The sequence below is a fragment of the Duganella sp. Root198D2 genome, assembly GCF_001428585.1.
In the GTDB taxonomy this organism is placed as follows: domain Bacteria; phylum Pseudomonadota; class Gammaproteobacteria; order Burkholderiales; family Burkholderiaceae_D; genus Rugamonas.
On the sequence record NZ_LMIC01000004.1, the window covers coordinates 56962 to 168701 of the forward strand.

Consider the following 111740-nt stretch of genomic DNA (forward strand, 5'->3'; position numbering starts at 1 on the left):
AGCTTCACGTGCGGCGCAATATCGCTCTTCGCCATGCGCCGCACGCGCAGCGAATGATGCAGCAGGCTGGACAGCTCCTGCAGCGTCATGGCGCCGGCGAAGGCGCGTGCACTCTTGCGCTGCTGCAGCGCCTGCGCCAGTTCGCCCAGCGCCAACAGCGGCTCCGGCAATTCGATCGCCGGGCAGGATGGATAAGCGTTGTAGCCGGCCGCGCCGCGCGCGATGTACGCCGGATGGCGCAGGAAGCGCACGATGTTTTTCACCTGCCCCATCAAGGTGGCGCGGTGGAACTTGGTCTGCTCGTGCAGGATCTCGGCCGGATCATCGACGTCGAACTGGCCCGCCATGGCCTGCGGCGGCAGCAATTCCTGGAGTGTCTTGGTCATGGGAATGGATGCGGTTCGAGGTTAGGTTCAGGCACGCCCGGCAAGCCCCAGTGTGCTGCAATGGCGCGCAGGCGGCGCTCGTCGCGGCTCACCAGGCCGTCGCCGAACAACAGCGGATGCAGGCCGGGAATGAAGGCGCGCAGCACGCAGAAGCCCAGGCTGGCGATGTCGGCGGAGGTCACGTCCACCGCCAATGCGCGCAGGCCCATGACTTTCAGGCGCGCCAGCAGGTCGCCCATGCCACTTAGCTGCCGCAGCGAAGGGTCGTCGGAAGAAACCGTGGCCTCGCTGGTGAACAGGAAGTCCATCGCGCCTTGGCGGGAACGGTCCAGGAAGAAGGCGAAGTGGTCGCCCGGGTTGCGGATCGCGGCCTGCTCCGGCAGCGGGCTGCCGGCCGCCAGGATCGAGCTGCCCCATACGTAGCCGTGGAAGGCTTCCACTACCGCCTTGTTGATGGCGGTTGCCACATCCAGGTGGGCGCTGGCGCCGAGCGACATGGTGCCGTCGTTGCGGCTGCGCGCCAGGCACAGCACCACTGGCATGCCGACGTCGGTCGTGATATCCCACAGGTGGACGTCCAGGCTTGGATGGGCCAGCTGGCGGCGCACGCCGGGCAGCAGGCGTTCCATGGTGGATGGCGCTACCACCAGCTTGCGCGGCGCATACTTCATCTGCCACATGGCGGCGAAGGCATCGCGTTCGATCACTTCCGCCAGCCCGCTCAGCAGCGCCCTGCCCTCGTCCATGCCTGTCGCCAGGCCGGTCGACGAGGACTGCATCACGATCTCGCGCTTGTCCTTGACCTGCATGCCGAGGTAGACCATCTGCGCCGGCACATAGGTTTCGCGCGACGGATCCATCAGGTCGGCGGCCGGCGCCCAGGCCCGTACCACCGAGGTGTCGTCGGCCGCGAATTCAAAGCCTTCGCCATATTGCTGCGGCGCGAACAGCACGAACTGGCTCGGGCCGACTGCCGCTTCGCCCAGCGCATCCTGCGAGGCATACAGCACCTGGTCATCGAAATGCGCAGCCGCGGCATAGCGTTCCACCGCCTCGCCGAACGCCGCCCACAGGGCCGAAGTACGGTCGAAGGCGGCGCCGGAACCGGCCAGGCTGGCGCGGTCGGAATTGGGGTTATTGGCTTTGCCGCGCGCCGGGTCGATCATCATGCTCTTGATGTCCACCATCAGCGCATTGAAGACGAACAGGCCGCGCGCGTCGGGGTGCTCGGTTTCTTCCAGCAGCGAGGTGATGATGCCGTGGCGGCGGTGCACCAGGGCGTCGTGTACCAGGGCCAGTTGGCCCGCATCGGACAAGCGCTCCATGGCTCAGGCCCGACGGCGCAACAGCGCCTGCTGGAAGACGCTGCCCACCGGGCGCTCCGTGCTGGCGGTACCGCACACCTGGCAACGCGGCAGGCGCAGCACGCGGGAACGAACGATCTCGCCGCTTGCGCTGTCGATTTCGCTGAACACGCTTTGCTGCAAGCCTTCCAGCGTGCCGGCCAGGAATTGCAGCGCCACGCGCGAAGCTTCGGCCACGCCGAACTGCACAGCCAGGCGGCTAGGCAGCGCGTGGTACAGGATGTTCTCCGACTGGCTGCGCATATCGAATTCGGCCACGAACTTGCGGGTCGAGCGCACGCGGTGGAAGTAGCACTCGTAGCAGCCGGTGGCTTTCGGCAGCACCAGCGGGCCGCAATGCACGGTATTCCAGTCGATGCCGACAAACAGCGCCGGCCAGCCGGCGCCAACCGCCTTGGCATTCATGGCACGGAACAGCGCGATATCGTCGAAGTCGGACGCCACCAGCAGCAGCGCGCGGCGTTCGCCCTTGTCCGGCAAGGGGCCGTCGCGCACCACGCGATGGACCGGCACACCCAGTTCGGTCAGCGACGCGGCCAGCGCATCGGCGCAGGAACCGGTGCCGGCCAGCGCCAGCACCCAGTTCGACTTGTCGTACTGCGGGCGCTGGGCCGGGCCGGACATGCCGTCCTGCTCGCGCCGGTGCTGCAGGTGATGGAAGGTGGCGTCGCCGCCGGCGCGGCCGTTATGCTTCAGCAGCACGCGCGCGTCGAACAGGGCGTTGACCGCCGCTTCCACCGCTTCGGGCGGGAAGCTCTCGGCGCGGTCTTCAAGCAGTTGCGTCAGGGTCACGCCGTTCGCGGCGTCGGCCAGGATGCTTTTCAGGATGCCGACCCGGTCTTCCACCGTGAAGCGGCGCCCCACGACGGAAATGGCAATCTTGTCTTCGCCCAGCGTGGTCACTTCGGCCAGCGGCGAGATGTACAGGGACTCACTCATTCTCTTAACCAATCTCAGAAAAAAGGCATGGCACCGGCGACGGTGCGCGAGGCATCGACGCCGGTGTCCGGACTTAACCGTTTAGCAGCAGCAAGAGCAAGAGCAGGTGCAGCAGGAGACACTGACGTCGGCCAGGGCGCCGCTCATGTCGTCCATCAGGTATTCCGGCTCGGTGGAGTCGGTGATCTGGATGTGGGTGGTTTCAATCAGAATGGTCATTTCTCTGCTTCCTTTTGAGTTTTTAAGAGAATGGACGCGCCATATGCGAAACCAGCATAAGCAAATGCGGATTCCGCATTGGGCACGACCGCTCAGGAAGGTAGCATGAAACTAAACTACATCTAGTAGAAGAAACATTCCAAAAAGTTTAACTTTTTAGTTGCTGGCAAGCATTAAATGGGTACCCCCGCCGAGGCGCAAATTGTCGCCTCGCCCTGCAAAATAGCGGGTTTCAAGGGTATCCCGCCCAAAATCTTGCACTATGGAAAAATTTAACGCGCGTAGCCGCGCGCACAGTGCGGCAGGATCAAAAAACGACAGCCAGGGCTCGCCCTGCTCGGCATAACGGCGTGCAAAATACTCGACGCCGGCCCGCTCCATCGTATCCAGCAGCTCCGGCTTGACCCCGTAATCGAAGACAATGCCGCTGCCGGGCGGCAGGCCGGCGACCAGTTGCAGCGTGTCGAAAATGGCTTGCTCGGTCAGGTAGAGCGTAACCCCGAGCCAGGAAAAGAACACCGGCTGGTCGAGGCGGCAGCCGGCAGCGCGCAGCGCATCGGCCAGCGCATCGCGTTCGAAATCGACCGGCACGAAACGCAGGCTGTCCGGCACCGTGATGCTGCTGGCGGCCAGCAGTTCGCGCTTCCAGGCCTGGGTGGCGGGATGGTCGACTTCGAATACCTGCAGCGCCGCGTCATGCTGGCGGCGGCAGGCAAAGGTATCGAGGCCGGCGCCCAGCACCACGTACTGCCGCACGCCGGCGGCAGCGGCGCGCGCCAGTTCGTCTTCGGCAAAGCGGCTGCGCACGGCCATGGCGGCGCGCAGGATGCGGCTGAAGCCAGCGTCATAGGAGCGCGCATTCGACTGCACTTGCACGCAGTCTTCCGGCCCCAGTACAGGCAGCGCCAGCGGGTCGTCGAAAATGGCGGGAGTGTCCAGCAACTGGTGCGCGGCGCGCAGGCGCGCCACCATCAGCGCGCTGCGGCTGGGCTGGCCTTCGCTGAGCAGGTGGCTGGACATGGGCGCTTACATGCCCTGCGCTTCGATGTCAGCCAGCGACTCGCGGCCTTTTTCGGTGATGGCAAATCCGTCCCCGGCCGCCACGATGTGCGACTTCTTGCCGAGGAACATGGCCACGTCCTTGTCCGCCACCGCGCCCGGCGCTTCGGCCAGCGCGCGCAGCGCCATCACGCAGCGGCGCAGGAACAGCTGCTGGCGGCCGGCATCGGTCAGGATGATGGCGCCGCTGCGCTCGAATTTGATGAACTTGATGCCGGACAGGCGCTTGCTGTTGCGGCCAACGCAAGCGCTGGGCTTGCCCTTGATGCCGCGGGCAATCTCTTCCAGCGCGTTGAATTCGTCGGTGCTCAGTTTTTCGTTTTTCATTGCTCGTATTCCATGATGGTGCCTTTGCAACCCATCATGGTACGCGCCCGCACCCGGCGCGGCAAGCTTACTTGAGCGTACGCAGCGCCAGCCACACCAGCGCCAGTCCTGTCACCGCACTTGCACAGACCAGCGCCTGGAAACGGCGGCTGTGCAGGTCAATACGGCGTTTGAGGTAGATCTTGTTGTGCAGGGAATTGCCCATCGCGGCCTCCGACGAAGAAAAAGCGTGTGTCGATGACCCATTATAGATAGCGGAACGTGACTGGCTCGTGACAGCGCAAAATATATTCTTAGAGAACAACACTTATTTCCTATTAGCAAGCAAGCGACAGCCGGTGCGGGGCGCTGGTAGCATCGGCAACAAGGAGGGTCCATGATGGAACAGCCAGCTAAATCGCAGCCGGAAAAAGGCCGCCATTACACTGAGGAAGCCGACATCGGCAGCGGCGAGAAAACGCCGGGCGAACAAGATACCGACGAGCAGATTCGCAAGATCCCGCCCCTGCCAGAACCAGGCGTCAAGCCTGCATCGGCGGCGGCTTCGGCCGCGGTTCCTCGATAGGCGGCTCGCCCGGCCGTTGCTGGTCGTCCGGGGGCGGATCTTTTTCCGGCTCAGGCGGCGGTGTTTCGGGGTCGGGTGTGGTGTGCGCTCGCATGGCATTACTCCTCGATTAACGTTGCCTGTTAAAGCAGATCGGGCGCTTTCCGGATATATCAAGGGCCAGTTTGCGCCAGGATTTCCTGGAACTGGTCAATACTGACCGGCTTCACCAGGTGATGGTGGAAGCCGGCTTCGAACGCCTGCTGGCGGTCCTTCTGCTGGCCCCAGCCGGTGACCGCCACCAGCACCGTATGGCGCAGTGCCGGCAAGCGCTTCAACGAGCGCGCCAGGTCGTAGCCGTTTAACGCCGGCAAGCCGATATCGAGGAAGGCAAACTCGGGCGCGAACGCTTCGGCCGCCGCCAGCGCCTGCTTGCCATCATGCGAGATATGCACCTGGTGGCCCATCGAGCGCAGCAAGCCGCCGATGCCGTTGACGAAGTCCACATTATCGTCCGCCAGCAGGATGCGGTGCAGGCGCGCATTGGACGGCAGCGCTTCCACCACAGGCGCGGCGGCGCTGGCCTCGGCCAGCAGCGGCAGCGTCACGCTGAAGGTACTGCCCTGCCCTTGGCCGGCACTGTCGGCGCGGATGCTGCCGCCATGCAGCTCGACCAGCTTGCGCGCCAGCGACAGGCCGACGCCCAGGCCAGCCGTGCTGCGCTCGAGCGAAGAATCGGCTTGGATGAACATCTCGAAGATATCCTGCAGCAGCGCGGGGGCGATGCCAATGCCATTGTCGCGTACGCGCAGTTCGACTTGCGCCGCGCGCACCGCGGCTTCCAGTGTGATGCTGCCGCCGCGCGCGGTGTACTTGGCGGCGTTGTGCAGCAAGTTGGAAATGACCTGCGCCAGCCGCGTTGCATCGCCCACCAGGTAGACAGCCTGCTCCGGTACCTGCACGTGCAGCGTATGGCCCTGCGAGGCGATGAAAGGCCGTGCCAGCTCCAGCGCATCGTTCACCACGTCCTGCAGCATCAGCTGCTCGCGGCGGATGGTCAGCTTGCCGGTATTGATGCGCGAGACGTCCAGCAGGTCATCCACCAGGCGCACCATCTGCTTCAGCTGGCGCTCCATGATGGAACGGGCGCGGTCGCAAGCCAGCGGATCGCTGGCATTGATGCGCATGATGTCGAGGCCGGTGCGGATCGGCGCCAGCGGATTGCGCAGCTCGTGCGCCAGCGTGGCCAGGAATTCGTCCTTGCGGCGGTCGGCCAGCAGCAGCGCGCGCTCGGCGCCCTGGCGCACGGTCATCTCATGTTCCAGGGTGCGGTTGGCGTCCTGCAGTGCGTTCGAGCGGCGCGAGATCTCCGCCAGCATGTCGTTGAAGGCATCGATCAGGGTGCCGATCTCGCCGCTGTCCCGCTCGCTGACGCGCAGCGAATAGTCGCGCCGCAGCATCACGGCGCGCGCCACATCGGTCACGGCCAGCAGCGGGCGCGTGATGGTCTGCTGCAAGCGGTGCGCGACCACGGCCGCCAACGCCAGGCTGCCCAGCGTCACGCCCAGCAGGATCAGGGCATAGCTTTGCACGCGGTCCAGCAGGCGGTAGGAGGCGCTCAGGTAGACCGTGCCGATGCGTTCGCCTTCTTCAACGATCGGGTGCGTCACCACCATATGCCCGCCTTCGATGGCATAGCCGAGCGGGCCGGGCTTGGGCGGCAGCGTCGGCATTTCGGACGGCGTGTGCACGTAGGAGGCGAACAGCGCGCCGTTGGCGGCATAGATTGCGCCCGCCTCGATCTGCGGCCGCACGCGCAGCAGCCCCAGGTTCTGGCGCGCGGCACGCGGGTCGTTGAAGGACAGCGCGGGCGCCGAGGCCGTGGCGACTAGCTCGGCCTGCGTGGTCAGGTCGTCCACCCAGCCCTGCTGGAAGCTTTGCAGGTCGTACACCAGCATCGACACCGTGGTCACCACCAGCGCAACAAAGGTGGTGGCCAGTGCCGTCAGGATCAGTTTGATGCGAACTGATCCTGCCGCCCTGGCGATCATTACTGCCCGCCTTTCTGCACGAAGTAGGCGACAGACAACAGGCGCGAACTGAGGCGCACATTGCAGCGCTCGGCCGCCGGCAGCGATACTTCGAAGCGCACGCGCTCGTCGACCAGGCGGAAGTTGATGACACTCCCGTTTTGCAAGCCATTAAGCTGTTCGGTGACCACCACCGTACCGTTCTTCTCGGCCGTATGCAATGCCGCTTCGGCCAGGCTGGCATCGCCGCCGACGAACAGCAGGTTCAATCCGCCCAGGGCATCGCCCTCGCCCACCTTGCGCACGCTGATGCTGCGGTTGCCGACGCTGCGGCCGCTGGTGATCTGCGCCAGTTCCGCCGCCACGTCATCGGCGCCCAGCACGCCGACCACCAGGCTCGGCCCGGGGGCGGTCGGAAACTCCATGTAACCGAGGAATTTATACAGGAAAGCGGCCTTGACGCTGCGCTCCAGCAGCGGCGTGCTGCCGCCCTGCTGGGAGCCAACCGCCAGGCAGCTGAAGGCGAACAGCAGCGTCGCCAGCGCCAGCAGGCGAGTGCGCCAACCGCCTGCCGCCAAAGGAGGCAGGCCAATCAGACCAGGGGTTGCGCTGAGCATTTCGTTAGTATCGCATCGTCAATTTCAGGACTGCGCGCCGCTCGAAGACATTGCGGCCGGGGTAGCCGCCCCACTCGCCATGCCGCGCATGCAGCAGGTTCTGTCCGGCGAGCGCGACGTCTATATTCGGACTGGCTTTCCACACCAGGTTCGCATCCAGTTCATGATACGACGGAACGTACGGTTTCGGCATGCTGCCGTTGTAACGTAATGTCCAGTCAAACTGCATGTGTTCGCCAATTTCGTGGGAAGAACGCAACTGCCAGTAGGCGTGGGGGTCATTCATCACCAGGCCGACTGTGGTGGCGTCCTTGCTGCCCGGCTTGAGGCTGGTGTCGATGTCCTGCACCACCAGGCCGGCATTCAGGCGCCAGCGCAGCAGCGGCTGCCAGCGCGCCCAGAACTCAAGTCCGCGCGTGCGGCCTTCGGCCAGGTTGCGGAACTCCAGGAAGCCGCGGTAGGGACCAGCCGTGGCGTTCGGTTCCAGCGTGCGCAGCTTGTCGTAGTCGGCGTACCAGGCCGTGACCGAGTACGACCAGTTCTGCGCCGGCTGCGCGCGGTAGCCCAGTTCCAGCACATTCGCTACTTCCGATTCAAATTCGGGGCTGGTGCCGATGCTGAAGCGCGGCACGCCGCCGATCATGACCGGCTTGGGCGGCAGCACGAAGTCTCGGTCGCTGCGGGCCGGTGCGCGCACCGTGCGCGAGAGCGCGCTCCAGACGGTATGCGTATTGTTGGGGCTCCAGGCCAGGCGCAGCGTGGGCAGCCACTCGGAGCCGGTGTAGGTGTTGTGCTCGACCTTTACGCCGCCGGTGGCGCGCAGGGTTTGGGTGAGCGCGACTTCATCCTGCGCGAACAGGTTGCCCCAATGAAGATTGCGGTCGTATGGCCAAAAGCCGAAGCCAGGGCCGGGCGTGTTGTCGTCGCGCGAATGGCGGTAGCCGCCGCCCCAGGACAGCCTGTGGATGCCGAGGTGCACGTCGTGCTGCCCTTCCAGTTCCACCGTATCGAGGCGGTCAATGTAAGCGCCAGGCTGGTTGCGCTCCGTGTGGTCCAGCACCAGTTGTACGCGCAGTGCATTGCCGCCGGCCAGTTGGCGCAAATAGCGCCCCAGCAGGTTGGCGCCGGACAGGCGAATATCGCGGGTGCCGATCTGCCCCAGGTTGGCCTGGTAAGCGTCGCCCGATAGCGTGAAGCTGCCATTCTGCAGGCCCCAGTCGGCGCGGAAGCCGCCCTGGCGGCGCTGCATGCCGGTCAAGGAATTGATGCCGGCCGCGGTATCGGTGTCTTCGGCGGCCATGGCTTGCGCGTAGGCGCGGTAGTAGCCGTTGTTCGACAGGCGTCCACCAAAACGCAGGCTGGCATCGCCCTCGCCGCTTGACGCCGCCACCGACAACAGCGTGCCCTGGCTGTCTTTGGCATTGCGCGTAATGACGTTGATCACGCCGTTCACCGCGTTTACGCCCCAGATGGTGGAGCCGGGGCCGCTGATCACCTCAATGCGTTCGATATCTTCCATCACCACGGACTGGGCATCCCAGAACACGGCGGAGAAGAATGGCGAATAGACGCTGCGGCCGTCGATCAGTACCAGCAGCTTGTTGGCGAAGGGGCTGTTGAAGCCGCGCGCGCTGATCGCGTAATTGCGGGCATCGACGCGCGACACTTCCAGGTTCGGCGCCAGGCGCAGCGCTTCCGGCAGGCTGCGTGCTCCGCTGCGGCGGATATCCGTGGCGCTGATGACGAACAGCGAAGCGGCTGCATTGCTCAGCCTTTCCTCCTGCCGCGACACCGAGGTGACCACAATTTCGTTGAGCTGTTCCAGCGTAAGGTCGGCGATATCGCCGTCCCCCATGCCTTCAGCGTGCGCACCCTGCGCAATGGACAGCACGGCCAGCAACAGCAAGGGAGTTGGTTTCCGGTACATGGCGAGGAGGCGAATTGTCGTAAGGAATTATAAACACAACTATCAGGAGCACGATTCACATTGTGCGTATTGGCAACATTAAGTGCTTGCAAATTTGCCAATCCACAGTTGCCTGCGTTATGCCCGACAGGAGAAGCCATGTTCGCACGCCTGCCGGTCAGGGGCGCGCCATCCAGCCGATATAGGCGGCGTGCAGGCTCTGGATGTAGAGCCGGTCCTGGGTTTCAAGGACTGCGGTGGTTTCCGGATAGGCGCCGGATGGGTCCTGCAGGTCGGCCAGCACTTTTCCATCTTCACTGAAGGCGAACACATGGCCGTAGGCTTTCGGCACCGGCCACAGGGCGCGCGGCAGGCGCAGCGTGAGCTTGCGCATGAAGGGCTTTTGCGCCAGCTTGTCGATAGTCGGGTTGCGCGGCTTGACCAGGCCCACCCAGATCTTGCCGTCGCGCCCGCGCATCAGGTTATCGGGATAGCCCGGCAGGTTGTCGAACAGGATGTCGCGCTTGCCGCTCTGCGCATCGATCTTCCAGATGCGGTAGCGGCCAGTCTCGTTGACAAACAGCGTGCGGCCGTCCCCGGACAAGGCGATACCGTTGGCGAACGAGAGGCCGCCGGCGAGGACGCGCGTGGAGCCGTTCGATGGATCATAAGCCAGCACGCGTCCGGTGGATGACTGTTCCAGGATATCGAGTACGCTGGCTTCGAAGGTACCGCCCCATTCGGCCGGCGCGAAGCGGGTCGAAGCGTCGGTAAAATAGATCATGCCGCTGGGCGCCACCACCACGCCATCGGCATAGCGGATCGGGTCGCCTTGCGCGACTTGCGTGGTCAGCACGGTGACCTTGCCGTCAGCGGCGATGGCCAGCAGGCCTTTCATCGCATCGGCCGCGACCAGGCGCCCGCCGGCGTCGAAGTCGAAACCGAGCACACGGCCGCCGGTACTGGCGAAGACTTCGCGCCCGCTGCCATCGGGCGCCATGCGCAGGATCCTGCCGCCTGAGACGGCGGCGTACAGTTTGCCGTCCGGTCCCATGGCCAGGTGTTCGGGACCTTGCTCGCTGCCGATGTCGATTTTCTGCAGGCCGGCCAGCCTGGTATTTGGCGCGTGGGAGCCAACGTATCCAGGCGCCTGCTGCGGCGTCCATGACACCGGCTCGGCTGGCACCGGCCACAGAAGCAGGTAAGCAAATAGCCCTGCCAGCGTCAGGCCGGCCCCGGCCGCAATCTTATGTCCCTTCGAGCTTTCCAAGCGGATCTCCCCCAACCAAGATGTCCGACATTTTTAACTAATTATCAACTTTCGTCGAGCGATTTCGGTAGCGGCGGGAGCCTCGTGATACGCAGCGCCATATAGGGACGGCCGGGCAGTGCGATGCTTCGCCCCTCTTTGTCGGCAAAGCTGTAGTTGTCGCGCTTGCGGATTTCGAACACGCCGTCCACCGGCGTGACAGTCATATTCCAGGTATCGATCACCTCGGCTTTGAACCTCATGCCATCTGCCAGGCCCGGCTTGGCGAGCACGAACGGCCAGGCGCCTGGCGCCTGGCGGCCGAAGTAGCCCAGGTAGTACTGGCCGGGTTTGCCGGCAAACGGATTTCCCTGCCACTTGTCGATCGGTTCCAGTCCCTCGGCCGGGCTACCGGACAGTATCTTGCGGAAGAACGCCAGCCGCGGCGGACTTTCCCCGCGCAGGGTCCCGCCCTTCCCCAGCCACGACATATCGTCCGGATCCCTGAATATCTCGCTATGGCCGACATAGGTGCCTGCAATCGCCCCCATCCAGAACCGCAGCACCATCTCCTGCCCCGACAACTGGCCCCAGCGGCGCTCGATATCGCCCTCGTATTTCACTTCGTCGTAGATCACCGGCTTCGAATACACGTCGCGGAACAGGACCGCGCGTTCGACGTCTTCGGCGATGGCCCCGCTTTGCACGCTGACATGCGTTACCCAGGGCTTGGTATGGTTGTACAGCACCATGGCGTTATGGATCGAGCGCAGGTGCTGGTATGGGTCGCGCGATTGCACGATCTCGAAGTAGCGGTCCCACTCCGTCATCTGCTTCTTGCCCAGGTAGTCGAATTCGTTCGCCATCGACCACCATACATTGCGGTAGGAGGCCAGGCGCGCCACCACATAGCGCAAGTAGCGTTCATTGACTTCGGCCGGCATCTGGTCGAAGCCCCAGAAGCCTTTATCGTAGGGGTGGAACAGGATGACATCGGCCTCGACGCCCAGCGCGCGCAGGTCTGCCACACGCTGCTCGAGATGGCGGAAGAATCCGGGGTTGAAGCGTGTGAAGTCCCAGGCCGTGGGCGGCGAACCTTCAAACGGAAAGCGCGGCGGCTGCTGCCTGACGTCCCGGTTCGGAAATACCAGCATGCGGATCTTGTTGAACGGCCCGGCCGCCAGCGTCGCCAAGGTCAGTCGTTCGATGGTTTCCGGCTGGTGGGTCCAGCCATAACTGGTGGTGCCGACCTGCCAGAACGGCGTGCCGTCCTCATAGCCGAAGTGATGCACACCTTTCACGCGGACCGGGCCATGGTTGCCCGGCTTCGCAGCGAAGACTTTGAACTTGCCCCGCTTGCCGTTGAGCGGGGCGCGATTGCTGCGGGTCTCGTACTCCCAATCGCCGGTGGTATCGGGCATGAATCGCAGCTTGTACCGGCCTTCGCCATCGTAGAAGCCTTCGACGGAGAAGGTGCGCGCGCCCTGGCGGAAAGTTGCGGACAATTCCACTTCGAGGAAAGGATTGCCGTCGCGCGGCCCGTCAAGCGTGACCTCCTTGCTGCCCCAGCGTTCGACCGGATCGGCTTCTTGCGCCTGCCCAGCGCTGCAGAGAGCAGCGAACGCGACGATGGCTGCGCTTTTCAGGAGCTTGCGGCGGATCATGGCTGGGGATTCCATCCTTTTCCGTTGGCGTACTGCGCGAAGACCTTGGCGCGGCTGTCGTAACGGGCAGCGTCGGCCGCAGCCAGAATGCGCCCCGCCACGCGCTGCGACAGCACGAGTGGTTTGCCCGCCGGGTCGGTGCTTCCGCCCTCCTCCCAACCACCGCCTCCGCGCGGCTTGCCGTGCCAACCCGCCGCGTTAATGTGCGGGCCAAGGCTGCAATTGATGTAGCGGACGTTGTCCCAGGCAGTGACGACACCCGGCCGCGCGAGGAAAGCCGCGCCCTGCGGCACATCATTGCCCGCAGGGCCAGGGCCATGTGTCAGGCGGCTATTCAGGAATACGAAGCCGGGGTCGGTTTCGGCCACGGTGCGCGCCTGCACCAGGTAGCCGCCGCTGGATGGGTTGGCACTGTCGCCGACAGAGCGGATTTCGGACTCCTCGAACAGCGCTGCGCGATTGTAGCCCCAGATGAAATCCACATTGCCCGCAACAAGGCTGCGGTAGAACCATGCATAGCCCTTGAGCTGGATGGTGTCCTGCTCGCTGAGGAAGCTGGCCTCATTGGCGATGAGACGGCCCTCGCTGCTGAAATTGAGCGCTTCGGCCTGTGCGCCGATGGTCTTGCTGCGCCAGGTCGTGTTGACGAGAGTCAGCGTTTCAAGGCGCAGCAGGTCGGCGTCTTCAACCAGGAACACCGAGCGGCCGCCGCTGGCACCGGGGGCCATCGGCAGTTGGCCCGCGCCGCTGCCGGGGTTGATGCCGTCGCTGTTTTCTCCAGCAATGACGGCGCCTTCCCGGCTCTCGCCGCGCAACGTGACATTGTCCTTCCCACGCAGGTAAAGCAGGCCTTCGTGCCGGCCTTTGGCAAGGCGGATCGTCACCGGTCTCTCGCGAGCGAAGTTCCGCATCGCATGATTCAAGGCGCCCTGCAAGGTGCGAAAGTCGGACTTGCCGCCCAATGCCACCCGCAGCGTTGTGCCTGGGGGCGCCCGCTCGCGGGTGCGGAAGCTCCAGGCGCCTGGCTTGCCGATGCCTTCAAACTGCGCCCCGCCCAGCATGGCGCCTGGAAAAAGATTGCGGTCGACCAGCACGTAATAGTCGGTGCCATATGCCAGCTTGCCGTCGTGCGGACGGATTGTCGCCGTCGCCGCATCGACGGTGATTGCCTTGTAGCGCACCACGCGCTTCACGCCATCCCGCGCGGCGCCAATCTCGTCCAGCTCCATGCCGGGGCGAATGACATCTACCGTCACATTGTCTTTCGCGCGAACGATGCGGATCGAACCGATGTCGCTGAGGGCCGGCGCCTGGTCGAAGCGTAGTTGCAGGCGGGTGTCGACAGGGACATCGCGCTCCTTCACTGCTGGCGATACGCGCCCCGCGGCCCGCTGGCCATGGCGTGCCGAGGCGGCGAAGGCCGGTCCTACGCGCACCGCCAGCGTCGCCGCGACGTTCGGATCTTCGGCGCTGGCAAGCGTGACCGCCACCTTGCCCACGCCACGCGGCTGCAGCACGAGCTGGCCGTCTTCCACACCGGCTACCAGTACAGCCGGATCACTCGACCTGGCGGCGAACTGTAAAGCTCGCACTTCGCCGCGGCTGGATGCGCGAACGGCAAAGCGCTGCTGCGCATCGCCAATTTGCAAGGCCAGCTGTTTATGCCGGTGGACCAAGCCGATGCTGGTTGGCGCCTGGGCGATATCGCCGGCACGCAGGCCATCGATTTCAAACTGGCCGGCCTGGTCCAGGATGCCGATACGCGGCGGCAGCGAGTTGGGTTCGTCGACCCCGATCAGGCGCGAGCCATTGAGATAGGCTGTAAGAGCCGCACCATCGACATCAAGGCGAATGGTGTAGAAGGCGTCGCCGGCATCAGGCTCGATCCGCACTTGCTTGAGAAGTTTCGGCTGGCCGTCGGTCATGCCAATGATATTGACCGCCATCCTGCCGGCCGGCTCAACATCGAGGCCAAAGCCAAGCCAGTTGCGGTCATCGCTGTAACGCACAACGACATAGCCCTGCCCGGCCGCACCTGGCGCCGCGCGCATGCGTGCCTCGACGAAATAAGGGCCGGAACTCGCGACGGCAGCTTCCACCGCCGGCGCGAATCTGACTGCCCCCTGTGCGGGCGGCCCGGCGTACGCTCCTGCTGCCGACAGCAGCAAGGCGCAGGCCAGCAGCAGGCAGCGCAGCGGCATGTCAGAACCTGTATTCCACCGAGAAGCGATACACACGCCCCAGCATATCAGCCATCGACGTCACATAGCCGCCGCTGTAGGTGCTGTTGGAAGTCAGTGGCGGCCATTCCCCGGTCAGGTTGTTGACGCCGAAACTGATGGTCGTGTTCTTGATGCCGGTGTAGTTCACGTTCAGGTTGTATTGCTTGTAGGCCTCCACTTCGGTCAGGGTCGAACCGGCGCGCGGGGTGACGTCGGTCACGCTGGAGTTGTAGCGCTGCGACAGCGTGCTGGCCCAGGCGCCGTTGGTGTAGGTAACCGAAGCGGTATGCTTCCAGCGCGGGTTGATCTGCGGCAGGCCGGCCAGGCCGGAGTTCGGCCCCGAACCGCCGAAGCGGCCATCGTTGGTGATGATGCCCACGTTGCTCAGCCAAACGCCGTTTTTCTCTGACTGGAACTCATATTTGTCCATATAAGTGCCGTCCAGTTTCGCATCGAAGGTGCCGAAGCTGGTTTTCGGGAAGCGGTAGCTGGCCGACAGGTCGAGGCCGCGGATGCGGGTCTGGCCGCGGTTGGCCTGGCTCGCCACGATATGGTCGATGGTGCCGTCCGCATTGCGCACGAAGTTCACGTCGTACTTGGCTGGATTCTGCTGGATCTCGGCGATGGTTACCGCGCCCAGCACGTCGCGCAGCTTCAGGCCCCAGTAGTCGACGGTGATCGACAGGTCTTTCACCGGTTCCAGCGCGAAGCCGAAGGAGAAGCCGCGCGACTTTTCCGGTTTCAGGAAGTCATTGTTGGGCGACTTGGTCCAGTAGTTGGTGGCGACGTTACACACCTGGTCATAGGTGTAGCCGGATTTTGGCGTGCCGGTACCGGCCACCAGCGGCTGCGTGCTCGGGCACAGGACCGGATCGTCCATGACCTGGTTGCGCACTTCCGGCGTCGGGTTCTGGATGTCGATGATCGACGGCGCGCGGAAGCCGGTATTCACGTTACCGCGCAGGACCAGTTGCTGGAACGGCTGCCAGCGTGCAGCCAGCTTGGGATTGACGGTGGTCTGTTTCAGGTCGTAGTAGCGGTCGGCGCGTACCGCTGCATTCAGCAGGAACTTATCGGTGATCGGCGCTTCCGCTTCCATCAGCAGCGAAGCGATGGTGCGGTGAATCTTCTTGGCCACGCCTTGCGGCGTTTCGCCCACCAGGTCGGACTGCACGACGTTGCCGGCGGCGTCGATGTGGTAGCTGCCGTCGGCCTTCTTCAGGACATAGTCGAGCGGCGCATTGAAGGTCTGCGCGCCGTCGCGCCGCAACTCACCGGAGACCGCCAGGGTCAGCGCACCGCCCGGCAGGTCCCACAGGCCCTTGGACAGCGTCACGTCCACGCTCTGGTTGTAGGCTTTGTTCAGGCGGTAGGTGTAGTCTTTCGCCTCGATGCTGTCCAGGTAAGCCTGGCCGGCCGCGTCCTGCAGGCCGAAGGGATTCAGGGTGCCGTTGTTGAAGCCTTCCTGCGCCTTGGTGTAAAGGATATAGCCGGCGCCGGCACGGGTATCGCGCTTCGATTCGCCGTAATTCAGGCCGGCGCGGTAGTCCCAGCCCAGCACTTCGCCTTCTGCGCTCAGCACGATGCGATCGTTGGACTGTTTGTCGTTGCGGTATGCGGGGCCAAGTTCGGCAGGCCCCCACTGGAAGTAGATGGTGCGGTTGTTCATGTTCAGGTCGCTGACCGTACCAGGCGTCTTGGCCGGGTCGATGAACATGGTCGGCGTGTTGGCGCCGGTATTGCTGCCCACCACCTGCACGGCCGGGGTGATCCCTTTGCCTGGATAGTATTTGCTGGTCGACGGCAGCGAATAGGTAGTGAACGGCTGGGTGGTGCCCGGCACCTGCATGCCGCGGTACTTCTGCACCGTGAATTCGGAGTGCAGCACATCCAGGTCAAGCTTGTGGCCGCCAGACAGGTTCAGGCTCGCGCGGCCGCTGACGTTGATGATTTCGCTGCCGTCGGTCACGGCATTCCAGAACAGCGGATTGCGCGCGCAGCCCGGCGCGTAGACCGGCGTTGCCGCAGTACTGTTGTTGCCCAGGGTCGGGGTAGCGTATGGCGCCACGCAGCCGCTGGCGAAAGTCGGGTTGTAGTTGGAGTTGGCGTTGCGCGCAAAGCCAAAATTGGCAAATGGCGTCGGGTTGCGCGCATCGGGCGTAATGCCCAGGCCCAGCGTGCGCAGGATGGCCGGATCATGCTGCTCCGGACGGTCGCCCTGGAACAGTGCATCCTTCTTCTGGTAGTCGATCGCCAGGTAGGCATTCCAGCCGTCGCGCGACAGGTTGCCGGTGCCCAGGATGGCGCCGACGCTCTTCGAATCAGCACCGCCCTTTTGCGTCGGCGCGTATTCAGCCTTGATCGTCGCGCCTTCGAAACCGCGCTTGGTCAGGAAGTTCTGCACGCCGCCGATGGCATCGGCGCCGTAGATCGAAGCGGCGCCGCCGTTCAGGGTCTCCACGCGGTCCAGCGCCATGCGCGGCATCACGTTCACGGAGACATACTGGTCCTGCAGCGGCTCGTTGGCCAGGCGGCGGCCGTTCAACAGCGTCAGGGTGCGCATCGGACCCAGGCCGCGCAGGTTGATGACCGGGCCGGCCGCGCCGCTATTGGTACCCAGCGACAGCGATTGCGGCATTTCCAGCACCAGGTCTTTCAGCTCGGTGTTGCCGCGCGCCAGGAGCTCGCCGGACTTGATGGTGACCAGCGGGGTGGCGCCCTCATTGGCGACGCGGCGGATCAGGGAGCCGGTCACCACCACCGACGCCATCTGCCCTTCGGCGGGCGCGGCGGCCGGGGCGGCGGCCTGGGCGGCTGCCTGGTTTGCCATCTGCAGGACGGCCGCTGCCACAGCTGCCGCCAGCACGGCGCGTTTGGCCTGTGGACCTGGAACGTAATTCATGAGTCTCCTCCATATTAGCGATCAAATTGGTTTGATCGATTTTCTGTTTTGGTATAACCACAGACTAAAGTGGTTAGGCCAATTTCACAAGCAAAAATTCCAATCTTGTGCAAAAAAGCCACTTTTGGTCGGTCCAGATTGTTGTTTTGGCCTGACCACTTTAGAATGAGGCGCATGGAGACCAGGCTATATAAACAGGTGGCGGAGAAGATCCAGGCGATGATCGCCACCGAAGGATTTGCATGCGGCGATCGCCTGCCGTCGGAACGCGAGCTTTCCACCAGACTGGAAGTGAGCCGCGCCTCGCTACGCGAGGGGCTGATCGCACTGGAGCTGACCGGGGTGGTGGAGGTGCGCAGCAATTCCGGCGTCTATCTATGCGACCGTCCGGGCCATTCACCCCTGGCGGAAACCGGGCCGGGACCGTTCGAGGTGCTGTCGGCGCGGCGCGTGATCGAGGCCGAAATTGCCGCCGTCGCGGCCCAGGTGGCCACCGACCGCGCTATCGATGCCATCCTGGTCGCCGTGCAAGCGATGGAGCGCGACCACGACGATGTGGCCACCAATGAACAGGCGGACCGCAACTTCCACATGGCGATTGCCAACGCCACCGGCAACAGCGCGCTGGTGGGCGTGATGAACCACCTGTGGGACCAGCGCGGCCGCCTGTGGCACAAACTCAAGGAGCACTTCCAGACCGAAGAGCTGCGCAAGGAAACCCTGGCCGACCACCGCGCCATCCTGCAGGCCATCGCCAGCCACGATCCGGCAGCCGCCCGCAAAGCCATGCGCGTTCACCTGGGACGCGTTACCCGAACCTTCTCTGCCTAGGAGACCTGCCTTGACCGCATCACGACAATTGCGCCGCCGCGGCCTGCTGCAAGCCGGCGCCGCCGCCCTCCTCGCCCCGCAATGGCTGCCTGCGCTGGCCGCCGCGGCCAATGCCGGTCCCGCAGCGCGCACTGCTGCCTGGCGCCGCGCCGACGCCATCGTCGCCGCGCTGCGCACGCCCGTCAGCTTCCGCAACGAGGATTTCCCGGTCACCGATTTCGGCGCCCAGCCCTGCGGCACCAGGCAAGTGAAAGCCTGGGTCACCCACGACGACCAGGAAATGCTGCCAACCCAGTCCGACGACGCCCACGATTGCTACGCCAGCTTCAAGGCCGCCATCGACGCCTGCGCCGCAGCCGGGGGCGGGCGCGTCGTGATCCCGAAAGGCCACTGGTACTGCGCCGGCCCGCTGGTGCTGCGCTCCAACGTCCACCTCCACCTGCAAGCCGGCGCCCACATCCTGTTCTCGCAAAACCCCGAACACTACGCCCGCCACGGCGACTTCGATTGCGGCGCAAACGGCAAGCTCACGCTCTCGCGCTGGCAAAGCAACGACTGCCTGAACTACTCGCCCATGGTCTACGCCGTCAACGCCAGGAATATCGCGCTGACCGGCGAAGACTGGAGCGCGAAACTGGACGGCCAGGGCGGCGTAGCCTTCAACGAAGCGGGCGATTGCTGGTGGTCCTGGAAAGGCAGGAACCGCACCGTGAACGCCGTCTCGCAAACCACCGCCCCCGGCTACCAGGAAGGCCGGCCGACGCAGGTCGTGCCCAACCCGCTCAACAAACCGCTGGCGGAGATCGCTCCCGGCCTGAATGCCGCCCTGCGCAAGCTGATTGAAGGCGAAGACGAAAAATGGCGCAGCGACGAGCGCTATCTTCCCGCCCTGTCCGAAGCCGGCGTGCCTGTCGAACAGCGCGTGTTCGGCAAAGGCCACTACCTGCGGCCGCCGATGATCCATTTCATCAACTGCAGCAACGTCCTGCTGCAGGGCTACCATGTGCAGAACACGCCGTTCTGGCAGCACCATCCGGTCAACTGCCGCAACCTGGTCATCCGCAAAGTCCACGCCGAAAGCCGCGGCCCGAACAGCGACGGCTTCGATCCGGAAGCCTGCGAGCATGTGCTGGTGGAGGACTGCGTCTTCGATTCCGGCGACGACTGCATCGCCATCAAGGCCGGCAAGAACCGCGACGTGCAGTACGGCCCGACGCGCAACATCGTGATCCAGGGCTGCACCATGCATAGCGGCCATGGCGCCGTCACGCTCGGCTCCGAAATGGCGGGCGGCATCGAGCACGTCTATGCCCGCGACCTGGTGTTCGAGAATACGCATTGGCAAACCGACCCGCTGAACATCGCCATCCGCCTCAAGACCAATATGAACCGCGGCGGCTACCTGCGCCACTTCTACGTCAAAAACGTGAGTATCCCGAACGGCGTGCAACTCAGCGCCTCGCATTACTCCCTGCTGCCCGGCACCCCGATCGACACCAGGGGCCTGGCCACCGCAGCCGGCGCAGTCATCTCCTTCGACTGCGACTACCAGCCTTCCGCCGACAGCGTGCGCATCCGGCCGCCCGAAGTCTCCGATGTCCATATCGAGAACGTCAGCGTCGGCAATGTAACGAAGGGCGGCATCACAGGCTCCTGCTACCAGGCCATCGCCATCCTCGGCCCGGTCGCCAGCGACTATAACGGGCCGCAGCCCGCGCCGCCCGTGCTGCCGGTGCGCCGCGTGACGATCAGCAACTGCGATTTCGGCCATCCGGTCAATGCGGAAAAGCCGATCTGGCTGTACAACGTGTCCGGCCTGCAGCTGGAAAATGTGCGAATCGGCGGCAAGCTTCTTAAGGCTACCCTAAGGTCCTGATTGGACAATCGTAGCGAACGCCAGTATGCTTTCGCAAATGATGATGGACAGCATACTGGCGCGCATCCAGGCTACGGCCTCCTCGCGCGATACGTCCCTGCTGCAGGAATTGGTTGGCACCCTGCGTCCCGCGCATGCCAGCGACCTGCAACAGGCCACCAACCGTCTGCGCGCCCTCGCGCACCTTCTTTCCACCCAGCCTGAATGGGCACGGGGCCTGCGGGAGTATCTCGCCGAAATCATTGGCCAGCGCAAACTGGTGCACCTGCTCACCGATACCGGAGTCCTGCAAAACCAGGGGTTCTTCGGCGAGCTATGGCGCCGGCTGAACCACAAATGGCTGCCGCCAACCGTCAATGACGAATACCTGAAGGACGTCTTCGGGCAAATCTTCGATCGCCAGGACGATTACATCTGGATCAACGGCGTCGAGCCTTCGACCTGGCTGGACCTGCTGCAGGCGCTCGACTTGCCCGCGCAAGGGTGGCTGCAAAGCCAGGTGCTGGGCGAACTACTGGAGGCAGTGCAAGTGCTGTCCTATCGCATCAGTGCGATAGGACTGGAGCCGGAACTGGTGCGGGTCCATCCGGACATCGAACGTTTCGAATCGCCCTTCCTGCGCCAGAATGCCGAAGTGGTGCAGTTGACGGAAGCGTGGCGCGCGCGCCTGGTCGACGCCCAGGTGGAAGTCCCTGACGCGCGCCATCTTGACGTACTCCTCAGCCAGTGTGAGGAGATTATCGGGCGCGTACGCAAGGCGGCATCCGTGCAAGGGGTATCGGTCAGCCTGACCCGCCTGCTGTTGCGCCTGACGCAAAGCATCGACCGCTTGCGCATCCTGCTCGACCTGCTGGAAGCCCCTTCCCTGCAGGAGGCGCTGCCTGCTGCGCTCGGCCTGTTCCAGCAACTGGTGGAGGCCGACAACCGTAAATTGCGCCTCACCGACCTGTTCCAGACCAACACCGAACTGTTGGCATTGCAGGTAACGGAACATGCCGGCCGTTCAGGCGAGCATTACGTCGCCAGCACGCGCGCCGAATGGCTGTCCATGATGCGCTCCGCTGCCGGCGCCGGCTTCATCGTCGGTTTCATGGCTACGCTCAAGGTGCTGATGGGGCGTATGCTGCTTGCCCCTGTCGGCTATGCTGCCCTGTACAGCCTGAACTACTCGCTCGGCTTCATGCTGATCCACGTACTGCACTTCACCGTGGCCACCAAGCAGCCGGCAATGACCGCGGCACGCATTGCCGCCGCCATCGACCAGGGCCAGAAAAAACTGGATGAACTGGCGGAGCTGGTAGTCAAGGTGCTGCGCTCGCAGTTCGTGGCAATCGTCGGCAACGTGGCACTGGCCATGCCTACGGCCTTCATCATTGCAGTGGCTTGGCAGGCCGCTTTCGGCCAGCACCTGGCTGGCGCGGAAAAGGCACAACACCTGCTGCACGATATCGACCCGCTGCATAGCCTGGCCTTGCCGCATGCCGCCGTCGCCGGCGTGTGCCTGTTCCTGGCAGGACTGATTTCGGGCTACTACGACAACAAGGCGGCCTATAACGACATTGCTGCGCGCTTGCGTCAGCTGCGCTGGCTGCGTTGCCTGCTCGGCGAAAAACGCCTGGCGCGCGTCACCGACTACGTCGGCCGCAACCTCGGCGCCCTCGCCGGCAATTTCTTCTTCGGCATCATGCTGGGTACGATCGGCACCATCGGCTATGTCCTGGGACTGCCGATCGATATCCGCCATGTCACCTTCTCCAGCGCCAATTTCGCCTTCGCGCTGGTTGGACTGGACTACCAGCTCACCACGGAGCAATGGCTGTTATCGCTGTCGGGCATTGCGCTGATCGCACTGACCAACCTGGCGGTAAGCTTCGCCCTGGCGCTAATGGTTGCGCTGCGCTCGCGGCGCGTCAGTTTCGGCCGCGGCCAAGCCCTGGCCGGCCTGGTATGGCAGCGTTTCCGGCTGTCGCCGCGCAGTTTCTTCCTGCCGCCGCGCGAGGTGGAGACGAATTGAATTGGCGCCGCTTCCTGCCCGGTTGGCGTAAAGTAGAACGGCTTGCTTAATGGGGGACGACCAGATGAATGAACTCATCCCTGGCGATCTGGAAGCCGACAGTACGGCTTCAGTGGATGGTCTCACTTACACAGTTTCGATAATCCACGACGAAACGGGATACCGGGCGCACCTGACATGGCGGGACCGGGTGGAGCAACAAACGACTCCACCATTTTCAAACGCCCGCTCAGCCATGATCGAGGGCCACTCGCTGGCCGAGGAGTACATCCTGGCATGGCGCAGCCACAGTTAGCCCAACGGCGGCGCCAGCTTGGGCCAAAACGTGCAGCGCACGGTCGTGCATCCTGCGCGCGTTCGCCGCCTTCGACTGTACAATGGCATGACCAATTTACAAATGCCCATCTGAAGGAAGATGCGACTTGGCCCGAACCCGGCAATCAAGGCGGCCCACCCTGCGCCGCATGCTGTTCGCACTCGTGCTGGCATGCACCTTGCCAGCGACCCTCGGCTTCGGCCTGCTGATCCAGCACTTCTATGCCCGCGAGCGCGCCCAGGTTGAGCGCGACTCCCTGTTCGTGGCCCGTTCGATGATGCGGGCGGTCGACCGCGACCTCGATCTCGGCATCGTCGCGGCACGCGCGCTGGCCATGTCGGCGGAGCTTGACCATGGCGACCTGGCTGGTTTCCACCGCAAGGCCGTCAGCATCGTCAATGCCGGTTTTCCGGGCTCGAATATCGTCCTCAGCACACGCGATTCGCTCCAGCTGCTGAATACCTTGCGCCCGTTCGGCGAACCGATACCCGATCCCGGCAGCCGGGAACGCATCCAGCGCGTGTTCGAAACGGGAAAGGTGCTGGTATCGGATGTCTTTATCGGTGGCGTCACCGGCAAGCCGCTGGTCGCCGTCCACGTACCCGTCATACGGGGCGGCCAGGTCGTGTATTGCCTCTCGGTCGGCTACCAGCCGGCCCATCTCCGGCGCGTTCTCAACTCGGAGACCCTGCACAAAGACCGCGTCATCGCCATCCTGGACCGCGAAGGCGTGATCATCGCCCGCACCCATGAAGCGGAACGCTTTGTCGGCAAGCCCGCTTCCGACAGCCTGGTCAAACGGCTGTCCGAGGTTGATGAAGACGTATTCGAATCCATCACCCTGGAAGGCATTCCGGTCTATACGATTTTCACGCGCTCCAGCCGCACCGGTTGGGCGGTTGCCGTGGGCGTGCCGCGCGCCACCATACTGCAGGAGTTGCTGGCATCCGTCACCTGGCTTACCTGGATCGTGCTGGCATTGCTGCTGGCCGGCTTCGGCCTGGCGTGGTTCATCAGCGGAAAAATCCGCCAGCTCGAAGGCTTGATCCACGAACGCACCGACCAGCTCGAGGACGCCAACCTGCGCATCAGTACCGTGGTCGACAGCGTTGGCGAGGGCATCATTACCATCAACGAAGAAGGCCAGATCGAGACCTTCAACCGCGCAGCCAGCCAGATATTCGGCTATACCGCGGAAGAGGTGATAGGGGACGGCATCCAGGTGCTGATGCCGGAATCCATGCGCGCCGCGCACCAGCATGGCATGCAACGCTTCCTGTCAGGCGGCGCGCCGCACGTCATCGGCAAAGGCGCGGTCGAACTGCCAGCCCTGCGCAAGGATGGCAGCCAGTTCACCGTTGAATTGACCATCAGCGCCGTCATCGATGAAGGACGGTACCGCTTTGTGGGCGTGCTGCGCGACGTGACCGAGCTGAAAAAGTCGCAAGCGGCCCTGCGCGATGCCGTCAGGGAAGCGCAGGCGGCCAATGCCGCGAAGAGCTCCTTCCTCGCCAACATGAGCCACGAATTGCGCACGCCGATGAACGCCGTACTGGGGATGGCGCACCTGATGACCACCACGCCGCTGTCGCTGGAGCAGCGGCGCTACCTGACCATGCTGCGTACCTCGGGGCAGTCCTTGCTGGCACTGCTGAACGACATCCTCGATTTTTCCAAGATCGAAGCGGGAAAGATCCAGCTCAACGCCACCCGCTTCGAACTCGATTCAGTACTGCATTCCGTGTCCACCATCATGAGCGTCAATGCGGGCGAGAAGGAACTGGAACTGGCGATCGGCGTCGAGCCGGACGTTCCGCGCCAACTGGTAGGCGACCCGCTGCGACTGCAGCAGGTCCTGGTCAACCTGACCAGCAACGCCATCAAATTCACCGCACGCGGTGAAGTCAGCCTCAAGGTCGAATGCGCAGAGTGCGACGCACAGCACAGCGTCATGCGCTTCATCGTGCGCGACACCGGCATCGGTATTTCACTGGAACAGAAGCTCAACCTGTTCGCGCCCTTTTCCCAGGCCGACGAATCCGTCACCCGCAAGTACGGCGGCACCGGGCTTGGGCTGGTGATCTGCCAGCGCCTGGTCGAACTGCAAGGCGGCAGTATTGCCCTCGACAGCAGTCCCGGCGAGGGCAGCACCTTTACCGTTACCCTGCCGTTCGGCACCGTGCCGGCCGCACAGCAACAAGCGCCAGCCGGTGCCGGCTCGCGGCCCTTGCGCGTGCTGGTGGTCGACGACCATTTCACCAGCCGCGTCTACCTTTCCAAGACGCTGCAAGCCTGGGGCTGGGGCGTTGATGTGGCCTCTTCCGGCGCGGAGGCGGAAAAGATGCTGGCCCTTGCCGGCCAGCGCGCCCTGGCCTATGACGTGATCCTCGCCGACTGGAGCATGCCTGCCGAGGACCAGCGCTATATCGACTCACTGCGCCAAGCGCAAGAGGCCGTGGCCCCCGTGATACTCATGGTCAGCGCCTATGAACGCAGCAAGATGCTGGAAGAAGACGCCGATCGGGAGGGACTGGTCACCAAGCCGATAACAGCCTCCACCCTGTTCGACACCGTACATGAAATGCTGGACAAGTCCGACACCCGCGAAGTGCTGCCCGACGCGCCGCCCGCCCAGCGCATCAGCGGCCACCTGCTGCTGGTGGAAGACAACGCCATGAACCAGCTGGTCGCTGTCGGCATCCTGGAGCGCGCCGGCGCAACCATCGAGGTTGCCAACAATGGCGAAGAGGCCGTGCGCATGCTGCGCGCCGCACCCGAAGCCTACCGCATGGTCCTGATGGATGTGCAGATGCCGGTCATGGACGGCTATACCGCGACCCGCATCATCCGCCAGGAACTGGGCCTGAAGCTGCCTATCGTGGCGATGACTGCCGGCGTGATGGAGTCCGAGCGCGCCGATTGCCTGGCGGCCGGGATGGACGATTTCATTCCCAAGCCGCTCGATATCGACGAGATGATTCAGACACTGGAAGCCTACCTGCCGCCTTAAACGCGCACAATCCCCCGGAAGCCGCGCGCCGCGTAATAGGACTCGGCGCCGTTGTGGTACAGGAAGACGTGGCCATAGCGGCGGTCGCAGAACAAGGCGCCGCCCTGCTTGCGGATATCGGCCGGCGTCTGCACCCAGCTCGACGTCTTGCGGTCGAACTCACCCAGCGTCTGCAGGTGGCGATACTCGGCCTCCGTGAGCAGGCTGACGCCCATGGCCTGCGCCACCTCCAGTGCGCTGCCGGATGGCTTGTTCTCCTTGCGCCCATCCAGCGCGGCCCTGTCGAAACACAGGCTGCGGCGTCCTGCCGGGCTTTCAGGCGAGCAGTCGCAGAAGACAAGCTCTCCGCTTGCGGGATCAACTCCGACAACGTCCGGTTCGCCGCCGGTATGTTCCATTTCCTCAAGCACGCGAAGCTTGCCGGGATTTGCATCCAGGCGCGCACGCACGGCGCTCCACGCCAGTCCTTCATGCCGGGCCAAGTGCTTGAGAAAGCGTTGTTCGAGGATGTCGATCTTCATCCTGCAAATCCTATCAGTCTTCGCGAAAAAATTCATGGGCCGCACGACTTTCCGTATACCTGCAGGCGAAATCCTTGCGCTAGCATCGTGCCCAAATGACCACAGGGAGATGAAATGAAGAAGTTGGGAGTGCTGTTCGCCTTGCTTGTTGCAACCACGACGCCCGCCTTGGCCCAGCAGTTCGCAAAAGGAGCCGACATCGGCTGGTTGCAGCAAATGGAGGCCACCGGCTACAAGTTCTACAACGACCAGGGCAGGCAGGAAGATGCGCTGCAGGTCCTGAAGGACAACGGTATCAATACCGTACGCCTGCGCACCTGGTTGAAGCCCTCGGACGACCGGACCAATGGCCACAACAGCAAGGAGGAAACTGTCGCCATGGCCGTTCGTGCGCAGGAGATGGGCATGCGGATAATGATCAACTTCCACTACAGCGATAGCTGGGCCGACCCGTCGAAGCAGAAGAAGCCCGCCGCCTGGGAGGGCCACGACTTCCCTCGCCTGCTGCAAGACGTCTACAGCTACACCCATGACGTGATGAGCGCCCTCAAGGCGGCGGGCGTCACGCCGGAGTGGGTCCAGGTCGGGAATGAGACGCCGGGCGGCATGTTGTACCCGGAAGGCAGCACCAGGAACTGGCCGCAACTGGCGCAGTTGATCAACAGGGGCCATGACGCCATCAAGGCCGTCAGTCCTTCATCCAAAGTAATCCTGCATCTTGACCGCGGCAACGACAGCAAGCGTTTCCGTACCTGGTTCGACAACGCAAAGGCCAACGGCGCACGCTACGACGTGATCGGCATGTCGTATTACCCTTACTGGCTGCCCGGCAAACCAGATTACAAAAAGTCGATCGACGCCCTTGCCCGCAACATGAACGACATGGCAGCGCGCTACGGCAAGGAAGTCATGGTGGTTGAAACAGGCGGCGAAGACACTCGCGCGCAAAACACCTACGACATGCTGGTCGCAGTGCAACGCAAAGTCAAGGCGGTGCCCGGCCAGAAGGGCTTGGGCGTCATCTATTGGGAACCACTGGGTGCGCGCAACTGGAGCCAATACCCGCTCAGCGCCTGGGGCGATGACGGCAAGCCGACCAGGGCCATGAAAGCCTTCCTCGCGGAATGATCAAGCCGGCCCGGCTTATTTGGCAAACTGCTCCAGGTAGCGCTGCGCATCCAGCGCAGCCATGCAGCCGGTCCCGGCGCTGGTAATCGCTTGCCTGTAGATGTGATCCTGCACGTCACCCGCAGCAAACACTCCGTCGATCGAAGTCACGGTTGCCATGCCATCCAAGCCGGACATGGTCTTGATGTAGCCGTCACGCATGGCCAGCTGGCCCTGGAATATGCCTGTATTCGGTTTGTGTCCGATCGCGATGAAGACGCCGTGTACCGCCAATTCTTCCAGTTCGCCCCCGGCATGCTCCAGGACCGCGCCGGTGACACCGGCATCGTCCCCGCGGACTTCGTGCAGTGCCGCGTTGAGTTTCAGGGCCACCCTTCCTTCGGCAGCCTTCGACATCAAACGATCGACCAGGATAGGCTCGGCGCGGAACCGGTCGCGCCTGTGGACCAGCGTTACCCGCGCAGCGATATTGGAGAGGTAAAGCGCCTCCTCCACCGCGGTATTGCCGCCGCCAACCACCAGCACTTCGCGGCCGCGGTAAAAGAAGCCGTCGCAAGTAGCACAAGCCGAAACGCCGCGCCCCATGAACGCCTGCTCCGATGGAAGCCCCAGGTACTGGGCCGAGGCGCCGGTGGCGATGATCAAGGCATCGCAGGTATATTCGCCGGCATCGCCAACCAGCCGGATCGGGCGCTCTTGGAGATGGGCGGTGTGGACATGGTCGAATATGAACCGGGTACCAAAGCGTTCCGCATGGTCCCGGAAACGCTGCATCAAGTGCGGGCCCTGGACGCCGAGCGGGTCGGCCGGCCAGTTTTCCACATCGGTTGTGGTCATCAACTGGCCGCCCTGCTCCAGCCCTGTAACCAACGTCGGCTGCAGGTTGGCGCGGGCAGCGTAGACGGCGGCGGTGTAACCGGCAGGGCCGGAACCAAGAATGAGCAGGCGGGAGTGTTGTGGCATGTCGGAATCCTCAAATAAGCGCAATACTGAGTAAATACCGGCATGCCTGCAAAAAGTTCATTGGAATGAATCAGAACGCTTTTTTTCCCGGCATCAGGTCATGCGGGTGGCGCCAGCCGGGAAGATCGCTGATGCGTGCCTTCCAGGCCGCGATATTGGGAAATTCGCTCATGTCGATCCCGGTTTCTTCCGGCATGTAGACATAGCCGATCAGCGACAAATCCGCGATGGTCAATCGGTCGCCGACCAGGTAGCTGGCCCCAGCCAGGTGCTTGTCGACGATCCGGTAGGCGCCAATCGCGCGCTCGCGCAGGAACTGCGTGACCGGCGTTTCGCCAGTCTTCTGCAGGCCAACCATGAAGCGCAAAGTGGCGTAATAGCTGGTGAACTTGTGGTTGTCGAACAGTATCCAGCTCCAGATGTCGCGCTTTTCATCGTCATTCCGGGGGCCGAACTGGCCGGTCACCTCGGCCAGGTAGTCAAGGATCACGCCGGACTGGCAAATCTTCAGGCCCTTGTGCTCGAGTACCGGGATCTCGCCCATTTCATTCAGGTTTTCACGCCAGCTTTCGCTGCGCGTCTCGCCGCCGAAGTAGTCCACTACTACGGGTTCCCAGTCCGCCTTGGCCAATGCCAGGAACAGCGCAACCTTGTACGAGTTGCCGGAAGCAGCAAAGCAGTGCAATTTGAATTCCGCCATCATGGTCCTTTTGAGTTGGATGTAGTCAGGCGGACAATAGTAATGCAGTTTGCCGGCGGCTGCAGGCGCCCTACTTCACCAGCACTTTGTCGGTACGGCGCAGCCATGCTTCGTGCAGGACCGTCCAGGTCGCGCCACCGTCGGTGGTGGAATCCCACACGTGGTGCACGCCGCCAGCAGTTGGCTTCCATACCGTGCGATGGAATTCCCGCTCGCCCTTGTCGTTGATGAAGTAGCCGGTCATGAGCATGCGGTCGCCCTGCCAGCCGCCATCGATCGGCGCGAAATTGCCGCGCGCGCTGGTCCAGACATGGCGCCACAGCTTGTGCTTGCGGTCATACATGCTGAGGCTGGTGCCCGCGCCATTTTCCGCGCCATTACCGCGCCACCACTCCTGCAACACGCAGCCCTGCTCGATTTTCTCGATCAGCGTGTGGCCGAGCAGCTTGCCGTCCCGGTCGAACGCCTCCCAGTTGCCGACCCAGTAATCGAACTGCTTGAATTCAGGAGCGCTGCAAGCCGCATTTTCAGCCCCGTGCGCGGCGGCGGCGATCAGCATGGCAACGGCAATCAGGAGCTTGCGAATCATTTTCTTTCCTTTGATGTGTGGTTGGATGCAGCCATTGTCGCCACCGGAGCCTCCGAGCGACAGCCATCAGATGAACAACGTGCTTTCAAAAATGAACAACGCGTTAGAATGCGGCAATGAGCAAATTCCTGACCAGCCGACTCGCCTGGAACGATTACCAGGTCATTCTTGCCGTTGCCCGCCACGGCTCCCTGTCCAAAGCCGCCGAAGCCCTGGGTTCCAGCCATCCGACCCTGTTCCGCCGCATCCGCGATATCGAGGCGGGGATCGGCGCCACCTTGTTCGAGCGCAGCCGCCAGGGATACCAGCCGACGGCAGCCGCGACGGAGCTACTGGCGCTCGCAGAAGAATTCGACCAGCGCCTGCGCGACCTGGAACGGGACGCCGGGCTGGGTACCGCCGGCCGCCTGACCCTGGCCACGACCGAGGTGCTCATGCCCCGCATCGTGCCGCCGCTGCTGACGCGCTGCCGGCGCGAGCTGCCCGACACTACGATCAACCTGCAAATCGGTGAAAACCTGGCAAACGTGCGCCAGCGCGAAGCTGATATCGCCTTGCGCTCCGGCGGTGAACCGGAGGGAGACCTGATCGGCCGTGTGATCTGCAATATCGAGGTGGCTATTTACGCCCCCGTGGACTGGCCGAATGTGTCCGAAGAAAACTTGCACGAGCAGACGTGGGTCACCGTCGATGAATCGCTGGGACACCTGGCTTCATCGAAATGGCTTGAAGCGGAAGGCCTGATGCGGCGCGCGGCGGTGCGCTGCTCCAGCACCCTGGCTGTTTCCGGGCTGCTGGAAGAGGGACTGGGCGTCGGCATATTGCCTTGCCACCTGGGCGATGCCAACCCGCGTTTGCGCCGCGTTTCGCCGCTGTTGACGGACTTCCGCTCGCAGTTGTGGCTGCTCACGCCGCGCCAGCTGCGCGGCGTGCCGAAGATTTCGGCGACGGTCGAATGCCTGACCGCCGGCCTGCGCGAGATGAAAGACCTGTTTGAAGGCCGAAGCCCTTAGTTCAGGTAGCTGCTGCGCGCCTTGCGCTCCTTGCGGAACAGCCAGGGTTCGAGCGGGTCGCGCTCCGACCATAAACCGACCCGGGAATTGCGCGCCGACGCTTCAACTGCAGGCAGCGACGGGTCATGGTTGTATTGCGGGTAGACCCAGGCCATTCCTTTACGGACCTGCGCCACGTTGGCGTTGACATCACCGCAATGGACCACGGCGACCGTGCGGCCGTAGCGATCCTGTTTCCCCGAGCCGAGGGTCGCGTCGCGGCCAAAGCACAGGTCCGACAACGACTGCTTCGAGCGCGCGCCGAAAGGCTGCTTTTTCTCAGGCGCGTCGATATTCGCAAGGCGGACTTTTACCGGCCGGCCTTTGCTCAGCACAGTCAGCGTATCGCCATCGGAAACGCCGATGACCGTGTCTGCGTAAGATTGATTGCATATCATTGCAAAGATCAGTGCAAGCTTCTTAATTTCCTTACTCCACTTGTTGGGACGGCCGCAATTGTATCGTCACAGCGCGACTTCCGCTGCAAGCTTGAACGTGCGCTGCCCACTTCCCGTCACCTCTCGCAAGGCATCCTGGCGGCCGTCCTCGAAAATCTGTGTATTGCGCGTATCAGGCCCCAGTGCATTACTTGCGGTGGCGCGCAAGGCCAGGCCCGGCCGCAATCGCCAGGTGGCGTGCAGGTCCAGCCGGCGTTCGGTATTCCGCCCGCTCCATTGCGAGACCGATGCATGTGCCAGGCTGCCCTTCTGCAGGTTCCAGTTGAAGCCTGCCGTCGCTTGCGCGCCAAAGCGGAAATCGAGGCCCCCATTGATTGTCAGCGGCACTTGCTCGCCAAGCCGGTTGCCCGGCGCCGGCACCGAATCCACATGCGACCAATTGCGCGTCACTCCCAGCCGCGCCCTGGTCCCCTCGCCCAGCGCCATGCGCGCGTCAAACTCCAGTCCCTGGGTAATGGCGCCGCCGATATTGCCTGGCGAAGCCACCCATTTACCCTTGTCCTGGAACAGCACCGGCTGGATAACGCTGCTAATGCGACGATGATAGGCCGCCAGGCTAACCATGCTCTCCTTGCCGAAATAGCTTTCGTAAGCGGCATCGATGCCCCACGCCAGTTCCGGGCGCAAGCCCGGGTTGCCCTGCACGTCGGGATTTGCCGGACCGTTGCCATTGTTGACAGTAAAACGGCGCGGCACCAGGTCGCGCGTATTGGGCGCCTTGTAGCTGCGTGCGAGGCCAAGCCGCAATTGGTCGCGCGACCCGGGCAGGCGCCACAGCAGATGGGCCACCGGACTCAAGACGCTGGACGTGCTGCTGACGTCCGCCAGGTCACGTCCATTGGTCAGGGTGCGCAGGCTTTCCCAGCGCAGGCCGAGGTATGCATCGAGCCCATTCGATACCGTCCATTCGTCTTGCGCGAACATGGCCAATCGCCGCACACGGGCGATGTAGCGCTGGTCAAGCCCGCCAAGCGGTTCGCCTGCCGCACTGGAATCTTCCTGGCGCCGCCATTCCGCGCGCCGTGCCGCCGAGCCGTCCCAGCCCGCTGCCAACACGTGCCTGCCGCTACCGCCCAGGCGCAGCTTGCCGCTGCTGCTGGCGCCATCGTCCGCTGCGCTTGCGACGACGTGGCGCAGCCGGAGCGCATCCCCCGCCGCATTCCCTCCATTGAAAATATAGTCGCTCTTGCGCCGGTTACGCGCCAGTCCGGCTTTCCAGTCGATGCGGCCTGCTTCCCCGAGGCGATGGCTGGCCTCCATGTCGCTGCGGGCCATGTCCGTGCGGGCATCTGCGCTGTAGGTACTCGTTGGAAAATCGCTCGAATCGCCGATCAAGGCGGCTTCCCGGGCAGCGCCACGGTTGCGGCTGCGCGCATGGTCGAGCAGTCCTTGCCAGGCCACTTTCGTTCCACCGTCGAATTTCCAGTTCAGGCGCGGGACCAGTCCCACGCGTTCGGTGGCAGAAAAGTTCTGCTCCGACGTGAGGCGCCTGGCCGACAATGTACGCTCAGCGATGCTAGCGTCTGCTGCACTCTTTCCGCGTGCGGCCTGTATCGTCACGTTGCCGGAATAGTCGTCACCAGGGCGCGACAGGTCAAACGACGCTTCCGGTGACCAGCCGGCGCCCGACTCGTTGCCGGCCAGCGTGGCCTGCGACTTGGCACGCCCTGCACTTCGGCGCAAAACGATGTTGATGCTGCCCGCAATACCCTGGGTGCTGCTGTCTGCACTTGCACTGCGCAGGATTTCAATGCGCTCGACAAGCTCCGGCGCCAGGCTGTCCGGCGAAAAACCCGGCGGTGCCGGCTCTCCATTCAGCAGGAATTGCGTGCGTCCGCCGCCCAATCCCCGCATCTGCACCTGCCCCCCGTTCACCGTCACCCCAGGCTGGCGCCGCAGGGTATCGGCCAGGCTCGGGTCGCCGAAGCGCAAAAGCTCTTCGCGTGAAACGACAATCCGACCGGCAATGTCGTCGCGACGTTGTTGCAAGGTTCCGGTCGCCTTGACCTCAACACGTGCCATGTCGTTGTCGGCGCTGGCGCAAAGCGGAACTAAAAACAGGGAAAGCAGGATTCGCATCGTAATGCTCATGTGGTGAAAGAACGATGCGCATTGTTCGCGAGAGTTTCGATAAAGCGATGCGGATTGTGACGAACACCCGGCCCACCGGGACGAATGCCCAAATGCGGCTGATATACTGCCGCGCCATGGACCGACTACTTTCAATGCCGCCTTGGCTGCGCGCTTTGCTGGCCAACTTCGCGCTGTGGACGCTGGTATGCGCGCTGGCCGGCATCACCACCTACAGCGACCGCATCGACAGCGGCGACACGCGCAGCTATTGGCTGATGACAGCCGGCTGGTGGTTCGGCTACTCGGTGATGATGGTGCAAAGCTATTTGCTGTACATGTTCTACCGCCTCCGTCCCGCATGGCTCGCCAGCATGCGGCGCGTCGGCATGGGCTACCTCACCTTCCTTGCAGTTTGCTGGCCGACCGCAATGCTTGGACTGGCCTTGCGCCGTTGCCTCAAATTCGACCTCCCTCCGACCCTTGGCAATGCGTGGAACTATGTGCTCACCATGGATAAACTCGAGTGGTTCGTCGAATACGTGCTGCTGACGATGGCCTTTGGCGTTGTCGTGGCGATCCTCCTTTGGCGCCAGCGGCGCCAGCAAGACCGGCAACTGGCCCAGGCCCTGCTATCGCTTGAGCGCCAGCGGCTCGCCGCGCTGCGCGGCCAACTCGAACCGCACTTCATTTTCAACACGCTGAGCGCGATCGGCGCCATGGTACGCATGGACGACAAGGCGCTCGCGCTGGACGGCTTGTCCCGCCTCGGCGACTTGCTGGAATACGCTTTGCTCAGCAGCGAATACGATTGGGTGGAAGCCGCCAAGGAACTTGAATTCGTCAGCAATTACCTGGACCTGCAGCGCCTGCGCTTTGGCGAACGACTGCAGGTACGCATCGAGGGCGCGCATTTGCTCGATGACGGCGTCGACTGCCCGCCGATGCTGCTGCAGCCACTGGTCGAGAATGCCTTGCGCCACGATCTTGAATGCCATGAAGGCGCCAGCGATATCGAAGTGGCTTTCGTTCGGCATGGGGAGCACCTCAAAATGCTGGTTTCGAACCCGGCCAGCCTGCAGCCCGCACCTTCCGCTGGCCTGGGAATCGGCTTGCGCGGCATTCGGGCACGCCTTCAACTGGCCTACGGTGACGCGGCCTCCCTGGCCACCAGGCATGTCGGCAACCGCTTCGTGGCGGAGCTGTCACTTCCCTGGAGCTGTCGCCAATGAAAGCACTCATCGTAGATGATGAGGCCCACGCCCGCACCAACCTCCGGCTTGCCCTGTTCACTTTGGGATGGGAAGTTGCTGGGGAATGCGCCGGTGCGGCGGCCGCACGATCCTTCCTTGGATCAGGCAGTGCGGACATTGTGCTGCTCGACGTGCAAATGCCCGTGGAGTCGGGACTGGATTTCGCACTTGAACTAAGCCGCCTTGAATCGCCGCCGTTAATCGTATTTGTAACTGCCCACCGGGGTCACGCACTGGAAGCATTCGACGTCCACGCCCTCGACTACATCGTCAAACCGGTTGACGAACGCCGGCTGCAGCAAGCGCTCGAGCGCGCCGGCAGGCTGGTCGACCAGCGCGCCGCATATACGCGAGCCCTGCGCGGCTTTGTCGATCCATTGCCCGGCTACTGGACCGAGCTGGCCGTGCGCTCAGTTGGCAGGATAGACCGCGTCAACCTGTCGGACGTGCTATGGATTGAGTCTGCCGGAAACTATGTCGAACTGCACCTGCCGCAGCGCACCTTCCTGCATCGGAGTACCCTGTCGGAGCTGGAACGCTACCTGGACCCGGCGCAATTCCTTCGCATCCACCGCCGTATCCTCGTGCGTAGCAGCCAGATGCTGGCCATGCGCCAGCTCCAGGAAGGAAGCCACGAACTGACGCTGGCCGGCGGTGCGCAACTGCCGGTCAGCGAGCGTTATGCCGCGTCGGTGAAGACGCGCCTGGCGCGCCCTACTCCACCCAGCTGAAGCCATCGCGCGCCAGCAGTGCGAACGACTCGGATGGGCCCCAGGTCCCGGCCGCGTAAGGATTCGGCTTCTCGGCCAGTGCGCTCCAGCCATTGATGATCGGGTCAGCCCATTCCCAAGCCGCTTCCAGTTCGTCGCGGCGCATGAAGTGGGTCAGGCGGCCACGCACCACGTCGATCAGCAGGCGCTCATAGGCCTCGGCCCTGCGCTGGGAGAATGCCGACTGCAGGTCCAGGTTCAGCGCTACCTGCTGCATTTGCATGCCGCTGCCGGGCTGCTTGGCCATGAGCTGGAGCTTGATCGCCTCTTCCGGTTGCAGTTCGATCACCAGCCGGTTGGCCACGCCGCCCGGCGTTTCCGGGAACAACGGGAACGGTGGATTCGCGAACTCAATCACGATCTTGGACGACCGGCGCGCCATGCGCTTGCCGGTACGCAGGTAGAACGGCACTTTGGACCAGCGCCAGGTATCGACATAAGCGCGCATTGCCACGAAGGTCTCGGTACTGCTGCCTTCCGGTACATTGCGCTCCTCCAGGTAGCCAGGCACTTCCTGGTTGCCGCTCACGCCGCGCACGTATTGGCCGCGCACTGTGTCGCGCGCAATGGAGGCAAGGCTGAATCGGCGCAGCGAGCGCAGGACCTTGAGCTTCTCGTCGCGCACCGCATCCGGCGCCAACGAGGCCGGCGGTTCCATTGCGACGATGCACAGCAGCTGCAGCAAGTGGTTCTGCACCATGTCGCGCATGGCACCGGCGCTGTCGTAGAAACCGGCGCGGCTGCCCACGCCCACTTCTTCGGCCACCGTAATCTGCACGCTGGTGATGTTCGGCGCGCGCCACAGGGGCTCCAGGATCGAGTTACCAAAGCGCAGCACCATCAGGTTTTGCACGGTCTCCTTGCCCAGGTAGTGGTCGATACGGTAAATCTGCGATTCCTCGAAATGCCTGCCGACTGCTTCATTGATCTCCACCGCGGACGCCAGGTCGCGGCCGAGTGGTTTCTCGAGCACCACGCGCGCATTGCGGTCGACCAGCTTGGCTTCGGACAGTTTGTCGCAAATGGTGGTAAACAGCGACGGCGCGGTCGCCAGGTAGAACACGCGCTCCGCACCGGGGCGCGAGACTTTTGCCAGCGGCGCCATGCCGTCTTTTTCCACATCGATGCGCACGAACTCCAGCAGCTGCTGGAAACTGCGCCAGGCCTCATCCGTAAAGTTTTCGCCGCTGATAAAGGGGCGCGAATGCTCCTCGACGAAGGCCAGGTAAGCCGCGCGGTCATATTCCTGGCGGCCCGTGGAAATGATGCGTGTCCCAGGCGGCAGGTTGCCGTGCAGGTGCGCCATATACAGCGCCGGCAGCAGCTTGCGCATGGCGAGGTCACCGACCCCGCCGAAGATGATCATGTCGAGTGGCAGGCTGGAATCGAATTGGGGAGTAGAAGTCATATCGAGCTAAAGTTCAGTCACGGTAGCAAGTCGGAACGCTAATAATACCCAAACTCTCATTTTGCGGCAGAAACCGCAAAAATGGCCCGGTGACGCCACTACCCCAGCGGCGCTCAGTTTTCCTTGGCGACTTCCGGCATGGCCGAGGAATGATGATTCATGATCTTCCACTCACCATTGATCTTTTCATAGACGTAGGTATAACGCGCCCTTACCTTGGCCGGCTTGCCGTCCTTGACGATGTCGAAGGTGTACGCGCCACTATCAAGGGCAGTGTTCTCGTCCAGCACACGGATCTGGCGATAGTTGATCGTGCCTTTCGGCTTCAAGGCCAGGAAGTGGTCGAAATAGTCGCCAATCTCCGCCGGGGTCGCGCGAATCCTGTTGGACACGGTTGGCTGCAGGATGCCATTGGCCGCGTACAGTTTGACGACTTCGCTGGTCTTGCCTGTCGCAAGCGCCGCGTTCCACTTGTCGAACAAGCCCGCAATTTCCTTTTCAGCCGCCGTAGCGGGAACTGCCGCCACACCCTGATACGACGCAGCCGGTTCAGCGGCGTGCACGACCGGACCAGCGAGCAAGGCGGCAACAAACAGCATGGACTTCATATGGGTTTCCTTTTGATGATTGAAGAGAACCCAGTATGCAAGCCCCTGCGAAAACAAAAATCTGCCGGCCGGCGGTGACGGCCTATGCCGCCTGGCATATAATCGGCACGATAATCTTTTACAAACCTGCATGTGACGCCTCCATCAAATCCCCCCGCGGCCCTTGCCGACAATGCGCGCAACACGCGCCGCCAGTACCGCCTCGGCGAAAGCAGCGCGGCGCGATGGCGGCTTCTGACCGATGCGGCGGCGATCCTGGCCAGCGATGGTGCCCGTCCCAAAGCGCTGTCCAGCGTACTTGCCAAAGCGCTGGCATTCCTTTCCCTCGAAGACGGCGTGCTGCTGGAGACGCGGGACGACGGCCTGCATGTTTGCGCCGCCCAGGGTTCCGTATCCCCTGTTGGCGCACGCATCATGCCCAGGTACGCGCTGGCCGCCGCCACGCAGCACAACCAGCTGGCGCCCGTCATTGGGCATGGCGTAAGCAGTGCGCTGCGTATCAGCCGCGACCCGCAGGTTGGAATGGAGGTATTGGTGCCATTGCACTTTGATGGCAAGAACCGCGGCGTTCTCGGGCTACTCAGCGCGCCGCCCGCACCGCCACCGAATCCGGAAGACATAGCGACCCTGCAGGCCGCGGCCACGCTCCTTGCCGCGGCCATGGCAGCTTCCAGGCATACTGCGGCGCGGCCAGTACGGCCAGGCCTGGCGGAGATCAGCGAAGTGCTGACCCCGCGCGAGTTGCAGGTCTTCGCGCTGCTGCCGAGCGGCATGACCAATGCGGCAATGGGCGAACAATTGGGGATCGCGACCGGCACTGTCAAAGTCCACGTCGAACGCATCCTGCATAAACTGGCGCTGGGGGACCGGACCCAGGCCGCCGTGCGCGCGGCCGACTACGGATTTGGCGCATGACGATGCCTGACCGCAGGCAGCATCCGCGCCACTGGCCGTTGGCATGGAAAGGTAGCGTCGTCATCGCCGCCTCCACCGTCCTCCTGCTGGTGTCGGCGATCACCAGCTACCGGCTGGAGCGCAACACTGCCGTCGCGACGACGGACATGATGCGCACCATGCAGGCGCAAAGCGAGATCCAGCACCTGCATATGCTGGTCGCCGAAGCGGCAACCGGCGTGCGCGGCTATTTGCTGACCGGGCGCGATGATTTCCTGACGCCTTATCGCGCAGCGAACAAACAACTACCCGCAACCGTGGCCAACTTGCAGGCCACCGCGACCGACCCTGAGCAACGCGAACGCCTGCAGCGCGTACTGCCGCTGCTGCAGGCCAAGCTGGCCAGCCTCGACCAGTTGCGCGGGCAGCGTAATGCCAGCGAAGGCGAACTGCAGGAGCACCTGCTGCGCAGCAAGCAGATCCTCGACCAGCTGCGTGCCGAGATGTCCGCCATGAACCGGCGCGAGGCCGCCCTGGTGGCACAACGCACGGAAGAATTGCAGCAGGCGACGAACCGCAATCTCTGGACCACAATGGCCATCATTCCGGTCGGCCTGGCCGGTGCGCTGGCGACGCTGATATTCATCATCGGCCTGGTACGGCGGGTTCGCCTGGCGGCAGAGAATGCGGAACGCCTGACGCTCGACCTGCCTTTGGCGCCGGCTCCCGACAACACCGACGAACTGGGCCAACTGGCCGAAAGGCTGCACCAGGCCAGCTTGCTGCTGGCGGGCCGCGCTTCCGCAGCGCAGGCGGCCAGCGTGGCCAAGACGGAGTTCCTGGCGCGCACCAGCCACGAATTGCGCACCCCGCTGCACGCCATCCTCGGCTATGCGCAGTTGCTGGCAGCCGATTGCCGTGAACCGCGCGAGCGCGAACATGCGGCGCAGATCAGCAGCGCCGGCCAGCATTTGCTATCGCTGATCAACGAGGTACTCGACATCGGCAGCATCGAGGCCGGCAAACTGGCCCTGGAAAACGCTCCGGTCGCGCTGGCGCCCCTGGTGGCAGAGGCGCTGGCCCTGGTACAGCCGATGGCAGGCAAGCGCTCGGTCCAGCTGCGAGTCGGTCTCGCAACCAACTGCACCGTGCTGGCGGACCGTCAGCGCCTGTTGCAGGTATTGCTTAACGTGCTCTCCAACGCAGTCAAATACGGTGCGTCCGGCGGCACCGTCGGGATTGGCTGGCATATCGAGGACAACACCGTCATCATCGATATCGATGATGACGGTGCCGGCATTCCGCCGTCCCGCCGGCATCGACTGTTCGCGCCATTCGACCGGCTCGGTGCTGAACGCAGCCGCACCGAGGGGGCGGGCCTGGGACTCGCAGTGTCGAAAGCCTTGATGCAGGTGATGCGGGGCGATATCAACCACTCCGCCCGTTCCGGCGGGGGCTGCCGCTTCACCCTCACGCTGCCGGCCATGCTGGACGATGCGGCTGCCATGGTGAGCGTTCCAGGCGCCGCCACGCCACCAGCTGTACCCGCGAACGCGGCCACGCATCATGCGCTGCTCATCGAAGATGATGCGTCGACCCGCATCCTGGTCAGCACGCTCCTGCAACGGCGTCCACACTGGCGCCTGGCCGTCGCCGAAGATGCGGCCGGCGGCGCCGCACTGGCACATGAAACGCAGCCAGACTTGCTGCTGCTCGGAGCCGGTCTGTCCGATTCCTTCGTCTCAGCGGGCGGAGATGCGGCGGGCATCGCCCCGATATTGCTCGGCGCGGCGACAGGAACGGCTGGCGCGGGCTGGCAGCACCTGGCCAAGCCGCTCAAAGTACCGGACTTTTACGCCATGTTGGACAAGATCGAGCAATCGCCATGATGGAAAACGAAGTACTCGCCTCACGCATCCTGATCATCGATGACCAGCCGGCCAACCTGCGCCTGTTGGAAGACCTGCTTGCCGGCGAAGGACTGACGCAAGTGGTATGCACAACGGATGCCAAGATGGCGCTTGGCCTGTATAACGCCTTTGACCCCGACCTGGTTATCCTGGATTTGATGATGCCCGAGATCGATGGCTATGCGGTGCTGGAACAACTCAAGCGCCGTGGGAATCCCTTTGATTTTCGCCCGGTGCTGGTCATTACCGCCGACGCCACAAGCGAAGCCAAGCTGCGCGCCCTGTCCCTTGGCGCAAAGGACTTCCTGAGCAAACCATTCGACACGCTGGAAGCGATGCTGCGGGTCTGGAACCTGCTGGAGACCCGCGTGCTGTACAAACGCCTGCAAGCTTTGGCGCCGCAGGAAAGCCTGGCACCGCAAGGCTACCGCAGCCGGCGCGACTAAGGAAGGCGGCATGAGCAGAATAATGAAATTGGCGAGCGCATGCTCACTGCTCATCATTTCGCTCCCCGCCTGGGCAGGCGGCGTGATTTGCGAAGCTCCGTACTTTCGCCCCGGGGATGGCGGTCCAGATAGCGAACTGTGCGCGATTCAGGCAGCCGCAAAGCGATTCCTGGACCAGCAAAACATCAAGAACAAGACGGACTGGAAGCCACTCGGCCCCGACATCCGCATGATGTTTGACCCTTGCCTTGTTCCGTTGGGCGCAACCTGGGCAATGCATGAAGCCAGGAAGAGCGTCATGGTCAGTTGTGACCGAACCGTAGCCTCCGCCTACGAGCGCAAGTGGACGGTCGCGGTGGCAGTCTCCGGCGAAAGCGTGCAGCTCAATTACCACATTCACAAGGCAGCCGGCGCGTTCGTTCGCCGTGAGCAAACGCGAAGCAAGTTGAGGTGGAAGGCCGGATACCCATCTGATGAAACAATGGTACCGAAATGCGTCGTCCCCTTCGCCGTCGAATGGCGCGGCGGCCCCATGAACAGTGTCGATGTCATCTGCCGCAAAGCGATTCAGACCACATGGGGCAAAGGGAACTGGCGCGTCAGGGTACCTGTCGAACCGTCGCCAGCTCCGTAACACAGCCAGCGGACGCTTTTCAGCACAAGGCAGTGCTCGCCGGGCTAGGTCCGCGACCGCTTTCGACGATCCCCGTTGTTACGCTGAAATTCAGGGCCTGACATAACCCGCGATGCGACATCATCGGGGATGCCTCGATCCTTCATGTATTCAACGGCGGTTTCAATACTACCGTGGGTCGCGAGCATGATAGCCTTCTCCACCATGATCGCTTCACTAAACGAAGTTCGTCTGTCAATAGTGCCCATACGTCCCACCTCCATGTTCCGCAGCCTTCTGCTGCAATAGCCTAGTGATTTACAACCTACAGTTACTATCGATGCTTATTTGTAAATGTAGCGTAGAAATCTACTGTGGCGACGTTCGATAGAAGTGGTAACCCAGACGGGGGCTGGGCAAGACTGTAAGACGCCCATGCAGAAACCATTCAAAAATCGAAAAAGCCCCGATTTTCGTCGAGGCTTTTTCAGTGTTCTGGCGGATAGCAGTGGAATCATGTGCACAGAGAGGGCGGAAAATATGAATGCATGGGCAGCAAAAACAGTCGCCAGGAGCCAAAAAACCGGGGGGGCAACCGCATCCGCCAGCGAAAACTGGCGCCGCTCCATCGTCTGGTTGGCGGGCGGCCGTGCCTTCCCATCATCCAGTAATGCATTTAATGGCAGGCAGGCGCTTAGCAAGGTAATGGCGAAGATCAAGCAGGTATGACGCCAATCGATACGCCCACGCCCATGAAAATGCTCCATATATCGCTGCGGCAGAAAGCCCAAGGTCACTCTGTATAGCGGGTGCCATGACGCCGAATGCGTAGTAAAGAACGCCCCATGAAATCACCTGCGTCAGTCCCAAGGTAAGCACTGAGATAGCAGGTCTCTTCATCGCAATCCTTTAAGCGGCGCTCCGGCAGCATCCCGGCAGGAACATCGACCACACTTGCTCGATAAACGATGCGCGCGATGGATATTTGCTTCCTGCGTAAAGCCCGATCTTGCGTGGATGATTGTTAGCCGGGAGGTTCCGATACGTGCCAAACACCTGGTCCCAGATCACGAGCGAATGGCCAAAGTTGCTATTGCCCTCTCCAGCGCAGCTGGAGTGATGCCAACGGTGAATCTCACTGATACTAAATACGTAATTGAGCCACCCAGCTTGCAGCGGCAGGTTCGCGTGCTGCACCATGAGAACCGGCAGTGTCACCGAAAAGTACCCAAGGATCACCGCTTCCGGTGTTCCCAGCACCAGTAACGGCACAATGCCCATCATGTAATTCAGCGCGTAATTGAGCGGATGGAAGCGGAAGTTATTGAGCGTGTACATGCGCTCGCTCCCATGATGCAGGGCATGCAGCCACCACAACGCGGGACGCTCGTGGTGCAGGCGGTGCGACCAATAGCCGCCAAATTCCGCGATAAGCGCAGCCAGCAGCACTTGCAAGGCAAATGGCCAACTGGTTGGGAACAGGTCCAGCGCCTTTGCTGTGCCGCTGCCAGCCAACGCTGCCGTCACCGCGAGAGGCCCCAGCCACTTCAGCAATGGATCCACTGCTGCAAATAATACGGCGGCACTCGCAAGATCGGTCGCCACATCGTCCCGCGAACGAGACCATTCGGCACGGTAAGGCCATCGGCGCTCAGCCGCTACACCGACCAGCATGACCGCCACTGCGGGCAAGACGACAGCCAACTCCAGGTTGCCGCCACGTGTCAACGCAAACCAGAACGACGCAACGATGAGCACCAGGGAAAGCGGAAGGAATCCACGCATGAAAAGTGAACGCATGCTCTCCCCCTCAAGCACAGCAACCGGAAGACGCGGACCTGCGCGGTTTGCAGGCGTTAGACGTGGCGCAGCCGCTAGCGCCTTTCGCCTTCTCCTCGACATCAAGGGCGCAGCAAGCTTCACTGCCAGCGTGCGCCGGGCCACCGCAGCAGCCAGTGGCGTCGCCTGGGGTATCGGCGCATTGGGTATTGCATACGCCGGTTTCGGGCAGTTCCAGCTGGACGGCGTCAGCCGCCGCAAAATCGCCGGCCAGCGCAGCCACAACAGAACGGACCTGCTCGTAACCGGTCGCCATCAGGAAGTTCGGCGCACGACCGTAACTCTTTGCACCGACCGCGTAATAACCTGGTTCCGGATGCGCCAGCTCGCGGTGGCCGTGCGGGCGGACGGTACCGCAACTATGCTCGTTCGGGTCGATCAGAGGCGCCAGCGCATCGGTGCTTTCTAGCCAAGGGTCGTGCCGCACCCGCAGCTCGCGCGTCAAATCGAGGCTCGGGCGAGCTCCGGTCGCGGCAATGATGCGAGCGATTCCCTCAATGCGTCGTGCTCCACCATCAGCCCCGGTGGCATCCACCACGAAGGTACCGTCCCGCTCCTGCAATGCACTGATCCGGAAATCAGTATGAAGTTCGAGGCGGCCGGACTCCTTCAAGGTTTTGAGCCGCGCCCCCAGTTGGCCGCGCGCCGGCAGGCCATCCGCATCGCCGCCGCCAAAAACCTTGGCCAACCGGTTGCCGCGCATCGCCCAAACAATCTCCGTACCAGGCACCTCCTCGGCAAGCTGGGCCAGCGCCAGCAGACTGCCTGCAGCCGAATGTCCAGCGCCGACCACCAGCACACGGCGCCCCGCGTAGAGCGGCCGAGCTTCGCCGAGGACATCCGGCATGCCGTAATCGATGTGCGATGCCGCAGCATCTTCTCCGAGTGCGGGCAGCCCGTCGGCACCGAGTGGATTAGGCTGCGACCACGTACCGGTAGCGTCGATCACGGCAAGCACCTTATGGTCCTGCTCACCGGATGCACTTCGCGTCCTGACAACAAAGGGTGCCGTTTCGCGGCCGCGCGTCTTGACCTTGTCGAACCCGGCGCGGGTGACCTGAATGACACGGTGCGCATAGTGGACGTTTTGCACCAGTTCGGGCAGCGAGGCGAGAGGCTGCAGGTATGCATCAACCACTTCACCCGCAGTTGGGAGATGGTCATCGGCAGGCGCGGTCCAGCCGTGCGCTTCGAGCATCCGGCGTGCAGCCTTATCGATGTTGTACTGCCAGGGCGAAAACAGACGCACGTGGCGGTAGCTATTCAGGTTGGCGCCCGCCGATTCGCCGCGTTCGAACACCAGCGGCGTAAAACCACGCGCAAGCAGGTGCGCCGCCGCAGCCAGGCCTACCGGCCCTGCGCCGAGGACAGCCACCGGGAGTTGGCTATTGCCGATGCGCGCGACCATCACCGTGGCCGATGCCGGGCACGCACCCTGGAATTCGCGCGACGCTTTGAGTACGTCGGGCGCGTTGCTACGCCCAACTTGCTGAAATCCTCTTTTACTGAAAAATGCCGCCGCCGTTGTAGTCAACAGGTAAAGTGCTTCAACACCTTCAGCGCGCGCCTTTGACCGGATCGCATCGAGCAACCGGTCACCGCCTCCCTGCCCGCGCAACGCACGGGCGACGGCAACTGAACGCAGCAAGGCAACGCTGCCATAAAGCTCAAAGCCTGCGACGCACCTGATTTCGCTCCTGCTGGCGCCGACGACGAAGGAGTTCAAGTGTTCGCGGGCGCCTGCCAAAGGCAGTCCACATTCTTCCAGTAGTGTCTCGATGGCGGGCCAGTCCGCCTCAGTTGCACTACGAATTTCCAGGTTCAAGCTCATTCTTACCCTCCTTTGTTATTCGGCGAATTACGAATGAAGTCTTTCAAAAAAATGCCCTCAGAGGGCATTGATCAGCTGTTTAAGCTGCCCAATCCGTTCGGGATTGACGCAATAGCACACTCGTTGTGCGTCGGATGAGCCAAGAATCAGTCCCGCCTCCTTGAGAATGGTGACGTGCTGCGAGATGGTAGAGGGCGAAAGCGGCAGCACATCCGCGAGGTTACCGAAGTAGCACGCCCCGTACGACGCCAGGTAGCACAACAACTGGACGCGGGCGGGATGGGCCAGTGCTTTGCAAAGCTTGGCCACCTCGTCGGCATCTACTTTCGGCAATGCTCTATCCGAATTCTCTTCACAACAACTAATCATATCCATCTCATTCGTTCATCGACGAACAAAGAATAATTCGCATGTCATCAAGCTGTCAAGATAATTCGATATTCTTTGAAATGTCGTACAAAGATGCCATAATCGGCAAACCGAACAAAAGTCATAAGTCACACATTCATGAAAACCAAAACCGTCATCGCCGCCCTTGCCGCCTTGGCACAGGAATCCAGGCTCAACGCATTTCGACTGTTGGTCCAGACCGGACCGCAAGGCCTTGCCGCCAGCAAGATTGGCGAGCAGTTGGACATAGCGCCATCCTCGCTGTCCTTCCACCTGAAGGAGTTGAGCAACGCCGGGCTGATTGAAGCTCGCCAGGACGGCCGCTTCATCATCTACAGCGCCAACTTCGACACCATGAACGACGTGCTCTCCTTCCTGACTGAAAACTGCTGCGGCGGCGAAAGCTGCTCCCCATCATCCAAAAAATCCTGCAACCCATGAACGTCCTGATCCTCTGCACTGGTAATTCCTGCCGCTCCGTTCTCGGTGAAGCCACCTTTAACCACTTGGCGCCTGCTGGCTGGCACGCCATTAGTGCCGGCAGCAAGCCTGCTGGCTACGTTCACCCGCGCTCGCTCGCCTTGCTCAAGCGCGAAGGCATAGCCACTGAGGGCTACCACAGCAAATCCTGGGACAACCTGCCCGTGACGCCGGACATCGTCATCACGGTGTGCGGCAGCGCTGCAGGCGAGACCTGCCCTGCCTACCTCGGTCCAGTTTTGCGTGCCCACTGGGGCGTTGAAGACCCGGCCCACGCGACCGGTACGGATGAAGAAATTGATGCAGCATTCATGACCGCCTACCGCATCCTGCGCAAGCGCATCGAGACCTTCTTCTCGCTGCCGCTGGAGGAAATCAAGCATGACCGCGCACGCATGAAGGCGGAACTGGACCGCATTGGCGAGGTAGTGTGATGACGTTCTCCCGACGCATAGTCTCGGAGGCTCTTGGCACCGCCTTGCTGCTGGCCGTGGTCGTAGGTTCAGGCATCATGGCCGAACGCCTTGCCGGCGGCAATGTGGCCATTGCGCTGCTGGCCAACACGATCGCAACCGGCGCAGGCCTGGTCGCGCTGATCCTGATGTTCGGCACCGTCTCGGGCGCGCATTTCAATCCAGTGGTCACGCTGTCCGAAGCATGGCAGCGCAACGTACCAGCCCGCGAGGTCTTACCCTATCTTGTCGCGCAAGTCGCGGGCGCATTTGCCGGCGTCGCGGCTGCGCACGCCATGTTCAACGAACCCGCCTTCTTCGCCTCGGCGCATGTTCGCAGTGGTGTGGCCCAATGGTGGAGCGAGTTTGTGGCGACATTCGGCCTGATTGGCGTGATTATCGGTTGCTCGCGTAGCCGCCCATCAATCACGCCGTTCGCGGTAGCGGCCTACATCACTTCCGCTTACTGGTTCACTGCCTCGACCTCGTTCGCCAATCCGGCAGTTACTTTGGCACGCGCAGCGACGGACACCTTCGCCGGCATTCGCCCCATCGACGCGCCCGGATTCATCATCGCCCAATTGCTGGGCGCCGCGGCCGCAACTCTGCTTTTCACCTGGCTCTACCCTGCACCGCCCGCTGACGCCACTGTCGGCGGCACCGTCGCACCGAGCGCATTTGCCAACCAATCAGTAACGGACTAACGCATGACCATCAGTGACCTGCCAAACATCAAGCCCGACTTGCTGGATATTCCCAGCATCGAGAAGCTTGCCGCGGAAGGAGATCTTGCTCATCCGCCGCGCATCCTGATGCTGTATGGTTCCTTGCGCGAGCGGTCTTTCAGCCGCTTCCTGACTTATGAGGCTGCGCGGATCCTTGAGCACTTCGGCGCCGAGGTTAAGATCTTCGATCCGATGGAACTTCCGATGGTGGGCAGCGTATCTGAAGACCATCCAAAGGTTCGCGAGTTGCGCGAGCTGTGCCTGTGGTCGGAAGGCCAGGTGTGGTGCAGTCCCGAGCGTCATGGTGCGGTCACCGCGGTGATGAAGAACCAGATCGACTGGATACCGCTGGAGCAAGGCGCCATGCGCCCTAGCCAGGGGCGCACGCTGGCCGTGATGCAAGTTTGCGGTGGTTCGCAGTCGTTCAACGTCGTCAACACGTTGCGCTTACTGGGCCGCTGGATGCGCATGTTCACCATCCCAAATCAATCATCGGTTCCGATGGCATACAAGGAGTTCGATGATGCCGGGCGCATGCGCCCTTCTGCCTACTACGATCGCGTGGTGGACGTAATGGAGGAGTTGGTCAAGATTACGCTGTTGATGCGTGGTCGAACCGACTATCTGACCGACCGCTATAGCGAACGAAACGAGCGAGCTCAGGCGAAAATCAATCAACAGATTGCCCGCCTGTAACGCTCTTGATGTGAAGAGGTTCAGATGGGCCAACGCAGATTGACTTTACACGATCGTGCACTGCTGCAGTTGAGCGAAGAGACAGTTTATGTGGCGGAGGGACCGGGATTCGAACTCGGTGCCTTGAGGTAAGAGACTAGGGCAAGAATTCAATTCAGATAAAGCGAAAAAGCCCTCGATCTACGAGGGCTTTTTCCGTGTTCTGGCGGAGAGGGTGGGATTCGAACCCACGGTACGATTTAACGTACGCCTGATTTCGAGTCAGGTACATTCGACCACTCTGCCACCTCTCCAGGTACTGCTAGCAACGGTGGTCGCCGTTGAGAGCCAAGATTATAGCAGCCCTTTTTAAAAAAGGAAGGGCTATTTTCAACTTTATGCTACGAGCTTGGTCAGTCCGCCCATATAAGGCTGCAGCGCGGCTGGAATATCCACCGAACCGTCGGCCTGCTGGTAGTTTTCCAGTACGGCGACCAGGGTGCGCCCCACTGCCAGGCCGGAGCCGTTCAGGGTGTGCAGCAGTTCGGGCTTGCCCGCAGCATTGCGGAAGCGCGCCTGCATGCGGCGCGCCTGGAAAGCTTCGCAGTTCGACAGCGAGGAAATTTCGCGGTAGGTGTTCTGCGCCGGCAGCCACACTTCCAGGTCATAGGTCTTGGCAGCGCCAAAGCCCATGTCGCCGGTGCACAGCTGCATCACGCGATACGGCAGGCCGAGCGCCTGCAGGATGGTTTCGGCGTGGCCGACCATTTCTTCCAGCGCTTCGTACGACTTCTCTGGATGCACCACCTGGACCAGTTCAACCTTGTCGAACTGGTGCTGGCGAATCATGCCCTTGGTGTCGCGGCCTGCGGAACCGGCTTCGGAGCGGAAGCATGGGGTGTGGGCGGTGACCTTGATCGGCAGCGTTTCAACAGCCACGATCTCGTCGCGCACCATGTTGGTCAGCGAAACTTCCGAGGTCGGGATCAGGTAGAAGGTCTGGCCTTCGCCTTCCGCGCCGCCCTTCTTCACCGAGAACAGGTCTGCCTCGAACTTCGGCAGCTGGCCGGTGCCCATCAACGACTCGGCATTGACCATGTACGGGGTGTAGCACTCGGTGTAGCCGTGCTTGTCGGTGTGGGTGTCCAGCATGAACTGCGCCAGTGCGCGGTGCAGGCGTGCGATGCCGCCCTTCATGACGCTGAAGCGGGAGCCGGTCAGTTTGGTGGCGGTCTCGAAGTCCAGGCCCAGTGCGGCGCCCACGTCGGCGTGGTCTTTGACTTCGAAGTCGAAGCTGCGCGGGGTGCCGAATTTGCGGACTTCCACATTGCCCGTTTCGTCGGCGCCTGGCGGCACCGATTCGTGCGGCAGGTTCGGTACGGCCTGCAGGAAGGTGTTCATCTTCAACTGCACGTCGGCCAGCTTGATCTCATTGGCCTTCAGTTCGTCGCCCAGGCCGCCTACTTCGGCCATCACGGCGGTGGTATCTTCCCCTTTGCCCTTCATCATGCCGATCTGCTTGGACAGCGAATTACGCTTGCTTTGCAGTTCCTCGGTACGCATCTGGATGGCTTTACGTTCGCCTTCCAGGGCATTGAAGCCAGCTACGTCGAGCTGGAACTTGCGGGTCGCCAGTTTGGCGGCGACAGTATCAATGTCTTTACGGAGAAGTTGGATGTCAATCATGTTGTTATTGCTGCCGCTGCGAGGTTTAGTCGAAAGGAGCAATTGTACCAAGATGACAGCACAACAACCGAGTTTTACGCCCTCCGGCGTTGTGCTGTCAGATCAATGCCGCTTTTTCAGCTGCGGTCAGGCGCTTGGCTGCGACCACCACGGTTGGGATGCTGGTGTCGATTTGGGCCACGGCCGGGTCGGCGGCTACGTGCAGCACCGGGGTGGTGGCGGTTGCGAAGGTGGTGGCGGTGGCCAGGGCTGCGGCGATAACGAAGATCGCTTCCATGTGTTTCAGGGCTTTCATGATGTTCTCCTTCAGGTCAGTGTTGAACTACTTCCGTGCTTCCATGGTTACACTGTACCTAAAGCCTCCCTGCCCTGCCCTGCACTTGCGACGAAGCGCTGAATTTGCGGAATGAACTGCAAATCAGGCGCCCTGCAACCATCCCTTCACGGCGGCATTGAAGGCTTCCGGCTGCTCACGCATGACCCAGTGCCCGCTGCGGAAGGCGATTACCCGGCTGTCCGGCTTGGACTGCACGGCCGCTTCGAAACTGCGGGTGTGGAAGGAGAACGGCTTGCGCTTGCCGTAAATGTAGAGCATGGGCCAGCGCAGCTTGAACGGCAGCGTCCCCACGGCTGGCGTGCTGGTACGCAGCCAGGTGACCGCATGTGGCAGTTGCAGGCGCGCGCAGGCTTCGCGCGCCGCCCGGCTGTTACCGCTGGACGCTTTCAGGCGGCGATGGGCAAAAGCCAGGCGCAAGCGGGTTTTCCAGTCCAGCGAGGCGCGATAAGTCATCTGGCTGGAGCCACCGATACCGACGCTGATCACCCGGCTCACCAGCTCCGGGTAGCGCAGCGCGAACTGATAGCCAAACACGCAGCCCCAATCGCTCAACATCAGGATCACGGGACGGCCGCCATTCGCAGCCTGCACGGTATCGGCATAGAGCTTTGATACTTCGTCAATGGAATGGCTGCCTTTGGCACCCTGGTTGGGGAAGCTGAAGCGTACGCAGCGATAGGTTGGGGAAAAGGCAGCAACCTGCGCATCCCACAGGCTACGGTCGTAAGGCCAGCCATGAATCATCATCATGGCTTCCTCACCTTCACCATCGACATGGACGGTCACCCCATCGACTGTCAGACGCTCCGTCATCCCGCCCTCCGTTAGAATATTTACAACATCGTAACGTTAGGTAATAAGAATGTAAAGTCCCGTAGGGGTTTGCACTAGTTTGTCTACAAATAATAGGAAAATTCCTACAATTGCCGACTGATAGCGACTATCCCTCGCTGGGCTTCATTTGGAGATGAGGTACAGCCATTGGTGCAACTGCGAAACTTCGTGCTGGATAAATGCGCCATCATCGAAGGCATTGGCGAGCGTGGCAATGCCTTGGCTGCGCGCCAGCAAATGCATTGCCAGGCCATCAGCATCCGCAGCGGCCTTGGTGCCGAGCTGCGCGAACTGCGACCGCAGCCAGTCGCGGAATAGCGTAAGCAAGGTATTCGCCTGCGGCAGCGCTGGGTGTTCGAGCTTGGCCAGTTCGGTGCACAGCGTGCCCACCGGGCACCCGTTGCGGCGGATCGCTGGCGCATTCATCGCCATCATGTCGATGAAATGGCCAATGCGCGCTGCCGGCAGGGCTGTTTCCGCGGCCCAGGCATCGAGCATCGCTTGCGTCTTCTGCCGGCGCAGTTCGATCACGGCCGCCAGGATCTCGTCCTTTGTCTTGAAGTGGTAGTAGAAATTGCCGCGCGAGAGTTCGACTGCCGCCGCGATGTCGGCGAAACTGGTGTGGCCATAGCCGTGCTCATAGAACAGCCGGTCGGCAGTTTCGACGATGCGTGCGCGGGTGATGCTTGCCTGTTTGCTCATGCCGCCAAGCGTAGGACAGGCATCCTACGATGTCAAGCAACTAAGCCTTGCGGGCTTCTTCGTCGAGTTTGCGCAGGAAGGCCAGCTTGTCGGCGATCTTCGATTCCAGGCCGCGCGGGACCGGCTGGTACCAGCCCGGTTCAGCCATGCCATCGGGCAGGTAGGTTTCGCCGGCGGCATAGGCATCCGGCTCGTCATGGGCGTAGCGGTATTCGTGGCCGTAGCCCAGCTCCTTCATCAGCTTGGTCGGCGCGTTGCGCAGGTGAACCGGCACTTCGCGCGACTTGTCGCGGCGGATGAACGCCATGGCGGCGTTGTAGGCGTTGTAGCCGGCATTGCTTTTGGCTGCGACCGCGAGGTAGATCACGGCCTGGGCCAGCGCCAGCTCCCCTTCCGGCGAACCGAGGCGCTCATAGGTTTCGGCGGCGTCGTTGGCCATGGTCAGGGCGCGCGGGTCGGCCAGGCCGATGTCCTCCCACGCCATGCGCACGATGCGGCGCGCCAGGTAGCGCGGGTCGGCGCCGCCATCGATCATGCGGCAGAACCAGTACAGGGCGCCGTCGGGGTTGGAGCCGCGCACGGACTTGTGCAGGGCCGAGATCTGGTCGTAGAAGTTGTCGCCGCCCTTGTCGAAGCGGCGCGCGTTCAGCGTCAACGCGTTCTGCACGAATTCGCCGGTGACCTTGTCGGTGCGCGCGGTCGCGGCGGCGGTCTTGGTCTGTTCCAGCAGGTTCAGGAAACGGCGCGCATCGCCGTCGGCATAGCCGATCAGGGTGTCGATGGCCAGTTCGTCGAAGTCCAGGTCCGGCATGGCGCGCTCTTTGGCGCGGGCCAGCAGCTGGCGCATCTCCTCTTCCGTCAACGCCTTCAGCACATAGACCTGGGCGCGCGACAGCAGCGCGGAATTGACTTCGAACGATGGGTTTTCGGTGGTCGCGCCGATCAGGGTCACCAGGCCCGATTCAACGAAAGGCAGCAACGCGTCCTGCTGCGCCTTGTTGAAGCGGTGGATCTCGTCGATGAACAGGATGGTCTGCTTGCCGCTGGCGACAAACTGCTCCGCCTGTTCAATGGCGGCGCGGATATCCTTGACCCCGCCCAGCACGGCCGAAATGGCGATGAACTCGCAGGCAAATGCGCGCGCGGACAGGCGCGCCAGCGTGGTCTTGCCCACGCCCGGCGGCCCCCACAGGATCATCGAGTGCGGCTTGCCGGATTTGAACAGCAGGTTCAGCGGCTTGCCCTCGCCCAGCAAGTGGCTCTGGCCGATCACGTCCGCCACGCTGTGCGGGCGCATTGCTTCAGCCAGTGGCGGAGTCGGTTCCGGTGCGAACAGGTCAGCTGTCATTCTTTTCTACACCAACAGGATTGGTTACCGGCGCCTGCTGCGTTACCAGTCCGCCATACAGGGAACTGAACTCCTTTTTCGGCAGCTTGGCCAGCAAATCGACAATGGCGGCAAAGCCGCCGTGCTGCGCAGCCCACGCCTGCACTTCCAGATTCGCCTGGCAATACGTGGCGTTGAGCTTGCCGCCGCCCGGCCGTGTGTACTGGTGCCAGTCGTGCGTGGCAGCCAGTTTGTTCAGGTCATCAATACCTTGCGATCCCGGCTTGCAGCCATGCCCTTCGGCCGCGCTCGCCAGTCCTTCGTTGAACCAGGCTGGCACCAGGCGCCCGCCGGTACGCGCATGGACCTCGACATGCGACAACTCGTGCGCCAGTACAGCCAGCAGCTTTTCATCACTGGTCGTGGGCCGGCCCGCCATGCTGTTGATCACTATGCCGGCCCGTTCGAAATAGTATTTTCCGTCGTAGTAGTAGCCGGGCCGCACAACCGTGAAGGAGCGCCACTCCGCGCCCGCCAGGAAGCGCGCGCATTCAACACTCTTGCAGAAGAAGAAATCCGGTATGCCGCCTTTTCGCTCTCCGTAGAAAGCGGCGATATTGTCCAGGGCGGCGGGAACCAGCGGCTTGAGCCGGTCTTGCTCGGCCGGGGTGAACGCCTTGTCAAAGACATAGCGCCCCTGGCGCACCAGATCGTCGCTTCCGAAATCGGACGCGCCGGCGGTGCCGGCGGCAAGCAGTGCGAGGCTGAAGGCGAGTCGTTTCATGCCTTAATTGTTGATGACGTCCGCACCCTTGGGCATGACAAATTTAAAGGACGTTGCATTCAGCGCCGGATTTTTTTCAAACTTCTTGAACGACAGGATGGAAGTCTGGCCGAAGCTGTCTTTCAGCTCCATCGCCTCCGGCACGCCATTTTTCAGGCCGATCTGGATTTGCTCGAAGCTGGAATCCTTGGCTTTCGGCGTAGCTTTCAGCCATTCCAGGCCGTCGCGGGTACCCGCTTCGGACAGGGCGAAGTTCTTTTCCAGGTCATTGGAACCGAACAGGATGGCAGCCGGGGAAGAACCGAGCGCATCGCCCAGTTTGCGCACGGTGACCTGGTTCAGGTCCTTGTCGAAAATATAAAGCTGTTCGCCGTCGGCCTGCAGCAACTGGTCGTAAGGCTTGGTGTAAGACCAGATGAACTTACCCGGGCGGGCAAAGGTGAAGCTGCCGGACGACAGTTTGTCCTTGCTGCCCTGCGCCACGACCTTCTGCGTGAACTCGCCCTTGGCGGCCTTGGTGCTGGCCACGAAAGACTTGAACTGGTCCAGCGCCGCAGCGCTGGCGGTACCTGCAAACAGCAGGCCGGCGGCAACAGCCGCCATGAGTTTGGTGCTCTTCATAAGAATCCTTATTCCGCCGATGCGGTAGGTGCGATGATTTCGCGGTTGCCGTTCGACTGCATGGCCGATACAACGCCGCTGTTTTCCATCTGTTCCAGCAGGCGCGCGGCCCGGTTGTAGCCGATGCGCAGGTGGCGCTGCACCAGCGAAATCGATGCCTTGCGGTGCTTCAGCACGACTTGCACGGCCTGGTCGTACATCGGGTCGGACTCGCTGTCGCCGCCGCCGGCACCGGCCAATGCATCGCCACCGCCCTCTTCCAGCGTGCCGCCCTCAAGGATGCCCTCGATGTAATTCGGCTCACCCTGGGCTTTCAGGTGCTTCACCACGCGGTGCACTTCATCGTCCGAGACAAAGGCGCCGTGCACGCGGACCGGCAGGCCGGTACCCGGCGGCATGTACAGCATGTCACCCATGCCGAGCAGCGCTTCCGCACCCATCTGGTCAAGGATGGTGCGCGAGTCGATTTTGGACGATACCTGGAAGGCAATACGCGTCGGGATATTAGCCTTGATCAGGCCGGTAATCACGTCTACAGATGGGCGCTGCGTCGCCAGAATCAAGTGCAGGCCGGCCGCGCGGGCTTTCTGCGCGATACGTGCGATCAGCTCTTCCACCTTCTTACCGACCACCATCATCAGGTCGGCCAATTCGTCGATGATGATGACGATGGTCGGCAGTTTTTCCAGCGGTTCCGGCGCGTCAGGCGTGATCGAGAACGGGTTCGGGATCTTTTCTTCGCGCTTGTCCGCCTCGGCGATCTTGGCGTTGTAGCCCGCCAGGTTACGCACGCCCAGCTTGGACATCAGCTTGTAGCGGCGCTCCATCTCGTTCACCGCCCAGTTCAGGGCGTGGCCGGCCTGGCGCATATCGGTCACTACCGGCGCCAGCAGGTGCGGAATGCCTTCGTACACCGACATTTCCAGCATCTTCGGGTCGATCAGGATCATGCGCACATCATGCGGGTCGGCCTTGTACAGCAGCGACAGGATGGTGGCATTAATACCAACGGACTTACCGGACCCGGTAGTACCCGCGACCAGCAAGTGCGGCATCTTGGCCAGGTCGGCCACCACCGGCTTGCCGGCGATGTCCTTACCCAGCGCCACGGTCAGCGGCGAATGGTTGTCGTTATAGACCTTGGAGCCGAGGATCTCGGTCAGGCGCACGATCTGGCGCTTCGGATTCGGCAGCTCCAGTGCCATATAGTTTTTACCCGGGATGGTTTCCACCACGCGAATCGAGGTCAGCGACAGCGAACGCGCCAGGTCGCGCGCCAGGTTGACGATCTGGCTGCCCTTGACGCCGGTAGCCGGCTCGATTTCGTAGCGCGTCACGACCGGGCCCGGGTAGGCGGCCACCACCTTGGCTTCCACGCCAAAGTCGGACAGTTTTTTCTCGATCAGGCGGCTGGTGAATTCCAGCGTTTCCACCGCCACGGTTTCCTGCTGCGGCGGCGCATCGTCCAGCAGCGACAGCGGCGGCAGCGTGGTGTTCTCGATTTCCTGGAACAGCGTGCCCTGCTTTTCCTTGATCACGCGCTCGGACTGCACCACCTGGGTGATTTGCGGTTCGATCTTGACGATAGGTGCAGGCGGCGCATCCGGCGGCAAATCGGCCGGCTTCGGATGCTTTTCCTCGTGCTTGACGCGTTCCTTGACCACCTTCTCTTCGCGCTTGACCACGGCCACATCGCCCTGGCGACGGTCTTCGCGGTCTTCCATGCGGGCGCGGATCCAGTCGATGCCCATCTCGATGACTTCACCGATCCGTTCAGCCACCGACATCCACGACACGTGGAAGAACAGGCTGAAGCCGGTGCCGAACAGCAGCAGCAGCAGCAGCGTGGCGCCGGTGAAGCCCAGGCCCACGTGGGCGCCATGGCCGATCAGCTCACCCAGCACGCCGCCCGGTACGCGCGGCAACTGCACTTTCATGGTGTACAGGCGCAGGAATTCCAGGCCCATCGAACCGACCAGCATCAGGCCGAAGCCAATCACGCGGATCAGGCCTTCCTGCTTGTGTTCCGGGTCTTCTTCCTTCTCCAGCACGAACTTGCGGGTCAGGCGGCGATAGCCCTGCCACACCACGCGCAGCATATAGACGCACCACCACCAGGCCGAAAAGCCGAAGATGAACAGCATCAGGTCCGACAGCCAGGCGCCGCCGCGGCCGCCCAGGTTGAACACCTTGGGCACCACGTTATTGTGCGACCAGCCAGGGTCCAGCCGGTTATAGCTGGCCAGGATCAGGATGAAATAGACGCAGACGACAAACAGCGCGAAAAAGCGCGCCTCCGACAGCAGTCGCACCAGCCGATTGGGTAATGGCTGGCGTTCGGTGACATTGCGAGTGTAGCCGGGAGAAGCCTCCTGGCTCTTTTGACTCTTCTTACTCATTGCTTGGAGGCAAAAATTCCATAATTGCGCTTATTCTAAGGCATATCAAGGCCAAACGGCCCCACGGTACATGTGAAATGCACGCTTCGCATATAATTTCGGTTTGCTTGGGCCCGGACTTGTAGCATTCCTGTCCGCACCCATATTCGAGACATACTAACTAGGTAAAGAATCCGCCATGACTACTACCAAACACGCCAAAGTCCTGATTCTCGGCTCCGGTCCAGCAGGCTACAGCGCCGCGATTTACGCCGCACGCGCCAACCTGAACCCGATGCTGGTGACCGGCGTCGAGCAAGGCGGCCAGCTGATGACCACCACCGACGTGGAAAACTGGCCAGCCGACCCGATGGGCGTCCAGGGTCCGGACCTGATGCAGCGTTTCCTGCAGCACGCTGAGCGCTTCAAGACCGAAATCGTGTTTGACCACATCCACACCACGCACCTGAACGAAAAGCCGATCCGCCTGGTGGGCGACAGCAATACCTACACCTGCGACACCCTGATCATTGCCACCGGCGCCTCGGCACAGTACCTTGGCCTGCCGACCGAGCAGGAATTCATGGGCCGCGGCGTATCCGCCTGCGCCACCTGCGACGGCTTCTTCTACCGTGGCCAGGAAGTGGCCGTGGTCGGCGGCGGCAATACCGCTGTTGAAGAAGCCCTGTACCTGTCGAACATCGCCACCAAGGTCACCCTGGTGCACCGCCGCGAGAAATTCCGCGCCGAGCCGATCCTGGTCGACCGCCTGATGGCCAAGGTCGCCGAAGGCAAGATCGAACTGAAACTGAACGCCACCCTGCACGAAGTGAAGGGCGACCAGTCCGGCGTCAACGCCATCACCGTCAAGCATAACGACGGCGGCCTGGCCGACATTTCCGTTCACGGCCTGTTCATCGCCATCGGCCACAAGCCGAATACCGGCATCTTCGAAGGCCAGCTGGAAATGAAGGATGGCTATATCAAGACCCGCACCGGCACCGAAGGCATGGCCACCGCCACCTCCGTGCCGGGCGTGTTCGCTGCCGGCGACGTGCAGGACCACATCTACCGCCAGGCCATCACCTCGGCCGGCACCGGCTGCATGGCCGCACTGGACGCGCAGCGCTACCTGGAAGCGCAAGAGTGAAAAGCTTCGCCGACCTGAAAGGACTGGGCAAGCAGCTCAAGGAGCAGGAAGAGCAGCGCGCGCTCGAGCAGAAAGAGCGCGCCAGGCATGAAAAGGCTGCTTCCGCCGCTGCCAATGTGTTCCAGTCCTCCATGGCCGGCGTGCAGAAGATGAAGCCGTCCGACCGCTACGTGCCGCCCGCCAAGGGCCCGGCCGTAGCGGGCCGCCCTGCCCCATCCGGTTCGCGCAAGCCGCAAACGGCCGAAGAGCAGGCGGCCGACGACGCCGCCGTGCTGCGCGAGTCGATGCTGTCGGATATGTTCGAGGTCGACCATTACATGGAAGAAGACCCTTCGCTGAACTACAGCGCGCCCGGCGTCGGCCCGGACGTGATGAAGCGGATGCGCAAGGGCCATTGGCCGGTCCAGGATGAACTGGACCTGCACGGCAAGCGCCGCGACGAAGCGCGCCAGGCGGTGGACGACTTCCTGCTCAAAGCCAGGCAGCGCAACTACCGCTGCGTGTGCGTGATCTACGGCCGCGGCTTCGGTTCGCGCGGCGGCGAGCCGGTGCTGAAATCCATGGTCCACTCCTGGCTGGTGCAGACCGACGGCGTGATCGCCTTCTGCCAAGCCCGCGCCGAAGAAGGCGGCGAAGGCGCCATCATGGTGCTGCTGCGTTCCGCCCTGTCTCCCCAGCGCTGATCAGCCCCTGTTCCGTTGCCGCTGCTGCGCCGTGGCGGGCGCAGCTTGCAGGTTCCGCTATCAGGATGCTAATCTGCGCCTCATGCAAATCGTCCCCGCCGTTTCCCTGATCACCATCATTGAGGTCGTAGCAATCCTCGTCGGGGCCTTTTCCGGATTTATCGAAGCGCGCCGCAAGCGCATGGACATTGTCGGCGTCTTTATCGTCGCCTTCATCACCGCCTTCGGCGGCGGCACCGTGCGCGACATCCTGCTCGACAAGCGCCCCCTGTTCTGGGTGGCGCACCAGGAATATACCATCCTGCTGTTCGTGGTCGCACTGGTCGCTGCACCCTTCGTCAAGCATATCCGCCATATCGTTTCCGAGCGCCTGATCGTGATTGCCGACGCGGTCGGCCTTGGCCTGTTCGCCGTCGCCAGCGTGGCGCAAGCGCTTGCGGCCGACATGCCGATCTTCGTGGCCGTGATGATGGGCGTGGTAACGGGTATTTTCGGCGGCGTGCTGCGCGACATTATCTGCAACGAGGTGCCGATGGTGTTCCGCGATGGCAAACCGTATGCGATTTGCGCCTTCTTCGGCTGCTGGTTCTACATCGCGCTGCAATACACCCAGGTTTCGGACGACGTGGCCCTGTGGTCCAGCGCTGGCCTGATCACCGTGATGCGCCTGCTGGCCTGGCGTTTCGACCTGAAGATCAATCGGCCGTAGGGCTATCGCCAACATACTTTCAATTGGAAAGTTAAAACTTAGCAATAAGAAACAACTGATACAATGGCGCAACTTTCCATGATGCGCTTGCCTGTCCGTGTTTACCTTTGATGTCGCTACTGCAACTAGTCTGGTCGGCTTTTTGTCGATCCTGATTGCCTGCGCCTTCCGGGGCTTGCACGGCCGCGCCCTGGCCGGCACTCCCGGCGGGCAATGGGCCGTGTCGGCCCTGAGCGGCGGTGTGGCGGCGCTCATTGTTGCTAATTCGGCCACACTTCCCGGCTACATCGGCACCATCGCCGACAATGCGCTTTCCATCGTCAGCCTGGTCTTTATCCATCGCGGCACCGCCATGCTGGTCGGGGCACGCTACCGCGACCATTATTATGTGCTGTGCGTTGGCGCAGCAGTCGCGGCGTTCGCCTGGTTCAGCTACGGCTACCCGAGCGTGCAAGCGCGCATCGGGCTGGTGTCGGCCTGCCGCGCCGCATTCTACTGTGCCACCCTGCTGCTGCTGCTCAAGCGCCCCGCCCTGCCCGCCGGCACGCGCTACCTGGTCGACATCCTGGCCCTGGCAGCCATCTGGAGCATGGTGCGCCTTTGCGCCGCCCTGTTCTCGGGCGATCATGTCGACACCTTCCTGGCAGGCGGCACCTCGTTCGCCGTCATGGTCGCGGTAAGCGGCATCCTGCACGTGCTGGTCAACGCCTTCCAGTTCCGGCTGGAGAGCGAAAAGATTCGCGACGAACTTGCCGCCCACGCCGGGCACCTGCAGCAAAAGCGCGACATGCTGAAGAACGTGGTGACCGAGCGTACCGCGGAGCTGACCAGGCAAGCCACCACCGACAGCATGACCGGCATCGCCAGCCGGCGCCACTTCATGGAGCGCGGCAACGACGAAATCGACCGCGCCCGCCGCTACCACCTGCCGCTGACGGTCCTGCTGCTGGACATCGACCACTTCAAGCAGATCAACGACCGCTTCGGGCATCCGGCCGGCGACAAGCTGCTGCAAGTGGTTGCGCAAGCCTGCCAGTCCAATGCCCGCAATGTCGACCTGCCTGGCCGCCTCGGCGGCGAAGAATTTGCCTTGCTGATGCCTGAAACCAGCGCCGTTGCGGCCCGCCTCGCGGCCGAGCGGCTGCGGCGCGCCATCAGCGCCATTCCGCCCGCGCTGTCCGGCGTGCCGCACCAGGTCACCGCCAGCTTCGGCATCGCCACGCTGAAATCGTACGATGCCTCGATGGACGGCCTTGTCGCCCGCGCCGACGCCGCGCTGTATCGCGCCAAGAACGGCGGCCGCAACCGCGTGGAGGCGGCGTGAATACCCTGCACCCTGGAACTTGCGAACTGACCCTCGGCATTGCCTGCTTCGCGATCGGCATCGCCTTCATCGGCTTGCACGCAGTACGCGATGGACGTTCGGCCGGCTCGAACTGGAGCCTGGCAGCTATTTGCCAGGGCTCGGCCTGGATACTGGCCAGCATGGGCGGCGAATTGCCGGCATTTCTCACAATCGTGCTGCCGACCGTACTGGGCGCCGCGAATGCCGTGCTGTTGCTGCGCGGCGCAGCGAGCTATATGCCGGCTCCGTCGCCATGCCTGCTCAAGCCGCAGCCCTGGACAGGACTCCTGCTGGCGACCGCCCTGCTCTACGCCTTATCCGGCGCAACCGCCCGCGTGCCCTTGCTGCTGGCGTCGATCGCGCTCCTGGCCTTCCATGCGCCGCGAAATGGCCGACTGATCTTGTGCGCCTTGTTCGGCATCGACGCCGCCTGGCAGTTACTTGGTGCTGCGGCAGGCATGGCCGGCATGGCTGCGGTCGGCGAACTGCTGCGCGGCGCCCTCACCATTCTCGTGATCGCCGCACAATTCCGCATCGAGAGCGACAATGCGCGCACCTCTCTCCAGGCACTGGCCGACGCGCTGGAAGTGGAGAGCCTGCAACTGGAAAAAACCATCGAGGCCCGCAACCGTGAACTGCACGAGATCGCGACCACCGATTTCCTGACCGGCATTGCCAACCGCCGCCAGTTCATGGCGCGCGCCGAAATGGAACTCGAACGCTCGCGGCGCTATGGGCACAAGCTCGCGCTGCTGATGGTCGATATCGACCACTTCAAATCGATCAACGACAGCTTCGGCCATCCCACCGGCGACCAGGCGATCATCGCCATTGGGCGCCATTGCGCCACTGCCTGCAGGCGCAGCGACCTGGCGGCCCGCCTGGGCGGCGAGGAATTTGCGATTTTGCTGCCATCCACCGGCGAGAATGAAGCGCGGATTGTGGCAGAACGCCTGCGCGCCGGAAGCCAGGCGCTGCAAGTTCGGCATCAAGGCCGGGCCGTGCCGCTCAAGCTGAGCATCGGCATTGCCTGCCTGGAGGAGGAAGACACCGGGCCGGACACGCTGCTGGCGCGCGCCGACCAGGCTTTATACGAGGCCAAGAACGCCGGCCGCGATTGCGTACGCGTTGCTGCTAAAGCTGCAGCGTGATCAAACCGCGTCCGGTCCCGTTTCACCGGTGCGGATGCGGATCACCTGCTCGATGTTCTGCACGAAGATCTTGCCGTCGCCGATCTTGCCGGTGCGGGCCGCCTTGATGATCGCATCGACAGCGGTATCGACCACGCTGTCGTCCACCACCACTTCCACCTTCACCTTCGGCAGGAAATCGACCACATATTCCGCACCGCGATACAGCTCGGTATGTCCCTTCTGGCGGCCGAAGCCTTTTACCTCGGTCACGGTCAGGCCGGTCACGTTCACTTCGGCCAGCGATTCGCGCACTTCGTCCAGCTTGAATGGCTTGATGATGGCGGTAATTTGCTTCATTGCGTTCTCCTTATAGTGGTTTAAGCGTCAGGCACGCTCTTCAGGTTTTCCAGCCATGCTGCGGCTTCCGAGTCACTCGGCGCGCGCCAGTCGCCGCGCGGCGACAGCGAACCGCCGGAACCGACTTTCGGCGCGTTCGGCACGCAAGTGCGCTTGAACTGGGAAGTCTGGAAGAAGCGTTTGAGGAAGATGCCCAGGTTGTGTTTGATGTCTTTCAGCTGGTACTGGTTGCGCGCCACGTGCTCGTCTTCCGGCCACTGGCCGACGTCGCGGTCGGCCCACGCATGGTGCGCCAGGAAAGCCACCTTGGCCGGTGAAAAGCCGAAACGCAGCGTGTAGTACAGGTTGAAGTCCTGCAGCTCGTAAGGACCGATAAAGTCCTGCGTCACTTGCGCCGGCGCCGTGTCGCCGGACTTGCCGGGCACCAGCTCGGGGCTGATTTCAGTATTCACCACGGCCAGCAGCACGCTCGAATTGACGTCGCCGAACTGCTTGCTCTCGGCCACCCAGCGCACCAGGTGGGTGATCAGGGTCTTCGGCACGCTGGCGTTCACGTTGTAATGCGACATATGGTCGCCCACGCCGTAGGTACACCAGCCCAGCGCCAGCTCGCTCAGGTCGCCGGTACCGATCACGATGCCGTTGTGGTGGTTCGCCATACGGAACAGGTGATTGGTGCGTTCGCCCGCCTGCACGTTCTCGAATGTGATGTCGTATTGCTCCTTGCCCTCGCTGTAAGGGTGGCCAAGATCCTTCAGCATCTGGATGCAGCTTGGGCGGATGTCCACCTCCATCGCAGTGCTGCCGACGAATTCCATCAGGGCGCGCGCCTGGTCCAGCGTGCGGCTGCTGGTGGCGAAGCCCGGCATGGTGGCCGCGATGATATTGGTACGCGGCAGGCCGAGATGGTCCATCGCCTTGGCGCAAACCAGCAGCGCATGGGTCGAATCGAGGCCGCCCGAGACGCCGATCACCACCTTCTTGATGCCGGACGAGGACAGGCGCTGCACCAGCGCGCTGACCTGGATGTTATAGACCTCCATGCAGCGCTTGTCGCGCAGTTGCGGGTTGGAGGGCACATATGGGAAGCGCGCCACATTGCGCTCCAGCGGCAGCACGCGGTGCGCCGGCAATTCAACCGGGAAGCGCGCGGTGCGGAACTGCGCCACTTCCGCCTTGTGGCGGCGGGTCGAATGGCCGAAGGTGGTGGTGCGCATGCGTTCGCGCGACAAGCGCTCCAGGTCCACGTCGGCAAAGATCAAGTGCGATTCTTCGGCAAAGCGCTCCGACTCCGCCAGCATTTCCCCGTTTTCGCAAATCAGCGCCTGCCCATCCCAGGCCAGGTCGGTGGTCGACTCGCCGCGCCCGGCCGAGGAGTACAGGTAGGCGGCGATACAGCGCGCCGACTGCTGTCCAACCAGTTGGCGGCGGTAATCGGCCTTGCCGACCAGGATATTCGAAGCCGACAGGTTGACCAGCACGGTCGCCCCGGCCAGCGCAGCAAAGGACGAAGGCGGGATCGGCACCCACACATCCTCGCAGATCTCGATATGGAATTTGAACAGCGGCAGGTTCTCCAGCGCGAACAGCTGGTTGGCGCCGAACGGCACCTGCTGGCCGAGAAGGGAAATTTCGCTGGAAATCGCCTCATCGGCCGCGCTGAACTGGCGCGCCTCATAAAACTCGCCGTAATTCGGCAGGTAAGACTTGGGCACCACACCGCGGATCACACCGCCCGACACCACGATCGCGCAGTTGAACAACTGATGGTCGACCCGCAGCGGCGCCCCCACCACCATCGCCGTCGGAATGCGGCTCGAAGCCTCCACAACGGACTGCAAAGCCTGCAGCACGCCATCCAGCAAGGCACGCTGGTGGAACAAATCGTCGCAGGAATAAGCCGACAGGCCCAGCTCCGGGAACGCCACCAGCAGCGCGCCCTTGGCAGCCGCCTGCTCCGCCAGTTCAATCGTCTGCGCCGCATTAAACAGCGGATCGGCCACCCGGCAGCGCGGCACGCCAACCGCCACACGGGCAAAATCATGGTGGTACAAATTATGGAAGGAATGCGACATAGCTCAGCAAGGCCAATGGTGATGGCGAAGATTTTAACATTGCAGCGAAATGTCCACTTTCGTTCCTGACCCCGAAGTGGACATTTCGTTAGAATAGCCGGATGGAATATCGTACCAGCGTCCTTTCTTCCCTTGCCGATGTCGCCCCTGCCGATTGGGATCGGCTGACGGAGGGCAATCCCTTCCTGTCACACGCCTTCCTGCACGCCCTGCACGAATCGGCCAGTGCATGCGCTGAAACCGGTTGGCAACCGCAATTCCTCGCCGTGTGGGATGGCAACAGCCTGGCTGCTGCCATGCCGCTATACGTCAAATCCCATTCTTACGGCGAGTATGTGTTTGACTGGGCCTGGGCCGAGGCCTACCATCGCAACGGCATCGAGTACTATCCCAAGCTGCTGTCGGCCATTCCCTTCACGCCCGTCACCGGCCCGCGCCTGATGGCCCGCGACAGCACGGCGCGCGCCGCGCTGCTCCAGTTCCTCAGCGAGCAGCAAAGCGTGGCCGGCATGTCCTCCACCCACATCCTGTACCCGCCTGAAGACGAGGCGCGGCAACTGGCGCAGGCTGGTTTCATGCTGCGCAGCGGCGTGCAATTCCACTGGCTGAACCAGGGCTACGAAAGTTTCGAACAATTCCTGCAAACGCTGGAGCAGAAGAAGCGCAAGAACATTCGCGCCGAACGCCGCAAGGTGCGCGATGCCGGCGTCACATTGCGCCAGGTGCGCGGCAGCGAGGCAACGGAGGCCGACTGGCGCTTCTTCCACCGCTGCTACGGCAACACCTACGCCGAGCACCGCTCGTCGCCTTACCTGAACCTGGATTTCTGGCTGCGCCTTGCACGCACCATGCCCCAGCACCTGCTGCTGGTCATGGCGGAGATCGACGGCCGGCCGGTAGCGGCATCCCTGGTGGTCCACACCGCCGATACCCTGTACGGCCGCTACTGGGGTGCAATGGAACACATCCCTTGCCTGCATTACGAGGCCGCGTATTACCAGCCGCTCGAATTCTGCATCGCCAACGGCATCAAAACATTTGAAGGCGGCGCCCAGGGCGAGCACAAGATGGCGCGCGGCTTCCTGCCGCAAAAGACCTGGTCAGCGCACTGGCTGGCCCGCCACGACTTCGCCGACGCAGTGGAGCGCTTCCTCGCGCGCGAAGCGGGCGGCATCGACGACTACCTGGATGAACTGAACGAACACAATCCGTTCCGCCAACAGGCCGGCCTATAGCACCTTCCAGCCCAAGGCCTGGTTGACGGCCGAGCCGAACACCCTGGCTATCGCATTCCAGATGTTTTCAGCCAGTTGCAGGCCGATGATGGCCACCGAACGGATTCGCAGGCGCGCCACCATCTTCTGGTCTTCCATATAGATACGCGCATCGTCTTCGGTGAAATTTCCCTTGGACTTTTGCTTGGCGATCAGCTCCACATCCGAGCGCAGGTTGTCGGCAATATTCTTGACGATGTCGCCCAGGGTATCCCAGGCCTGGTCGTTCCTGGCTGCGTCGCGGGCGGCCTTGATTGCGGCATCAGCCACTTGTGAAAAGTCGACCCCGTTGATCTTGTTCATGCTCGTCCTCCCCGCTCATCTCATTTCTTTTTGACCGATTCGGCTTTCAGGATGGCGTACGTCGCGTTAAACAGCGTCCGCTTGCGCAGCTCCCATGTCAATGGGTTGAGCACCCCGTCCTTGTCCTCCTCGTGCTGCTTCTGCCAATTCATCAAGAGGCATTTCAGGTCAACATAGTTCTTCACCGTCAGGCTGCTGGAGCCTCGCTTGAATTCCGTATCGAGCTCTTCGCAAGTCGAGGGCAGGTTTTTACTGATCAGATCATCCACCTTCGACTGTATTTTTTCGCCCACGCTGCTGGTACGGGAATTGGCCAGCGCCTCCAGGATCAACAAGTCGGCATCGGTGTCCAGGTCACGGTAACGGGATTCGAAGCGGCTCACATGGCCCGGGCGGCTGGCCGGAGGCCCTTTTGCATCCTGCGAGCTTTTGGCAATGCCATCCTCCACCATCGCGACAGCTTTCTTGTACAGCTGTCCAGTGTCGTTCACCAATTTCTCGTCGTAAGGCTGCACCAGGGTTGTCGCGCAAGCCATCAGCGAGAAAATTGGCAATACACATGCAAGGCGATGCAGCAAGCTGGCCATGACCGTTCCCCCTGGAAAAAAGCACCCTACAAACATATGCCGGCCGGCCGAGCTTTATTCTCCCCAAATGTCACAACGATGGCATAGCAACAATTGATTCTCCCAATTAGACATTGATCAACGGTAGGCGTAATTCTTTCGACCTCTGTTTGATGTTTATCAAATGAAAGGATGGATGCCATGCCAAAGACCCATGCCAAACTGGGCAAGCAGCTGATCTCCCTCGATGCCCGTCCCGACCGCCTGGACTTGCGCGACCTGCCCTACCGCTGCCTGATCGAGAACCTGCCTGCCGAGCATCCTCCTGCGGCAATGATCGATGGCAAACTGCCGGGCTACCTGAAATCGCATTTGATGCTGGACCAGGGGCGCGAAGGCGCCTGCACCGGCTTCGGCCTGGCCGCCGCCATCAATTTCCAGCTATGGGCCCGTGCCGGTTTCGCGGACCAGCACAGTGACCGGGTCAGCCCGCATATGCTGTACCGGCTGGCCCGCTTTTACGACGAATGGCCGGGGGATGATTATGAAGGCTCCAGCTGCCGCGGCGCCCTCAAGGGCTGGCAGAAGCACGGCGCCTGCACCGAAGGCTTATGGCCAGTCAATGGCCCTGAAGATGAAAAATGGCGCAGCGATGCGGTCACGCGGCCAGTCGGCATCTACTACCGGATCGACAAGAACTCCATCGTCGACATGCAATCGGCCCTGCACAATATGCATGCGATCTACGTTTCGGCCAATGTGCACACCGGCTGGACCAAGGTCGACACCAAAGGCGCGCCGACACACGCCGGGCTGCCGCTGATCGAGCACCAGCCCAAGTCGATCGGCGGACATGCCTTCGCCATCGTCGGCTACAACAAACGCGGCTTCATCGTGCAGAATTCCTGGGGCACCGATTGGGGCGCTTCCGGCTTTGCCATCCTGACGTACCAGGACTGGATCGAGAATGGCAGCGACGCCTGGGTCATGGGCCTTGGCGTACCGATCGCGCGCGACGATGCCCGCTCCCCGGCCTTCCGCGTGCGCTCGAAGCGCCCGGCCGGCAGCGCGCCGGGCACCAGCTGGGGCCCTGTCAACGATCCACTGGACGCGCGCCAGAATACCTGGCCGCAAGAGGAAGCTTACCGGCACACCATCGTGACCGGCAATGACGGTGTGCTGCAGAACCGCCTGCCGCAAGCGGCCAATCCGGCCGACAATGCCCGCCTGGTTTGCCATGCATGGCCGAAGCAGGCGCTCGCCGGCAGCGCAACGCGCGACCTGGTGCTGTTCCTGCACGGCGGCCTTGGCAGCGAAGCTTCGTCGATCGAGCGGATCCGCATCATGGGGCCATGGCTGAGCGCCTGCAACACCTACCCCCTGTTCGTCAGCTGGAAAAGCGGCTGGAAGGAGATCCTGCAGGACATTGTGGCCGACAAGGCGCACCAGCTGTTCGGCGCGACGCCGGCGCAGGGCATCGGCGACCACCTGATCGAAAAATGGGACCGCGCTGTTGAAAAACTGACGCGCGAGCTGCTGGTGCGCAGCATGTGGAATGAGATGAAGGAGAATATTGCGGAAGGCATGCGCAAGGAGTCCGACGCCGGCTTGAGCGCCCTCGCCCTCAGCCTGCAGCAGCTAAGCGGCGACATCAAGGACCTGCGCATCCACCTGATCGGCCATTCGGCAGGCTCCATCATCGGCGGTCACCTGCTGAGCCGCTTCACCGAGTTGGGAGTGAAGGCGGCCAGTTGCACGCTGTATGCCCCGGCCTGCGATATTGCCTTCGCCAATACGCACTACCGCAAGGCCGTCGAAGCCAATACGCTGGCCAGGGACCGCTTCACCATCCACACCCTGAGCGACCGCCTGGAGCTGGACGACACCACCGGCCCTTACCGCAAATCCCTGCTCTACCTGGTCAGCCGGGCGCTGGAACGCCTGCACAAGACCCCGTTGCTGGGCATGCAGCTGGCGCATGATCCCGAATGCAGCACGGGCAAGTACTGGCATGAAGACACGCTGGACGAACTCAAAAAATGGCAGGAGTTTTACCAGCGCGATAGCCTCGACCTGCTCAGCAAACGCCAGGTCAGCAATGGCATCAAGCTGATCGACTCCTCGCACGGCTGTTTCGACAATGCAGTGGACATCATCGCCGGCACCGTCGCCGCCATCACCGGCACGGCAAAAGACAAGCTGCCGCCCGGTCGGCTGGATTATTGAACGTCCCGTCCCAAAGTAAAAAAGCGCCCTGCGGGGCGCTTTCTTCATGCGGGCTTGAAATCAGCCCGCTTGCTTGGCGGCTTGTGCCACGCCATGCATGATTTCCTTCTTGGCTTCTTCCGGACCGTGCCAGCCGTCAACCTTGACCCACTTGCCTGGTTCCAGGTCCTTGTAGTGCTCGAAGAAGTGCTGGATCTGCTGCAGGCGCAGGTCTTGCAGGTCTTCCGGCTTCTGCCAGTGCTTGTAGATCGGCAGGATCTTATCGACTGGAACGGCCAGCACTTTGGCGTCCTGGCCCGCTTCGTCGGTCATCTTCAGCACGCCGATAGCGCGGCAACGCACTACCACGCCTGGGATCAGCGGGAATGGGGTGATCACCAGCACGTCGACCGGGTCGCCGTCGTCGGACAGGGTATTAGGGATGTAGCCGTAGTTGCACGGGTAGTGCATGGCGGTGCCCATGAAACGGTCGACGAAGATGGCGCCGGATTCCTTGTCCACTTCGTACTTGATCGGATCCGCATTCATCGGGATCTCGATAATCACGTTGAAATCGTTCGGCAGGTCCTTGCCGGCCGGTACTTTATTCAGGCTCATGTTTTTCCTCGGGTTAATGCTTTTTGGGACAGTCTAACCTTGCAATTATAGCGAAGTGCGCGCCGCTTGTGCGGCGCAGCACCATCACAAGATAGTTGCCAAGGCGCACTGGCGATAGTGGTTCGCCGCTTCTTCGGGCTGGGACAGCGCTTCGTGCAACTGCGCCAGCTTGAGGTGGGATTCGCGCACCATGCGCGATTCGGAGGCATCGGACAGGGCCTGCTCCAGGTAGCGCTGCGCCTTGCCCCACAGCTTTTGCTTCAGGCACAGGGAACCCAGGGTCAGCGCCAGTTCGGCGTCGTTCGGGCGCTCGCGCACCCAGCCTTCGCAATGCTCGATCTGCACCAGCAGCGCCGCCGAACCGACCGGAGCGGCGGCATCGCGGTAGGCGCGCAGCACGCGTTCGTCCCAGTTGGCTGCCAGCGATTCTTCGCACACCACGCGCGCTTCGTCGTGCAGGCCGCGCGCATTCAGGGCGGTGGCGGCACGGCAGGCCACGTATGGCTTGAGGCGGTCGGCGCTCGGGATGGTGCTCCAGACACGCTGCAGCGATTCGGCGTCGTGCGAGCTGTCGGACATCAGGTCGTCGTAAGCCAGTTCGCGCAGGCGCGCCGAGAGGGCCGGATGCAGGGCTTTGTGCTTGTCCAGCAGGCGCACCAGGCGCAGCACTTCCGGCCAGTTCTTGGCTTGCTGCTCGGCCTTCAGCGACCATTGCAGGGCGTGGATATGGCGGGTGCCGCTGGCATTCAGTTCGCGCACGGCTTCCAGCGCCGCCTCCGGCTGGTGGTCGTCGACCAGCAGTTCGGTTACGGTCATCAGGCGCGCGGTTTTCATGCCGTTGTCGCTGGCGATGCGGGCCAGCCACTGGTCGCGGCGGGCCTGCTGGCGCATGCGGTGTGCGGCGCGGGCGCCGATCAGGGCGGCAACGCCGGCGTTTTCCGGCAGTTCGGCGGCACGCAGCGCCGCTTTTTCGGCATGGCCGAAGCGGCCCTCGAACAGGGCTTTCAGTGCATCGCGCAAGCCTTTGTTGCCGTCGCGTTCACGCTTGTTCTGGCGGTAGGCCGCCACTTTGCGCGGCATGTCGACGGTGGCATTGAAGGCGCGCACCAGGAAATGCACCAGCAGGAAGGCCGCAACCAGCAGCACCATGAAGAAGTTGAGCGACAGGTCGACGCGGTACGGCGGGTAAAACAGCACCACATTACCCGGGTTGAAGCGTGCCGTCACGGCGATACCGATGGCCGCAGCCATCATGACAACGAGCCAGATAAAGAGACGCATTATGGCTTCGCCTTGTAGTTGCGTACCGCGTTCAGGCTATCGGCCAGCGTCGGCATTTCGATCTGCAGGTTGCTGCCCTGCAGCTGGCGCAGCAGCTGCTGCGCGGTCTTGGTCTGGGCGGTCTTGGTGTCGAAGTAGCGCGCCAGCGATTCCTGCGCGGCCAGCAGGTCGGCGCGGAAGGCGGCTTCGTTACGGGACAACAGGGCCATGCGCGCGTTCAGCAGGCGCAGTTTCAGGTTTTCGCGCAGGAAGTAGGCTTCTTCCGGCGCCAGCATGATGGCGTCGGGCGTTTCGACGCGGCGCACGCGGATCAGGGTCGACACTTCCGACCACATGTCGCTGCTCCAGTCCTGCCACACGTTTTTCAGGCGGTTGCCCCAGCTGTCTTCATCTTCTGCCGGTGCCGCTGCAGCTTCCTTGCCAGTTGCGCCTTTGCCTTTGGCTTTGGCCGGCGCATGGGCCTTGCGCTCCGGCTGTGCCGGCGCGGTTGGCTTGGCGTCGGACAGCATCGGCAGCCCATCGACCTGGGCGATCACGTTATCCAGGCGTACGGCCAGGCCGACGTTGTCGACGTTCGGCAGCGCCTTCAGGCGTTCGATATCCTTGGCGATGGCGCGGCGGATGGTGATGAATTGCGGCTTGTCGGAACGGGACAGGCTGCGGTCGGCATTCTGCAGCGCGATCAGCGCACCCGGCACATTGCCGGCCAATTGCAGTTGCTGGCTGGCGGTGGACAGCACTTGCTCGATTTCAGCCAGCGCCCACTCGTCGCGGTTCTTCGACATGTCCTGGTACAGCTGCTCCAGGGCGAGCTGCTGGGCCTGGGCTTCCTGCTGGCGGTTTTCCAGCACGCCTACCTTGAGCTGGATTTCCTTGCTCGTCTCCTGGACGTTTTTCGCCAGCTGGCTGGTCTGCCCATTCAGCGAATCGCCCTGCTGCAGCCGGCGCGCCATCTCTTCCCGCAGGCGGAACACCTGGTTCTTCGAGTAGAAGGCCTGCGCTGCCAGCAGGATGCCGAGCACTACCACGGCAATGGTCAACGGCTGGCGCAGCGCGTCGCGTTCCTGTGCCGGCGGGGTCGCTGGCGCAGTCTGGGCGGCATTTGAAGTCTCGACGACCGGCGCAGTTTGCGGATTTGGCGGGACGTCTTTGTTGTCTGTTTGGTTAGGCAAATCGTTCATGGACGTGATTGTAACGCGGCGAGTACCCGTTCGTCGCCTGATCCTGTGAGAGTCACATTCGGGAAGCCCAAATCCCTTGCTGTTTCAGCAATACGGGGATGGGGGACAATCAGGTGATGATGTTGCAAAGATGCAACGATTGTCAACTTGTTTAATTCTTTTAGCAGCCCGACAAGGCCGCGCAGCGCTTCGGAGCTGGTGATGATCCAGTCGGCCGGCGTGGCGGCCAGCGCTGCCAGGCGCTGGCCCAGCGCCGGCGTCAATTGCGGCACGGCGCGGCGGTACGCTGGCAGCACGGTCACCTCGGCGCCGGCGGCGCGGAAGGAATCGGCCATCAGTTCGCGCCCGGATTCGCCGCGCACGATCAGGACCCTGGCGCCGCGCAGGGCTGGCAGGTCAAGAGCTTGCAGCAGGTGCTCCGTGTCGCTCTGGGCCGGGTCGGCGGGGCTGGCGACCTGGCTGGCTGGGACGCCTTGGGCGATCAGCGCCAGTCGGCTGGCCTCTCCCACGACGGCTGCTTGCAGGCCTTGCGGCCATGCCGGGATATGGGCAAAGGCCGCATCAATGGCGTTCGGCGACACGAAGGCGACCAGCTGGTAGCTCGCCAGGGCGGCCAGCGCGTCGCGCAGCGGCGCCTGGTCCGGCAGCGGGCTGATTTCCAGCAGCGGCAGCAGCTCGACCTGGCGGCCGAGGGCGCGAATGCTGCTGGCCAGCGGCTCGGCCTGCGCGATCGGGCGGGTGAGGACGACTGGGTGCGGCATCAAAACCGGCAAGTCGATGTCTGACCCGCAGGGTCAGGCACCTGCGCTTGGAGCGGCGTTGGGATTCATGGCGTCGGCCTGCTCGGCCAGGCAGACGGCGAGGATGGCCTCGGCGTCCTGGGCGCGCAGCTGCTCGGCGACGTTGGCGCCCAGGGCTTCCGCCTCGGTTGCCGCGCCGCTCACTTCGGCGCGGGCGACGCGGGTGCCGTCCGGGGTGGCGACCATGGCGCGCAAGTGCATCTGGCCGCCGTCAACGGTGGCGAAGGCCGCCAGCGGTACCTGGCAGGAGCCGCCAAACACCTTTGATACCTTGCGCTCCGCCGTCACGGCTTGCGCGGTCGGCAGGTCGTTCAATGGCGCCAGGATTGCCTTCAGATCCAGCCCGTCGCTACGCTCGGCGATTTCGATCGCCATCGCGCCCTGCCCTGCGGCCGGCAGCGAGTCTTCCGGCGCCAGCAGCGATTTGATGCGCTGCGGCAGGCCAAGGCGTTTCAGGCCGGCGGCGGCCAGGATGATGGCTGAATAATCGCCGCGATCCAGCTTGCCCAGGCGGGTATCGAGGTTGCCGCGCAAAGGCTTGATCACCAAGTGCGGGTAGCGCGCCGAAATCAGGGCCTGGCGACGCAGGCTGCTGGTGCCGACAATGGCGCCCGCCGGCAATTCGGACAGCGATGCGTAATCGTTCGAAACGAAGGCATCGCGCGGGTCTTCGCGCTCCAGCACGGCCGCCAGCGTGAATCCTTGCGGCAGCTCCATCGGCACATCCTTCAGCGAATGGACGGCCAGGTCGGCGCGGCCCTCTTCCATCGCCACTTCCAGCTCCTTCACGAACAGGCCCTTGCCGCCCACCTTCGACAACGCCCGGTCCAGGATCTGGTCGCCGCGGGTTGTCATGCCCAGGATCTCGATGCTGCACTGCGGATATAATTGGGACAAGCGAGCGCGGACGTGTTCGGCCTGCCACATGGCAAGGCGGCTTTCGCGCGATGCGATCACCAATTTGGAAGGGAGCTGTTGGGCCATTTCAGGAGTATTCAAGACCAGTTCTTTCGCTGTTGCTAGCGCCAAACCGGCGTTCACCAGTTTATTGCGCATGATTGGGACCACAAATTCTAGCATGCGCGCCCCTATGCAGACCGCGGCCACGAGCCTTTTGCACGACCATTCTTATCTTTTGACTGATTAACTATGGCAAATCAAGTAAGTGCAACAGACGCAGCACACCAGAGCGCCGATAAAGACGCGCCGTTGAAGGAAGATATCCGCCTGCTGGGCCGCCTGCTGGGCGACGTCCTGCGGGAACAGGAAGGAGAGGAAGTATTCGCCGTCGTCGAAACGATCCGCCAGACCGCTGTCCGCTTCCGCCGTGAAGCCGACGCCGGCGCCGCCAAGGAACTGGACGGCATGCTGAAGATCCTGACGCGCGAACAGACCATTACGGTGGTGCGCGCCTTCTCCTACTTCTCCCACCTGGCCAATATTGCGGAAGACCAGCACCACATCCGCCGCCGCCGCGCCCACTTGCTGGCCGGCTCGGCACCGCAAAAAGGCAGCATCGGCTTTGCGCTCGACAAGCTGAAAGAATCCGGCGTCGAACTGGACACCGTGACCAGCTTCTTCAAGGAAGCCCTGATTTCCCCCGTCCTGACCGCCCACCCGACCGAGGTGCAGCGCAAGTCCATCCTGGACGCGGAACATGATATCGCCCGCCTGCTGGCCCAGCGCGACCTGCCGCTGACGCCGAAGGAACGCAGCACCAACCTGCACATGCTGCGCGCCCGCATCGCGACGCTGTGGCAGACGCGCATGCTGCGCTATTCCAAGCTGACCGTGGCGGACGAAATCGACAACGCCCTGTCCTACTACCGCATCACCTTCCTGCGCGAATTGCCGGCCCTGTACGACGACATCGAAAGCGAGATCGCCGAGCATTACGGCCCGGGTGCGCCTGCCATCGACGCCTCCTATGTGCAGATGGGCAGCTGGATCGGCGGCGACCGCGACGGCAACCCGAACGTCAATGCCGGCACCATGCAGCATGCGCTGGAACGCCAGGCCACCACCATCCTCGACTTCTACCTCGACGAAACCCACGCCCTGGGCGCCGAGCTGTCGGTGTCGACCCTGATGATCGGCTGCTCGCCGGCGCTGCAAGCCCTGTCCGACGCCTCGACCGACACCTCCGACCACCGCAGCGACGAGCCTTACCGCCGCGCCCTGATCGGCATGTACGCCCGCCTGGCTAGCACCGCGCGCGCCCTGGGAGCGACCAACATCCTGCGCAAGGAAGTCGGCCACGCCGAGCCCTACCCATGCCCGGCCGATTTCTCGGCCGACCTGCAGGTGCTGATCGAGTCGCTGGACGCCAACCACGGTTCCGTGCTGGCGCGCCCGCGCCTGACTACCCTGAAGCGTGCCGCCGACATCTTCGGCTTCCACCTGGCCTCGCTCGATATGCGCCAGTCGTCCGACATTCACGAGCGTGTTCTGGCGGAACTGTTCGCCAGGGCCGGCGTGCAAGCCGATTACCCATCGCTGGATGAAGATGCCAAGGTCAAACTGCTGCTGGCGGAGTTAGCGCAACCACGCCTGCTGTATTCGCCGTACATCGAGTATTCGGACGAGACCACCTTCGAGCTGGCCATCCTGCGCACCGCGCACGACATCCGCCAGCGTTACGGCAAGCGCGCCATCCGCAACTACATCATTTCACACACCGAGACTGTGTCCGACCTGCTGGAAGTATTCGTACTGCAGCAGGAAACCGGCCTGCTGCGCCAGGGCGCCGACGGCGAGCGCACCTCGGACCTGATGGTGATTCCCCTGTTCGAAACCATCCCCGACCTGCAGCGCGCCGCCGGCATCATGGAAGCGCTGATGGCGGTGCCGATGGTGCAGAAACTGATCGCCAGACAAGGCCAGATCCAGGAAGTCATGCTGGGCTACTCCGACTCCAACAAGGACGGCGGCTTCATGACCTCGAACTGGGAGCTGTACAAGGCGGAACTGGCCCTGGTCGAGATCTTTGCCAAGGCCGGCGTCAAGCTGCGCCTGTTCCACGGCCGCGGCGGCACCGTCGGCCGCGGCGGCGGCCCAAGCTACGAGGCCATCCTGGCGCAGCCCAAAGGCACCGTCAACGGCCAGCTGCGCTTGACCGAACAGGGCGAAATCATCGCCTCAAAGTTCTCCAACGCCGAAATCGGCCGCCGCAACCTGGAACTGCTGGTCTGCTCGACCCTGGAAGCGAGCCTGATGCCGCCGCCGGCCGACGCCTGCCACGGCCAGCGCCTGGCCGGTTTCGAAGCGGTGATGGCCGAGATTTCCGAGCTGGCCTACAAGGCTTACCGCAACCTGGTGTATGAAACCCCGGGCTTCACCGACTACTTCTTCTCGGCCACGCCGATTGCGGAAATCGCGGAGCTGAACCTCGGCTCGCGCCCGGCTTCGCGCAAGTCGACGCGCCGCATCGAGGACCTGCGCGCCATCCCGTGGGGCTTCAGCTGGGGCCAGTGCCGCCTGCTGCTGCCGGGCTGGTACGGTTTCGGCTCCGCCATCGGCGCCTGGATCACCGCCGGCGACAAGGAAGAACGCACGGCGCAGCTGCGCGACATGTTCCAGCACTGGCCGTTCTTCGCCACCCTGCTCTCGAACATGGACATGGTGCTGGCCAAGACCGACCTGGCGATCGCCTCGCGCTACGCCGAGCTGGTGACGGACAAGGAACTGCGCGAGCGCATCTTCAAGCGCATCACCGAGGAATATCACCAGACCCTCGGCTGCCTGGAATCGATCACCGGCACCAGCGACCGCCTGGCAGGCAACCCGCTGCTGGCACGCTCCATCACCAACCGCTTCCCTTACCTGGATCCGTTGAACCACCTGCAGGTGGAACTGATCAAGCGCCGCCGTGCGCTGGGCGAAGAAGAGCGGGCAGACCCGCGCGTCAATCGCGGCATCCACCTGTCCATCAACGGTGTCGCGGCAGGCCTGCGCAACACCGGCTAAGCGCCTTTGGCAAACGGGCCCGGCGAAAACCGGGCCCGCTTAGCAAAAAAGCCATAACTAAGTCATAATCATGCGCTCTGATTTGAGGAGATCGTATGTTTCGCCTGACGCTGTTAGCTGCACTGCTTTTGCCCTCCCTCGCCCTGGCCGGCGACCAGGCCCGCAAGTTCGACACCTTCTACGGCATCAATGTCAAAGGCCCGATCAGCGTCTACGTTGACGTTGGCAAGGAGCAGTCGGTCAAGGTCAGCGGCCAGAAGGAATACATCGACAAAGTCAGCACGGTAGTTGAAGGCGGCGTCCTGCGCGTGGTCTACGAAAACACCAACAAAGCCCCGGTGAACGTGAAGGACGGCGACAAGATCACCGTCACCGTACCGGCGCTGACCAGCTTCCGCGTCCTGGGCGCCGGCGAATCGCGCGTCACCAACATCAACGGCGAACGGATCGACATCAGTTTCGAAGGCGCCGGCGCGCTATATGCCAGCGGCAAGGTCAAGCTGCTGCGCATGAAAGGCCAAGGCGTCGGCCAGGCCAACCTCAAGGATTTGCAAGCCGAACGCGCCGACGTCAACTTCACCGGCATGGGCGACATCAGCCTCTACGCCAGCGACACCCTGAACCTGATCGTGGAAGGCATGGGCAACTTCACTTATTACGGCAACCCGAAGCACGTCAACAAGTCGGCCAAAGGCATCGGCAACGTCAGCCCGGGCAAATAAGGCGCGCGTGCGGCAGCTCGCGGGTGGCCACATATCCCATTGAGCGGTACAGCGCCTGTGCTCGGGCGTTGGCCGCACCGACATGCAGCATGGGACGCACGCCTTGCTGCTGCATGCCGTGCATGATGAACTCCACCAGCTTGCGCGCATAGCCGCGGCCCGTGAACTCGGGATGCGTGCAGACCGCGCTCACTTCGCGCATGTGGCCAAGGTCCATGCGCTCCCCGCTCAGCGCCACCAGCCGGGCGCCATTGTCGTGGATGCCGGCGTACCTGCCCATGTCACCGGTGCGCGGCCTGAAGTAGCCGGGGAAAGCGATATTGGTCAGTTCCACCATTGCCGGATCGTCGGCCGCCAGCACACGGATCATCGCCGCGTCTGGCGCCGCGAGCGGGCCGCCTTGGTAGACCATTTGCAGCACGCCGGACAGCGGCTGCAGCGACCAGCCTTGCGGCAGCGACGGCATCGCACCGAGGAAATAATAGCCATCGCCCACAACGGCCAGGTCTTCGGCGGATAGCGGCACGCCCTGCTCCGCCACCGCGCAGAACGGCGCCACATCGGCCGGATAGCGCCGGGCCGAACCTGTTGGAATGTTAAAATGCTGCTGTGCGCTGTTCAGCGCTGCCCAGATCGGGTTTTCCAGTTCCTGCATATGAGTCCCAATGTCTAATTTCCCAGCCTGCCCAAAATGCCAGTCCGAGTATACCTACGAAGACGCCGATAACTATGTTTGCCCTGAATGCGCCCACGAATGGCCGAAGCAGGCCGCCGAAGCAGCCGGCGAATCCGCGCGCGTCTACAAGGACTCGGTCGGCGCCATCCTGCAAGATGGAGACACCGTCACCGTGATCAAGGACTTGAAACCAAAAGGCTCCGGCGGCGTGATCAAGCAGGGCACCAAAGTGAAGAACATCCGCCTGGTCGACAGCGATCACGATATCGACTGCAAGATCGAAGGCTTCGGCGCCATGAGCCTGAAATCGGAGTTCGTGCGCAAAGTTTAGGCATTACAATTTGAGAATATTTTTTACTAATTCTCATATATAGTCGCCGGAACAATTCTTATTCACCGGAGACTGCCTATGAAGCCTGCTTCGCTTGCCCTGGCCATCGCACTGGCCCTGCCCTTCGCCACCACCCAGGCCCGCGGCCCGATGGGGGAACTAAGAACAGAGTCCAGCAGCATGACAGGCGTCAACGCAGCAGGCGAATGGGTCGGAGAAATCAAGGATGAAGACGGCCGCCGCCGGGCCATCATGATGTCGCAAGGACGCCATATCGAAATCGGCACCCTGGGCGGCAGCGACAGCACCGCCAACGCCATCAACAACCAGGGCGTGGTCACCGGCGGCGCACTCACCGTCAGCAACGCCTGGCATGCATTCCGCTACGACGAAGCCCAAGGCATTCGCGACCTCGGCACGCTTGGCGGCAGCAGCAGCGTCGGCACCGCACTCAATCAATCCGGCCACATCGTCGGCTATGCCGACACCGCGGACGGCAATTACCACGCCTTCATCGACAACGGCAGCCGCATGCAGGACCTGGGAACCCTCGGCGGCAAAAACAGCTATGCGACCGCCATCAACGGCGACGGTTACGTGGTCGGCGCCGCGCAGCTGCCGAACGGCTACCGCCGCGCCTTCCTGTACAAACCGGGCAGCGGCATGATCGAGCTGCCAACGCTGGGTGGCCGCATCAGCGTGGCAACCGGGGTGAACGACCACGGTGTGGTGGTCGGCGCGTCCGAGATGCCGAACGGCGCCTGGCACGCCTTCATGTACGAGAATGGCCGCATCATCGACTTGGGCGCCATGATTGCCCGGGGCTCCAGCTTCGCCAACGGCATCAATAACCATGGCGACATTGTCGGCACCGTGAAAATCAAAGACCACGACTCGCCGCATACCTTCATCTACAAAAATGGCCAGATGCAGGTACGCTCGGCCTTCGGCAGCCTGTACCTGACTCGCGACATCACCGAGGAAGGCAAAGTAATCGGCTCCGCCTACACCGGCCACGTGCTGAAATCCGGCTCCGTCGATTCGGTCCAGACGAAACGGGGCCTCACGGCGCTTGACTGGCTGACGCTCGGCCTCCTTGCCATCCTCGCCGCCGCGGGCGCATTCAAACTGCGCGACCGTATTCGCAAAGGGATCAATTACAGCAGCAAGATGCTGTCGCTGGCCTGATGCGCCGCGCCCTCCATGCGATCGCGCTGACAGCGATGCTATGCGCCAGCGGGGCTCACGCCGGCCCGTTCGGCGGCTCAATGTTCGAGTCCATTGTCGCCAAGGACATGAACGCGTCCGGCGATACTGTGCTGGAATCCATTACCGGCTACGGCGCCCGGCAAGCCTTCCTGCGCTCAGGCGGCCAGCGCTACGACATCGGCACTTTCGGCGGCGAAGAAAGTACCGCTGCCGCGATCAACAACGCCGGCGTCGTCACCGGCTCCGCCCAGGCGGCCGACTACACCTGGCACGCCTATCGCTTCGACAAGCGCAACGGCCTGCGTGAGCTCGACACGCTGGGTGGCGCCAGCAGCGCAGGCACCGCGATCAACGAACAAGGCCACATCGTCGGCCACGCCGACACCTACGACGGCGCCTACCACGCCTACATCGACACCGGCATCACCATGCTGGACCTGGGCACCTTCGGCGGCAAGAACAGCTACGCGCTGGGCATCAACGCTCATGACGCCGTGGTGGGCGCCGCCGATCGCGCCAACGGTTTCCGACGCGCTTTCATTTACAAGCCCGGCATCGGCAAGATCGAGATCCCGGACGTCGGCGACCGCCATAGCGTAGCGATGGCCGTCAACGACCACGGCGTCGTAGTCGGCACCATGCAGATGCCCGACCGCAGCTGGCACGCCTTCAGCTACGACGGCGTACGCACCACCGACCTGGGTGTAATGATGAATCGCGGGAACAGCTTCGCCACCGCCATCAACAACAACGGCGACATTATCGGCAACGTCCGCGTCTGGGGCCGCGACGCCCCGCTGGCCTTCGTCTACAGCAAAGGCCAGATGCAAGTGCGCGACAGCTTCGGTCGCTTCGACCTCGCCCGCCGTATCACCGACGACGGTCAGATCATTGGCGCCGGCGCCATGGCCAGGCAAATGCGCGCCGCCCGCGTCGCCCACAACCAGCTGGAATCAATCGGCTGGCCGGAACCGGTGGACATGCTGACCTGCGCTTTCCTTGCCGTGCTGGCCACCTTCTTCCTCTACAAGATCCGCGAACACCTGCGCCAAGGTATCGACTTCAGCAAGCGCCTGATGCTCTCTATCGCATAAGAGGAAGTTGAGAGACCTTGGTCAAGAAGACTTACGTTCGACGATTTGTGCAATGAGTTCGGGAGGGATCGGCTGGCCATTCGCGCTCATTTGCCGGATGGTCTCATGCAGCATCTGAAGCCGTGAGATTTTTACCACGGCCCAGGCAACGATGCCGACAATAGGAACGCACATTGCAAGGACCGGGATGAGTACTGGAGACAGGTTGGAAAAGAAGTTCATGCTTGCTGGGCGCGGTTGATCGAAGGGGCTATCCAGTGTAGATGCGCGATTGCTTTTACGTCAAGCATTGGTGCTTATCGAAAGGGAGGCCGAAGCCTCCCTTTTTTCCTCGCGCCGACGGCCGATTACTTCTCCGTCAGGAACGTCTTCAGCTTGTCCGAACGGGATGGCTGGCGCAGCTTGCTCATGGCCTTGGCTTCGATCTGGCGGATACGTTCGCGGGTCACGTCAAACTGCTTGCCCACTTCTTCCAGCGTGTGGTCGTTCGACATCTCGACGCCGTAACGCATGCGCAGCACCTTGGCTTCGCGCGGGGTCAGGGAGTCCAGCACTTCCTTGATCACATTGCGCATCGATGCATGCAGCGCGGCGTCCAGCGGCGCCAGCGTGGTGTTGTCTTCGATGAAGTCGCCCAGCTGGGAATCGCCATCCTCGCCCATCGGGGTTTCCATGGAAATCGGCTCTTTGGCGATCTTCATGATTTCGCGCACCTTGGATTCCGGCATTTCCATCTTCAGCGCCAGGGTTGCCATATCCGGCTCGGAACCGGTTTCCTGCATGATCTGGCGCGAAATGCGGTTCATCTTGTTGATGGTTTCGATCATGTGCACCGGCACGCGGATGGTACGGGCCATGTCCGCGATGGAACGAGTGATCGCCTGGCGGATCCACCAGGTCGCGTAGGTCGAGAACTTGTAGCCGCGGCGGTATTCGAACTTGTCGACCGCCTTCAGCAGGCCGATATTGCCTTCCTGGATCAGGTCCAGGAATTGCAGGCCGCGGTTGATGTACTTCTTCGCGATCGAGATCACCAGGCGCAGGTTGGCCACGGTCATTTCACGCTTCGCGGTACGGGCACGCTTTTCGCCGGCAGCCATCTGCTTGTTGATCTTGCGCAGGTCGGCCAGCGGCAGCGCCACGCGCTCCTGCAGGTCGATCATCTTGTTCTGCAGTTCCTTGATGGCAGGGACGTTACGGCCCAGCACCGCGCTGTACGGATAGCCGGCAGCCACTTCGCCATCGACCCAATCCAGGTCGGTTTCATTGCCAGGGAAGACCTTGATGAAGTGCGCGCGCGGCATGCCGCAGCGGTTGACGCACAGTTCCAGCACGGCGCGCTCGATCGAACGCACCTGCTCCATCTGGCCGCGCAGGGTGTCGCACAGCTTTTCCACCACTTTCGCGGTGAAGCGGATGCCCAGCAGCTCGTTGGAGATGATGTCCTGCGCTTTCACGTAGGCAGCGTTGCCGTAGACGGCCTTGCGCATCTTGTCGAACTGGCTCGAGATCAGGGAGAACTTGGCCAGCGCGTCAGCTTTCAGCTGCGCCAGCTGTTCGGTCGAGTAGCCGGCGGCGCCGCCGTTGACGTCGCCGTCTTCTTCCTCTTCGTCCAGCTCTTCTTCCTCTTCTTCATCGTCGGCAGCTGCGGCAGGAATCTTGGCCGGCGCAGGGGTCGGCGCGTCTTCGTTCAGGTCCACGAAACCGTCCACCACGTCGTCCACCTTCATCTCGTCCTTTTCGATCTTCTCGGCCAGGGTCAGGATCTCGGAAATGGTGGTCGGGCAGGCCGAAATCGCCTGGATCATGTCGCGCAGGCCGCCTTCGATACGCTTGGCGATCTCGATCTCGCCTTCACGGGTCAGCAGCGCCACGGCGCCCATTTCACGCATATACATGCGCACCGGGTCGGTGGTACGGCCGAAGTCGGAATCGACGGTCGACAGCGCGGTGGCGGCAGCAGCCTCCACCTCGTCGTCGCTGGCGGCGGTCGGCACGTTATCGGACAGCAGCAGCGCTTCCGCATCCGGCGCGCGCTCGTAGACGGCGATGCCCATGTCGTTGAAGGTCGCGATGATGCCTTCGATCGCTTCCGGGTCGACGATGTTTTCCGGCAGGTGGTCGTTGATCTCGGCGTACGTCAGGTAGCCGCGGTCCTTGCCCAGGTTGATCAGGTTCTTGAACTGGGTGCGGCGCTTTTCCAGCTCCTCCGCATTGGAACCGTCAGCCATGCCGAAGGCGTCGACACCCTTGGCCTTGCGCTCGCGCGCCTTGGACGCGGCCTTCAGTTCGGCGCGTTCCACGGCGTTCAGAGCCGCCACTTCGTCGTTTTCCGGGGTGAATTCGCTTGGCTTGCGGCCGCGGCGGCCCGGCACCTTCACTTGCGGCAGCAGGTAGCCGGAGGTGTCGATCGATGCCAGCACGGCGGCGTCGCGCACTTCCGTCACAGCGGCCGGGCCGGTGGTCACGATCACGGGCGCAGGTTCGGCAGCCTTAGGCTTGCGGCCGCGCTTTGCAGGCGCCGCCACCGGCGCTTCTTCGGCGACGACGGCCAGCGACACCGGCTTGGCAGCAGCGGTCTTGCGGGCGCGGGTCTTGGCGGCCGATTCGTCGGCAGCGGCTTCCAGCGGCGCTTCCACCACCGGCACGGCAGCCAGGCGGCGGGACTTTTTTACGACCATGACTTTTCCTGCTTCCTCTTGAGCGTTGTCGATCACATACGAAAGGCTGGTCTTTGGCACAGCCAACGGAGCGCTGGTAGTGGCGGAGCCTGTGGATTTCTTGGCGGACAACGTCAGGGTCTTAGGTTTCGTCATTCAATATCTCTCTCAGCGCGCCCGAAGGTGCACTTATCGAAGGCTCGCGATGGCCCGGTTTCAGGGATAATCAGGAAAAGAAAAAGCCCGCACGACCGGGCCCGATTCCGATGATTCAGTGATTAGAGAGGGCACATGCCCTGGAACTGGACTCAACAGGGCAGCGCGGCCCCGGCCGAAAACTCTTTACCAAACTGAATTCGCACCGTCCTGCATTTGGCGCGTCTGCCATTATACAAGGGTTTGGGCTGGACTGCACCCATTAAATCGATATCAAAACCACATCATGAGCGAAAACACAATGCGCCAGGCGCGTGCCTCGTGGTATGCTGGCGGCTCTTGATTAATCTATGAAGTCGATGAACACTAGCACTACCCCCCAGCAGCCGGCCGAAGGCCAAGCCGCCGCACCTGCCGCCCCCAATTCTGCACGCGCCCTGCTCAAGCAATTGCAGCAACAGTATGCCCCGTTCCGCGACAGCATGCCGCTGTCGATCGGCATCGACAAACAGCTTATCGCCGCGATGCCGGAGCTTAACCGCAAGCTGATGCGCGCGGCCCTGGGCATCCACACTTCCTCGCAGCGCTACCTGCGCGTGATGGAAAAAGCCACCGTCCGCTACAACCTCGATGGCAGCACCGGCGCCGAAGTCACCGACGAACACCGCAAGCACGCCAAGGAAACCCTGGCGGAACGCTACAAGAAAGAAGTGGAACGCCGCAAGGCCGAACGCGCTGCCGAACGTGAAGCTGCCGCCGCCGAAGAGGCCGACCGCCGCCGCACGGAGAAGCTGCAGGCGCTGACCGCCAAATTCTCCAAGAAGTAATGGGCGGCGCGCCAGAAGCCGTCCCCGAACTGCCTCCTTATGAGGGCATCCGGCTGGCCGACGTCAGGCTCGTAAAAACCGCCGCCGATGCGGAGGCGGCGCAAGCGGCCTTGCTGGCGGCGGATGCGATTGGTTTCGACACCGAATCCAAACCCACTTTCGTCAAGGGTGAAAGCTCGAACGGCCCGCACCTGATCCAGTTTGCGGACGACCGCCATGCCTGGCTGTTCCAGGTTGGCGATGCCTTCCCCCATTTGGCGACGGTCAAGGCGATCCTTGAATCCGACATGACGCTGAAGATCGGCTTCGGCCTGTCCGACGACGTCAAGCGTGTGCGCGCCAAACTCGGGATCGAGCCACTGAAAGTGGTGGACCTGGGCGTGGTGCTGCGCGTGCCGGGGCAAAAAAACGACCTGGGCGCCAAGAGTGCCGTCGCCAAGTATTTCGGGCGGTCGCTGACCAAGTCGAAGAAGATCTCCACCACCAACTGGGCCACGCCGCGGCTGAACGAAAAGCAGATCCTGTACGCGGCCGACGATGCGCAAGTTGCGCTGCGCGTGTATCGCCACTGGATCGGCATCGGCAACGTGCTGCCGCCGATCAAGCCGTCGAAGCGCCCCAAGCCCGGCAAGCCAGCCGCCCCAGCATAGCAATCGCATCCGCTTGGCGCTCATCCCAGGCATGCCCGTAATTCAGGCGGATACAATTGCGGAATGCGCGCTTCGCGCTGAACATCGGCCCTGGCGCAATACTGATCCCCTGCGCCAGCGCCTGCCGATGCAACTCCAGCGCATCAACTGACTCCGGCAGCACCAACCACAGGAAATACCCGCCCTGCGGCTGCGTCACCCGCGTCCCCAACGGGAAATGCGCCGCGATCGCCGCCAGCATCTGCCGCTGCTGCCCCGCCAGCGCACTGCGCAACTGCCGCAGGTGCCGCTCATACCCGCCCTGCCCCAGATACTCCGCCAGCGCCAGCTGCGAAGGCATCGCCGCAGCCAGCGACGTGGTCAGCTTGAGCCGCTCCACCTGCCGCGCAAAGCGCCCCGGCGCCGCCCAGCCAACGCGGAATCCAGGCGCCAGGCATTTCGAAAACGAACTGCAATGCATGACAATACCCTTGCTGTCGAAACGCTTGGCCAGCGCCGGCCGCTGCGCACCGAAATACAGCTCGCCGTACACGTCATCTTCGATCAGCGGCACATCATGGGCCGCCAGCAGTTCAACCAGCGCCTGCTTTTTCTCAGGCGTCATCAGGCTGCCCAGCGGATTCTGGAAGCTGGTCATCAACCAGCAAGCACGCGGCTTATGCTGCGCCAGCGCCAGCGCCAGTGCGCCAAGGTCGATCCCGTCGCGCGGATGCGTCGCCACTTCCACCGCCTTCAGGCCCATGCGCTCCAGCGCCTGCAAGGCCGCATAGAAGCTCGGCGACTCCACCAGCACGGTGTCGCCCGGCCGCGCCACCGCCTGCAGGCAAAGATTCAGCGCTTCCAGTGCGCCGTTGGTGATGATGATGTCGTCCGGTGACACCTGCAGGCCATCGAGCTGGTAGCGCAAGGCGATCTGTCGCCGCAGCTCGGCATTCCCCGGCGGCAGGTCGGCAACCGTACTCCAGGGGTCGATATGGCGCATGCTGGCCGTCACCGCGCGGGCCAGCTTTTCGAGCGGGAACAGCAAAGGACTGGGGAAGGCAGAGCCGAGAGGCACAATGCCCGGCGCGCGGCTGGCTTCCAGCACCTGGAATACCAGCTCACTGACGTCAACCAGCGTGCAAGCGGCATCGGGCTGCGACAGCTCGGGTTCCGGCGTTGCGGCAAAGTGCCGGGACGCCACATAGTAGCCCGAGCGCGGGCGCGACTCGATCAGCCCGCGGGCCTCGAGCTGGTAGTACGCCTGGAATACCGTGGACGGGCTGACACCGCGCCGTTCCTGCTGTTGCCGCACCGAGGGTAGTTTTTCGCCCGGCCGCAGCACGCCGGATGCCATCAAGCCCGCCAATTCGTCTGCCAGCGCTTCGTAAAGCTTCAAACTGATACCCTCTTTCCGTGGCCATTCTGAGCCTGTTTTTCTCTGCCGCGCAGGCGTATCCTTGACCCATCACAAGAAGAACGGATTCATCATGCGACTTTCCCTACGCATTCTCTCATTTAGCGCCACTCTTGTGGCCGCATCCGCCCCGGCCGCCCCGGCCAGCCTGTCGGACACCGTCGAGCAGCGTGTCGCCGCCTGCATCGCCTGCCACAAGGCCAATGAGCAAGGCGACGCCTTCTTCCCGCGCCTCGCCGGCAAACCCGCCGGCTACCTGTACAACCAGCTGCTGAACTTCAAGGAAGGCCGCCGCCAGTACCCGATGATGACCTATATGGTGGAACAACTGCCGGACGCCTACCTGCGCGAGATCGCACAGTACTTTTCCGAACAGCACGCCCCTTATCCGCCGCCAGCCGCCACCAGCGCCACGGCGCAAATGATCGAGCGCGGCCGCGTGCTGGTGCACCAGGGCGACCCATCGCGCAAAGTGCCGGCTTGCATCGCCTGCCACGGCGACGCAATGACCGGCGTCGCACCCGCCATCCCCGGCCTGATTGGACTGCCGCGCGACTATATCAACGCGCAATTCGGCGCCTGGCGCAACCAGAAGCGCAAGGCGCACAGGCCGGACTGCATGGCCGAAGTGGCCAACCGCCTGAGCGAAGCCGACGTCGCGGCCGTCTCCGGCTGGCTCGCCGCGCAACCGGCCGATCCCAACGCACGCCCTGCAACCTCCCTGCCCAAGCCGCTGCCGATGGAATGCGGCGGCGTCCCGCAATAAGAAGAGCCGATCATGAACCGCAACACAAAAATCGCCATTGCCGTACCGCTTTTGCTCATCGTCGCAGCGGTCGGCTTCATCTGGCCCAGGCACGACAAAGGCCCGGCGCCAAGCGACGCATCGAAGAACATGCCCACCGCGGAGAAAGTTGCGCGCGGCGCCTACCTGGCCAAGGCCGCCGACTGCATGGCATGCCACACCACGCGCGGCGGCGCCGCCTTTGCCGGCGGCCGCGCCCTGCAAACACCGTTCGGCAACGTGGTCTCGCCCAACATCACCGCCGACAAGGAAACCGGCATCGGCAACTGGACTGCCGACGATTTCTGGAACGCCCTGCACAACGGCAAAGCCAAGGACGGCCGCCTGCTCTACCCCGCCTTCCCGTACACGAACTACACGGCGATGACGCGCGACGACTCGGACGCGATGTACGCCTACTTCCAGTCCATCACGCCGGTGAAGCAGGCCAGCCAGCCGCACACATTGCGCTTCCCCTACAACCAGCAAGCCATGCTGGCGGTATGGCGCGCCCTGTACTTCAAGCCCGCCGTGTACGCGCCGGACACCGGCAAGTCCGCAGAATGGAATCGCGGCGCCTACCTGGTGCAAGGCCCCGGCCACTGCATCGCCTGCCACAGTGAACGCAATGCGCTGGGCGCCAGCGACAAAGGCTTGTCGGGCGGCCTGATACCGGTGCTGGGCTGGTACGCGCCCTCGCTCACTTCCGACCGCGAGGCCGGCCTGGGAGACTGGGAAATAAAAGACATCACCGACCTGCTGAAGACCGGCATCTCGCAGCGCGCCACCGTATTCGGCCCGATGGCGGAAGTGGTACGCGAAAGCCTGCAGCACCTGAGCGATGAAGACGCCCGCGCCATGGCGGTGTATTTAAAGTCGCTGCCGAACGAAAGCGGCCAGCGCGCGCCGTACGAACGCTCGAAAGAGCCTGAGGCGGCAGCCTGGCTGGCAGCCGGCGAGAAGATCTACGGCAAGCAATGCCTGGACTGCCACGGCGAAAAAGGCGAAGGCATCGCCCCGCATTACCCGCCATTGGCCGGCAACCGCGCGCTGACAATGGATGAAGCGGTGAACCCGATCCGCATCGTACTGAATGGCGGCTTCGCCCCCGGTACGGCAGGCAACCCGCGGCCTTACGGCATGCCGCCGTTCAGCCATTCACTGAATGATGTGGAAGTAGCACAAGTAGTATCCTACCTGCGCTCAGCATGGGGCAACAACGCCCCGCCGGTCGAAAGCACCACGGTCAACCGCTACCGCAACGTGCCCCTAGAATAATAAAAGTCGGGGTCCGGTCTGGCTTCTCGAGGAGCTTTGCGCTTTGCGCAATGTCCGCTTGCCAGACCTGACCCCGACTTTCTTTTTTATACCATGTCGGCGAAACCGAGGCGGTCGGTGGTGGCGTGGCGGGCGTCTTCGATGCTGACCTTCTTCTCGGCCAGCAGCTTGCGCAGGCATTCGTTCATCGTGTAGCAGCCTGGGGCGGTCTTGTGCTCCATGACGTTGCGCAGTTCGGCTACGCTGCCATTTTCGATCACAGCGGCCACTTCCGGATTGACGGTCAGGCTTTCCGTGGCCAGGAAGTAGCGGTCGCCATCCATGGCAGGCATCAGCGCCTGGCACAGCACGCCGCGCAGCGCATGGGCCAGGGCCTGGCGCTGCGGTTCGGTGTTGCCCAGCAGGCGGATCATCTTTTGCAGGCCCAGCTCGGTCGAGCGTGCGTGCAGCGAAGCCAGCACCAGGGGGCCGGATTCGGCCAGCGCCAGCGCTTCGTGCGCGGTTTCGGCGTCGCGGATCTCGCCGATCACGATCACGTCCGGGCGTTCGCGCAGAGCGTCCTTGGCGCCCAGGTCGAAGGTTTCCACGTCGCCGTCGAAGCCCACTTCGCGCTGCGTGATCACGCATTTGCGCTGCGGGATCAAGGTCTCGACCGGATCTTCAATGGTAATGATGTGGCCCGAACGGTTCTTGTTGATATCGTCCAGCATCGAGGCGATGGTGGTCGACTTGCCCTGGCAGGTGTCGCCAATGATCAGCACCAGGCCGCTCGAAAGCTGGGCGAACTTCTCTTCCGTCGGGCGCAGGCCCAGGCCGGACAGCAGCAACGGCTCTTTCGGGAAACGGCGAATCACGCAGCCGAGGCGCTTCTTGCCCTGGAAGCTGAAGCAGTTGGCGCGGATGCGCGCGGTATGCAGGTCTATTGCGCGGTCGAAAGCGCGATCCTGGATGCGTTCGCGCCAGTTTGGTTCCACCACTTCAAAGAATTCTTCCAGCTCTTCGCGCGTGATCGGGGAATCGGTCACGGCCACCAGGCCCTTTGGCTGGCGCAGCAGCAAGGGGCTGTTCTGGTGGATCAGGATGTCGGAGAAGACCAGCTTGGAATTCAACAGGTGCAGGATTTGCTCGACCAGAGTGCCAAAGACCGGGTGGTCTTCGTTCTCGATATACGTGAGGGTGCGAATTTGCGAGTATTCCATAGTGCCTGTGCTCTCCAATTGGTTCGCATGATTTTATTGCATTTGCTCTAGGAAATGTAAGTGGTTGGTGAACAACATTTATTTCGGATATTCAAATCCAGTGCGGATATCGCAAGGAAATCTGCGACCGCGCTCGCTTACCGTCAGGCGTTGCGGCGGCTCCTCGCCTGCCAGCGCACGCGACTTGACGTGCAAGCCCTCGCCTTCCCGGATCAGTTTGTCTGCGCGCTCGTAAACATTTTGACAACCCGTTTCCGCGATCAGGGCCTGCACAATGCCGATTTTCCACGCCTCCACAGCGGCTGACTGGAACTGGCACACCAGGTAGCCATCCTTGCCGCCATAACTATGCACCAGCAGGCCGGACAGCCCGTCTTCATCGCCAAGCACGATCGGCACCAGTTCATCGGGACGGGCCGATTGCAGCGCATGGCTACGGCGCGCAATGGCGGCGCGCACGCGCCGCTTCACCATGGCGTGATCGATTGGCTCGTCTTCGCGCAGGGTCCAGACGCGGGCGGCGATCTGTGATTTGGCGTTATAGGCGGCGCGCGCCAGGAATTTGCGGGAGGAAGACAGTACCGTGGCAGTCGCGCCGGGCTTGTTTTTCTCAGCGGGACGCCCGTCGACGCGCTCGATGGCGGACAGGTAGATGTAGGGGTCGCCGGCAAGGATGGAATTCTCCTTGCCCTGTTTGATGATGATTGTAAGCATGGGCGAAATGATACAGGAGCCGCGCCCTGTCCCCGGCATTTGCATTCTGTCCCTGCGAGGCGGCGCCCTGTCGCACCAGGCGCGCACCATGGCGCCGGCTTCGATACGATGTGACCATCGAATAATGATTCACAGAGGAGAAACAAGATGAAGATGTCCGCCGCAATGCGCAACGCCCTGGTCGCCGCTTCCGTTTTTGCTGTTGCCGCACCGGTCGCCGTCGTGTCGGCCGCTCCACTGGGCTGGTTTGCCGGCGAACGGGTGCAGGGCAACGGCAAAATTTCCAGGCAGGCACGCGAAGCGGTCAACTTTACCGGCCTCGGCCTGGGCCTGCCGGGCAATGTGGAAGTCCGTATCGGCACCACCGACAGCGTGAGTATCGAGTCGGATGACAACATCTTGCCGCTGATTGAAACCGTGGTCGAGGACGGCACCCTGCATATCCGTCCCATCCGCCCCAACCTGCAATTCGATACGCGCACCCTGAAAGTCGTGATCACCGCCAGGAAACTGGAGCGCATTTCGGTGGGCGGCTCCGGTTCGGTCGATGCGGAAGGCCTGCGCGGCGGCAAGCTGTCCTTCAATGTGGGCGGTTCGGGCTCCATGAACCTGCGCAATATCGAAGGCGAGTCGATCACCGTCTCGCTGGGCGGCAGCGGCAACCTGAAGGCAAGCGGTTCGGCCGACAAATTGAAGGTGTCGATCGGCGGCTCGGGCAAAGTCAGCACCGGGCAGCTGGCGACGCGTGAAGCTGCAGTCAGCATCGGTGGTTCGGGCCAGGCGGTAGTGTGGGCCAAGCAAGCGCTGTCCGTCAGCGTGGCCGGCTCTGGCGACGTCAGCTATTACGGCGAACCGCAGCTCACCAAGAGCGTCATGGGCTCCGGCAGCGTGAAGCGCCTGGCCGGCGGCCCGAACTAACCAGGGCTTCATTCCGGAAAATCTGGCAGCGCAGGGCTTCGGCCCGGCGCCACGCCCCGGCTAAGCGGGGCGTGGCGCCGGGTAGCGTCAGAGGTCGAACTTGAGTTCGGCGCTCAGGGTGCGCTGGGCATATGGGTGGAAGGCCCAGTATTTCTCGCCATTCAGGTTGTCGACACCGACCCACGCGCTCCACTGCCGGTTGATCCGGTAGCGCACGCGCACATCGGCAACCAGGTAATCCGACACGCCCATATACGTTGAGCCATTCGGATCGCTGTTATCAAGCGTGCCGAACTGCCTTCCGCTGTAGCGCACGCCGACGGTGCCGGTCCAATGCTGGCCTACATGATATGAAGCCAGAAAATTCGCGCGCCATTTCGACACCCGCGGCTGGCGCTTGCCGACACTGGAAGGCATGGCATCGTTCGAGGCGATCGCCGAATCCGCGTAGGTAAGGCTGCTTTGCAGCGTCAGCCCATGCAGCAGGACATCTTCCGCCTGCTGCGACAGTTCCACCCCGCGGGTGCGGATCTTGCCGACGTTCTGCACCGTGTTGACGGTAGCAGTCAGCGGCTGCGAATACAGCGCATCGCGTGTGACTTCGCCGAACAGCGTGGCGCGCGCACTTCCCTTTGCTGTCATATGCTCCGCCGTCAGCTCGCTGGTCCAGGATTTCTCCGCGCGCAGGTTCGGGTCGGTGTTGACGATCTTCTCGTCCACAATCGAGCCCTGGAACAACTCCGCTGCCGTCGGATTGCGCACTGCGCGCCCCGCAGAGGCCTTCAGCGTCCAGGCCTCCCCCGCACGCCATGCCAGCGCAGCCTTCGGCGACCAGGCTGCTTCGCGGCGGTCGGTGAAAGGCAGCAGCTTTCCTGCCGCACCCGAGATCTCGCCGCCATACGCGCGCCAGGTTTCATGCCGCAGGCCCAGGGTCGCCTTCCACTGCGGCGACAAGCGCCAGGTATCCTGGCCGTACACGCTCTCGAGGCGCGTATTGCCATTGAAGGTCGACACATGCTTGCCGCCTTCGCCCGCAATCCAATCCGCCACGCTGGTCACATGCGTGCGCAGCTTGGCGCTCTCACGCTGCGCACCAAACTCCACCTGGTGCGCAGCATCGGCGCGCCAGTTGCCGCGCAGCGCCAGCGTATTCCAGCCGCTGCCGCCCATATCAGTCAGGTTGCCCCGCCCGGCTCCCGTCGGCACGCGTGCCAGGTCGCGTGAATAGTCGTAGGCGCTGCCGGCGATCTCCCAATTGAAAGCGCCGCGTCCATGCGTCTTCAACGACAGGCCGTGCACGACATGCTCCAAGTCCGCGCGCGCCCCGGCAAAATCCGAAGGCAGCAGCGTAAAGCGCTTGCCGCCCATATTGATCGTGCCGCTGGTTACCGCATTGCCGGCGCCGTCACGCAAATACGATTCGACGCTGCGCACCACGTCGTTCTGCCACCAGCCCAGCGTGTAGCTGGCACGCAGCGTCGGCGAGAAATCGTAGGCCAGCTTCACCTTGGCGTGGTCCTGCACCGTGTTCACCTGGCCCGTGCTGCCGAGAATGTACCAGTCCTTGCCTGACGGGTTGCGGTCGGCGATGGCGCCTGTCACCGGTATGCCAGCCGGCTCGCCCGGTTTCGGCGCAACGCCGGCCGACTGCAGCTTGTTGGCGAAGGCGATCGGCTGGCCGTCGCTATCGAGCCGGGACAGGTTCACCCACCAGGAAAGCGCGCCGGAGCGGTCGCCCAGCGAAGCGCTGTACTGGCGCCCCGTATGGCGCGAATCCGTCGCATACTGCTCGAAATCCTGGCCCACCCATGACAGCTTGGCATGCGCCTCGAGCTTACCCGGCATGCGCGTCTGGAAATCCACCACGGCACCCGCCGAGTTGCCGGCGTACGCTGCCGAGAACGGGCCATACAGCACATCGACGCGCTCGATCTCCTCCGGCGTCACCAGTCCCCAGCGCGGCGTATAAGTCGCGCCATTGCCCAGCAAGTTGGACAGCAGGATGCCATCGGCGTACACCAGCGAACGAGCGCTGTTGCCGGTACCTGAAGCGCGGCTGGCCAGCACCGCATGGTCATAATCGCCGATAAAGCGCTTGCGCACGTTCAGGCTTGGAAGATACTTCAGGGCGTCTTCGCTGTCGAAAGCGTTGATGCGGTCTTCAACCTGCGCGCCGGTAATGCCTTCGATCGTGGTCGGGATCTGCGTCGGTAATGAAGTCGGCCGTCCGCCATTGATCGTCACCACGTGGTCCGCTTGCGCCGGGCAAGCGAAGCCCAGCGCCGCCAGCATTGCTGCCAGCGGTTTGTATTCGAATTTCATGATCAGCCCTTAGCGCGTTTCGACAGTGGCGTCCCAGTTCGCAGTGCCGAACTGGCAGGACTGAACGATTTTCACGGTATGGCTCCCTGCCGCCGGCAGCTTGCCGAAGATAATAAATTCGTCGTAGAACTCGTCCGGCAGCGGGCCGCCGCGCCAGGTCACACTCTCTGGTGTGCGCTCGATGCTCCAGCCATTCTTCAACATCGGCCGCATCGGCGCAAACCCTTCCGGCAGGCGGATGCTGACCGCAGTCGTTGGACTGCCGTTGCAGCCATGGCCGACACGGAACACCAGTTTCTGGTAGCTGCCCGCAGCGAACTCGCGCTGTTCCAGCGAGATATGGGCGTGCGCAGACGTTGCCGCCAGCAATGCTGCGGCGATCAGGAATTTTTTCATGGCCGGTTCCTTAGTGCTTGGGAGCGGTGTACGACAGGGGCTTGACCGGAACTTGCACTTCCACGGTCTGCGGCTTCTTGCCCTTGCCCTGGATTACCAGCGTCATGGAGACGGTTTCACCCGCCTTCATCTGGCGCTTCAGGTCCATCATCATGATGTGATAGCCGCCGGACGCCAGCGCCACGGTTTTACCGGCCGGCAGGTCGATGCCCTCGACCGCAGACATCATCATGCGGTCGCCCTGCATGGCCATCTGGTGGATTTCAATAATGCCGGCGGCTGGCGAGCGCACTTCAACCAGTCGCGCATCCTGTTTGGAAACCAGCTCCATGAAGGCGCCGGTCGCCTGCGCGGCCGGCACGGTAGCGCGAATCCATGGCTCGCGCACGGTAACTTGGGCCGCGGCGGAGGCGGCGAAGGCGATCGACATGGCGAACGCGAAGAACTGCTTTTTCATTTTTCACTCCTTGATTCGTTAAATGGGGGACGAAATCAGGCGTGTGCAGGCGGTCCTCGCGGATGGGACGCCGACCACAGCGGCAGCGGTTGTGGCGACTGGTAGAACAGGGTCGGGCGCAAGGCGGCGCCATCGAGCGGTAAAGGCAGGACAAGCCTGGACGGCGGCAGGCCAAACCAGCCCGCATGCGGCAGGCAGTAGGAACAGTCTTCCATGCCCATCTGTGCCATCGGCTGCGCCGGCGATTGCGCTTTGCTGCGGTCGGTCAAGGCGACGAAGGTGGCGTAATCAAGCTCGCCCACGCCGTTTACCCGGGTGCCGTCGTTCAGGCAAATCTCCCAGCTGCGCGGCTTGCCGTTTACCGCATGCGAAATCGCCGGAGCAAGCGCGTTCAGCAGGATGGCGAAACACGCGATCCAGATCCAGCGCAAGCGGGTTGACGATTTCATATGCATGGCGGGCATTATAGCCTAGCGAGACGCTTCCATTTGCGCAGCCAGGTCGCGCGCGGCATGCCAGCGGCTGGCCGGCGAAGGATGGTCGAAGCGTTCGAAGTTGGGGGAATGGCTGTGCCTTGCCAGCTTGCGGAAATAGGCCGCCAGCGCCAGCGGCGGCCAACCGGCACGCGCCGCAAACAGCAGGCCTTCGCGGTCGGCTTCCAATTCCTGCTGCTGGTTGAAGCTTGCCAGCTTGCGCATCAGCGCGCCGTCGTTGTCGATATCGTCTTCGAACTGGGCGAAGGACTGCATCGCGCGCCCGGGCTCAAGGCGCAGCGCTTCTTCGAATTCCTTCAGGTTGTGGCGCAATACCGTGTGCATGATTTCATGCGCCAGCAGCATGGCCAGCTCCGCATCGGTCAACGACAATTCGGCGACGTAGGCGCGGCTGACCAGCATTTTGCCGCCAGCCATGGCGAAGGCATTGGCATCGCCATCGGTGGTGGTGTGCAGCTCCCAGTCCCAGGCGGCCGATTCCGGATACTCGCGCTTCGCTTGCTCGATCAATGGGCGCGCCAGCGCTGCCACCCGCGCACCGAAACGCTGGTCGTCGTCAAGGCGGTAGCCCCTGCGCAACTCGTCGATCTGCGCGCGATACAGTTTCGCCGAACCGGCCATGACTTCGGCCAGCGTCACTGCCTGGGCCGCGGCCCCCTGGGCGATGAATAAAAAGGCAATAAGGTAGCGCAGCATGATGAACCCATTCTGCCACCGATTTGCCGGATTATGCCTTCCAGACTTCGCGCAGGATTTCCACGGTCGTGCTGCCGTCGGTCAGCCAGATCTGGCCGTCCTGGATCGTGCACTGCAGCTGCATCGAGCGCTGCGCCATTTTTTCCAGCGCAGCGCTGGCGTCGGCGTCGATGTTCACCACTCTGACGTTCTTGGCGCGGTCGATCTTGCTGGCGATCTGCTTCCACCACACGTGCGAGGCGGAGCTGTAGGAATACACCATCACCTTATCCGAGCGGCCGGCGGCCTTCAGGATGCGGCGCTCGTCCGGCTGGCCGACTTCGATCCACAGCTGGATCGCGCCGGTCAGGTCCATCTGCCACAGGTCCGGTTCTTCGGTGTCGGAAATGCCTTTCGCATTCACCAGCGCTTCGTCGGCGTGGATCGCGAAAGCGACGATGCGCACCATCAGGCGTTCATCCGTTTCGGACGGATGGCGCGCCAGGGTCAGCAGATGGGTTGCGTAGTAATTGCGGTCCATGTCCGCAATGGACAATTCCGCCTTATAAATCGTAGATTTCAGTGCCATTACTTATTGATTATTTGAAGATTACAGTGCGATCGCCGTTCAGCAGGATGCGGTGTTCGACGAACCATTTCACAGCGCGCGCCAGCACCACGCATTCAACGTCGCGGCCGATCGCGGTCAGCGCATCCGAATCCATGGCGTGGTCGACACGCTCCACGTCCTGCTCGATGATCGGGCCTTCGTCCAGGTCGCCGGTCACGAAGTGGGCGGTGGCGCCAATCAGCTTCACGCCGCGCTTGTGCGCCTGCGCATACGGTTTGGCGCCCTTGAAGCTGGGCAGGAAGGAATGGTGGATATTGATCGCCTTCCCTTTCAGGCGTTCGCACATCGACGGCGACAGGATTTGCATATAGCGCGCCAGCACCACCAGGTCCACCTGGTGGTTTTCCATCAGCTCGGCGATGCGGGCTTCCTGCGCCAGCTTGGCTTGCTCCGGCGCGCCGCTTGCCAGCGGCAGGTGGTGGAACGGGATGTTGTAGCTGGCCGCCAGCTGGTAGAAGTCCATGTGGTTCGAGACGATGGCCGGGATCTCGACCGGCAGCAGCCCGCTCTTGTAGCGGAACAGCAGGTCGTTCAGGCAGTGGCCGATCTTGGACACCATCAGCATCACGCGCGGCTTGGCGTGCGCATCGTGCAGCGCCCATTCCATGCCCATGGACTGCGCCACCCTGGCGAAATCCTCGCGCAGCAGCGCGTCGCTGAACGCCGCGTCCTCGCGCGCAAAGTGCACGCGCATGAAGAATCGTTGCGTTTCCGCGTCACCAAACTGGGCGGAATCGATGATATTGCAGCCATGTTCAGCCAGGAATCCCGATACACGATGGACGATGCCGCGTTGGTCGTGGCAAGAGAGCGTGAGGATGTATTCTGGGTGATTCATGGCACGTTCAGGTCATGGGCGGGACGGTATTGTCGCATGAACATTGCCACGGCTGCCAAATTCCGGAATAGAATGACCGTACTATTTCTAAAAAGGAGCAAATATGGAGAACACCCAGTTTCGCCTCGCCGCCCGCCCGGTCGGCTTGCCCAAGGACAGCGACTGGCAAATCACCAAAGAGCCGGTACGCGAGCTGGCCGACGGTGAAGTGCTGGTCAAAACGCTCTACCTCTCGCTCGACCCTGCCATGCGCGGCTGGATGAACGATGCCAAATCCTATATCCGCCCGGTCGGCATCGGCGAAGTCATGCGCGCCGGCGGCCTGGGCGAAGTGGTGGCCTCCAGATCGCCCCGCTTTGCCGTCGGCGACAGGATCGGCGGCGGCTTCGGCGTGCAGCAGTACTGGATCGGCGCCGCCGACGACCGCCATGCCGGACTGCATAAGGTCGACACCCGCCTGGCCCCCGCCACCACCTGGCTCAACACCCTCGGCATGCCCGGCATGACCGCCTACTTCGGCTTGCTGGAAGTGGGCCAGCCGAAAGCCGGCGAAACCGTGGTCGTGTCCGGCGCAGCCGGTGCGGTCGGCCAGACCGTCGGCCAGGTGGCCAAACAGCTCGGCTGCCGCGTGGTCGGCATTGCCGGCGGCCAGGAAAAGTGCGATTTCGTGGTCAAGGAGCTCGGCTTTGACGCCTGCATCGACTACAAGGGCGGCGACGTGCGTGCCGGCCTGAAGGAACACTGTCCAAATGGCGTTGACGTATACTTTGACAACGTTGGTGGCGACATCCTCGATATCGTTCTCACGCGCATCAACCTGAAGGCCCGCATCGTGATCTGCGGCGCAATTTCGCAGTACAACAACACGACTGCGGTCAAAGGCCCAGCCAATTACCTGTCCCTGCTGGTGAACCGCGCGCGCATGGAAGGCATGGTCGTGTTCGACTACGCCGACCGCTACCACGTAGCCGTTGCCGCGCTCGGCAAATGGCTGCAGGAAGGCAAGATCAAGAGCCGGGAAGATGTCGTGCAAGGCATCGAGAAATTCCCTGAGGCGCTGACGATGCTGTTCGAAGGCAAGAACTTCGGCAAGCTGGTGCTGCAAATCGCTTGATCGCTCCCTCCTGCGGCGGCGCGGCCCAACCGACGCAGCGAAGGAGCCAGCATGAGCCAGCAAAACCAGAGCGCCACGGCCAAGGATGCCGTGGCGCTTCTCACCTCCGACCACGACAAGGTCAAAAAACTATTCCGCGAGTTTGAAAAATGCGATGCCTCGCACCAGGGCTTGAAGCATGACCTGGCGCAGCAGATCTGCATGGACCTGACGATCCACGCCACGCTTGAAGAAGAAATCTTCTACCCCGCCGTGCGCGCCGAAACTGGCGCACAGCAGCAAGTCGATGAAGCGCTGGAAGAACACGGCACCATCAAGGAGCTGGTCGAGCATATCCGCGGCATGGCCGCCGGCGACAGCGAACTCGATAGCACGGTGCAGACATTGCGTGAATGCGTGGAGCACCACGTCACTGAGGAAGAACAGGAAATGTTCCCCAAAGTGCGGCAAAGCGATGCCGACCTGGCGCAATTGTGCGAACAGTTGAAAGACCGCAAGGAAGAACTGGAGCACGATTTCGGCGCCCAGCCCGTGCGCGGCAATAACACTGCCGAAGCGGAAGGCGAACGTTCGGCCACCGGCCAGGCCGGATCCTGAACCCGAAAAAATAATTTGAACTTTTACCGCCGACTTTCCCTCAAAGCCCAAGAAGCAGCCGCGACGCTGCTTCCGGCCCGGGCCCGCGCCCGGATTCTTGGGCAATTGAGGGAGGTGGATCATGGCTACACCGGACGAGCAGGTCAGGAGCGGCAATGGCAAGCGCGGCTTCGCGGCAATGGACAAGGAAACCCAGCGCATGATTGCCAGCAAGGGCGGCCAGGCCGCGCACCAGAAGGGCACGGCGCACGAATTCACCTCGGAGGAAGCGCGCCGCGCCGGTCAAAAAGGCGGCGAAGTGGTGAGCCGCAACCGCGAGCACATGGCTGAAATCGGGCGCAAGGGCGGCGAGAGTCGCCAGACCGCGCGCAGTGGCAACCGGCAGGGGGGGAAAGACGAGGCAGGCTGAACGCGGCACGCTCAGCGGCCGGGCCTGGCATCCTGCAGGATGCGGGCCAGCGCTTGCTGGAACAATTCCGGCTCTTCGATCTGCGGGTTATGCCCCGCGCGCGGAATGCGCACGATTCGCGCGCCGGGAATCAGGCGTTGCAGGTTTTCCGCCTGCGACAGGGGCGTGATCGTGTCGGTCTCGCCCCACAGCAAGGTTACCGGCCAGGCGATCCTGCCGTAGGCGTCGCGCAAGTCGCTGGCGGCATGGCCGCGCCGCGCCAGCAATTCCGGCAGCCAGGCCGCGACCTGCTGGTAGCTGCCTTCCAGCATCAGCGGTTGCTGGTACACCTGCTGCCAGGCTGGCGTGGCTTTCTCTTTTTCGCTGATGAAGCTTTTCAGCAGGGTCCCGGTGTATTGCGGCTTGGTCAGGAATCCGGCGGCCAGCGGCTGGCTGACCCAGCGCCAGCGCAGGACGGCCTGCAATATGCTGTCGCCCTGCTCCTGGGGCTGGTCCAGGCCCAGCGCGGCATCCACCAGCACCAGGGCCTGCACCCTGCCCTCGTCCGGCGTGGACAGCAAGGCTTCCATCAACGGCGCGGCACCGAAGGAATGCGCCACGAACACGGCGCGGCGGATGCCGGCATTATCCAGCGCCCTGCGCAGCCGCGCAGCCTGTTGCTGCTTGTCGTATTCGCCCGATTCGGGCGGAATCGAATAGCCGAATGGCGGCATGTCGAGGGCGACCGCCTGGTAGCCCAGGCCGGTGGCGGTCTCCATCGAGGCCCGCCAGGTTTCGCTCCACGAGCCCGTGCCATGCAGGAAAACCACGGCCGGCGCCTCGCGGCTGCCGCTGCGCTGGATGAAGATCCGCGCATCGCCGGCATCGACAAACTCGCCGCCTTTGGGGGCGAGCGCTGCGCGGTTGCCGGTCTGGCGTGCCTGCGCCTGCCACACGGCGACCGTGCCCCACACGGCCGCGCCGCCGGCCAGGGCCAGCAGCGCATAGGCCAGCAGGCGCTTAATAGTCATACACGTGTTCGACTTCTATCCCCTGGCGCGGCGCGTCGACCAGGTAGCGTGACAGCGCTGCCACCCGCATCACCAGCGCCACCCGCTTGCGCCCCGGCTCGGTCAGGATCGGCTGTTCGAACAACACCCGGGTGTCCGGCGGCGCTGCCGTGCCCTGCCCGCGCGTCAGCACCGTCACCAGGATCACGCCGCTATTGCCGGCGATGTCCTGCAACTGCACATCCTGCAGCCCCAGGCGCGTCGCCGCCAGGCGGAAGTCGTAATAGCGCGGCAGTTCCAGTACGGCGCGGCCATCGTCGAGCATGCGCAGCAACTTGACGTTTTGCATGTCGGCCAGGTCGTAAGGCTCGTGGTCGGCCACCACCTGCGTCGTCATCAGGGCCGGTTCGTAAGCTGCGCTGGTTCCCAGCTTGATCAACTGGCCGTATGCGGCCTTGACCAGGTACTCGGTGGTCAGCGCATAGCGCCGTTCCAGCTTGCGCAGCATATTGGCGCCGAACAGCGGTGTATCGGACCACAGCCCTTTCAGCTTGGCGCCGAAGTTGTACAGGTACCATGGCTCCTTGCGGATGAAATCGACGTAATCCTGCGCCACGCGCGCGCCGTATTCATCCTCCGGGGTCAAGGCCGAGGCTGTCGCCCAGCTGATGCGGCCCAGCGTGTTTTCGTACAGCGAGCGCAGGCCGTATTCCAGCGTGGTGCTGCCGCCGATCACGCCAATCATCACGTGGTAGCCCGCATTGGCCGGGTACTTGGCGCGCACCTGTTCTTCGGTCACCGCCGCATAGCTGCTCCAGATCTGGCCCACATGCCCGAGGAAAGGGAAATTGTGGGCCGGGTGCTGCTTCACGTAGCGCGCGTATTCGGCCGGGCTATGCACCAGGAACCATTCCGGGAACGTCAGGAAAGTCTGCTCCACGCTGCGCCGCTGCTCCGCCGCAATCGGGCTTTCGGCGGAACTGGTCAGGCAAGCCACCAGCAGGCTCAATGCCAGCAAGAGTTTGCGCATATCAGATCCGTTTGAAAGCCATCAGGACGTTTGCGGACGGATCGCCATCCTGCACGATGCGCTCGCCCGTATGCTCGAAGCCGGCCGCTTCCACGCGCTTGATCCATTCGTCGACCGAAGCGAAGAAACGCAGCTCCGTCGAATTGACGGCCCATGGCTCGCCCAGGCCGGCGTTGAACACGCAGTGCGCCAGGCTGACGAAATCGTCCATCGTGCGGTCTTTCACATCGTGGTCGCGCACCACGAAGTAGCCGCCCGGGCGCACGATATTTGCCACCGACGCCAGGAACGGCTTCAGCTTCTCCGGTTGCATATGGTGCAGGCCGACGAAGCAGCTCACCAGGTCCGCGCTTTGCTCCGGCAGGTCGATCGGCGCGTAATCTTTCATGTGCACGAACTTGCCGACCTGCATCAGGCCGCCGCGTTCCACGATGTCGACCGGCGAATAGCCCGGCGCCTTGTCGTGCACCAGCGTCACCTTGCCCCTCAGCTTGAGGTGCTTGCGCAGTGCGTTGACGTAGCGGCCGGTGGTGCCGATCTCCACGTAGTCGCGCAAGGGCTGGTCGCCCAGCAGGCGCTTGGCCTGGCTGCCCATCTCCTGCTTCTGCACCACCAGCGACGGCAGCGCATAGCGCAGCAGCGACAGCGGCGGCGTAATGCCCGGCAGGCCGGCTTGCAAAGCGCGGTAGATCGATTCTTCGTCGTGGTTTTCGGTGGTCGCCTTGCGAATCAGGGTGTGGAAGCGATCTTCCGGGAACAGGTTGAAGATGTTCTGCAGGAAGGCGTAGAACTTGTCCGCCTCGCGCTCGCTGCCATACACGGAATGGAACAGCGAAAGGCGCGCCGCCTCCCCGTTCGGATTCAGGTCCAGCGTCGGCGCATAGTATTTATCCCACAGCGCGCCGCGCAGGCGGTACTCGGGATCGAGTTCGCGCTTCATCGCGAACAGTTCTTTCGCGCGCGGGTAGGCGCGGTGGAATTGTTCATGCGTGCCGTGCAGCTGGTATGGCAGGTAGTAGGTGCCGCCGCATTCCAGCACGGCGTCGATCAGTTCGCGTGTCCATACCCCGACGCGTTCGCGCGCATTGTCGCGCGTGCGCTGCTTGTGGTACAGCACGAAGGCGAAGGTTTCACCGCGCGCCCACGACAGCAGCGTGCCCGGGTCGGACAGTGCATGGCGGATCGAGATATTGATCGTATTGACGCGGTGCTTGGCAAGGATGGCCGACATCTTCGGCACGAATTCGTCCATGCGCGTGCAAGGCACGAAATACTCCTGCAGCACGTAGGTGCGCTCGGAGCGGCCCAGAGGTTCCAGTTCCGCCGTGTCGTAGCCGGCCTCGTAATTGCGCCAGTGGACCTTCTTCTTCCGGTACAGCAGCGGGTCGAGCAGGTATTCGCGGCGCCATTTGCCGAACGGCGATTCGGACACCGACCACAGGAAATACAGCTCCGCCAGGTAGGCGCGGTTCAGCGGCTGCAGGCGCGGCTTGTCGGCCGGCAGGTCGGTCACGGTCCAGCTCACGGCGCGCGCCCGGGTGTACTGCGGCGGATACAGGTCGGCGTTATGGAAAGTGATTTCCTTGCGGCCGCGCACATTCACATCGAACCAGGCCGGATAATCCTTGGTCGCCAGCGTCACGCTGCCGCGCTGCACGCGCGTATTCGGCACCAGTTCCAGTTCGGCTTCGGCGATGATGCCGATTGCGCCGTAGCCGCCGATGGCCGCGTAAAACAGCTCGCTGTTCTGCTGCGGGCTCGCTTCGCGCACTTCACCGCTGGCCAGCACCAGCGTAATCGAGCGCACCGACAGCACCACCGGGCCCAGGCCCATATAGCGCCCATGGGCGTTGACCGAGAGCGCGCCGCCGACGGTGAAATTGGCATAGGTCTGCATGATCTTCACCGACAGGCCGTGCGGGTCGATGAAGCGCTGGATATCGCACCAGCGGATGCCGGCCTGCACGCGGATCAGGCGGTCCGCCGGCGAGAATTCGAGCACGCGGTTCATGCCGCGCAAATCGAGGTGCAGGCTGCCCGGGCTGGCCGTATGGCCGCCCATGCTGAAATGGCCGCCGCCGATGGAAATCGGCAGGCTGGTCTTGCGCAGCGCGTCCTGCAAATCCGCCGTGGTGCTTGGTGTCGCTACGGCGTAGACATTGATCGGATTGAGCTGGGTAACGTCGTTTACGGTTGGCATAGTCTTACTTTGCGATGTTCACTTGCAGGTAATCGTGGCGCGACAGCGGATCGTCGCCATAACGGTTCTTGCCTTCCCCGCCGCGGCGGCCAAGCAGGAGCAGTACCCAGAGCGGGCCCAGGACCGGGATCAACAGCAAAAGAAGACTCGGGCCGGAGCGGCCGATATCGTGCAGGCGCTGGGTGGAGACGGCCAGCGCGCCCCAGGTGAATGCCAGCGCGAACACTGCGGCGCCGGGATCGCCCAGCATCTCATTGGCAAGCATGCCGAAGGCCAGGCAAACCAGGCCAAGTGCGATGATGCGTGTCAGCCAGGTGCGGCGATTGATGCGCCCCTGGCATCGGAAATATTTTGCTAGCAGTTCCATTTCATTTCCCACAAAGGACGGGGCAGGCCCGAAAAGGGGACTAGCTTAGCAAATCCTCATAAAGTTGCATAACGGAATTCATAACGGAACACCGATGATCACGCTGGATGCCTTGAACAGGGCCGTCGCTTCCACGCCGACTTCCAGTTCCATCGATTGCTCGCTGTCGCGCGTGACGGTAGCCGCAATTGTGCCGCCGCCGGGCAAGGCGATGGTCACCTCGGAATTAACGGCGCCAGGCTGCACGCGGCATACCGTGCCGCGCAGCTGATTTCGCGCCGACAGTCTGGCGGTTTCGCCGGTCGCCAGGATGATCGAAGAAGCCTTAACTAAAGCGAAAGCTTCAGTTCCTTCTTGCAAACACAGGCTTTCTGCGCTCTCGTGTGTGATGATTGCAACAATCTCCTGCCCGCCAACAATACGCAGGATGATTTCGTCATTGACCGCACCGCGCTTGATGCCCGCCACGGTGCCCGAGAATTGATTGCGCGCGCTGGTTTTCATTTTCATCGATTGCAACAGGAGGTAATCATCTGCCAACCCTTGCGATTGGCGGCTCAGGTGTTTCATGAACACGCTGTGCTCATATTCGATGCGGCGGAAGTTCGCCACCAGTTGCGCGCCGCGGTGCGTCAGCCGCGTGCCGCCGCCGCCCTTGCCACCTGCCGAACGTTCCAGCAGCGGCTCGCCGGCCAGGTTGTTCATCGCATCGATCGCATCCCAGGCGGCCTTGTAGCTCATGCCGATTGCCTTTGCGCCTTGCGTGATCGAGCCGTGTTGCGCGATGCTGGCCAGCAGTTCGACGCGCTGGTGGCCGCCGAAGTCCTGGCCATCGAGCGTGATCCATACTTCGCCTTGCAGTGCCACCTGCTTAACCATTGCCGCCCTCCCCGGCCACGCGGCCGTTCGCCATCGTCAATACATGGCCGCCGAACGTAGCGGCATCGTCAGGATCGTGCGTAATCAGCAGCATCGGGATATCAAGCCGCCGTTGCAATGCATCGAGTTCGGCGCGCATACGTACGCGCAGGGCCGGGTCCAGTGCGGCGAAAGGCTCGTCGAGCAGTAATGCGCTCGGCTCCGCCACCAGGGCGCGCGCCAGCGCCACGCGCTGCCGCTGGCCACCGGACAATTCCGCTGGCCGCTGGTGCGCCACTTCGGCCAGCCCGAAAGCATCCAGCCAATAGCGCACCGCTTCCGGCTCGCCGCGCGGCGCTGGGTTGAACCAGCCGTGCCGCAAGCCGAAACCGATATTCTGCCGCACGTTCAGGTGCGGGAACAGGGCATAGTCCTGGAACAGGTAGCCCACGCGCCGCTTGCGCGCAGGCACATCGATGCCCGCGCTGCTATCGAACAGCTTCTGCCCATCGACTTCGATCACGCCGCTGTCCGGCCGCGCCATGCCGGCAATCGCCTTCAGCATCTGGCTCTTGCCCGCGCCCGAAGCGCCATAGATCACTACGCGCTTGCTTGCAGATTCAAATTGGGCATCAAGCTGGAAGCTGCGCTGGCCGGAATGCAAGGTCTTGCGGATGTTCACGCTGATCGTCATGCCGCCCCCTGCGCACGGTTCGGCACCAGCCGGTTGGCCGCGACCAGCACGATAATGCAGGTCACCGACGTGATGATCACCAGCAGGTTCGCTGTATCGTCCTGCCCCGCCTGCACTGCCTCATAAACGGCAATCGACAGCGTCTGCGTCTTGCCGGGAATGCTGCCGGCCACCATCAGCGTGGCGCCGAATTCCCCCATCGAGCGCGCGAATGCCAGCAAGGTTCCGGCCAATACGCCGCGCCACGCCAGCGGCAGGCTGACGCGCAGGAAAACAGCCAGCGGCGGCACGCCAAGCACGCTGGCGGCCTGCTCCATCTGTACGTCGACCGCTTCGAATGCCGAGCGCGCGCCTTTCAGCACCAGCGGGAAAGCCACGACCGCGGCGGCGATGACCGCACCCTGCCAGGTGAAAATCAGGTTGATGCCGAAATGCTGCTGCAGCCAGTGGCCAAGCGGACCATTGCGGCCGATCAGCACCAGCAGGTAGTAGCCAAGCACCGTCGGTGGCATCACCATCGGCAGGGTGAGCACGGCATCCAGCACATCGCGCCCGGGAAAACGGCCGCGTGCCAACAGGTAGCCAAAGCCGACGCCCAGCACCAGGTCAATCAAGGTCGCCCACAACGCCACCTTCAGTGACAAGCCAAGGGCAATCAGCGCAGCATCCATGCTTTATGGTTTTCCGAATCCGAAACGCGCCAGGATGGCCTGGCCGCCCGGCGACAGGATGAACTCCGCAAAGGCGCGGCCGCCTGCCGCATTCGGCGCATCCTTGATCACAGCCAGGGGATAGGTGATTGGGCCGCCGCCCGGCACGACCATTGCCGTGCGCACCTTCTCCGCCTGCGAGGCGACATCGGTCTGGTACACCAGCCCCGCCTCGACCTCGCCGCGCGCGAGGTAATCAAGGCTCTGGCGCACATTGGTACCGAACACGAACTTCGGCTCCAGCTCGCCCCACAGCCCCACTTTTTCCAGCGCGCCCCTGGTGTAGCGGCCAACCGGCACGCTGGCCGGATTGCCGGTGGTCAGGCGCTGGACTGCCGGCTGGCGCAAGTCGGCCAGCGTGCGCAGGTCCAGCTTGCTGCCGAAGGGCACGGCGACCACCAGGCGGTTGCTGGCGAAGTTGCGGCGGCTGCCCGGCGCCACGTGCGGCTGGGCCTTATCCATGGCCTCCTGGTCGGCGGACGCGAACAGGTCGACCGGCGCGCCCTTGGCAATCTGGGCCACCAGTGCATCGGATGCGGCGAAGTTCAGCAGGACCTTGTCGCCCGGATGGGATGCTTCGAAAGCAGCGGCTGCCTCACGGAAAGCGTTGTTGAGACTGGCCGCGGCGGATACAGTGATATCGGCAGCAGAGGCGGCGCCGGCGGCAAACATCAACAGGACAGCAGCGACACGTTTCATCAGCATTCCTTTCCAAAAGCGCAATATACATGATTATACAGCGCAAAGTTTTTTGAATCCTTTTATAATTTCAGGAATTACTGAAAATTCAAAAACTCAAGGAAGTAGGTCAAGCAATGGTGAACCTGAGCCCCCTCGCACAAAAATTCATCCTCCACTTTGGCGAAATGGGCAGCCGCTGGGGGATCAACCGCACCGTCGGGCAGATCTATGCCCTGCTCTATGTCAGCAACCGCCCGCTGAACGCCGACGAAATCGCCGAACACCTGGAATTCTCGCGCTCCAACGTCTCAATGGGCCTGAAGGAGCTGCAGTCCTGGCGCCTGGTCAAGCTGCTGCACCAACCGAACGACCGCCGCGAATATTTCGAACCGCCGAAAGACGTGTGGGACATCTTCAAGGCCCTGTTGGAAGAACGCCGCCGCCGTGAAGTCGAACCGACGCTGTCGATGCTGCGCGACGCCATGTTGGAATCGGCCGCCACGGCGGAAGACCGCTACGCCCAGGAACGCATGCGCGAAATGTACGAGCTGATCGAGCTTTCCAGTTCCTGGTTCGACGACGTGCAGCGCCTGTCGCCGGACACCCTGGCCTCGCTGATGAAGATGGGTTCCACCGTCAAGAAGCTGCTCGACGTCGGCGACGTCGTGCGCGGCAAATTCCGCTCCAGCCGCAGCGAGGCTGAAGAGGACAGCAAATGAAGCCCCCCGGCCGCCGCGGCCTGGCACTGACAATCACGATCGCACTGGCCGTGAAGGCCGTGCTGCTGTACGGCCTGTGGTACGCCTTTTTCTCGCACCCGCAAACCAGGAAAATGCGGCTGCCGACCGGGCAGGTGGAGAACCATCTGCTCGCAGCGCCCGCGCCAACCCTTCCAGAAAAGGTGAATGATGGCACCCGTCGATGAAGTTGTCGCCCTGTCCCGGCTGCAGTTCGGGCTCACGGCTCTCTACCATTTCCTGTTTGTCCCGCTCACGCTGGGACTGTCCTGGATCCTGGTCATCATGGAGTCGGTGTACGTGATGACCGGCCGCGAAATCTATCGCGACATGACCAAATTCTGGGGCAAGCTGTTCGGCATTAACTTTGCCATGGGCGTCACCACCGGCATCACGCTGGAATTCCAGTTCGGCACCAACTGGGCCTACTACTCGCACTATGTGGGCGACATCTTCGGCACGCCATTGGCGATTGAAGGGATGATGGCCTTCTTCCTTGAATCGACCTTCGTCGGCCTGTTCTTCTTCGGCTGGAGCAAGCTGTCCAGGCGCCAGCACTTGTTTGTTACCTTCCTGGTGGCCCTTGGCTCCAGCCTCTCTGCGCTGTGGATCCTGATCGCCAACGGCTGGATGAACCACCCGGTCGGCGCGGAGTTCAATTACGAAACCATGCGCATGGAACTGACCAGCATCGCCGACGTGATCTTCAACCCGGTGGCGCAAGTGAAGTTCGTGCACACCGTGGCTGCCGGCTACGTGACGGCCTCGATGTTCGTGCTTGGCGTCTCTGCCTGGTACCTGCTGAAGGCGCGCGACGTGGCATTTGCCCTGCGCTCGTTCGCGATTGCGGCCGGCTTTGGCCTGGCGTCGACACTGTCCGTGATCGTGCTGGGCGACGAATCCGGCTACACGGCAGGCGAAGTAAACAAGGTCAAGCTGGCGGCGATTGAAGCCGAATGGCATACGGTCCCGGCCCCTGCCGGCATCACCGTCTTCGGCCTGCCGAACGACAAGGAAGAGCGCACCGATTACGCGATAAAGATCCCCTACGTACTGGGCCTGATCGCAACGCGCTCGGTCGATAAGCAAGTCACCGGCATCAAGGATTTGAAGGACGAGCATGAGGTCCGCATCCGCAACGGCATGAAGGCGTACGCCGCCCTGCTCCGCCTCAAATCGGGCGACAGGTCGCCGGCAGCGGTGGCAGCCTTCAAGGCACTGCAGGACGACCTGGGGTATGGCCTGCTGCTGAAAAAGTACACGCCGAACGTGGTCGACGCCAGCGACGCGCAGGTCAAGATGGCGGTGGACGACACCATTCCCAAAGTGGCCCCCTTGTTCTGGGCCTTCCGCGGCATGGTGGGCTTGGGACTGGCCTTCCTGTTCATCTTCAGCGCCTCGTTCTACTTCCTGGTCCGCCAGCGCCTGGCGCCGCAGCGCTGGTTGCTCAAGCTGGCCGTATTCGCGATCCCGCTGCCGTGGATCGCGGCGGAACTGGGCTGGATCGTGGCCGAATACGGCCGCCAGCCCTGGACGATCGCTGGGATCTTGCCGACACACCTGTCGGCCTCCAATATCCAGCCGTCGAACCTGTATTTCAGCCTGGCCGGCTTTGCCCTGTTCTATACGGTCCTGCTGGTGATTGAAATGAAGCTGATGTTCAAGTACGCACGCCTCGGCCCAAGCGCCCTGCACACCGGCAAATACCATTGGGAGCAACAATCATGATCTTCGATTACGAAACTTATAAAGTGATCTGGTGGTGCTTCGTCGCAGTGCTGCTGCTTGGCTTTGCGCTGACCGATGGCTTCGACTTCGGCGTCGGCATGTCCCTGCCCTTCCTCGGCAAGGACGATATTGAACGCCGCGTCATCATCAACACCATCGGCCCGACCTGGGAAGGCAACCAGACCTGGTTCATCGCCGCCGGCGGCACCTTGTTCGCCGCCTGGCCGCTGGTCTACGCGGCTGCGTTCTCCAGCCTGTACATTGCGTTGATCGTCGCCCTGTTCGCCCTGTTCTTCCGACCGGTGGGCTTCGACTACCGCAGCAAGATCGCCGACCCGCGCTGGCGCAATACCTGGGACTGGGGCCTGTTCATCGGCGGTTTCGTGCCGCCGCTGATCTTCGGCGTCGGCATGGGCAATGTGCTGCAAGGCATACCGTTCCGCTACGACGACCTGCTGCGCCTCGAATACACCGGCAACTTCTTCCAGCTGCTGAACCCGTTCGGACTGCTGTCCGGCGCGCTGGCCGTCGCCATGCTGGCCATGCACGGCGCCACCTTCCTGCACCAGAAAACGGAAGGCGTGATTGCCGAACGCGCGCGCCGCATGGCGATGATCGCCGCCGCACTGACCATCGTCTTGTTCGCCGCCGCTGGCGTCTGGGTCGCCACCGCGCTGCCAGGCTACCGCATCACCGCCATGCCTGATGCCGGCAGCGCCTTCATGCCGCCTGCGAAAACGGTGGTGCTTGCAGCCGGCGCCTGGAGCGACAATTACTCGCGCTGGCCGCTGACGCTGGCCTTCCCCGCCGCAGCCATCTCCGGCGCCGTGCTGGCGATCGTGCTCAGCGCCGTACGCCGCACGGTTGCAGCCTTCCTTGCCAGCGGCATGAGCGTGGCAGGGATCCTGCTCACCGCCGGCGGCGCCATGTTCCCCTTCGTGCTGCCATCCTCGCTGGCGCCATCGCACAGCCTGACCGCGTGGGATGCCACCTCCAGCCACAAGACGCTGGCAGTGATGTTCTGGGTGGTGGTGGTCATGCTGCCGATTATCGTGATGTACACAAGCTGGGTGTACCGCGTAGTGCGCGGCAAAGTCACCGCCGCCCACATCCACGAAAACGAACACACCGCTTATTGAAAGGAGTCAGCCATGTGGTACTTCACCTGGATCCTCGGCATCTGCGTCGCAGTCTTTGCCGCCATTATCAATGTGATGTGGCTGGAGGCAAACTACGCCTTCGGCGAGCGCAACGAGGACCTGACCCGCGCCCGCTTTGAATCGGCGCGCGACGCCGACACCTGATAGCGCTCAGGACAGCTTGACCACTTCAGGATAAGCTGGCCGCGCCTCTTCGTGGAAAAGATCACCGAGATAGAGCGCCAGGTCGGCCTCTTCGACGTCATGCGGAATGACGAAATCGGCCGGCCGGCGCTTGCCGTCCGAACCGGGGTAGAAGGCAGCCCACTGGCTGCCCTGGCGCTCGATATGGATGCGGGTGCCGAATACATTGAACTTCAACGACATTCAAAGCTCCTCGATGCGTAAGGTGCCCGACTGCAGCGGGCGCACCAGGATATTGTACACATCGATATCGAAGCCAACTGCCGCGGTACGCGGCTTGTCCACGCCAAGGTAGCACCAGCGATCGACGATCGCATGCTGGCGCAGTCCGCCCGATTCTTCGACGATCCCCACGGCGCCCGCGAACGGCCAGCGTGTCACGCGCAGCGGCTCCAGCGCCAGCCGCACACGTGCCGCGTGCTCGGCTGCCGGCTCTTCGCCAGTACAAGCGCCCTGGCAGCGTCCCACTTGCCGCGCAAAGCACGGCCGCCCCGGCATCCCTTTCTCCAGCCCCGTCGCCACTGTGCACAGGGCGCGCGCATGCACCACGTCGCGCAGGGTTTCAATAGCCGCCTTCCTGCTGCCGAACAGGCCATAGAGCTGCTCGGCCAGCGCAAAGTCAACCTCGCGCGCGAAAACAATTTCTGGCCGGTCGCCCGCCATGCTGATCGAACACATCTCTCGCATCCGGCGCAATTTGGAATTAAAAACGGGCTGGTACTGTTTGACCAGTTCCGATTCGCGCAGCAAGGCGCCAATTTCCCCGCCGGTACGCTCGAAGTCGATGGCGGCGGAGCGCGCCAGCATCTGCATTTCCTCCGCAGTACGCAGGTGCGACAGCACCCGCGTCCGGATATTGACGCTCTTGCCGATGTAAACCGGCTTGCCGGCAGCATCGCGGAAGATGTATACGCCCGGCAGCGACGGCAGGGCGTCGATGCATTCTCTGGGGATGTGGGCGGGATAGCTGAAGTTCAATACGGGGTCGCTGACCACCAGCAGTCCCACCGAATTGACGTGGGTGCGCATGCGGGCATGATACCATTCGGCCCGCCATGAAATACCTCAGCGCTTACTCAGAACAGACACTTTCCCAGGTCCGCCAGGTGATGGACCAGGGTCGCCTCGGCGAAGTACTGCTGCAACGTTATCCGAAAGCCCACGAAATCCGCAACGACCGTGCGTTGTACGACTACGTCCAGGATTTGCGCAACGAATTCCTGCGCAATGCCGCGCCGATCGACAAAGTGGCATTCGACAGCAAGATCCATGTGATCAACCACGCACTCGGCCTGCACACCTCCGTGTCACGCGTCCAGGGCGGCAAGCTGAAAGCCAAGCATGAGATCCGCGTAGCGACAATGTTCCGCGACGTGCCGCTCGAATTCCTGCGGATGATCGCGGTGCACGAGCTGGCGCACGTAAAAGAAAAACAGCACGACAAGGCGTTCTACAAGCTGTGCACCTATATGGAGCCGAACTACCACCAGTACGAGTTCGACACCCGTCTATACCTGACGCACCTCGATGCGTCAGGCAAAAAGCTCTGGTCTTAGCCGCGCAGGCTTTGCACCAAGGCCATCGGCGAAGCGTTCACGCGTACCAGGGCCGCATGCTGCGGTTTGATGAAGCCTTCGTCGCGCGCGTGTTCGATGAAACCGACCAGCTTGTCGTAAAAACCGTCCACGTTCAGCAGGCCAACCGGCTTGCTGTGGATGCCAAGCTGCGACCAGGTCAGCATCTCGAACAGTTCTTCCAGCGTGCCCATGCCGCCCGGCATGGCGATAAAGCCGTCGGACAGCTGCGCCATCATGGCTTTACGCTCGTGCATGTCCTTGACGATGAACTGGCGCGTCAGGCCGCTGTGGCCCACTTCGCGTTCGACCAGTGCGGTCGGGATCACTCCCGTCACTTCGCCGCCAAGGCGCAGCACCTCGTCGGCGATCACGCCCATCAGGCCCACATTGCCGCCGCCGTACACCAGCGCCAGGTTCTGCTCCACCAGCGCGGCGGCCAGCGCACGCGCCTGTTCGGCGTAACGAGGGGAAGCGCCGGCATTGGCGCCGCAATACACGCAAATCGATTTCATTTGAGCTTCTTCAGGTATTCTTCGGACAGTTTCTGGAACAGCAGGCTGGTCTCGCCGCGCAGGTAAGGCCCAATCTGGGACAGCACCTGGTAGCAGCCGCGCGCCAGCGCATCGGCCATCGATTGCTGCTCGGAGTATTTGCGCGGATTGCGCACGTATTCGTAGGACAGCCAATAAGTCGCCACCACCACCATATTCACCG

General features: G+C 62.8%; 112 protein-coding genes and 1 tRNA gene (2 of these 113 only partly in view). 45 read left to right on the plus strand and 68 right to left on the minus strand.

The window, feature by feature from the left end; translation table 11 throughout:
• The 7 genes from ASE26_RS06425 to ASE26_RS31160 all read right to left on the minus strand — a co-directional run.
• Positions 1-386, minus strand: the beginning of a protein-coding gene (locus ASE26_RS06425; RefSeq protein ID WP_055934624.1) for a SagB/ThcOx family dehydrogenase. 472 nt of this gene lie to the left of the window's left edge; 386 of the gene's 858 nt are visible here — the first part of the coding sequence; it begins with the start codon at positions 384-386; the stop codon falls past the left edge of the window.
• Complete coding sequence (locus ASE26_RS06430; protein WP_055934626.1) at positions 383-1711, minus strand: YcaO-like family protein; 1329 nt, start codon at positions 1709-1711, stop codon at positions 383-385. The genes ASE26_RS06425 and ASE26_RS06430 overlap by 4 nt, the downstream gene beginning before the upstream one ends.
• Positions 1712-1714: 3 nt before the next feature.
• The gene (locus tag ASE26_RS06435; RefSeq protein ID WP_055934627.1) at positions 1715-2689 is read right to left on the minus strand and encodes a TOMM precursor leader peptide-binding protein; all 975 of its coding nucleotides are present in this window, start codon (positions 2687-2689) and stop codon (positions 1715-1717) included.
• A gap of 81 nt (positions 2690-2770) precedes the next feature.
• Positions 2771-2908: a hypothetical protein gene (locus tag ASE26_RS30475; RefSeq protein WP_154668206.1), complete on the minus strand. Its 138-nt coding sequence runs from the start codon at positions 2906-2908 to the stop codon at positions 2771-2773.
• Between the two features lie 156 nt (positions 2909-3064).
• Complete coding sequence (locus tag ASE26_RS06440) at positions 3065-3928, minus strand: SAM-dependent methyltransferase (protein ID WP_055934629.1); 864 nt, start codon at positions 3926-3928, stop codon at positions 3065-3067.
• A gap of 6 nt (positions 3929-3934) precedes the next feature.
• Entirely contained in the window at positions 3935-4294 is a 360-nt protein-coding gene (locus ASE26_RS06445; RefSeq protein ID WP_055934631.1) for a hypothetical protein, read from the minus strand.
• 67 nt (positions 4295-4361) lie between these two features.
• Complete coding sequence (locus ASE26_RS31160) at positions 4362-4499, minus strand: hypothetical protein (protein ID WP_200953835.1); 138 nt, start codon at positions 4497-4499, stop codon at positions 4362-4364.
• Positions 4500-4670: 171 nt separating this feature from the next.
• Between ASE26_RS31160 and ASE26_RS06450 the strand changes: the two genes are divergently transcribed.
• The gene (locus ASE26_RS06450; protein WP_057245790.1) at positions 4671-4859 is read left to right on the plus strand and encodes a hypothetical protein; all 189 of its coding nucleotides are present in this window, start codon (positions 4671-4673) and stop codon (positions 4857-4859) included.
• A gap of 152 nt (positions 4860-5011) precedes the next feature.
• On the opposite strand, the gene ASE26_RS06455 is transcribed toward ASE26_RS06450, so the two are convergent.
• The 7 genes from ASE26_RS06455 to ASE26_RS06485 all read right to left on the minus strand — a co-directional run bounded on the left by ASE26_RS06455 (position 5012) and on the right by ASE26_RS06485 (position 17428).
• Positions 5012-6889 carry an ATP-binding protein gene (locus ASE26_RS06455; protein ID WP_057245791.1) on the minus strand — a complete coding sequence of 626 codons (1878 nt, stop codon included), beginning with the start codon at positions 6887-6889 and terminating at the stop codon, positions 5012-5014.
• On the minus strand, positions 6889-7485 hold the full coding sequence (locus ASE26_RS06460) for a YfiR family protein (RefSeq protein ID WP_057245792.1): 597 nt from the start codon (positions 7483-7485) through the stop codon (positions 6889-6891). The genes ASE26_RS06455 and ASE26_RS06460 overlap by 1 nt, the downstream gene beginning before the upstream one ends.
• A gap of 4 nt (positions 7486-7489) precedes the next feature.
• On the minus strand, positions 7490-9412 hold the full coding sequence (locus tag ASE26_RS06465; protein ID WP_082591303.1) for a TonB-dependent siderophore receptor: 1923 nt from the start codon (positions 9410-9412) through the stop codon (positions 7490-7492).
• Positions 9413-9569: 157 nt separating this feature from the next.
• A complete protein-coding gene (locus ASE26_RS06470; RefSeq protein WP_229208122.1) occupies positions 9570-10661 on the minus strand; it encodes an SMP-30/gluconolactonase/LRE family protein in 1092 nt (363 codons plus the stop codon).
• A gap of 44 nt (positions 10662-10705) precedes the next feature.
• Positions 10706-12319 (minus strand): DUF5060 domain-containing protein, encoded by a 1614-nt coding sequence (locus tag ASE26_RS06475; RefSeq protein WP_229207234.1) that lies wholly within the window; start codon positions 12317-12319, stop codon positions 10706-10708.
• A complete protein-coding gene (locus ASE26_RS06480; protein ID WP_057245793.1) occupies positions 12301-14505 on the minus strand; it encodes a pectinesterase family protein in 2205 nt (734 codons plus the stop codon). The genes ASE26_RS06475 and ASE26_RS06480 overlap by 19 nt, the downstream gene beginning before the upstream one ends.
• Position 14506: 1 nt before the next feature.
• Positions 14507-17428 carry a TonB-dependent receptor domain-containing protein gene (locus ASE26_RS06485; RefSeq protein WP_055934643.1) on the minus strand — a complete coding sequence of 974 codons (2922 nt, stop codon included), beginning with the start codon at positions 17426-17428 and terminating at the stop codon, positions 14507-14509.
• A gap of 174 nt (positions 17429-17602) precedes the next feature.
• Here ASE26_RS06485 and ASE26_RS06490 point away from each other — a divergent pair, with 174 nt between their 5' ends.
• The 5 genes from ASE26_RS06490 to ASE26_RS06510 all read left to right on the plus strand — a co-directional run bounded on the left by ASE26_RS06490 (position 17603) and on the right by ASE26_RS06510 (position 25475).
• Positions 17603-18259: a FadR/GntR family transcriptional regulator gene (locus ASE26_RS06490; RefSeq protein ID WP_229207235.1), complete on the plus strand. Its 657-nt coding sequence runs from the start codon at positions 17603-17605 to the stop codon at positions 18257-18259.
• A gap of 10 nt (positions 18260-18269) precedes the next feature.
• Entirely contained in the window at positions 18270-20135 is a 1866-nt protein-coding gene (locus ASE26_RS06495; RefSeq protein ID WP_055934647.1) for a glycoside hydrolase family 28 protein, read from the plus strand.
• Positions 20136-20160: 25 nt separating this feature from the next.
• Entirely contained in the window at positions 20161-22149 is a 1989-nt protein-coding gene (locus ASE26_RS06500; protein ID WP_229208123.1) for a site-specific recombinase, read from the plus strand.
• Positions 22150-22213: 64 nt separating this feature from the next.
• Positions 22214-22444, plus strand: a complete 231-nt coding sequence (locus ASE26_RS06505) for a hypothetical protein (RefSeq protein WP_156398118.1) — start codon at positions 22214-22216, stop codon at positions 22442-22444.
• Between the two features lie 169 nt (positions 22445-22613).
• A complete protein-coding gene (locus ASE26_RS06510; RefSeq protein WP_082591304.1) occupies positions 22614-25475 on the plus strand; it encodes a response regulator in 2862 nt (953 codons plus the stop codon).
• Here ASE26_RS06510 and ASE26_RS06515 read toward each other — a convergent pair.
• On the minus strand, positions 25472-25996 hold the full coding sequence (locus ASE26_RS06515; protein ID WP_200960799.1) for a DUF4256 domain-containing protein: 525 nt from the start codon (positions 25994-25996) through the stop codon (positions 25472-25474). The two genes, ASE26_RS06510 and ASE26_RS06515, sit on opposite strands and share 4 nt — an antisense overlap.
• Positions 25997-26110: 114 nt before the next feature.
• Between ASE26_RS06515 and ASE26_RS06520 the strand changes: the two genes are divergently transcribed.
• Positions 26111-27124, plus strand: a complete 1014-nt coding sequence (locus ASE26_RS06520; protein ID WP_057245795.1) for a glycosyl hydrolase 53 family protein — start codon at positions 26111-26113, stop codon at positions 27122-27124.
• A gap of 15 nt (positions 27125-27139) precedes the next feature.
• On the opposite strand, the gene trxB (ASE26_RS06525) is transcribed toward ASE26_RS06520, so the two are convergent.
• The 3 genes from trxB (ASE26_RS06525) to ASE26_RS06535 all read right to left on the minus strand — a co-directional run bounded on the left by trxB (ASE26_RS06525) (position 27140) and on the right by ASE26_RS06535 (position 29376).
• Positions 27140-28087 (minus strand): thioredoxin-disulfide reductase, encoded by a 948-nt coding sequence (gene trxB / locus ASE26_RS06525; protein WP_057245796.1) that lies wholly within the window; start codon positions 28085-28087, stop codon positions 27140-27142.
• A 70-nt stretch (positions 28088-28157) separates the two neighbouring features.
• Positions 28158-28790 carry a glutathione S-transferase family protein gene (locus ASE26_RS06530; protein ID WP_200953838.1) on the minus strand — a complete coding sequence of 211 codons (633 nt, stop codon included), beginning with the start codon at positions 28788-28790 and terminating at the stop codon, positions 28158-28160.
• A 67-nt stretch (positions 28791-28857) separates the two neighbouring features.
• A complete protein-coding gene (locus ASE26_RS06535) occupies positions 28858-29376 on the minus strand; it encodes a hypothetical protein (RefSeq protein ID WP_055934654.1) in 519 nt (172 codons plus the stop codon).
• A gap of 116 nt (positions 29377-29492) precedes the next feature.
• Between ASE26_RS06535 and ASE26_RS06540 the strand changes: the two genes are divergently transcribed.
• Positions 29493-30389, plus strand: a complete 897-nt coding sequence (locus tag ASE26_RS06540; protein WP_055934656.1) for a LysR family transcriptional regulator — start codon at positions 29493-29495, stop codon at positions 30387-30389.
• Here ASE26_RS06540 and ASE26_RS06545 read toward each other — a convergent pair.
• Both ASE26_RS06545 and ASE26_RS06550 read right to left on the minus strand, forming a co-directional pair.
• Entirely contained in the window at positions 30386-30826 is a 441-nt protein-coding gene (locus tag ASE26_RS06545; protein WP_055934658.1) for a thermonuclease family protein, read from the minus strand. The genes ASE26_RS06540 and ASE26_RS06545 overlap by 4 nt on opposite strands.
• Before the next feature lie 66 nt (positions 30827-30892).
• On the minus strand, positions 30893-32965 hold the full coding sequence (locus ASE26_RS06550; RefSeq protein WP_055934660.1) for a TonB-dependent siderophore receptor: 2073 nt from the start codon (positions 32963-32965) through the stop codon (positions 30893-30895).
• A 104-nt stretch (positions 32966-33069) separates the two neighbouring features.
• Here ASE26_RS06550 and ASE26_RS06555 point away from each other — a divergent pair, with 104 nt between their 5' ends.
• Entirely contained in the window at positions 33070-34188 is a 1119-nt protein-coding gene (locus ASE26_RS06555) for a sensor histidine kinase (protein WP_162259161.1), read from the plus strand.
• A complete protein-coding gene (locus ASE26_RS06560; RefSeq protein WP_057245799.1) occupies positions 34185-34940 on the plus strand; it encodes a LytTR family DNA-binding domain-containing protein in 756 nt (251 codons plus the stop codon). Before ASE26_RS06555 ends, ASE26_RS06560 begins: the two co-directional genes overlap by 4 nt.
• Here ASE26_RS06560 and zwf read toward each other — a convergent pair.
• Entirely contained in the window at positions 34924-36387 is a 1464-nt protein-coding gene (zwf, locus tag ASE26_RS06565) for a glucose-6-phosphate dehydrogenase (protein WP_055934666.1), read from the minus strand. The two genes, ASE26_RS06560 and zwf, sit on opposite strands and share 17 nt — an antisense overlap.
• Before the next feature lie 113 nt (positions 36388-36500).
• Entirely contained in the window at positions 36501-36995 is a 495-nt protein-coding gene (locus ASE26_RS06570; RefSeq protein WP_057245801.1) for an SgcJ/EcaC family oxidoreductase, read from the minus strand.
• A 132-nt stretch (positions 36996-37127) separates the two neighbouring features.
• Between ASE26_RS06570 and ASE26_RS06575 the strand changes: the two genes are divergently transcribed.
• From ASE26_RS06575 to ASE26_RS30480, 5 genes are all read left to right on the plus strand, one after another.
• Positions 37128-37910 (plus strand): response regulator transcription factor, encoded by a 783-nt coding sequence (locus ASE26_RS06575; protein WP_057245803.1) that lies wholly within the window; start codon positions 37128-37130, stop codon positions 37908-37910.
• Positions 37907-39778 (plus strand): ATP-binding protein, encoded by a 1872-nt coding sequence (locus ASE26_RS06580; RefSeq protein WP_229208124.1) that lies wholly within the window; start codon positions 37907-37909, stop codon positions 39776-39778. Before ASE26_RS06575 ends, ASE26_RS06580 begins: the two co-directional genes overlap by 4 nt.
• Positions 39775-40245: a response regulator gene (locus tag ASE26_RS06585; RefSeq protein WP_055934674.1), complete on the plus strand. Its 471-nt coding sequence runs from the start codon at positions 39775-39777 to the stop codon at positions 40243-40245. Before ASE26_RS06580 ends, ASE26_RS06585 begins: the two co-directional genes overlap by 4 nt.
• 22 nt (positions 40246-40267) lie before the next feature.
• Positions 40268-40879: a hypothetical protein gene (locus tag ASE26_RS06590; protein WP_156409890.1), complete on the plus strand. Its 612-nt coding sequence runs from the start codon at positions 40268-40270 to the stop codon at positions 40877-40879.
• Between the two features lie 414 nt (positions 40880-41293).
• Complete coding sequence (locus tag ASE26_RS30480) at positions 41294-41587, plus strand: hypothetical protein (RefSeq protein WP_156409891.1); 294 nt, start codon at positions 41294-41296, stop codon at positions 41585-41587.
• 180 nt (positions 41588-41767) lie between these two features.
• Here ASE26_RS30480 and ASE26_RS06600 read toward each other — a convergent pair whose 3' ends face one another.
• From ASE26_RS06600 to ASE26_RS06610, 3 genes are read right to left on the minus strand one after another with little or no spacing between them, the layout of a single operon-like run.
• A complete protein-coding gene (locus tag ASE26_RS06600) occupies positions 41768-42658 on the minus strand; it encodes a sterol desaturase family protein (protein WP_162259162.1) in 891 nt (296 codons plus the stop codon).
• 10 nt (positions 42659-42668) lie between these two features.
• On the minus strand, positions 42669-44528 hold the full coding sequence (arsN2, locus tag ASE26_RS06605; RefSeq protein WP_082507481.1) for an arsenic resistance N-acetyltransferase ArsN2: 1860 nt from the start codon (positions 44526-44528) through the stop codon (positions 42669-42671).
• Positions 44529-44585: 57 nt separating this feature from the next.
• On the minus strand, positions 44586-44861 hold the full coding sequence (locus ASE26_RS06610) for a helix-turn-helix transcriptional regulator (RefSeq protein ID WP_229207237.1): 276 nt from the start codon (positions 44859-44861) through the stop codon (positions 44586-44588).
• A 174-nt stretch (positions 44862-45035) separates the two neighbouring features.
• On the opposite strand from ASE26_RS06610, the gene ASE26_RS06615 reads away from it, so the two are divergent.
• From ASE26_RS06615 to arsH, 4 genes are read left to right on the plus strand one after another with little or no spacing between them, the layout of a single operon-like run.
• Positions 45036-45359 carry a helix-turn-helix transcriptional regulator gene (locus ASE26_RS06615; RefSeq protein WP_055934688.1) on the plus strand — a complete coding sequence of 108 codons (324 nt, stop codon included), beginning with the start codon at positions 45036-45038 and terminating at the stop codon, positions 45357-45359.
• Complete coding sequence (locus tag ASE26_RS06620; protein WP_055934690.1) at positions 45356-45832, plus strand: arsenate reductase ArsC; 477 nt, start codon at positions 45356-45358, stop codon at positions 45830-45832. The genes ASE26_RS06615 and ASE26_RS06620 overlap by 4 nt, the downstream gene beginning before the upstream one ends.
• On the plus strand, positions 45832-46554 hold the full coding sequence (locus ASE26_RS06625) for an MIP/aquaporin family protein (RefSeq protein WP_055934692.1): 723 nt from the start codon (positions 45832-45834) through the stop codon (positions 46552-46554). Before ASE26_RS06620 ends, ASE26_RS06625 begins: the two co-directional genes overlap by 1 nt.
• Before the next feature lie 3 nt (positions 46555-46557).
• Complete coding sequence (gene arsH / locus ASE26_RS06630; protein WP_057245814.1) at positions 46558-47271, plus strand: arsenical resistance protein ArsH; 714 nt, start codon at positions 46558-46560, stop codon at positions 47269-47271.
• Positions 47272-47474: 203 nt separating this feature from the next.
• Here arsH and ASE26_RS06635 read toward each other — a convergent pair.
• From ASE26_RS06635 to ASE26_RS06675, 9 genes are all read right to left on the minus strand, one after another.
• Positions 47475-47564 (minus strand) — tRNA-Ser (locus tag ASE26_RS06635).
• Positions 47565-47646: 82 nt separating this feature from the next.
• Positions 47647-48936 (minus strand): serine--tRNA ligase, encoded by a 1290-nt coding sequence (serS, locus tag ASE26_RS06640; protein WP_055934696.1) that lies wholly within the window; start codon positions 48934-48936, stop codon positions 47647-47649.
• A 97-nt stretch (positions 48937-49033) separates the two neighbouring features.
• Positions 49034-49231, minus strand: coding sequence for a hypothetical protein (locus ASE26_RS06645; RefSeq protein ID WP_055934701.1), 198 nt, complete (start codon positions 49229-49231; stop codon positions 49034-49036).
• Between the two features lie 123 nt (positions 49232-49354).
• Positions 49355-50086, minus strand: a complete 732-nt coding sequence (locus ASE26_RS06650; protein ID WP_055934703.1) for an alpha/beta fold hydrolase — start codon at positions 50084-50086, stop codon at positions 49355-49357.
• A gap of 144 nt (positions 50087-50230) precedes the next feature.
• Positions 50231-50809, minus strand: coding sequence for a TetR/AcrR family transcriptional regulator (locus ASE26_RS06655; RefSeq protein ID WP_055934705.1), 579 nt, complete (start codon positions 50807-50809; stop codon positions 50231-50233).
• 40 nt (positions 50810-50849) lie between these two features.
• Positions 50850-52157: a replication-associated recombination protein A gene (locus ASE26_RS06660; RefSeq protein WP_057245818.1), complete on the minus strand. Its 1308-nt coding sequence runs from the start codon at positions 52155-52157 to the stop codon at positions 50850-50852.
• Positions 52147-52920 (minus strand): hypothetical protein, encoded by a 774-nt coding sequence (locus ASE26_RS06665; protein WP_057245819.1) that lies wholly within the window; start codon positions 52918-52920, stop codon positions 52147-52149. Before ASE26_RS06665 ends, ASE26_RS06660 begins: the two co-directional genes overlap by 11 nt.
• Before the next feature lie 3 nt (positions 52921-52923).
• Positions 52924-53541, minus strand: a complete 618-nt coding sequence (gene lolA / locus ASE26_RS06670; protein ID WP_055934713.1) for an outer membrane lipoprotein chaperone LolA — start codon at positions 53539-53541, stop codon at positions 52924-52926.
• An 8-nt stretch (positions 53542-53549) separates the two neighbouring features.
• Positions 53550-55940 carry a DNA translocase FtsK gene (locus tag ASE26_RS06675; protein WP_055934714.1) on the minus strand — a complete coding sequence of 797 codons (2391 nt, stop codon included), beginning with the start codon at positions 55938-55940 and terminating at the stop codon, positions 53550-53552.
• A 178-nt stretch (positions 55941-56118) separates the two neighbouring features.
• Here ASE26_RS06675 and trxB (ASE26_RS06680) point away from each other — a divergent pair, with 178 nt between their 5' ends.
• The 5 genes from trxB (ASE26_RS06680) to ASE26_RS06700 all read left to right on the plus strand — a co-directional run bounded on the left by trxB (ASE26_RS06680) (position 56119) and on the right by ASE26_RS06700 (position 60957).
• On the plus strand, positions 56119-57069 hold the full coding sequence (gene trxB, locus ASE26_RS06680) for a thioredoxin-disulfide reductase (RefSeq protein ID WP_055934716.1): 951 nt from the start codon (positions 56119-56121) through the stop codon (positions 57067-57069).
• A complete protein-coding gene (locus ASE26_RS06685) occupies positions 57066-57752 on the plus strand; it encodes a Smr/MutS family protein (RefSeq protein WP_055934718.1) in 687 nt (228 codons plus the stop codon). The genes trxB (ASE26_RS06680) and ASE26_RS06685 overlap by 4 nt, the downstream gene beginning before the upstream one ends.
• 82 nt (positions 57753-57834) lie before the next feature.
• A complete protein-coding gene (locus tag ASE26_RS06690) occupies positions 57835-58461 on the plus strand; it encodes a trimeric intracellular cation channel family protein (RefSeq protein ID WP_055934721.1) in 627 nt (208 codons plus the stop codon).
• A 97-nt stretch (positions 58462-58558) separates the two neighbouring features.
• Positions 58559-59785 carry a GGDEF domain-containing protein gene (locus ASE26_RS06695; RefSeq protein WP_156398121.1) on the plus strand — a complete coding sequence of 409 codons (1227 nt, stop codon included), beginning with the start codon at positions 58559-58561 and terminating at the stop codon, positions 59783-59785.
• On the plus strand, positions 59782-60957 hold the full coding sequence (locus ASE26_RS06700) for a GGDEF domain-containing protein (RefSeq protein ID WP_055934724.1): 1176 nt from the start codon (positions 59782-59784) through the stop codon (positions 60955-60957). Before ASE26_RS06695 ends, ASE26_RS06700 begins: the two co-directional genes overlap by 4 nt.
• Here ASE26_RS06700 and ASE26_RS06705 read toward each other — a convergent pair whose 3' ends face one another.
• Both ASE26_RS06705 and ASE26_RS06710 read right to left on the minus strand, forming a co-directional pair.
• Positions 60958-61296, minus strand: coding sequence for a P-II family nitrogen regulator (locus ASE26_RS06705; RefSeq protein ID WP_055934726.1), 339 nt, complete (start codon positions 61294-61296; stop codon positions 60958-60960).
• 20 nt (positions 61297-61316) lie between these two features.
• On the minus strand, positions 61317-63371 hold the full coding sequence (locus tag ASE26_RS06710) for an NAD(+) synthase (RefSeq protein WP_055934728.1): 2055 nt from the start codon (positions 63369-63371) through the stop codon (positions 61317-61319).
• Between the two features lie 101 nt (positions 63372-63472).
• Between ASE26_RS06710 and ASE26_RS06715 the strand changes: the two genes are divergently transcribed.
• On the plus strand, positions 63473-64606 hold the full coding sequence (locus tag ASE26_RS06715) for a GNAT family N-acetyltransferase (RefSeq protein WP_055934730.1): 1134 nt from the start codon (positions 63473-63475) through the stop codon (positions 64604-64606).
• Here the strand turns inward: ASE26_RS06715 and ASE26_RS06720 are convergent.
• Together ASE26_RS06720 and ASE26_RS06725 are read right to left on the minus strand one after the other, a co-directional pair.
• The gene (locus tag ASE26_RS06720; RefSeq protein WP_055934732.1) at positions 64601-64948 is read right to left on the minus strand and encodes a hypothetical protein; all 348 of its coding nucleotides are present in this window, start codon (positions 64946-64948) and stop codon (positions 64601-64603) included. The two genes, ASE26_RS06715 and ASE26_RS06720, sit on opposite strands and share 6 nt — an antisense overlap.
• A gap of 20 nt (positions 64949-64968) precedes the next feature.
• The gene (locus tag ASE26_RS06725) at positions 64969-65535 is read right to left on the minus strand and encodes a hypothetical protein (RefSeq protein ID WP_057245821.1); all 567 of its coding nucleotides are present in this window, start codon (positions 65533-65535) and stop codon (positions 64969-64971) included.
• A 180-nt stretch (positions 65536-65715) separates the two neighbouring features.
• On the opposite strand from ASE26_RS06725, the gene ASE26_RS06730 reads away from it, so the two are divergent.
• Positions 65716-67740 carry a C1 family peptidase gene (locus tag ASE26_RS06730; protein ID WP_162246593.1) on the plus strand — a complete coding sequence of 675 codons (2025 nt, stop codon included), beginning with the start codon at positions 65716-65718 and terminating at the stop codon, positions 67738-67740.
• Positions 67741-67800: 60 nt separating this feature from the next.
• On the opposite strand, the gene ppa is transcribed toward ASE26_RS06730, so the two are convergent.
• The 5 genes from ppa to hemC all read right to left on the minus strand — a co-directional run bounded on the left by ppa (position 67801) and on the right by hemC (position 72583).
• On the minus strand, positions 67801-68337 hold the full coding sequence (gene ppa / locus ASE26_RS06735) for an inorganic diphosphatase (RefSeq protein ID WP_055934738.1): 537 nt from the start codon (positions 68335-68337) through the stop codon (positions 67801-67803).
• A gap of 84 nt (positions 68338-68421) precedes the next feature.
• Positions 68422-69618, minus strand: coding sequence for a heme biosynthesis protein HemY (locus ASE26_RS06740; RefSeq protein ID WP_082507482.1), 1197 nt, complete (start codon positions 69616-69618; stop codon positions 68422-68424).
• Entirely contained in the window at positions 69618-70799 is a 1182-nt protein-coding gene (locus ASE26_RS06745; RefSeq protein ID WP_057245823.1) for a uroporphyrinogen-III C-methyltransferase, read from the minus strand. Before ASE26_RS06745 ends, ASE26_RS06740 begins: the two co-directional genes overlap by 1 nt.
• On the minus strand, positions 70796-71560 hold the full coding sequence (locus tag ASE26_RS06750) for a uroporphyrinogen-III synthase (protein WP_055934742.1): 765 nt from the start codon (positions 71558-71560) through the stop codon (positions 70796-70798). Before ASE26_RS06750 ends, ASE26_RS06745 begins: the two co-directional genes overlap by 4 nt.
• 33 nt (positions 71561-71593) lie before the next feature.
• A complete protein-coding gene (hemC, locus tag ASE26_RS06755; RefSeq protein WP_055935383.1) occupies positions 71594-72583 on the minus strand; it encodes a hydroxymethylbilane synthase in 990 nt (329 codons plus the stop codon).
• Positions 72584-72748: 165 nt separating this feature from the next.
• On the opposite strand from hemC, the gene ppc reads away from it, so the two are divergent.
• Positions 72749-75565, plus strand: coding sequence for a phosphoenolpyruvate carboxylase (ppc, locus tag ASE26_RS06760; RefSeq protein ID WP_055934743.1), 2817 nt, complete (start codon positions 72749-72751; stop codon positions 75563-75565).
• A gap of 95 nt (positions 75566-75660) precedes the next feature.
• Entirely contained in the window at positions 75661-76287 is a 627-nt protein-coding gene (locus tag ASE26_RS06765) for a head GIN domain-containing protein (RefSeq protein WP_055934745.1), read from the plus strand.
• Here the strand turns inward: ASE26_RS06765 and ASE26_RS06770 are convergent.
• Positions 76271-76942 carry a GNAT family N-acetyltransferase gene (locus ASE26_RS06770; protein ID WP_057245825.1) on the minus strand — a complete coding sequence of 224 codons (672 nt, stop codon included), beginning with the start codon at positions 76940-76942 and terminating at the stop codon, positions 76271-76273. The genes ASE26_RS06765 and ASE26_RS06770 overlap by 17 nt on opposite strands.
• A 10-nt stretch (positions 76943-76952) precedes the next feature.
• Here ASE26_RS06770 and ASE26_RS06775 point away from each other — a divergent pair, with 10 nt between their 5' ends.
• The 3 genes from ASE26_RS06775 (at position 76953) to ASE26_RS06785 (ending at position 79597) form a co-directional block, all read left to right on the plus strand.
• Positions 76953-77294: a zinc ribbon domain-containing protein YjdM gene (locus tag ASE26_RS06775; RefSeq protein ID WP_055934749.1), complete on the plus strand. Its 342-nt coding sequence runs from the start codon at positions 76953-76955 to the stop codon at positions 77292-77294.
• A 78-nt stretch (positions 77295-77372) separates the two neighbouring features.
• Positions 77373-78482, plus strand: coding sequence for an HAF repeat-containing protein (locus tag ASE26_RS06780; RefSeq protein WP_055934751.1), 1110 nt, complete (start codon positions 77373-77375; stop codon positions 78480-78482).
• Positions 78482-79597, plus strand: a complete 1116-nt coding sequence (locus ASE26_RS06785; protein ID WP_055934752.1) for a hypothetical protein — start codon at positions 78482-78484, stop codon at positions 79595-79597. The genes ASE26_RS06780 and ASE26_RS06785 overlap by 1 nt, the downstream gene beginning before the upstream one ends.
• Before the next feature lie 21 nt (positions 79598-79618).
• On the opposite strand, the gene ASE26_RS06790 is transcribed toward ASE26_RS06785, so the two are convergent.
• Positions 79619-79819, minus strand: coding sequence for a hypothetical protein (locus ASE26_RS06790; RefSeq protein ID WP_055934754.1), 201 nt, complete (start codon positions 79817-79819; stop codon positions 79619-79621).
• Positions 79820-79944: 125 nt separating this feature from the next.
• Positions 79945-82413, minus strand: a complete 2469-nt coding sequence (rpoD, locus tag ASE26_RS06795) for an RNA polymerase sigma factor RpoD (protein WP_057245829.1) — start codon at positions 82411-82413, stop codon at positions 79945-79947.
• 350 nt (positions 82414-82763) lie between these two features.
• Between rpoD and ASE26_RS06800 the strand changes: the two genes are divergently transcribed.
• On the plus strand, positions 82764-83240 hold the full coding sequence (locus ASE26_RS06800; protein WP_055934758.1) for a ProQ/FINO family protein: 477 nt from the start codon (positions 82764-82766) through the stop codon (positions 83238-83240).
• Positions 83240-83890: a 3'-5' exonuclease gene (locus tag ASE26_RS06805; protein WP_055934760.1), complete on the plus strand. Its 651-nt coding sequence runs from the start codon at positions 83240-83242 to the stop codon at positions 83888-83890. Before ASE26_RS06800 ends, ASE26_RS06805 begins: the two co-directional genes overlap by 1 nt.
• On the opposite strand, the gene ASE26_RS06810 is transcribed toward ASE26_RS06805, so the two are convergent.
• On the minus strand, positions 83841-85268 hold the full coding sequence (locus ASE26_RS06810) for a PLP-dependent aminotransferase family protein (RefSeq protein ID WP_055934762.1): 1428 nt from the start codon (positions 85266-85268) through the stop codon (positions 83841-83843). The two genes, ASE26_RS06805 and ASE26_RS06810, sit on opposite strands and share 50 nt — an antisense overlap.
• Before the next feature lie 91 nt (positions 85269-85359).
• Between ASE26_RS06810 and ASE26_RS06815 the strand changes: the two genes are divergently transcribed.
• Complete coding sequence (locus ASE26_RS06815) at positions 85360-86052, plus strand: c-type cytochrome (RefSeq protein ID WP_055935385.1); 693 nt, start codon at positions 85360-85362, stop codon at positions 86050-86052.
• Positions 86053-86064: 12 nt separating this feature from the next.
• A complete protein-coding gene (locus ASE26_RS06820; protein ID WP_082507483.1) occupies positions 86065-87348 on the plus strand; it encodes a cytochrome c in 1284 nt (427 codons plus the stop codon).
• A gap of 86 nt (positions 87349-87434) precedes the next feature.
• Here the strand turns inward: ASE26_RS06820 and ASE26_RS06825 are convergent, their stop codons facing one another.
• On the minus strand, positions 87435-88547 hold the full coding sequence (locus ASE26_RS06825) for a type IV pilus twitching motility protein PilT (RefSeq protein ID WP_055934763.1): 1113 nt from the start codon (positions 88545-88547) through the stop codon (positions 87435-87437).
• A gap of 78 nt (positions 88548-88625) precedes the next feature.
• The gene (locus tag ASE26_RS06830; protein ID WP_055934765.1) at positions 88626-89261 is read right to left on the minus strand and encodes a hypothetical protein; all 636 of its coding nucleotides are present in this window, start codon (positions 89259-89261) and stop codon (positions 88626-88628) included.
• A gap of 147 nt (positions 89262-89408) precedes the next feature.
• On the opposite strand from ASE26_RS06830, the gene ASE26_RS06835 reads away from it, so the two are divergent.
• Complete coding sequence (locus ASE26_RS06835) at positions 89409-90179, plus strand: head GIN domain-containing protein (RefSeq protein ID WP_055934767.1); 771 nt, start codon at positions 89409-89411, stop codon at positions 90177-90179.
• An 87-nt stretch (positions 90180-90266) separates the two neighbouring features.
• Here ASE26_RS06835 and ASE26_RS06840 read toward each other — a convergent pair whose 3' ends face one another.
• From ASE26_RS06840 to purU, 7 genes are read right to left on the minus strand one after another with little or no spacing between them, the layout of a single operon-like run.
• Positions 90267-92501 (minus strand): TonB-dependent receptor, encoded by a 2235-nt coding sequence (locus ASE26_RS06840; protein WP_057245833.1) that lies wholly within the window; start codon positions 92499-92501, stop codon positions 90267-90269.
• A 9-nt stretch (positions 92502-92510) separates the two neighbouring features.
• A complete protein-coding gene (locus tag ASE26_RS06845) occupies positions 92511-92897 on the minus strand; it encodes a YcnI family protein (protein ID WP_055934771.1) in 387 nt (128 codons plus the stop codon).
• 10 nt (positions 92898-92907) lie between these two features.
• Positions 92908-93354, minus strand: coding sequence for a copper chaperone PCu(A)C (locus ASE26_RS06850; RefSeq protein WP_055934773.1), 447 nt, complete (start codon positions 93352-93354; stop codon positions 92908-92910).
• Between the two features lie 35 nt (positions 93355-93389).
• Positions 93390-93803, minus strand: a complete 414-nt coding sequence (locus ASE26_RS06855) for a DUF2946 domain-containing protein (RefSeq protein WP_156398122.1) — start codon at positions 93801-93803, stop codon at positions 93390-93392.
• Positions 93804-93824: 21 nt separating this feature from the next.
• Positions 93825-94544: a M48 family metalloprotease gene (locus ASE26_RS06860; RefSeq protein WP_055934777.1), complete on the minus strand. Its 720-nt coding sequence runs from the start codon at positions 94542-94544 to the stop codon at positions 93825-93827.
• 31 nt (positions 94545-94575) lie between these two features.
• Entirely contained in the window at positions 94576-95112 is a 537-nt protein-coding gene (locus ASE26_RS06865) for a YaeQ family protein (RefSeq protein WP_055934779.1), read from the minus strand.
• A 10-nt stretch (positions 95113-95122) separates the two neighbouring features.
• Positions 95123-95992, minus strand: coding sequence for a formyltetrahydrofolate deformylase (purU, locus tag ASE26_RS06870; RefSeq protein WP_055934781.1), 870 nt, complete (start codon positions 95990-95992; stop codon positions 95123-95125).
• 103 nt (positions 95993-96095) lie between these two features.
• Between purU and ASE26_RS06875 the strand changes: the two genes are divergently transcribed.
• The 3 genes from ASE26_RS06875 to ASE26_RS06885 all read left to right on the plus strand — a co-directional run bounded on the left by ASE26_RS06875 (position 96096) and on the right by ASE26_RS06885 (position 98112).
• The gene (locus ASE26_RS06875; protein WP_055934783.1) at positions 96096-97106 is read left to right on the plus strand and encodes an NADP-dependent oxidoreductase; all 1011 of its coding nucleotides are present in this window, start codon (positions 96096-96098) and stop codon (positions 97104-97106) included.
• 51 nt (positions 97107-97157) lie between these two features.
• The gene (locus ASE26_RS06880) at positions 97158-97703 is read left to right on the plus strand and encodes a hemerythrin domain-containing protein (RefSeq protein WP_055934785.1); all 546 of its coding nucleotides are present in this window, start codon (positions 97158-97160) and stop codon (positions 97701-97703) included.
• A 121-nt stretch (positions 97704-97824) separates the two neighbouring features.
• The gene (locus ASE26_RS06885; RefSeq protein WP_055934787.1) at positions 97825-98112 is read left to right on the plus strand and encodes a KGG domain-containing protein; all 288 of its coding nucleotides are present in this window, start codon (positions 97825-97827) and stop codon (positions 98110-98112) included.
• Positions 98113-98123: 11 nt separating this feature from the next.
• Here the strand turns inward: ASE26_RS06885 and ASE26_RS06890 are convergent, their stop codons facing one another.
• The 8 genes from ASE26_RS06890 to modA form a co-directional block, all read right to left on the minus strand.
• Complete coding sequence (locus ASE26_RS06890; RefSeq protein ID WP_055934789.1) at positions 98124-99122, minus strand: alpha/beta fold hydrolase; 999 nt, start codon at positions 99120-99122, stop codon at positions 98124-98126.
• The gene (locus tag ASE26_RS06895) at positions 99112-100131 is read right to left on the minus strand and encodes a hypothetical protein (RefSeq protein WP_055934791.1); all 1020 of its coding nucleotides are present in this window, start codon (positions 100129-100131) and stop codon (positions 99112-99114) included. Before ASE26_RS06895 ends, ASE26_RS06890 begins: the two co-directional genes overlap by 11 nt.
• Before the next feature lies 1 nt (position 100132).
• Entirely contained in the window at positions 100133-102331 is a 2199-nt protein-coding gene (locus ASE26_RS06900) for an FAD-binding protein (RefSeq protein WP_055934793.1), read from the minus strand.
• Between the two features lie 4 nt (positions 102332-102335).
• Entirely contained in the window at positions 102336-102698 is a 363-nt protein-coding gene (locus ASE26_RS06905; protein ID WP_055934795.1) for a DUF805 domain-containing protein, read from the minus strand.
• Positions 102699-102776: 78 nt separating this feature from the next.
• A complete protein-coding gene (locus ASE26_RS06910; RefSeq protein ID WP_055934798.1) occupies positions 102777-103577 on the minus strand; it encodes a TOBE domain-containing protein in 801 nt (266 codons plus the stop codon).
• Complete coding sequence (locus tag ASE26_RS06915) at positions 103570-104250, minus strand: sulfate/molybdate ABC transporter ATP-binding protein (protein WP_057245835.1); 681 nt, start codon at positions 104248-104250, stop codon at positions 103570-103572. Before ASE26_RS06915 ends, ASE26_RS06910 begins: the two co-directional genes overlap by 8 nt.
• Positions 104247-104921 carry a molybdate ABC transporter permease subunit gene (modB, locus tag ASE26_RS06920; RefSeq protein ID WP_055934802.1) on the minus strand — a complete coding sequence of 225 codons (675 nt, stop codon included), beginning with the start codon at positions 104919-104921 and terminating at the stop codon, positions 104247-104249. Before modB ends, ASE26_RS06915 begins: the two co-directional genes overlap by 4 nt.
• A gap of 3 nt (positions 104922-104924) precedes the next feature.
• A complete protein-coding gene (gene modA, locus ASE26_RS06925; protein WP_055934804.1) occupies positions 104925-105665 on the minus strand; it encodes a molybdate ABC transporter substrate-binding protein in 741 nt (246 codons plus the stop codon).
• Between the two features lie 110 nt (positions 105666-105775).
• Between modA and ASE26_RS06930 the strand changes: the two genes are divergently transcribed.
• The 5 genes from ASE26_RS06930 to cydX are packed head-to-tail and all read left to right on the plus strand — an operon-like array spanning position 105776 to position 109410.
• On the plus strand, positions 105776-106360 hold the full coding sequence (locus ASE26_RS06930) for a GbsR/MarR family transcriptional regulator (protein WP_055934807.1): 585 nt from the start codon (positions 105776-105778) through the stop codon (positions 106358-106360).
• Positions 106357-106566: a cytochrome oxidase putative small subunit CydP gene (gene cydP, locus ASE26_RS06935; protein WP_055934811.1), complete on the plus strand. Its 210-nt coding sequence runs from the start codon at positions 106357-106359 to the stop codon at positions 106564-106566. The genes ASE26_RS06930 and cydP overlap by 4 nt, the downstream gene beginning before the upstream one ends.
• Positions 106550-108106, plus strand: a complete 1557-nt coding sequence (locus ASE26_RS06940) for a cytochrome ubiquinol oxidase subunit I (protein WP_057245890.1) — start codon at positions 106550-106552, stop codon at positions 108104-108106. Before cydP ends, ASE26_RS06940 begins: the two co-directional genes overlap by 17 nt.
• A complete protein-coding gene (gene cydB, locus ASE26_RS06945) occupies positions 108103-109245 on the plus strand; it encodes a cytochrome d ubiquinol oxidase subunit II (RefSeq protein ID WP_055934814.1) in 1143 nt (380 codons plus the stop codon). Before ASE26_RS06940 ends, cydB begins: the two co-directional genes overlap by 4 nt.
• Before the next feature lie 12 nt (positions 109246-109257).
• On the plus strand, positions 109258-109410 hold the full coding sequence (gene cydX, locus ASE26_RS06950; RefSeq protein ID WP_055934817.1) for a cytochrome bd-I oxidase subunit CydX: 153 nt from the start codon (positions 109258-109260) through the stop codon (positions 109408-109410).
• 6 nt (positions 109411-109416) lie between these two features.
• On the opposite strand, the gene ASE26_RS06955 is transcribed toward cydX, so the two are convergent.
• Positions 109417-109632 carry a hypothetical protein gene (locus ASE26_RS06955; protein ID WP_055934820.1) on the minus strand — a complete coding sequence of 72 codons (216 nt, stop codon included), beginning with the start codon at positions 109630-109632 and terminating at the stop codon, positions 109417-109419.
• Complete coding sequence (locus tag ASE26_RS06960) at positions 109633-110478, minus strand: GIY-YIG nuclease family protein (RefSeq protein ID WP_055934823.1); 846 nt, start codon at positions 110476-110478, stop codon at positions 109633-109635. It abuts the gene before it with no gap.
• A gap of 26 nt (positions 110479-110504) precedes the next feature.
• On the opposite strand from ASE26_RS06960, the gene ASE26_RS06965 reads away from it, so the two are divergent.
• Complete coding sequence (locus tag ASE26_RS06965) at positions 110505-111005, plus strand: YgjP-like metallopeptidase domain-containing protein (protein WP_055934825.1); 501 nt, start codon at positions 110505-110507, stop codon at positions 111003-111005.
• Here ASE26_RS06965 and ASE26_RS06970 read toward each other — a convergent pair.
• Entirely contained in the window at positions 111002-111538 is a 537-nt protein-coding gene (locus tag ASE26_RS06970; protein ID WP_055934828.1) for a TIGR00730 family Rossman fold protein, read from the minus strand. The genes ASE26_RS06965 and ASE26_RS06970 overlap by 4 nt on opposite strands.
• Positions 111535-111740, minus strand: the 3' end of a protein-coding gene (locus ASE26_RS06975) for a TetR/AcrR family transcriptional regulator (protein WP_055934831.1). The gene runs 460 nt beyond the window's last position; the window shows 206 of its 666 coding nt (coding positions 461-666); its start codon lies beyond the right edge, outside the window; its stop codon occupies positions 111535-111537. Before ASE26_RS06975 ends, ASE26_RS06970 begins: the two co-directional genes overlap by 4 nt.

Excerpts from the sequence above, each read along its gene's own strand:
- ASE26_RS06720 (WP_055934732.1), bottom strand. The coding sequence starts at position 64,948 with ATGAACAAGATCAACGGGGTCGACTTTTCACAAGTGGCTGATGCCGCA.
- ASE26_RS06965 (WP_055934825.1), top strand. The coding sequence starts at position 110,505 with ATGAAATACCTCAGCGCTTACTCAGAACAGACACTTTCCCAGGTCCGC.
- ASE26_RS06955 (WP_055934820.1), bottom strand. The coding sequence starts at position 109,632 with ATGTCGTTGAAGTTCAATGTATTCGGCACCCGCATCCATATCGAGCGC.
- ASE26_RS06820 (WP_082507483.1), top strand. The coding sequence starts at position 86,065 with ATGAACCGCAACACAAAAATCGCCATTGCCGTACCGCTTTTGCTCATC.
- ASE26_RS06780 (WP_055934751.1), top strand. The coding sequence starts at position 77,373 with ATGAAGCCTGCTTCGCTTGCCCTGGCCATCGCACTGGCCCTGCCCTTC.
- ASE26_RS06725 (WP_057245821.1), bottom strand. The coding sequence starts at position 65,535 with ATGGCCAGCTTGCTGCATCGCCTTGCATGTGTATTGCCAATTTTCTCG.
- ASE26_RS06445 (WP_055934631.1), bottom strand. The coding sequence starts at position 4,294 with ATGAAAAACGAAAAACTGAGCACCGACGAATTCAACGCGCTGGAAGAG.
- ASE26_RS06440 (WP_055934629.1), bottom strand. The coding sequence starts at position 3,928 with ATGTCCAGCCACCTGCTCAGCGAAGGCCAGCCCAGCCGCAGCGCGCTG.
- rpoD (WP_057245829.1), bottom strand. The coding sequence starts at position 82,413 with ATGACGAAACCTAAGACCCTGACGTTGTCCGCCAAGAAATCCACAGGC.
- ASE26_RS06430 (WP_055934626.1), bottom strand. The coding sequence starts at position 1,711 with ATGGAGCGCTTGTCCGATGCGGGCCAACTGGCCCTGGTACACGACGCC.
- ASE26_RS06785 (WP_055934752.1), top strand. The coding sequence starts at position 78,482 with ATGCGCCGCGCCCTCCATGCGATCGCGCTGACAGCGATGCTATGCGCC.
- ASE26_RS06570 (WP_057245801.1), bottom strand. The coding sequence starts at position 36,995 with ATGAAGTCCATGCTGTTTGTTGCCGCCTTGCTCGCTGGTCCGGTCGTG.
- ASE26_RS06650 (WP_055934703.1), bottom strand. The coding sequence starts at position 50,086 with ATGACGGAGCGTCTGACAGTCGATGGGGTGACCGTCCATGTCGATGGT.
- ASE26_RS06890 (WP_055934789.1), bottom strand. The coding sequence starts at position 99,122 with ATGACTATTAAGCGCCTGCTGGCCTATGCGCTGCTGGCCCTGGCCGGC.
- ASE26_RS06655 (WP_055934705.1), bottom strand. The coding sequence starts at position 50,809 with ATGAGCAAACAGGCAAGCATCACCCGCGCACGCATCGTCGAAACTGCC.
- ASE26_RS06550 (WP_055934660.1), bottom strand. The coding sequence starts at position 32,965 with ATGCGAATCCTGCTTTCCCTGTTTTTAGTTCCGCTTTGCGCCAGCGCC.
- ASE26_RS06860 (WP_055934777.1), bottom strand. The coding sequence starts at position 94,544 with ATGCTGCGCTACCTTATTGCCTTTTTATTCATCGCCCAGGGGGCCGCG.
- ASE26_RS06845 (WP_055934771.1), bottom strand. The coding sequence starts at position 92,897 with ATGAAAAAATTCCTGATCGCCGCAGCATTGCTGGCGGCAACGTCTGCG.
- ASE26_RS06830 (WP_055934765.1), bottom strand. The coding sequence starts at position 89,261 with ATGCTTACAATCATCATCAAACAGGGCAAGGAGAATTCCATCCTTGCC.
- ASE26_RS06825 (WP_055934763.1), bottom strand. The coding sequence starts at position 88,547 with ATGGAATACTCGCAAATTCGCACCCTCACGTATATCGAGAACGAAGAC.
- ASE26_RS06690 (WP_055934721.1), top strand. The coding sequence starts at position 57,835 with ATGCAAATCGTCCCCGCCGTTTCCCTGATCACCATCATTGAGGTCGTA.
- trxB (WP_055934716.1), top strand. The coding sequence starts at position 56,119 with ATGACTACTACCAAACACGCCAAAGTCCTGATTCTCGGCTCCGGTCCA.
- cydX (WP_055934817.1), top strand. The coding sequence starts at position 109,258 with ATGTGGTACTTCACCTGGATCCTCGGCATCTGCGTCGCAGTCTTTGCC.
- ASE26_RS06560 (WP_057245799.1), top strand. The coding sequence starts at position 34,185 with ATGAAAGCACTCATCGTAGATGATGAGGCCCACGCCCGCACCAACCTC.
- ASE26_RS06475 (WP_229207234.1), bottom strand. The coding sequence starts at position 12,319 with ATGGAATCCCCAGCCATGATCCGCCGCAAGCTCCTGAAAAGCGCAGCC.
- ASE26_RS06900 (WP_055934793.1), bottom strand. The coding sequence starts at position 102,331 with ATGCCAACCGTAAACGACGTTACCCAGCTCAATCCGATCAATGTCTAC.
- ASE26_RS06775 (WP_055934749.1), top strand. The coding sequence starts at position 76,953 with ATGTCTAATTTCCCAGCCTGCCCAAAATGCCAGTCCGAGTATACCTAC.
- ASE26_RS06555 (WP_162259161.1), top strand. The coding sequence starts at position 33,070 with ATGCGGCTGATATACTGCCGCGCCATGGACCGACTACTTTCAATGCCG.
- ASE26_RS06585 (WP_055934674.1), top strand. The coding sequence starts at position 39,775 with ATGATGGAAAACGAAGTACTCGCCTCACGCATCCTGATCATCGATGAC.
- ASE26_RS06880 (WP_055934785.1), top strand. The coding sequence starts at position 97,158 with ATGAGCCAGCAAAACCAGAGCGCCACGGCCAAGGATGCCGTGGCGCTT.
- cydB (WP_055934814.1), top strand. The coding sequence starts at position 108,103 with ATGATCTTCGATTACGAAACTTATAAAGTGATCTGGTGGTGCTTCGTC.
- ASE26_RS06800 (WP_055934758.1), top strand. The coding sequence starts at position 82,764 with ATGAAGTCGATGAACACTAGCACTACCCCCCAGCAGCCGGCCGAAGGC.
- ASE26_RS06895 (WP_055934791.1), bottom strand. The coding sequence starts at position 100,131 with ATGCGCAAACTCTTGCTGGCATTGAGCCTGCTGGTGGCTTGCCTGACC.
- ASE26_RS06710 (WP_055934728.1), bottom strand. The coding sequence starts at position 63,371 with ATGTCGCATTCCTTCCATAATTTGTACCACCATGATTTTGCCCGTGTG.
- ASE26_RS06765 (WP_055934745.1), top strand. The coding sequence starts at position 75,661 with ATGTTTCGCCTGACGCTGTTAGCTGCACTGCTTTTGCCCTCCCTCGCC.
- ASE26_RS06645 (WP_055934701.1), bottom strand. The coding sequence starts at position 49,231 with ATGAAAGCCCTGAAACACATGGAAGCGATCTTCGTTATCGCCGCAGCC.
- ASE26_RS06455 (WP_057245791.1), bottom strand. The coding sequence starts at position 6,889 with ATGATCGCCAGGGCGGCAGGATCAGTTCGCATCAAACTGATCCTGACG.
- ASE26_RS06465 (WP_082591303.1), bottom strand. The coding sequence starts at position 9,412 with ATGTACCGGAAACCAACTCCCTTGCTGTTGCTGGCCGTGCTGTCCATT.
- ASE26_RS06505 (WP_156398118.1), top strand. The coding sequence starts at position 22,214 with ATGAATGAACTCATCCCTGGCGATCTGGAAGCCGACAGTACGGCTTCA.
- ASE26_RS06620 (WP_055934690.1), top strand. The coding sequence starts at position 45,356 with ATGAACGTCCTGATCCTCTGCACTGGTAATTCCTGCCGCTCCGTTCTC.
- ASE26_RS30480 (WP_156409891.1), top strand. The coding sequence starts at position 41,294 with ATGCAGAAACCATTCAAAAATCGAAAAAGCCCCGATTTTCGTCGAGGC.
- ASE26_RS06770 (WP_057245825.1), bottom strand. The coding sequence starts at position 76,942 with ATGCAGGAACTGGAAAACCCGATCTGGGCAGCGCTGAACAGCGCACAG.
- ASE26_RS06580 (WP_229208124.1), top strand. The coding sequence starts at position 37,907 with ATGACGATGCCTGACCGCAGGCAGCATCCGCGCCACTGGCCGTTGGCA.
- ASE26_RS06460 (WP_057245792.1), bottom strand. The coding sequence starts at position 7,485 with ATGCTCAGCGCAACCCCTGGTCTGATTGGCCTGCCTCCTTTGGCGGCA.
- ASE26_RS06600 (WP_162259162.1), bottom strand. The coding sequence starts at position 42,658 with ATGCGTTCACTTTTCATGCGTGGATTCCTTCCGCTTTCCCTGGTGCTC.
- ppc (WP_055934743.1), top strand. The coding sequence starts at position 72,749 with ATGGCAAATCAAGTAAGTGCAACAGACGCAGCACACCAGAGCGCCGAT.
- ASE26_RS06730 (WP_162246593.1), top strand. The coding sequence starts at position 65,716 with ATGCCAAAGACCCATGCCAAACTGGGCAAGCAGCTGATCTCCCTCGAT.
- ASE26_RS06535 (WP_055934654.1), bottom strand. The coding sequence starts at position 29,376 with ATGATTCGCAAGCTCCTGATTGCCGTTGCCATGCTGATCGCCGCCGCC.
- ASE26_RS06750 (WP_055934742.1), bottom strand. The coding sequence starts at position 71,560 with ATGCCGCACCCAGTCGTCCTCACCCGCCCGATCGCGCAGGCCGAGCCG.
- ASE26_RS06915 (WP_057245835.1), bottom strand. The coding sequence starts at position 104,250 with ATGACGATCAGCGTGAACATCCGCAAGACCTTGCATTCCGGCCAGCGC.
- trxB (WP_057245796.1), bottom strand. The coding sequence starts at position 28,087 with ATGCCACAACACTCCCGCCTGCTCATTCTTGGTTCCGGCCCTGCCGGT.
- ASE26_RS06910 (WP_055934798.1), bottom strand. The coding sequence starts at position 103,577 with ATGGTTAAGCAGGTGGCACTGCAAGGCGAAGTATGGATCACGCTCGAT.
- ASE26_RS06480 (WP_057245793.1), bottom strand. The coding sequence starts at position 14,505 with ATGCCGCTGCGCTGCCTGCTGCTGGCCTGCGCCTTGCTGCTGTCGGCA.
- ASE26_RS06515 (WP_200960799.1), bottom strand. The coding sequence starts at position 25,996 with ATGAAGATCGACATCCTCGAACAACGCTTTCTCAAGCACTTGGCCCGG.
- ASE26_RS06940 (WP_057245890.1), top strand. The coding sequence starts at position 106,550 with ATGGCACCCGTCGATGAAGTTGTCGCCCTGTCCCGGCTGCAGTTCGGG.
- ASE26_RS06850 (WP_055934773.1), bottom strand. The coding sequence starts at position 93,354 with ATGAAAAAGCAGTTCTTCGCGTTCGCCATGTCGATCGCCTTCGCCGCC.
- ASE26_RS06815 (WP_055935385.1), top strand. The coding sequence starts at position 85,360 with ATGCGACTTTCCCTACGCATTCTCTCATTTAGCGCCACTCTTGTGGCC.
- ASE26_RS06545 (WP_055934658.1), bottom strand. The coding sequence starts at position 30,826 with ATGATATGCAATCAATCTTACGCAGACACGGTCATCGGCGTTTCCGAT.
- ASE26_RS06450 (WP_057245790.1), top strand. The coding sequence starts at position 4,671 with ATGATGGAACAGCCAGCTAAATCGCAGCCGGAAAAAGGCCGCCATTAC.
- ASE26_RS06930 (WP_055934807.1), top strand. The coding sequence starts at position 105,776 with ATGGTGAACCTGAGCCCCCTCGCACAAAAATTCATCCTCCACTTTGGC.
- ASE26_RS06740 (WP_082507482.1), bottom strand. The coding sequence starts at position 69,618 with ATGCGTCTCTTTATCTGGCTCGTTGTCATGATGGCTGCGGCCATCGGT.
- ASE26_RS06665 (WP_057245819.1), bottom strand. The coding sequence starts at position 52,920 with ATGAAACGACTCGCCTTCAGCCTCGCACTGCTTGCCGCCGGCACCGCC.
- ASE26_RS06855 (WP_156398122.1), bottom strand. The coding sequence starts at position 93,803 with ATGAAATCGTCAACCCGCTTGCGCTGGATCTGGATCGCGTGTTTCGCC.
- ASE26_RS06675 (WP_055934714.1), bottom strand. The coding sequence starts at position 55,940 with ATGAGTAAGAAGAGTCAAAAGAGCCAGGAGGCTTCTCCCGGCTACACT.
- arsN2 (WP_082507481.1), bottom strand. The coding sequence starts at position 44,528 with ATGAGCTTGAACCTGGAAATTCGTAGTGCAACTGAGGCGGACTGGCCC.
- ASE26_RS06745 (WP_057245823.1), bottom strand. The coding sequence starts at position 70,799 with ATGAACGATTTGCCTAACCAAACAGACAACAAAGACGTCCCGCCAAAT.
- ASE26_RS30475 (WP_154668206.1), bottom strand. The coding sequence starts at position 2,908 with ATGACCATTCTGATTGAAACCACCCACATCCAGATCACCGACTCCACC.
- ASE26_RS06960 (WP_055934823.1), bottom strand. The coding sequence starts at position 110,478 with ATGCGCACCCACGTCAATTCGGTGGGACTGCTGGTGGTCAGCGACCCC.
- ASE26_RS06590 (WP_156409890.1), top strand. The coding sequence starts at position 40,268 with ATGAAATTGGCGAGCGCATGCTCACTGCTCATCATTTCGCTCCCCGCC.
- ASE26_RS06500 (WP_229208123.1), top strand. The coding sequence starts at position 20,161 with ATGCTTTCGCAAATGATGATGGACAGCATACTGGCGCGCATCCAGGCT.
- ASE26_RS06660 (WP_057245818.1), bottom strand. The coding sequence starts at position 52,157 with ATGACAGCTGACCTGTTCGCACCGGAACCGACTCCGCCACTGGCTGAA.
- ASE26_RS06540 (WP_055934656.1), top strand. The coding sequence starts at position 29,493 with ATGAGCAAATTCCTGACCAGCCGACTCGCCTGGAACGATTACCAGGTC.
- serS (WP_055934696.1), bottom strand. The coding sequence starts at position 48,936 with ATGATTGACATCCAACTTCTCCGTAAAGACATTGATACTGTCGCCGCC.
- ASE26_RS06530 (WP_200953838.1), bottom strand. The coding sequence starts at position 28,790 with ATGATGGCGGAATTCAAATTGCACTGCTTTGCTGCTTCCGGCAACTCG.
- cydP (WP_055934811.1), top strand. The coding sequence starts at position 106,357 with ATGAAGCCCCCCGGCCGCCGCGGCCTGGCACTGACAATCACGATCGCA.
- ASE26_RS06485 (WP_055934643.1), bottom strand. The coding sequence starts at position 17,428 with ATGAATTACGTTCCAGGTCCACAGGCCAAACGCGCCGTGCTGGCGGCA.
- ASE26_RS06835 (WP_055934767.1), top strand. The coding sequence starts at position 89,409 with ATGAAGATGTCCGCCGCAATGCGCAACGCCCTGGTCGCCGCTTCCGTT.
- ASE26_RS06520 (WP_057245795.1), top strand. The coding sequence starts at position 26,111 with ATGAAGAAGTTGGGAGTGCTGTTCGCCTTGCTTGTTGCAACCACGACG.
- ASE26_RS06435 (WP_055934627.1), bottom strand. The coding sequence starts at position 2,689 with ATGAGTGAGTCCCTGTACATCTCGCCGCTGGCCGAAGTGACCACGCTG.
- modA (WP_055934804.1), bottom strand. The coding sequence starts at position 105,665 with ATGCTGATGAAACGTGTCGCTGCTGTCCTGTTGATGTTTGCCGCCGGC.
- ASE26_RS06885 (WP_055934787.1), top strand. The coding sequence starts at position 97,825 with ATGGCTACACCGGACGAGCAGGTCAGGAGCGGCAATGGCAAGCGCGGC.
- ASE26_RS06490 (WP_229207235.1), top strand. The coding sequence starts at position 17,603 with ATGGAGACCAGGCTATATAAACAGGTGGCGGAGAAGATCCAGGCGATG.
- ASE26_RS06615 (WP_055934688.1), top strand. The coding sequence starts at position 45,036 with ATGAAAACCAAAACCGTCATCGCCGCCCTTGCCGCCTTGGCACAGGAA.
- ASE26_RS06805 (WP_055934760.1), top strand. The coding sequence starts at position 83,240 with ATGGGCGGCGCGCCAGAAGCCGTCCCCGAACTGCCTCCTTATGAGGGC.
- ASE26_RS06705 (WP_055934726.1), bottom strand. The coding sequence starts at position 61,296 with ATGAAGCAAATTACCGCCATCATCAAGCCATTCAAGCTGGACGAAGTG.
- arsH (WP_057245814.1), top strand. The coding sequence starts at position 46,558 with ATGACCATCAGTGACCTGCCAAACATCAAGCCCGACTTGCTGGATATT.
- lolA (WP_055934713.1), bottom strand. The coding sequence starts at position 53,541 with ATGAAGAGCACCAAACTCATGGCGGCTGTTGCCGCCGGCCTGCTGTTT.
- ASE26_RS06790 (WP_055934754.1), bottom strand. The coding sequence starts at position 79,819 with ATGAACTTCTTTTCCAACCTGTCTCCAGTACTCATCCCGGTCCTTGCA.
- modB (WP_055934802.1), bottom strand. The coding sequence starts at position 104,921 with ATGGATGCTGCGCTGATTGCCCTTGGCTTGTCACTGAAGGTGGCGTTG.
- ASE26_RS06865 (WP_055934779.1), bottom strand. The coding sequence starts at position 95,112 with ATGGCACTGAAATCTACGATTTATAAGGCGGAATTGTCCATTGCGGAC.
- ASE26_RS06840 (WP_057245833.1), bottom strand. The coding sequence starts at position 92,501 with ATGAAATTCGAATACAAACCGCTGGCAGCAATGCTGGCGGCGCTGGGC.
- hemC (WP_055935383.1), bottom strand. The coding sequence starts at position 72,583 with ATGGCCCAACAGCTCCCTTCCAAATTGGTGATCGCATCGCGCGAAAGC.
- purU (WP_055934781.1), bottom strand. The coding sequence starts at position 95,992 with ATGAATCACCCAGAATACATCCTCACGCTCTCTTGCCACGACCAACGC.
- ASE26_RS06625 (WP_055934692.1), top strand. The coding sequence starts at position 45,832 with ATGACGTTCTCCCGACGCATAGTCTCGGAGGCTCTTGGCACCGCCTTG.
- ASE26_RS06970 (WP_055934828.1), bottom strand. The coding sequence starts at position 111,538 with ATGAAATCGATTTGCGTGTATTGCGGCGCCAATGCCGGCGCTTCCCCT.
- ASE26_RS06875 (WP_055934783.1), top strand. The coding sequence starts at position 96,096 with ATGGAGAACACCCAGTTTCGCCTCGCCGCCCGCCCGGTCGGCTTGCCC.
- ppa (WP_055934738.1), bottom strand. The coding sequence starts at position 68,337 with ATGAGCCTGAATAAAGTACCGGCCGGCAAGGACCTGCCGAACGATTTC.
- ASE26_RS06715 (WP_055934730.1), top strand. The coding sequence starts at position 63,473 with ATGGAATATCGTACCAGCGTCCTTTCTTCCCTTGCCGATGTCGCCCCT.
- ASE26_RS06905 (WP_055934795.1), bottom strand. The coding sequence starts at position 102,698 with ATGGAACTGCTAGCAAAATATTTCCGATGCCAGGGGCGCATCAATCGC.
- ASE26_RS06510 (WP_082591304.1), top strand. The coding sequence starts at position 22,614 with ATGCTGTTCGCACTCGTGCTGGCATGCACCTTGCCAGCGACCCTCGGC.
- ASE26_RS31160 (WP_200953835.1), bottom strand. The coding sequence starts at position 4,499 with ATGGGCAATTCCCTGCACAACAAGATCTACCTCAAACGCCGTATTGAC.
- zwf (WP_055934666.1), bottom strand. The coding sequence starts at position 36,387 with ATGACTTCTACTCCCCAATTCGATTCCAGCCTGCCACTCGACATGATC.